We start from the raw sequence: 115,343 nt of genomic DNA on the forward strand, positions 1-115,343 counted from the left end.
TGTGGTGCGGCGGCGAGGTGCTCACCCCCGAGCTGTACGAGCGGTTCCGCACCCGGCTCGGCATCCCCATGTACCACGGCTACGGTCCCGCCGAGACGACCATCGGCGTCTCCCACGTCATCTACCGGGGCCGGGCGGAACGCCTGTCGACCTCGATCGGCCGGGCCAACCCCAACACCCAGCTGTACGTCCTGGACGACGAGCTGCGCCCGGTCCCGACCGGAGTCGGCGGCGAACTCTACGTGGGCGGCTTCCTGTTGGGGCGCGGCTACGTGGGCGCCCCGGGACTGACCGCGTCACGGTTCGTCGCCAACCCCTTCGCGAACGACGGATCGCGGCTCTACCGCACCGGCGACCTGGCCCGGTACGCGCCGGACGGCTCGCTCGACTTCCTGGGCCGGGCCGACAACCAGGTCAAGATCCGCGGCATGCGGCTCGAACTGGAGGACGTCGAGGCCGGTCTCGCCGAGCACCCCGGAGTACGGCACACCTGCGTCGTAGCCCGGAAGAACAGCGCCGGCGGCACCTACCTCGTCGGATACGTGATCCCGGCCGCCGGGCACGAGAACCTGCGCGCGGAAGAGGTCAAGGCCTGGGCCGCCGGCCACCTGGTGGAGTACATGGTGCCCGCCCACGTCGTCGTGATGCGGGAGTTCCCACTCACCGCGAACGGCAAGCTGGACCGGCGCGCGCTGCCCGAGCCCGAGATCGTGACGGGCTCCTTCGTGCGGCCCTCCACCGACGACGAGCGGGCCGTGTGCGAGGCCGTCGCCGCCGTGCTGCGCCTCGACGAAGTCGGTGTCGACCAGGACTTCTTCCAGCTCGGCGGGGACAGCATCCTCGCCATCTCGCTGCTGAGCGCGCTGCGCGAGGCGGGCCTCTACGTCAGCGCGGGCCAGATCTTCGCCAACAGCGTGCTCGGTGCGCTGGCGGCGGTCGCGAGCCGCGAGGACGTGAGCGGGGTGGACCACGCCGACGTCGCCACCGGCCCCGTCACCGGCTCGCCCATCGTCCAGTGGCTCGGCGAGAACACCGACGCGGTCGACGGCTTCGTCCAGTCCGTCGTCCTGAACACTCCGGCCGACCTCACCGCCGACACCCTCGACGCCGTGCTCACCGCCGTCGTGACCCGCCACGACATGCTGCGCGCCCGGCTGGTGCGCGGGGACCGCTGGAGCTTCGACATCCCCGAGGCCGACACGGCCACGGCCGGCTGGCAGGAGAGCGACCGTCCGCTCGACGCTTGCGTGGCCCTCGCGACCGACGCGCTCGCCCCGGACGACGGCGTGATGCTGCGGGCCGTCTGGCGCCGCGCGGCACGCCAACTCGTCGTCGTCGTCCACCACGTGGTGATCGACGGGGTGTCCTGGCGCGTCCTGATGGACGACCTCGCCACGGCCTGGCGCCAGGCGGCCGCGGGCGAAGCGATCGAACTGCCCCCGGTGGGCACGTCGTTCCGGCGCTGGACCCAGCTCCTGGAGAGCGCGGACTTCGCCGCGGACCGCGCCCACTTCGAGCGCCCGCTGCCCGGGCCGGACGCACCGCTGGGCAGGCGGGCGCTGTCCGGGGCCGACACGGTCGAGCGGGAGCGACAGCGGACCTTCACGGTCGGCCCCGACCTCACCGCCGCGCTGCTCGGCGAGGTCCCGGCACGGTTCCATGCGGGAGTCAACGACGTCCTGCTGACCGCACTCGCCGTCACCCTCGCCCGCTGGCGCCGCGACCGCGGCCAGGACCAGACGTTCGCGCACATCGAGCTGGAGGGCCACGGACGCGAAGGCCGCCACGTGGCGGGAACCGCCCGCGTGGAGCCGGACCTTTCGCGCACCGTCGGCTGGTTCACCACGCTGTTCCCGGTGACCGTGGACCCCGGCACGGCTCACGACTTCACCGCCCCCGGCTACCTGGCCGGCGCCCTCAAGGCGGTCAAGGAGGACCTCGCCCGCGTGCCGAGCAACGGCGTCTCCTACGGCGCCCTGCGCCACCTCGCCGACGCCTCCTTCGCCGCCCCCGCACCCCAGGTCCTCTTCAACTACCTGGGCCGCTTCGACGCGGGCGCCGCCGGGGACTGGCAACTGGCTGGCACCACCGGCCAGTTGGGCGAGAAGCGCGACCCGAGGATGCGCCTGCCGCGGCTCCTGGAGTTCAACGCGATCGCGGAACCCGCCGCCAGTGGCGCGTACGAACTCGTCACCACCGTCTCCTGGCCCGAGGGAATGTTCACCGACGAGGACGTGGAGACGCTCGGCGGGTACTTCCGCGACGCCCTCGCCGGACTCGCCGCGCTCGACCAGGGCGGCCACTCGCCCAGCGACTTCCCGCTGGTGCGGCTGACCCAGGCCGACGTCGACGCCCTGGACGGCCCCGAACTGCGCGACGTCCTGCCGCTGACCCCGCTCCAGGAAGGCCTGTACTTCCACTCGGTCTTCGACGACGACTCCGCGGGCAGCTACGTCGAGCAGCAACTCCTCACGCTGGAGGGCGAGCTCGACGCCGGCCGGCTCCAGGCCGCGGCGGCCCGCCTGTTCGCCCTGTACCCGAACCTCGCCGCGCGGTTCGTCGCGCTCGCCGACGGCCGGGTCGTCTCCGTCCTGGACGGCGGCGCGAAGACACCCTTCACCCTCCACGAGCGCCCCGGCATCACCGACGCGGAGATCCGCGACCACGCCGAGCGCGACCGCCGGGCCGGCTTCGACCTGGCCACCGGCCCGCTGATGCGGTTCACGCTGTTCACCGACCCGGAGGCGGGCCGCGCCGTCCTGGTGCAGACCGTGCACCACCTCATCGCCGACGGCTGGTCGGTGCCGCCGATGCTGCGCGCGCTGCTCGCCGAGTACCACGCGCCGGGGACCGTGTACCCGGTGGGCGGTTTCGCCGACTACGTCGGCTGGCTCGCGGGCCGCGACGCCGACGAGAGCGACCGGGTGTGGGCCGCCGAGCTGGCGGAGCTGCCGGGACCCTCCCTCGTCGCCAAGGAGCACACCCCCTCCGACCGGTTCGCCGACACCTGGGTGGAACCGGCGGACGACATCGACGCGGCCGTCCGCTCGGCCGGTGTGACGCTGAGCGTCGCCGTGCACAGCGCCTGGGCGCTGACCCTGGGCGGCATCCTCAAGTCCGACGACGTGGTGTTCGGCTCCACCGTCTCCGGCCGTGACGCGGACGTGCCCGGCATCGGCGACATGGTCGGTCTGTTCATCAACACCGTTCCGCTGCGCGCCCGTTGGGGCTCCGCCACCACGGCGCGCGAGCTGCTCGCCTCGGTGCGCGAACACCAGGGCGCGGTCCTGCTGCACCAGCACGTCTCGCTCGCCCGGATCGGCCGCCGGGCCGGTGTCGGCTCCCTCTTCGACACCCTCGTGGTGTTCGACGTGGCGACCGACGTCACCGCCCTGCGCAGCCCCGGCGACACCCTGGCCGTCACCGCACTCGTCAACGAAGGAGCCCCGCACTACCCGCTCACGCTGGTCGTGGAGCGCACCCTCGACGGACGGCCCCGGTTCAACCTGATCTACGACGGCGAACTGCTGCGGGAGAGCGGCGCGCAGGACATCCTGCGCCGGTTCTCGGACACCCTCACCGGCCTCCTCGGCCGGCCCGACGCCCCGGCCGCCGACCTGGTGCCCCAGGGCGCCAAGGCCCCGGCGCCGATCACCCCGGTCACCCTCGGCGGCCTGTTCGACGCCGCGGCACGCCGGAACCCGGCCGCCACCGCCGTCACCCAGTGCGCCCTCGACGGCACCACCCGGTCGCTGACCTACGCCGAACTGGCCGCCGCCAAGGACGAGTTGGCCGCCGCCCTGCGCACGGCCGGAGTCCGCCCGGGCCGCCGGGTCGCCGTCGCGGTCCCGCGCACCATCGAGCAGGTCGTCGCCCTGGTCGCGATCGTCAGCGCGGGCGGCGCGTACGTACCGCTCGACACGGCGTACCCGGACGAGCGCCTTGAGTACGTCCTCGCGGACGCCGCGCCGCAGGTCGTCCTCGTCGACCCGGAGCAGCGCGAACGCTTCACGGGGCTCCTGGCGAAGGCCGGCGTCCCGGCCCGGGTCCTCGTGCAGGGCGACGAACTGCCGCAGGACACCGAGGAGGCCCCGACGCCCCCGGCCACCTGGCACGACCCGGCGTACGTGATCTACACCTCCGGTTCGACCGGCCGGCCCAAGGGCGTCGTCGTCCCGCACTCCGGCGTGGTGACCCTGCTCGCCAACACGGCGCCGGACATGGACTTCGGGCCGGCCGACGTGTGGGTGCAGTTCCACTCGTACTCCTTCGACTTCGCGGTCTGGGAGCTGTGGGGCGCCCTGGTCCACGGCGGCGAACTGCTCGTGCCCGACTACGGGTTGACGCGTTCCCCGGTGGACTTCCGCCGTCTCGTGCACGAGCGCGGCGTGACCGTCCTCAACCAGACCCCCTCCGCCTTCTACCAGTTCGTCGAGGCCGACCGGCTCGCCGCCGAACCCCTCACCCGGCTGCGCCGCGTCGTCTTCGGCGGCGAGGCCCTCGACCTCGGGCGCCTGCGCGGCTGGGTCGAGCGGTACGGCACCGGCTCGCCCGAGCTGGTCAACATGTACGGGATCACCGAGACCACCGTGCACGTGACCCACCGGGTCCTGACCGACGACGACTTCGGTCCCGGCGACGAGGTCAGCCCCATCGGAGGCGCCCTGCCCGGCCTCGTCACCCATCTGCTCGACGACCGGCTGGTGCCGGTGCCGCCGGGCCAGGAGGGCGCCATCTACGTGGCCGGCGACCAGGTGTCGCTCGGCTACCTGGGCCGCCCCGGCCTGACCGCCGGCCGGTTCGTGGCGAACCCGTTCACGAACGACGGAAGCCGGATGTACCACACGGGCGACCTCGCCCGCCGCACCCTCGACGGGGAGCTGGAGTTCACCGGCCGCGCCGACGACCAGGTACAGCTCAAGGGCTTCCGCATCGAGCTCGGCGAGGTCGAGTCCGCGATCCGGGACCTGGCGGGCGTCGTCGACGTGGCCGTCACCGTCGCGGACAGCGGCGACCACCTGGTCGCGCACCTCGTGGGCGAGGTGCCCGGCGAGCTCTCCGTGCTCCTTGCCGAGAAGCTGCCCGTGCACATGGTGCCGGGCCGGGTCCTGCCGGTGGACGCGCTGCCGCTGACCGTCAACGGCAAGCTGGACCGCAAGGCCCTGGTCGCGCGGGCCGCGCGGGAGGAGACCCCGGTGGCCGTCACCGACTCCGTCCTGTCCTCGCTGGTCGGCATTTTCGCCGAGACGCTGAGCCACGGGGGCGCGGACGCCGACACCGACTTCTTCGGCGCCGGCGGCGACAGCATCGTCGCCATCACCGTGGTCAACCGGGCCCGGGCGCTCGGCCTGCCGATCGCGCCCCGCGACGTGTTCCTGCACAAGACCCCGCGGGCGCTCGCCGCGCTCCTCGGCACCCGCGCCCCGCAGCCGCCCTCGACCCCGTCCGCACCCGAGCGCGCGCGCCGGGAGGACGGCCCGTTCCCGGCGACGCCGATCATCCTGCGCCAGCGCGAACTGGGCGGCTCCCTCGACCGGTTCGCCCAGGCGCGGACGCTGGAGCCGGCCGAGGGCACCACACCCGCCGCCGTCGAGCGGGCGGCCGCGGCGCTGCTCGCCGCTCACCCCGCCCTGCGGATGCGGCTGACCACGGAGCACGGCGTGTGGTCCCTGCGCACCGAGCGGGACCGTGCGGCCGTCCTGCTGCGACCGGACACGGCCGACGCCGGGGCCGCGGCGAACGAGGCCGCGGGATCGCTCGACCCCGAGTCGGGGAACGTCATCGCGTTCTCCTGGCTCGCGGCGACCGGCACCCTGGTGATCACCGTGCACCACCTCGCGGTCGACGCGGTGTCGTGGCTGATCCTGCTCGACGACATGGCGGCCGCACTGCGCGGCGAGCCCCTGGCCCCGGCGACCACGTCCTACGCCGAGTACGCCGAGGCGCTGACCCTGCGCTCCGCCGACGCCGACGGCCTCGGCCACTGGATCGCCACCCTCCAGGCACCCCCGCTGCTCCCCGCGGTGAGCGGCACGCTGCGCGAGCGGACGGTGGTGCTCGGGTCCGAGGCCGGCGACCGCGTGACGCGGACCGCGCCCACCGCCCTCGGCATCGCGCCGACCGAGCTGCTGTGCGGCGCGCTGCGCGCCGCCCTGACCGAGGTCCAGGAAACCCCCACCGATCTGGCGATCGAGCTGGAACGCCACGGCCGGTTCCCGGTGCTCGGACACCACGACTACACCCGCACGGTCGGCTGGTTCACCGCCATCGCGCCCGTCCGGCTCAGCGCGCACACGGACCCCGTGGCCGCCGCCCGCGAGCTCGCCGAGCGGCAGCCCGACGAGGCCGGACACCTGGCCTACGGCCGGCTGCGCCACCTCAACGCGCAGACGGCGCCGCTCCTTTCGGCCCGCCCGCAGGTGCTGTTCAACTATCTCGGCCGCGGCGGCGAATCGGATGTGCCGCACATCACCGGCGGCGACCAGGGCAGCCCGTACGCCGTCGAGGTCAACGCCTGGACGGACGCGGCCACCGGCAGCCTGCACGCCACCTTCACCCTCGCCGAGGAGATTCCCGACGCGATCACCGCGCACTGGCTGCGCGCCCTGGAGACCATCGCGGACTCGGCCGTGACGGCCGAGCGCACCGCGCCGGTCACCCCACTGCAGCGGGGCCTGTACTTCCAGGCCCAGATGGCGGGCTCGGCCGGCCACTACGTCGCGCAGAGCTACTTCGCCTTCGACCGGCGCCTGGACACCGACGCGCTGGCCGAGGCCATGGCCGCCGTGATCGCCCGGCATCCGGTGGTCGGCGCGGGCTTCCTCACCGACGACGACGGCAACCCGGTCCAGGTCCTCAAGGCCGGCCGGCGGATCGACGTCCACACGGTGGAGCTGTCCACCGAAGCGGACGTGGAGGCGCTGCGCGTCCGCGACCGCAACAGCGGCTTCGACCCGGCCGAACCGCCGCTGATCCGGCTCACCGTGATCAGGCTGCCGGACGGCCGCGACGGCCTGCTGCTCAGCTACCACCTGCTGCTGTGGGACGGCTGGTCCCGCGAGATCGTGCTGCGCGACCTCTTCACCGCGTACGAGGCCGTCCTCGCCGGCGAACAGCCGGACACGCATCCGGCCACGCCCGGGTTCGAGGACCACGCCCGGGCGGTCGCCGCCAGGGACCAGGCGGCCTCGGAGCGGTTCTGGGCCGAGCACCTGGCCGGACTCCCGGGCCCGACCCTGCTCGCCGGACCGTCGCCCGCCCTCTCCGACGACTTGCCGCCCGCGCTCGTGCACACCCTCTCCGCCGAGCAGTCACAGCTGCTGCGGGAGGCGGCCAAGGCGCACGGCGTCACCCTGAACTCCGTCCTGACCGGCGCCTTCGGGCTGCTGCTCGGCGCTCACACGGGCCGCAGCGACGCGGTGTTCGGCGTGACGGTCTCCGGCCGCGAGGGCGAGGGCCTGTCCGACATCGTCGGCGTGCTGCTCAACACCGTGCCGATGTGGACACGGGCGCGGCCCGACGACACCGTCCGGGACTACCTCGCGGCCGTACAGACGGCCCGCGTCGAGGCGATGGAGCACGAGCACCTCGGGCTCGGCGAGATCCAGCGCGCCGGCGGCCACGACGTCCTGTTCGACAACCTCTTCGTGCTCCAGAACTTCCTGGACATGGACGCGTTCGCCGAGATGAACGCCCGTCACGGCATCACCGCGGTGAAGTCCGACGACTCCACGCACTACCCGTTCACCTGGGTCGTCACCCCAGGCGAACGCCTCACCGTCAAGCTGGAGCACCGCCACGGCGACGGCGTCGGTGCCCGCCGGCTCCTCGACGACTACGTCCGCGTCCTCGGTGACCTCGCCGGTTCGTCCGGGCCGGTCGGCGCGCTGCGGGGCCTGGGGCCGGTGCCCGAGCCCGCTGAGCGCACGGACATCGGCACGGACACCGTGGTCGACCGATTCGACCTGGCGGCCGACCGGGCGCCCGCACGCACCGCGCTCGTCTCGCACGGCCGGAGCATGACCTTCGCCGAACTCCAGCGTCGCAGCCGCCAGTTGGCGGGTGTGCTCGCCGCTCGCGGCATCGGCCCCGAGCGGACCGTGGGGCTCGCGATCCCGCGTTCGCTGGACTCGATCGTGGCGCTGTTCGCGGTGCTGCGCACCGGAGCCGCCTACGTACCGCTGGAGCTCGACCACCCCGACGAGCGGATCGCCGCGATCGTCGACGACGCCCGCCCGGATGTGGTCCTCACGGTCAGTGCCGTGTCGCCGCGTCTGACCGGCGAGCTGATCGAACTGGACCGCCCGCTGCCGCAGGCCGAGCCGCTCACGACGTTCGCGCCGGACGACCCGCGGCGCCTTCGCCACCCGGCGTACACGATCTACACCTCCGGTTCGACCGGGAAGCCCAAGGGCGTCGTGACCGAGTACGCCGGCCTCACCAACATGCTGATCAACCACCAGCGCCGCATCTTCGAGCCGGTGCTGGCCGAGCACGGCCACCGGATCTTCAAGATCGCCCACACCGTCTCCTTCGCCTTCGACATGTCGTGGGAGGAACTCCTGTGGCTCGCCGACGGCCACGAGGTGCACATCTGCGACGAGGAACTGCGCCGGGACGCGCCCGCCCTGGTCCAGTACTGCGGTGAGCACGGCATCGACGTCGTCAACGTGACTCCGACGTACGCCCAGCAACTGGTGGCGGAGGGCCTGCTCGACGACCCGGCCCGACGTCCCGCGCTGGTTCTGCTCGGCGGCGAGGCGGTCACCCCGGCCCTGTGGCGCCGGCTCGCCGACACCGAGGGCACGGTGGGCTACAACCTGTACGGCCCGACCGAGTACACCATCAACACGCTGGGCGTCGGCACGTTCGAGTGCCAGGACCCGGTGGTGGGCGTGGCCATCGACAACACCGACGTGTACGTCCTCGACCCGTGGCTGCGGCCCCTGCCCGACGGCGTCCCCGGCGAGCTCTACGTCGCGGGCGTCGGCATCGCCCGCGGCTACCTCGGCCAGCCGGCCCAGAGCGCCCACCGGTTCGTCGCGTCCCCCTTCGGCGAACCCGGCGAGCGGATGTACCGCACCGGGGACCTGGTGGTCCGCCGCCCCGACGGGAACCTGCTGTACCTGGGCCGTACCGACCAGCAGGTCAAGATCCGCGGACACCGGGTCGAACTCGGCGAGGTCGAGGCCGCGTTCGCCGCGCACCCGGCGGTGCGGTTCACCGCCGCCGTCGCGCAGCCCGACCCGCAGGTCGACGGCGCCCACCGGCTGGCCGCCTACCTCGTGCTCGACGACGGCGCCGACCTGGCGGAGATCGCCGCCGAGGTGGGCAAGCGGCTGCCGGACTTCCTGCGGCCCACGCACTACGCCCAGGTGGACAGCATCCCGCTCACCGTGAACGGGAAGGCCGACACCAAGGCCCTGCCCGAGCCGAAGCCGCTGGGCGCGCTGACCACGTCGGGTGAGCGCGGCCCGGAAACCGAGACCGAGGTCCTGGTCTGCGAGTACTTCGCGGAGACCCTGGACCTGGACGACGACGAGGTGAGTGCCGTGGGCGACTTCACGGCCCTCGGCGGACACTCCATGCTGGCCGTACGTCTGGTGGGGCTCCTGCGCCGGGAGTTCGGCCCGGTGATCACGATCCGTGATCTCTTCACCCTGCGAACCCCGGAAGCGATGGCCCGTCACATCGATGAGCACTCCTGACGTCCAGCGATCCCGCCCGGGATCCGACATCCTTCGGACGGCGATACGCCGCAACGTCGGCGCGATGGTCTGGGGCACCGTCCTCATGGGCCTCTACCAGGCCGGTGAGACCGCCTTCCCCATCGCGCTCGGCCAGATCGTCCAGCACACGCTGCGGGAGCGCAGCGCCGGATCGCTCGCCCTGGCCGTCGCGGCGCTCGCCGTGATCATCACGACCGTGTCCCTGTCGTGGCGGTTCGGCATGCGCATCCTGCAGAAGGCCAACACGACCGAGGCCCACCGCTGGCGGGTGCGGGTCGCGGCCTGCGGCCTCCAGCCGGTGGCCCGCAGAACGGGCCTGAAGTCCGGCGAGGTGCTGACCATCGCCACCGAGGACGCCGACCAGACGGCCGACATCGTCGAGGTGGTGCCGATCCTGATCAGCTCGATGATCTCGCTGCTGATCGCGGCGGTCGCCCTCGGCATGGCGAGCCTTCGGCTCGGGCTGCTCGTGATGGTGGGCACCGTGGCGATCCTCTCGGTCCTCAGCGTGATGTCCCGGCGCATCGGCAGCAGCACCAAGGAGCAGCAGGCCCGGGTGGCGCGGGCCGGTGCGAAGGTCGCCGACCTGATCACCGGCCTGCGCCCGCTGCACGGATTCGGTGGCAACCACGCGGCGTTCCGGTCCTACCGGAAGGTCAGCACGGAGGCCAAGGAGCAGTCGGTCACCGTCGCCCGGGTCAACGGCGTCTACGCGGGCACCGCGTTGGGGCTCAACGCGGTCCTCGCGGTCTCGGTGACCCTGACGGCCGGCTGGCTGGCCTTCGACGGGCAGATCGACATCGGGCAGCTGGTCATGGCCGTGGGCCTCGCGCAGTTCATCATGGAGCCGCTGAAGCAGTTCTCGGACATGCCCAAGTACGTGATGATGGCGCGCGCCTCGGCCGAGCGGATGGCCCTGGTCCTGTCCGCCCCGCCGGTGGCGGCTCCGGGCTCGGAGGACGCGGCCCCGGGCGGCGACCTGGAGATCGACTGCGTACGGTACGGGTCCCTGCAGGGGCTGAAGTTCCGTGTGCCGGTGGGCGAGTTCACGGCGATCGCGGCCTACCAGCCGCGTGCGGCGGCCGAACTCGCCTCCATCCTCGCGGTGCAGGTCCCGCCGGACGACTACGAGGGAGTGGTGCGGGTCGGCGGGCGACAGCTCTCGGGGCTCACGGTCGACTCGGTCCGCGAGCACATCCTGGTGAACCCGTACGACGGGGAGATCTTCGCCGGGACGCTCCGCTCGAACATCGACCCGTCGGGGACGAGCCGGACGCTGTCCGAGGCGGTCGAGGCGTCGATGCTGACCGACGTCGTCGCCCTGCACCGCGAAGGGCTCGACTACGAGGTGCGCGACCGCGGCTCGAACCTCTCCGGTGGCCAGCGCCAACGGCTGTCCCTGGCAAGGGCGTTGGCCGCCGACACGGACGTACTCGTGCTGCGCGATCCGACGACGGCGGTGGACGCCGTCACCGAGCAGCTCATCGCTCGCAACATCGCCGAGCTGCGCCGGGGCCGCACCACGGTGGTGATCACCAGCAGTCCGGCGCTGCTCGACGCGGCCGACCGCGTCCTCGTGGTGGACGACGGAGTCGTCACGGCGGAGGGCACCCACCGCAAGCTGCTGGCCACCGAACCGGCGTACAGCCTGGCCGTGACCAGGTGACCGGGTGAACCGGTGGCAACGGCCTGGGGGCCCGGCGATCGCCGGGCCCCCAGGCCGTTGCCCGTCGGGCGGTTCGCGTCCGTCAGGCCAGTGCCCAGGCGACGTCCCGGAGCAGGGCCTGCCGCCAGCCCGCCCGGTCGTGGCCGGCCGCGGACCGGGAAATCCGTACGGTCGCCCCGGACTTCTCGGTGAGGGCCTCGACGGCCTCGCAGTGCGGACGCATGCGCGTCTCGTGCTCGCCCAGGTCGAAGGCGATCCTCAGCCCGGCCGGTGCGGGGCGCTCGCGCAGCCGTGCGGCGATGGCACCGCCGGCCGGACCGCTCAGGGGATCGGGGAGGTCCTCGGCCCCCGGCGTCCACCAGAACGACCCCGACTGGCAGGCGACGCGGGACACCAGCTCCGGGAACTTGAGCGCCGCGTACAGCGCGCTCAGACCGCCCAGGCTCTGCCCGGCGACCACCAACGTGCCGGTGTCCGCGGGCACTTCACCGTCCGCCACCAGCGGCAGCAGCTCGTCCCGGATCGCCTCCCACCACTGCGGCCGGCACCCGAACTCGCCGAGCCGGTCCTTGGCGGGCACGAAGACCAGCGTGGCCGGGGGCATCTCGCCGGCCGCGAACGCGGCGTCGAACGCGGTCGTCGCCGGATGCAGATGGAGCCAGTCGTCCCCGTCGAGCAGCAGCACCACCGGTCCGCCGCCGCCGACCGGGTGCACCCGCACGGTCCGCCGCCCGCCGAGGCGTTCACTGGCCCAGCGGATGCGGGCCCGCGGCAGGGGCAGCACATCGGCCGGGCCGACGGCCGGCCAGTGCGGCTGGGGCGGGGCGTCCGGGGTGGCGGCGACGGACCGCTCGCCGCCGGCCCCGACCGGGTTGTACGGATCGGCGAACAGCCCCTCGTCCGTACGGAACTGATAGGTGACCCGCAGCCGGGCGGGCATGCGCACCTCCGCGTGCCAGCAGTCCGTGTCGCGCCACCGCACCAGCGGCACCGGAGCCGACCAGCTCTCGAACTCGATGACCGCGGGCGTGCCCCGCCACCGGAACAGAGCGATCCAGCCGCCGTCGCCGGACGGCACGCAGACGGGACCCGCCGACGCCCGGAACGCGTCGGCGGCGGGAAGGCCGAACCTGCCGAACGGGCCGTCCGGGCCGGCCGGGGAACCGGAAGGGCTCTCGGTCGTGTCCGGGCTCCCCGGGTGTGGTCCGGATGCGCGCATCGGTGTCTCCTTGTGAGGACGAAGGGGAAACGTTAAGCTCCTCAATTAGGTGAGCCTAACCTAAGCGTGGCCCGCCGCACGGCCGACCAGACCAACCATCCCCACGGGCACGGCTCTTGCCGCCCGGGTGCCCCTGCGCCCGGACGCACGGGCGAGCCCGCCGGGCTCCAGGAGGAACCCCCGCATGAGCACCAACCCGTTCGACGACGCCGACGGCCGTTTCCTGGTCCTCGTCAACGAGGAGGGCCAGCACTCGCTCTGGCCGTCCTTCGTGGAGGTGCCCGGCGGGTGGACGGTCGCACTGGGGGAGTCGACCCGCGACGCGTGCCTGGAGTACATCGAGTCGAACTGGACCGACCTGCGCCCCCGGTCCCTCGTGACCGCCACGGACGCCTGACCGGCAACGCCCGGCGCCGCGACGGCCGGTACGCCTGACACCTGTGGCCCCGGCGCCGTCCGGGGCCGCCCGCGACGGACGGACTTCGCATGCTGTGCACGAGGCTGACGAACGCGAACATCCTCACCATGGACCCCGGCCATCCGGTCGCCCGCGACCTGGGGATCTGGCGGGGCCGCATCGTGGGCCTGGACGAGGCCGTGACCTCGCTGCCCGCCCGCGAGGTCGTCGACCTGCGCGGCGCCACCGTGCTGCCCGGGTTCATCGACAGCCATGTCCACCTGGCGTGGGCCGGGTTGAAGCACAACGCCCCGAGCGTGGCCGCGTGCGAACGGGCCGACGAGGTGCTCGCCGTCATCGCGGAGGCGGCCTCGCGCACCGGGGCGCCCGGCGACTGGGTGGACGTGATGGGCTACGACCAGCGGGTCCTGGGCCGCCATGTGACGGCCGCCGAACTCGACGCGGCCAGTCACGGCCGCAAGGTGTTCCTGATGCACGACTCGGGCCACGGCTGCGTCGTCAACAGCGCGGTCCTGCGCCTGCTCCCCGCCGGCGTACCGCACCAGGACGGCTTCCTGGCGGAGGGCGCCATGGTCGCCGCCAGACGGCTCCGACTGCCCTACTCCCAGGCCGACATCGCCGACGCCGTCGAACGGGCGGCCCGGACCTGCCTCGCCGAAGGGGTGACCGCCGTCGCCGAGGCGGGCATCGGGGGCGGCCTGCTCGGCCACAGCCCGGTGGAGCTCGGCGCCTATCAACTACTGCGCGAACAGGGAAGGTTGCCCCTGCGCGTCCAGCTCATGGCGGCCGCGGACACGCTGCGCCCGCGCGACGCGCACGTGCGGGACGGACTTCCGCGCGCCCTGGACCTGGGGATGCGCACCGGGTTCGGGGACGAGTGGCTGTCGCTCGGAGCGCTCAAGATCTACACCGACGGCGGCATGATGGCCCGCACGGCCGCGCTCACCGCCCCGTACACGGGCATGGACCACACCGGCCAGTTGCAGGACGACCCCGAACGCCTGGGCCGGCTCATCGTGGACGGCCATCTGGCCGGCTGGCAGCTCGCCGTCCACGCCATCGGCGACCGCGCGGCCGACCTCGCGCTCGACGCGGTGGAGCGGGCGCAGCGGCTGCGGCCCCGGCCGGACGCGCGGCACCGGATCGAGCACGCCGGGCTGATCCGCCCCGATCAGCTGCCGCGCTTCGCGCGCCTCGGCCTCAGCGCGGTCGTCCAGCCGACGTTCCTGTACTCCTTCGGGGACGACTACGCGCGCGTGATGGGACCGGAACGGACGCCCTGGATGTACCGGGGCCGGAGCTTCCTGGACCACGGGGTGGGGCTCGTCGGCAGTTCGGACCGGCCCGTCACGGACGGCGCGCCGCTGCGGGCCGTCCAGTTCATGGTCGAGCGCGCCTCCGCCTCGGGCCTGTCGGTCGGCCCCGCGGAGGCGGTCACCGTCGAAGAGGCGCTCCACGCCTACACGGTCGCCGGCGCCCATGCCTGCCGGTGGGACGGCAGCGCCGGAAGCCTCGCCCCGGGGAAGCGGGCCGACCTGGTCGTCCTGGGGGACGACCCGCGGCGCGTCGACGTGTCCCGGATCGGCGGCATCGAGATCGTGGCCACCTTCGTCGACGGACGGGAAGCGACGGAGGCGGGGCAACTGTGAGCAGCCGGACGGACATCCTGGAACGTCTCGCCCCGCTGTGGGCGGAGCCCGCCGTCCCGGCGCGCTGGGTGATCTGGCACCGGCCCGGGGGTGAATCCCTCGTCTTCGACCGGGAGTTCAACATGCCGCTCGACGTGGACTTCGACCTGGACGACGTGGTCCTGGGCGAGGTGCTGGGCCGGATGCGCGCGGCCGGAATCCCGGAGACCGACGTCTACCCCGGCCGTCCGTGCGGGTAGTCGGGGATGCGGCCTTCCGTGAGGGGGTCGCATGCTGACGCACCGTCACTTCTGCGCGTGCCGGATCGCACGGTCGAGTTGATCCATAAAGTCAGGTAAGGCTACCCTTACTTATACCGTTCCGCAGGGGCCGGCGGTACGCCGCCACCCGGACTCCGTCCGGCACTTCCCCGCGCCCGCGAACGGCGACCCGAGGAAGGAACGCCTTGACCACGGCCGCGCTGCCCCCTGCCGCCCTCGCCGCGCTGCCGCCCCGAGCCCCCGCCGTCCGTTGGCGCGGAGCCCCCGATTTCCTGGTGCGCCCGGCGCACGAGGACGACGGGCCCGCGCTCGCCGCCCTCTCCCGGCCGTTCGCCCGCGCGGGCGCGTTGCGCGAGCGCCCCCTCGCCGCGTACCTCTCCCGGGCGTCCGACTTCCTGGTCGCCCAGGCCCCCGACGGAACCCTCGAAGGGAGCCTCGGGCTGAGCGAACACGCCGCGGACGGCGTGCTCTACAACTTCTGCGTCGCCGCCCACCGGCAGGGCTCGGGCATGGGCGGCCGCCTCCTGCAGGCGGCGTTCGCCCGGGCGCGCGGCCGCGCTCTGACGATGCTGTTCACCGCGACGACCGGAAGCGGCCGGCTCTTCCTCGGCCACGGCTTCGTCCCCACCCGCCCGGACCTGGCCCCGGCCGCCTGGGCGCGCACCCTGGACCCCGACCGCAACGCACGCGTACTGGCGCGCACCCTGTAGCACGCCGAAGGGGCGGGCCCCGTGAGGGACCCGCCCCTGAACAGGCTCCGCGTCAGGGCGAGTTCAGGCCGCGTCTGCCGTCCCGTACGCGGCGTCGAGGATCGCGGGCAGCGCCGCCACCAGGGCGTCGGCGCGCTCCTCGGGCACATTGAGGGCGGGCGCCAGCCGGACGACTCCGGGCCCGGCCGCGTTCACAAGGAACCCGGCGTCCTGCGCGGCCCGTTGGACCCGAGCGGCGACCGGCTCGCCGAGCGCGATGCCCAGGAGCAGTCCCGCGCCGCGCACTTCGCGGACCAGCGGGTGCCCCAGATTCTCGATGCCGTCCCGGAGCCGCCCGCCCACCCGCGTGACATGGGGGAGCAGCCCCTCCTTCTCGATGGCTTCCAGAACGGCGAGCGCGGCCGCGCACGCGAGGGGGTTGCCGCCGAACGTGGAGCCGTGCTGACCGGGGGTCAGCAGCTCGGCGGCCGCGCCGAAGGCGACCGTGGCGCCGATCGGCAGGCCACCGCCGAGCCCCTTGGCGAGGGTGATCACATCGGGCTCCACGTCCGGCTCCGCCCGGTGCGCGAACCAGTGTCCCGTGCGGCCGATGCCGGTCTGCACCTCGTCGATCACGAGCAGGGTGCCGGTGGCCCGGGTGATCTCGCGAGCGGCCCGCAGATAGCCCGCGGGGGCCGGGACGACGCCCGCCTCGCCCTGGAGGGGTTCGAGGACGACCGCCGCGGTGCGTTCCGTCACGGCCGCGCGCAGCGCCTCCGGGTCACCGTAGGGAACGTGGGTGACCTCCGGGGGAAGGGGTGCGAACGGGGCCTGTTTGGCCGGCTGGCCGGTGAGGGCGAGCGCCCCCATCGTGCGGCCGTGGAAGCCGCCTTCGGCCGCGACGAGGTGGGACCGCCCGGTCCGCCGGGCGATCTTGAAGGCGGCCTCGACGGCCTCGGCGCCCGAGTTCGAGAAGAACACCCGGCCGGGCCTGCCGAGGAGGGCCACAAGGCGTTCCGCCAGTGCGACGGGCGGCTCCGAGACGAACAGGTTCGACACGTGCCCGAGCCGGGCGGCCTGGTCCGCGACGGCCGCGAGCAGGTCCGGGTGGGCGTGGCCGAGGGCGTTGACGGCGATCCCGCCGGTGAAGTCCGTGTAGGCGCGGCCCGCTTCGTCCCACACCGTGCTGCCCTCGCCCCTGACCAGGGCCAGTGGGGGCGTGCCGTAGTTGTCCATCATCACCGTGCGCCAGCGGTCGGTGAGCCCGGTCGTGCTGTCGGCGGTCACGCGCCGTCCTCCTTGTCGCCGGGCCCCTCGGACCCGGGTTCCTCGTCCGGCACCACCGTGGTGCCGGGTGCGTCCTCGGCGAACAGGCCGCGCAGCAGCGCGTGCGGCACTCGGCCGTCGAGGACCTGTGCCCGCCCGACCCCGGCCCGGACCGCGCGCAGGCAGCCCTCCATCTTGGGCAGCATCCCGCTCGCCAACTCCGGTAGAAGCGCGCCCAGTTCACTTACGTTGAGCCGGCCGATGACGTCGGTGCTGCGCGGCCAGTCGGCGTACAGGCCCTCGACGTCGGTCATGACCATCAGACGGTCCGCTCCGAGGGCCACGGCGAGGGCCGAGGCCGCCAGGTCGGCGTTGACGTTGTAGACCTGTCCGTCCTCGCCGCGGGCGACGGGGGAGACCACGGGGATGCGGCCCTGCTCCAGGAGCGTGCTGATCGTGGCGGCATCCACAGCCACGATGTCGCCGACCAGGCCGATGTCCACCGGCCGGCCGTCCACCACGGCGGCCCGGCGCACGGCTGTCATGGTGTGTGCGTCCTCGCCCGACAGGCCCACGGCGAACGGCCCGTGGGCGTTGATGGCCCCGACCAGCTCCCGCTGGACGCGGCCGGTGAGCACCATGCGGACGACGTCCATCGTCTCCGGCGTGGTCACCCGCAGCCCGGCCTCGAAGCGCACCTCCAGGCCGAGCCGGTCGAGCAGGGCGCTGATCTGGGGCCCGCCGCCGTGCACGACGACGGGGCGAAGGCCCGCGTGCCACAGCTCCACCACGTCCTGGGCGAACGTCCGGTGCAGCGCCGGGTCCACCATGGCGTTGCCGCCGAACTTGACGACGACCGTGCGGCCCTGGAGCTCCTCCGGCCACGCCACGTCCGACGCGTCCGGCACCGGCGCCGCGGCCGGTGTCCTCGGCTCCGCCGTCCCCGCCCCGCTCACGAGCTGTACGCGCTGTTCTCGTGGACGTACTCGGCCGTCAGGTCGTTGGTCCAGACGGTGGCCGATGAGCCGCCCGAGCGCAGGTCCACGGTGACCTGGATGTGACGGCCCGTCAGGTCGACCTTGTCGCGGGACTCGCCCTCGGCGCCGTCCCGGCACACCCACACGCCGTTGATCGCCACATCGAGGCGGTCCGGGTCGAAGACGGCCGTCGTGGTGCCGATGGCGGACAACACCCGTCCCCAGTTGGGGTCTTCGCCGTGCAGCGCGCACTTGAGGAGGTTGTTGCGGGCCACCGAGCGGCCCACCTCGACGGCGTCCGCCTCCGAGGCCGCTCCGAGGACCGTCACCTCGATCTCCTTGGACGCGCCCTCCGCGTCCGCCACCAACTGGCGGGCCAGGTCCTGGCACACGGCGTGCACGGCCGCGGTGAGCACCGCGGGCTCGGGCGCCACGCCCGACGAACCCGAGGCGAGCAGCAGCACGGTGTCGTTCGTGGACATGCAGCCGTCCGAGTCCACCCGGTCGAAGGTGGTGCGCACCGCCTCGCGCAGCGCCGTGTCCAGGACTTCGGCGCTCGTCTCGGCGTCCGTGGTCAGCACGACCAGCATGGTGGCCAGGCCCGGGGCGAGCATGCCCGCGCCCTTCGCCATGCCGCCCACCGTCCAGCCGTCGCCATCGGCCACCGCGGTCTTGTGGACGGAGTCCGTCGTCTTGATGGCGACGGCCGCGGCCTCGCCGCCGTCGGCCGAGAGCCGGTCCGCGACGGCGTCGATGCCGGCCGTCAGCCGGTCCATCGGCAGCCGCACCCCGATCAGGCCCGTGGAGCACACCGCGACCTCGTCGGGGCCGACGCCCACGGCCCGGGCCGTCCGTTCGGCCGTCAGCCGGGTGTCGTCGGCGCCGCCCGGTCCCGTACAGGCGTTGGCGCCACCGGAGTTGAGGACGACGGCGGATATCCGCCCGTCGGCGAGCACGCGGCGGGACCAGCGCACGGGCGCGGCCTGTACGCGGTTGGAGGTGAAGACACCGGCGGCGGCGCGGGACGGCCCCCGGTTCACGACCAGGGCGAGGTCGAGGTCGCCGGACTCCTTGAGGCCGGCGCTCACTCCGCCGGCGAGGAATCCCTGGGCGGCGGTCACACTCACGGGGCCACTCCATTCGTGGGCAGGCCGAGCCGTTCCGGCAGGCCGAGGGCGATGTTCATGCTCTGCACCGCGCCACCCGCGGTGCCCTTCGTCAGGTTGTCGATGGCGCTCACGCAGATCAGCCTGCGGGCGTCGGGGTCCACGGCGATCTGCACCTGGGCGCTGTTCGAGCCGAGGACGGCGGCGGTGGACGGCCATTGGCCCGGCGGCAGCAGCCGTACGAACGGCTCGTCGGCGTACGCGGCCTCGAACACCTCGCGCACCTCGTCCTCCCGGCAGGCGACTCCCGGGCGCAGCCGGGCCGAGCAGGTGGCGAGGATGCCCCGGGGCATGGGCGCCAGGGTCGGGGTGAAGGACACCGTCACGTGTTCGCCCGCCGCGAGCGACAGGTTCTGGACCAGCTCCGGGGTGTGCCGGTGGCCGCCGCCGACACCGTACGGGCTCATGGACCCCATCACCTCGGAGCCGAGGAGGTGCGGTGCGGGCGAGCGCCCGGCGCCCGAGGTCCCGCTGGCGGCGACGATGACGGCCTCCGGTTCGACCAGGGCGGCCGCGTGGGCGGGGAACAGCGCGAGGGTGGCCGCGGTGGGGTAACAGCCCGGCACCGCGATGCGGGAGGTTCCCTTCAACTCGGCCCGTGCCCCCGGCAGTTCGGGAAGACCGTACGGCCACGTCCCGGCGTGTGGCGAGCCGTAGAACCGTTCCCACGCGGCCGGGTCGCGCAGCCGGAAATCGGCGCCGCAGTCCACCACGAGCGTGCCGGGGTCCAACTCCGCCGCCAGGGCGCCGGATTGACCGTGGGGGAGAGCCAGGAACACCACGTCGTGGCCGCGCAGGGAGTCCGCGGAGGTGTCCAGCAGGAGCCGCTCGGCGAATTCCGCCAACTGCGGCTGTACGGAGCCGAGTCGGCGGCCCGCGCTGGAGTGGGCGGTCACCGCGCCGACCTCCGCCCCGGGGTGCGAAGCCAGCAGGCGGAGCAGTTCCCCGCCCGCGTAGCCGCTGGCACCGGCCACCGCGACCCGTACGGTCATGTTCTTCCATTCTCTGTGTTCGCGGACGCAGGAGCGCGGCAGCGGCAGCCCACCCGCATAACTTAGCCAAGCCTAACCTAATACGGCATGCCTGTACGGCCCATCGGAGGGGGCAACGGTTCATCCGGCCCACCGCGCGTCGGGCCCCCGTGCGACGGCCTTGGCGGTGTCGAGGGGCCGGACACCGCGAGCCCGGTCGCTCGCGGGCGCCGGCGCCGGGTCAGGTGGCCCGGCTCCGCGCCGAGGACGGGCGGGGCCGGGCGCACGGGGGAGCCGTGAGGAGCCGTCGGACCTGCTCGCCGGCCTCCGCCGGGTCGTGGGCCGGGGCCGGGAAGGGGAAGCGCAGGTCGCAGTGGCCCCGGCGGTATTCGCAGCGCACGGTGATGCCGTGGCGGTCCAGGGCGAAGGGGGCCGCGCGCAGGACGCCGGACGGCAGGTGTGCCCCGGCGCGGACCACCAGCTCGGACACCAAGTCCTCGTGGGCGTCGGCGAGATGCGTCAGCATGTCGGCCTCCTCGACGGCGAGCGGATCGGGTTGGGCGAGGGCGACCTCGTCGAGCCCGACCTCGACCGGTCCCGCCGGAGTGCGCAGCGTCACGCGCGCGGCGTCGAGGCGAAGCCGCCCGTCGATGCGGCCCGGCCGCTGAGGGGTCAGCCAGCCGGAGACCGTCACCCGCGCCCGCACCCGGTCACGGATCGCGGTCGCCGCGACATCGGTGAAGTCGAGCAGCGCCGCGAGGCTGCCGCGCGGCGCGGTGGCGACGTGGGCGGTCAACGGGCTGTCCGCCGGGGGGTGAAGGGAGATCCGGCCCCTCGCATCGACCGCGTGCATGCCGATCAGGTCGTAGCACTGCGCCTGGGTGACGAGGGACAGGGAAGCGGCCTGGGCCAGCACGGAGCGGACGCGCTCGGCGGCGGTCGGCTCGGTCGGCCCGGCATCTGCGGCAGCACTCACGGCAACTCCTCACGGCATGGGCCGAGGCCCCGTAACTCGTAACTCAGGTAAGGCTAACCTAACTTTCATGGGGTGGTGCGTCCAGGGGGGACGGTGCTTGGGGGAGGGGCGCGGAGGGATGCGGGGCGCTCGCGCGGGGGAGGACGTCGGCCATGGTCCCCACGTAGGTCGTCCCGTGGCCGCAGCTCGTGACCGCAACCGCTCACGGACCTGATCGCCCCTCCCGTTTGGCAGGGAAGAAGCCGTCACGGTCACCTTCTTGTAGACCGAACCGGTGGGTGCGGGCTTGGGCGATGACGTCTTGGGGCGGTCGGGGTTCTCGAAGATGATCACCTGTCCCGGGAAGGTGGGCATCTTCCGGATTCGCTATTCCGGCGCGGTGAGTTCGTCGTCCACTCCTAGGCCGGCCTGGTGGACCGCCGCTTCGCAGAACTCCCGAGGGGGGCAGTACTGGTGCTCCATGATGTAGTGGAGCACCAGAGTGGGGGCCGCGTAGACAATCCCGTCCGTGCCCTCGACGTGCACCTCGGCGGAGCCGAGGAACAGCTCCTTCGGACCTCTGTCCCCTCCGGGAACAGAGGGTCCGAGCGCCTGGCAGAAATCGCACCGGTGGTAGCCACGCATCTGATTCTCGGGATGAGCGCAGAGGACTTTCAGCGCGTCCACCACGACGTCCGCCACGAGCCCTTTCTGGTACTCGTGCCGACTGGAGAGCCACCCAACGTTCACCGTCCCACGCTCGGACGGCTCGTAGGTGTAGGGGGAGAGGTCTGGGAAGTAGGTCATGATGCTTTCCTGGCGCAGAGGATCACAGCGGTCACGGCAGATTGCGATGTGGACCGGCCCCATGGTGGGCTGGAGGTACGTCACTGAGGAGAGTGTCCTTGCTCGCGGTGATCGAGCCGGACATCATTGCCAGGTCGGCGCCGGGCTTCACGGTGCACATGGAGCAGTTCGCGCCGGTGCCGGTCACGCTGCCCTGGAACGCATCGACTCCGGCCGAGATGCCGGTGAAGGCCAAGCACCGACGGCCGAGGACCTACAGCCTCTTGGCGACGGGACGCGAGCGGAAGGCCATCAACCGAAACTACTTCAACTCCTACGTGCGGAAGCCCGCTCTGGCGGCGGCAGGTGTGATCGCCGCGCTGGACGAGGGCAGCGCTGAGAGTGCTCGCGTGGGGGAGCCGTCCCGGAAGCGGGGATGCCGCCGCACCCCTCCCTGGCCCGCCGAAGAGCGGTGCAGGCGGGGTGCGGCGGCATCGTGGTGTCAGATGTCGCGGAAGATCTCGATCTGCGCGCCCACCGAGTTGAGGCGCTCGGCCAGGTCCTCGTAGCCGCGGTTGATGACGTACACGTTGCGGAGCACGGACGTGCCTTCGGCGGCCATCATGGCGAGGAGGACCACCACCGCCGGGCGCAGGGCCGGGGGGCACATCATTTCGGCGGCGCGCCAGCGGGTCGGGCCCTCCACCAGGACCCGGTGCGGGTCGAGGAGTTGGAGGCGGCCGCCGAGGCGGTTGAGGTCCGTGAGGTAGATCGCGCGGTTGTCGTACACCCAGTCGTGGATGAGCGTCTTGCCCTGGGCCGCCGCCGCGATCGCCGCGAAGAACGGCACGTTGTCGATGTTGAGGCCGGGGAACGGCATCGGGTGGATCTTGTCGATGGGCGCCTCCAGCTTGGAGGGGCGCACGGTGAGGTCGATCAGCCGGGTGCGCCCGTTGTCGGCGGCGTACTCGGCGGTGCGGTCGTGGTCGAGGCCCATCTCCTCCAGGACCGCGAGCTCGATCTCCAGGAACTCCACCGGCACCCGGCGGATCGTCAGCTCGGACTCGGTGACGACGGCCGCCGCGAGCAGGCTCATCGCCTCGACCGGGTCCTCGGAGGGCGAGTAGTCGACGTCGACGTCGATGTCGGCCATGCCGTGCACGGTCAGGGTGGTGGTGCCGATGCCCTCGACCTTGACGCCGAGCGCCTCCAGGAAGAAGCACAGGTCCTGGACCATGTAGTTGGAGGAGGCGTTGCGGATGACGGTGACGCCGTCGTTGCGGGCGGCGGCGAGCAGCGCGTTCTCGGTGACGGTGTCGCCGCGTTCGGTCAGCACGATCGGGCGGTCGGGCGCGGTGCGCGACACCTCGGCGTGGTAGATGCCCTCGGTGGCCGTGATGTCCAGGCCGAACCGGCGCAGCGCGATCATGTGCGGCTCGATGGTGCGCGTGCCGAGGTCGCAGCCGCCGGCGTAGGGCAGCCGGAAGCGGTCCATGCGGTGCAGCAGCGGGCCGAGGAACATGATGATGGAGCGGGTGCGGCGGGCGGCCGCCGCGTCCATCGCGTCGAGGTCGAGCTCGGCCGGCGGCACGATCTCCAGGTCGGTGCCCTCGTTGATCCAACGGGTGCGCACACCAATGGAGTTGAGGACTTCGAGGAGACGGTAGACCTCTTCGATGCGGGCCACCCGGCGCAGCACGGTACGGCCCTTGTTGAGCAGCGAGCCGCAGAGCAGCGCGACACAGGCGTTCTTGCTCGTCTTGACGTCGATCGAGCCCGAGAGGCGGCGGCCGCCCACGACCCGCAGGTGCATGGGGCCGGAGTACCCGAGCGAGACGATTTCGCTGTCGAGCGCTTCCCCGATGCGCGCGATCATCTCAAGGCTGATGTTCTGGTTCCCCCGCTCGATGCGGTTCACGGCGCTCTGGCTGGTGCCCAGAGCCTCGGCCAACTGCGTCTGTGTCCAGCCCCGGTGCTGCCGGGCGTCACGGATGAGCTTGCCGATGCGTACGAGGTAGTCGTCTGCCATAGGGGCAGGTTATCTCAGATATGAGATGACGCTCGCGCCCGGGGGAGCCAACAGGGTGAGGAACCGTCAGTTCCGATCCTGTGACTTCCGTACCGGAGCGGCAACCGGAGGGGGTCCATCCGGGAATGAGGATATTTCGGGCGCCGGGCGTGTCGCGGGTTGAGCGGCGAGGTGCGGGAGCGGCCGACCTCCGCCCGCGTGAACCCCCGTGCCGCGCCCCGGAGGCGGCCGTTTCCCGCCCGCGCGAACCACCGTGCCACGGCCCGGAGGCGGCCGTTGCCCGCCTGCGTGAACCTTCGTGCCGCGCCCCGGAGGCTCGCCCGCCTGCGTGAACCCCCGCGCCACGGCCCGGAGGCGGCTGTGCCCCGCTCGGGTGAACCCCGTGCCCCGCAGGCGGCCTCGCGTGCCCGGGTCGGGCCGCCCCCTTCTCCGGGCTTTCTCAGCCCAGTGCTTCCAGGAGTTCGCGTTCGCGCTCGTCGCTCAGGCCGGCCCCGCGCGGGCGATCCAGGCCCTGTTCCCGCTCCCAGCGCAGGGTGTCCTCCAGGAACTGCCTCCGCGGCCGGTGTCGCAGACCGGCCGCGCCGGCCGCGGCGCCGCTGCGGGCGCCGAAGCCGGCCCAGTCCGGGTCGGCCACCCACAGCGCGAGCGACTCGGGGCCCATGGCCTGGGTCACCTTCTGCCCGATCAGCCACTCGTCGTCGGCCTCCACCACCGGCCCGGAGTGCCCGCCGATCTCCCGCGACAGCGCGATCCACTCCCCGAGCGGCACGACCGGGCCGACCGCGTCGAACGTGCCGGTCGTTCGCCTTTCGGCGCAGTCGAGCAGCCACGCCGCGAGGTCCCGTACGTCGACGAACTGGGTCCCGACGCCCGCAGAGGCCGGCACGAGCAGCGGAGCCCCGGGCGCGCGGGCCGCGCGGGCGGCCCAGCACCCCGAGCGGCCGGTGTGGTCGCCGGGGCCGCCGATCAGCCCCGGCCGGGCGATGAGGAGCCGGTCGCCCAGTACGGCCGCGGAGGCCTGTTCGCACGCCACCTTGGCCGCCCCGAACAGCGCGGGCTCGACCTCGTCCAGCTCGGTCGCCGGGAGCAGTTCGGCCGCTTCGTCCGCGCCGAGCGGCCCGTGCGAGGCGTACGCGCTGACCGATGAGACGTACGTCCAGTGCGCCGCCCGCCCGCCGAGCGCCGCCAGCGCGGAGCGGACGAAGCCGGGCTGCCACGACAGCTCGACCACGGCGTCCCAGTCCCGGCCCGCCACGCCGTCGTACGCCGCCGGGTCGCGCCGGTCCGCGACGACCAGCGTCGCGCCCTCGGCCACCTCGCCGCTCTCGCCGCGCGCCAGACAGGTCACCCGGTGCCCGCGCGCCCGTGCCTGCCGCGAGAACTCGCGGCCCACCCATGCCGTTCCGCCCAGTGTCAAGATCTCCATCGGCCCACCCAAACACGGGCCGCGGGGCCCGCCCATGGGGCTTCGCCCAGGGCGTAGGGGCGTGCGCGCACGGGCGGACCCCGTGCGTGGGGGTGCCCCCGCCCGGGGAGCGGCGTGCGTGACCCCGGTCACCGGGGCCCGTGGCGGAGGGGGCGCACCGGCGCCCGCGCATGACCCATCGGCGGCCATGTACTAGAGTTATCTCGACATCGAGATATCTACCGGGGCGCACCGCAGCCGACGCTCGGTAAGGGTTACCTAACTTAGCCTTACCTCAGCGAATCGACAACATGTCGTGGCGGCAGGATTGTGGTGGAACGCGCACACTTATGAAGGAGACTGTCGTGTCGGCGAACAGCTTCGACGCCCGCACCACGCTGAGCGTGGGCGACGAGTCGTACGAGATCTTCAAGCTGGACAAGGTCGAGGGCTCCGCGCGCCTCCCTTACAGCCTGAAGGTTCTCCTGGAGAACCTGCTCCGCACCGAGGACGGCGCGAACATCACCGCCGACCACATCCGGTCGCTCGGCAACTGGGACTCCCAGGCCCAGCCCAGCGAGGAGATCCAGTTCACGCCGGCCCGCGTGATCATGCAGGACTTCACCGGCGTGCCCTGCGTCGTGGACCTCGCCACCATGCGTGAGGCCGTCAAGGAGCTCGGCGGCGACCCGGCGAAGGTCAACCCGCTCTCCCCGGCCGAGCTGGTCATCGACCACTCCGTCATCGCCGACAAGTTCGGCACCAAGGACGCGTTCGCGCAGAACGTGGAGCTGGAGTACGGCCGCAACAAGGAGCGCTACCAGTTCCTGCGCTGGGGCCAGACCGCCTTCGACGACTTCAAGGTCGTCCCCCCGGGCACCGGCATCGTCCACCAGGTCAACATCGAGCACCTGGCCCGTACGGTCATGGTCCGCAACGGCCAGGCCTACCCGGACACCCTGGTCGGCACCGACTCGCACACCACCATGGTCAACGGCCTCGGCGTGCTCGGCTGGGGCGTCGGCGGCATCGAGGCCGAGGCCGCGATGCTGGGCCAGCCGGTCTCGATGCTCATCCCGCGCGTCGTCGGCTTCAAGCTGACCGGTGAGCTGAACCCGGGCACCACCGCCACCGACCTCGTCCTCACGATCACCGAGATGCTGCGCAAGCACGGCGTGGTCGGCAAGTTCGTCGAGTTCTACGGCGAGGGTGTGGCGGCCACGAGCCTCGCCAACCGCGCCACCATCGGCAACATGTCCCCGGAGTTCGGCTCCACCGCCGCGATCTTCCCGATCGACGACGAGACGCTGAAGTACCTGCGCCTGACCGGTCGCGACGCCCAGCAGGTCGCCCTCGTCGAGGCGTACGCCAAGGAGCAGGGCCTCTGGCTTGACCCGGCCGCCGAGCCCGACTTCTCCGAGAAGCTGGAGCTCGACCTCTCCACGGTCGTCCCCTCCATCGCCGGCCCGAAGCGCCCCCAGGACCGCATCGTGCTCGCCAACGCCGCCCAGCAGTTCGCGCTCGACGTGCGCAACTACGTCGAGGACGACGACGAGGCGGGCAAGGAGTCCTTCCCGGCCTCCGACGCCCCGGCCACCACCAACGGCGTGCCGACCCGCCCGACCCCGGTCACCCTCGCCGACGGCACCACCTTCGAGATCGACCACGGCGCCGTCACCGTCGCCGCGATCACCTCGTGCACCAACACCTCGAACCCGTACGTGATGGTCGCCGCGGCGCTCGTCGCGAAGAAGGCCGTGGACAAGGGCCTGACCCGCAAGCCGTGGGTCAAGACGACCCTCGCCCCGGGCTCGAAGGTCGTCACCGACTACTTCGACAAGGCCGGCCTCACCCCGTACCTCGACAAGATGGGCTTCAACCTCGTCGGGTACGGCTGCACCACCTGCATCGGCAACTCCGGTCCGCTGGACGAGGAGATCTCGAAGGCGATCAACGAGCACGACCTCGCGGTCACCTCGGTGCTCTCCGGCAACCGCAACTTCGAGGGCCGGATCAACCCCGACGTCAAGATGAACTACCTGGCGTCCCCGCCGCTGGTCGTCGCGTACGCCATCGCCGGTTCGATGAAGGTCGACATCACCACCGAGGCGATCGGCACCGACACCGAGGGCAACCCGGTCTTCCTCAAGGACATCTGGCCCACCGAGGCCGAGGTCAACGACGTCGTGGCCAACGCCATCGGCGAGGACATGTTCAACAAGTCCTACCAGGACGTCTTCGCGGGTGACGCGCAGTGGCAGTCGCTGCCGATCCCGACCGGCAACACCTTCGAGTGGGACGCCGAGTCCACCTACGTCCGCAAGCCCCCCTACTTCGAGGGCATGACGATGGAGACCACCCCGGTCTCCGACATCGAGGGCGCCCGCGTCCTGGCGAAGCTGGGCGACTCGGTCACCACCGACCACATCTCCCCGGCCGGTGCGATCAAGGCCGACACCCCGGCCGGCAAGTACCTCACGGAGCACGGCGTCGAGCGTCGTGACTTCAACTCCTACGGCTCGCGCCGTGGCAACCACGAGGTCATGATCCGCGGCACCTTCGCCAACATCCGTCTGCGCAACCAGATCGCGGAGGGCACCGAGGGCGGCTTCACGCGTGACTTCACGCAGGCCGACGCGCCGGTGTCGTTCATCTACGACGCCTCGCAGAACTACCAGGCCGCCGGCATCCCGCTGGTCATCCTGGCGGGCAAGGAGTACGGCTCCGGCTCGTCCCGCGACTGGGCCGCCAAGGGCACCGCGCTGCTCGGCGTCAAGGCCGTCATCGCCGAGTCCTACGAGCGCATCCACCGCTCGAACCTGATCGGCATGGGCGTCCTGCCGCTGCAGTTCCCGGAGGGCGCCACCGCCGCCTCGCTCGGCCTCACCGGCGAGGAGACCTTCTCCTTCACCGGCGTGACCGTCCTGAACGACGGCAGCACCCCGCGCACCGTCAAGGTCACCACCGACACGGGCGTCGAGTTCGACGCGGTCGTCCGTATCGACACCCCCGGCGAGGCGGACTACTACCGCAACGGCGGCATCATGCAGTACGTGCTGCGCAGCCTGATCCGCAACTAGGCAGCACCGGCACCAGGAACGACGGCAGGGCCGCACCTCCCTCACGGAGGTGCGGCCCTGCCGCTTGTGTGCTTGCGTGCCCGAGTGTCAGGACGTCATCAGGCGGTAGATGTCGTAGCCGTAGCCGATCTGCACCCGCGCCTGGTACGGCGCCGCCGCGTTGCCGGTGCCCCGGTACAGCCACAGGTTGCCGCTCGGCTCACGGGCGACGAGGTCGGTCTTCCCGTCCAGGTCGACGTCGCCGCTGGAGACCAGCGTGTCGAACATGTTCCAGCCGGAACCGATCCTGGTGCGCGGCGCGAAGGGGGCGTTGTAGTTGCCGGTGCCCTTGTAGAACCACAGCACGCCGGACGTGTCGCGGGTCACGATGTCGGCCCTGCCGTCACCGTCCAGGTCGCCCTTGCCGGCGAGTTGCGTGTACGCGTCCCAGCCGGCGCCCACCTTGATGCGGCTGGTCACGGTGCCGTCGCCGTAGCCGAGGTACAGCCACAGCACGCCCGTCGCGTCGCGCGCGACGATGTCGTAGCCCTGGGCGCCGCCGAGGTTGCCGGGGGAGAGCACCTTGTCGTAGATGTTCCAGCCGCCGCCGATCGGCTTGTCGGTGTTGGCGTCGGGCCAGAAGTGCAGGTCTCCGGTGGGGCTCCACTGCCATTCCCCGTCGATGTACCCGTCGGCGTCGTTGTCGACGTACGCGTCGTTGGCCAGGTTCGCGAGGCTGCCCTCGACCGCCTCGCGCGGGGTCAGGCCGCCGGTGCCGTTCGGGCCGTACAGCCAGCCCTGGTTGGCGTTGTCCACCCCGAGCAGGGGGAAGACCGGGTTCGCGGCGTTGGTGGGAGTGGCGGCGACCTTCGCGGCCCCGTTCCGGGCCGTGGGCGCGTGCTTCGTGGCCGCCGGCAGGTGCCCCCAGGTCCCGGTCCCGGTCCCGCTCCCGGTGTCGGCCGATGCCGCCCCGGCGCTCACGCCGACGAGTGCGGAGACGACCGCCGCCACGGCGAATCGGGACAACGACGTGCCGCTCTTACGGCTGTTGATTCTGGCCACGTATCGCTCCTGGTGTCGGTGACAGTGGCGCGGGCGGGATGTCGGAAGACTGACGAAACGTCCAGCATCCCGCCGCGATAGTTCCACCGCATCTTTACATGTCAACTCGTTTGGTATGGGCGGAAGATGGGATTTTCCTCCGCTCCAACGAGTGAACTTCCCAGGGGGCACAATCCGGCCTCGGCGGCCCGGGCTGCTGCCGCGACGGCGGCGGGGCCGCACCCCCCGCGAAGGAGGTGCGGCCCCGCTGCTCTTGCGTGCCGTGCGTCAGGAGGTCATCAGCCGGTAGATGTTGTAGCCGTAACCGATCTGGACGCGCGCCTGGTACGGGGCGGCGGCGTTGCCGGTGCCCTTGTACAGCCACAGGCCGCCGTTGGTGTCCCGCGCGATGAGGTCGGTCCTGCCGTCCAGGTCGACGTCACCCGTGGAGACCAGCGTGTTGTACGCGTTCCAGCCGCCACCGATTTTGGTGCGCGGCGCGAACGGCGCGCTGTAGTTGCCGGTGCCCTTGTAGAGCCACAGCACGCCGGCCTTGTCGCGCGCCACGATGTCGGCCTTGCCGTCACCGTTCAGGTCGCCCTTGCCGGCGATCTGGGTGTACGCGTCCCAGCCGGCGCCCACCTTGATGCGGCTGGTCATGGTGCCGTTGCCGTAGCCGAGGTACAGCCACAGCACGCCCGCCTTGTCGCGCGCGATCAGGTCGTAGGCCTGACCGCCGGCGAGGTTGCCGGGGGAGAGCACCTTGTCGTACATGTTCCAGCCGCCGCCGATCGGCGTGCCGGAGCCGGTGTCGGTGTCCTTGAAGTAGCGCAGGTTCCCGTTGCCGTCCCACTGCCATTCGCCGTCGATGTCGCCGTCGGCGTTGTTGTCGACGAACGTGTCGTTGGCGAGGTACGGGAAGTAGCCGGCTATCGTGCGCGCCCCCAGACCGCCGGTGCCGTTCGGGCCGTAGACCCAGCCGCTGTTCGAGTTGTCGACGGCGAGCAGCGCGAAGATCGGGTTCGCGGCGTTGCCGGGCGTCGCGGCGGGGGCCGCCGCGGCGAAGTTCCTGGCCTTCGGCGCCTGCTTCGGCGCGTGCTTCGGTGCCGCGGGCAGGTGGCCCGGGTAGACACCGTCGGCCGAGGCCGCGCCGGCGCCGACGCCGACGAGTGCGGCGGCGATCGCCGCCACGGCGAGACGGGAGAACGCCTTGCCGGTCTTACGGCCATTGAATTTGGCCACGTAGTGCTCCTGTGATGACGATGAGGTCACGGCCGGGATGCCGGACGACTCACGAGCCGTCCGGCATCCCACCGCGACAGATCCACCGCATCTTTACATGTCAACTGGCATGACCCGACGCGAAGATGGACCTCGTCAAGCCGATATCGGGCCAAACCCGGTCAAGAGAGCAGCTCGACCTCCGCGAGCGTCGCCGACCCGCTGCCGCTCACCAGCCGGTAGTGCGGATACGAGCCGGGGGCCCGCACTGAGAACACCCGGGTCTGGTGGTCCCAGGAGAACCGCTCGCCCGTGCGCCGGTCGACGTCCTTCCACGTGGTGCCGTCCGTCGAGGCCTGGAGCGTCCAGGACGTCGGCGCCTTGGCGCGGTCCGCCGAGGTGAGCGTGTACTGCAGCGTCCGCGTCGGCCCCGCGACCGGCAGCTCCACCGAGGTCAACTCGCCGGACGTCGCGGAGGAGTTGTCGAACAGCGGACCGGAACCGGTGATCGCGTCGGCCGGGGGAGCGGGCACCTTGTCGTCCTTGGTGAGGGAGACCGGCGCCGCGTTCTGGCCGGTGCCCCACGACGAGGGCTCGGGGCCCATGGTGAAGTCGAGCGTGCCGCCCCGCGCCAGCAGGTCGTGCGGCAGGGCCGTGGAGTTCCACGCCTTCCCGTCGACCTTCAGGGACTGCACGTACACGTTGGCCGCACTGTTCTTCGGCGCCTTCACGACCAGGTCGCGGCCGTTCTCCAGATGGACGGTCGCCTTGGTGAACAGGGGCGAGCCGATCGCGTACTCGCCGCTGCCCATCACCAGCGGGTAGAAGCCGAGCGCCGAGAACACGTACCAGGCCGACTGCTCGCCGTTGTCCTCGTCGCCGTGGTAGCCCTGCCCGATCTCGCTGCCGTTGTAGAGGCGCCGCAGCACCTCGCGGACCTTCTCCTGCGCCTTGTAGGGCTGCCCGGCCGCGTCGTACATGTACGTGACGTGGTGCGCGACCTGGTTGGAGTGGCCGTACTGGCCCATCCGCACGTCCCGCGCCTCGGTCATCTCGTGGATGACGCTGCCGTACGAGCCGGCGAAGTCGGGCGAGGCCGTCTCGGGGGTCGCGAAGTAGGTGTCCAGCTTCCGGGCGAGGCCGGACCGGCCGCCGTACAGGTTGGCGAGGCCCCGCGAGTCCTGCGGGGCGGTGAAGGCGTAGCCCCAGCCGTTGGTCTCGGTGTAGTCGTAGCCCCAGACGCGCGGATCGAACTTGGCGCTGTCCACGCGCCATTGACCGCTCGCGTCCTTGCCCTGGAAGAAGCCCGCCTTGGAGTCGAAGAGCTTCACGTAGTTCTGGGCGCGGCCCAGGAAGTACGCCGACTCCTCCTTGTACCGGGGCTTCTTCGTCTTCTCGTACAGCGCCTGGCCCATCTTCGCCAGGCCGTAGTCGTTGACGTAGCCCTCCATCGACCAGGACAGGCCCTCGGGGGTGGAGGTGGGGGCGTAGCCGAGGAAGGGGGAGGTGGTCATGCCCTTGCGGCCCACTCCGGAGGAGGGCGGGACGACCGTGGCGTTCTTCAGGGCGGCCTCGTAGGCGGCCTCGGCGTCGAACTTCACGCCCTTCACATAGGCGTCCGCGAAGGCGACGTCCGAGCTGGTGCCGGTCATCAGGTCCGCGTAGCCGGGCGAGGACCAGCGCGAGATCCAGCCGCCGTCCTTGTACTGCTGCACGAAGCCGTCGACCATCTCGCCGGCCTTCTTCGGGGTGAACAGCGAGTAGGCCGGCCAGGTCGTGCGATAGGTGTCCCAGAACCCGTTGTTGACGTAGACCGTGCCGTCGACGACCTTCGACCCGGTGTGCGTGGGGGTGTCCTCGCCGGCCTTCGGCGCAAACGGGCTGGCGTACCGGTTCTTCGAACCGACCTTCTCGAAGCCCGAGTTGGGGTACAGGTAGAGCCGGTAGAGCGAGGAGTAGAGGGTGGTCAGCTGGTCCTGGGACGCACCCTCGACCTCGATGCGGCCCATGATCCTGTCCCACGCCTGGCGGGCCCGGTCCTTGACCGTGTCGAAGCCGGTCCGCGCGGGGATCTCGGCCGCCAGGTTGGCCTTCGCCTGGTCCACGCTGATGAGGGAGGTCGCGAGCCGCAGGGTGACGGTGCGGTCCTTGCCCGCCTCGAAGCGCGCGTAGCCGGTGACGTCGGCGCCTCCGCCGCCGGGCAGCTTGCCGCTCGCGGTCACCGCCGTGTCGAAGACCCCGTATACGAAGAGCCGTCCGGCGCCGGTGGACAGGCCGCTCCTGACGTCCGAGAACCCGGTGAAGGAACGCGTCTTGGGGTCCAGGGTGAGGCCGCCCTGGTTGGTCACGTTGTCGAGGATCAGGCTCGCGTCGTCACCGGGATAGGTGAACCGCATCATCGCCGCGTGGTCGGTCGGCGTGATCTCCGTCCTCAGACCGTTCTCGAAGGTGACGCCGTAGTAGTACGGCTTCGCGGTCTCGTTCTCGTGCCGGAAGGGCAGCGCCCGGGCGGTCCGGGAGGCGTCCGGGGTGCCGGCCGCCGCCGACGGCATGACCTGGAAGGTCTGCCGGTCGCCCATCCACGGGCTCGGTTCGTGGCTGGCACTGAAGGCCTGGAGGGTGGGCAGGTTGTCGGCGTTGTTGCGCCGCGCGTAGTCGTACAGCCAGTCCTGCGAACCGGCGTTGGTGACCGGCGTCCAGAAGTTGAACCCGTTGGGCACCGCGGTCGCGGGGAAGTTGTTGCCGCGCGAGAAGGAGCCGCTCGAATGGGTGCCGCGTGTGGTCAGCGCGTAGTCCGACAGGTGCGCCAGGGGCTCGGCGGGCTTCTTCGGCGCGAGGGTGAGGTCGTCGATCCAGCCCTGGAACTTGGCCGGGCCCCTGGGGGAGTCGTAGGCGACCAGGATCCGGTCGACCCGCTTGCCGGCGGCGACCGTGCCGATCACCGAGGAGACCTGGTTCCACTGGTTGACGTAGAGCGTCTTGGCGGCGCCCTGGCCCTGCGGGCTGAGCACCCCGCCGTGCGAATCGAGGGCCTTCAGATCACTCAGATGGGTGCCGTCGCTGAAGGCGAGGTCGACGGACACGTTGGTGGCCGGGTAGGTGAGGTCGGTCTCCGTCATCGACGGGAAGACCTTGTAGTCGAGCTCGGTGTCCCGGGTGACCGGCAGGTCGACGTCGAACACCTTGTTGTACGAGTAGGCCCGCCCGTCGGCCTTGTGCGTACCGGCGTAGCGCAGCGCCCGCTTCCCGGTGAAGCCCGCGTTCGCCTTGGCGGTGGGGGAGCCGCCCGGGCCGCGGTCCGGCGTGGTCAGCATGTCGGGCGGGGCCGGGGTGCTGGTGTCGCCGTCGGAGAACTGGATGTCGCCGAGCTGGGTGATGGGCGCGCCGCCGTTGGCGGTGATCTCCAGGCGGTAGTGCGCGTAGGCGGTGGTGTTGGCGAAGTCGTACGTCCTGGTCTGGAAGCGGTCCTTGAAGCTCTCGCCGGAGCGGCTGTCCAGGGTCTTCCAGTCCTTGCCGTCCGTGGAGCCCTTCAGGGTCCAGTCCCTGGGGTCGCGTTCGGGAGCGTCGTTGGCCGACGTCAACGCGTAGGTGAGGGTCTTCACCGGTTCGGACAGATCGAATTCGAGCCAAGCCGTCGGCTGGAAGGCGAGCCATTTCGTGCTGGGCTGGCCGTCGACGAGGTTCTCCTTCACCTCGCCGCCGTCGGTGTTCTCGGCGCTGGCCCGGACGTCGGTGACCTTGTCGGTCACATTGCCCGGTATCCCACTGGTGAACGCGCCGTCGACCCCGGAGGCCCGCTTGGTTCCCGCACGGTCCGTATCTACGGTATTGGTCCAGTCCGGCTGGGGCTGACCGGTTTCGAACGAGGTGCTGAACCGGCCGCCGGACAGCGGGGGTTGAGCCGGCGCGGACGGTGCTCCGACGGCCGAGGGGGCCGTCACTACGAGCAGGAACGAGGCGGCGGCCAGGGCGGCCGCCGGCGCTCGTCGGTACCGGGATCTGGGCAGCATGCGGGCCCTTTCCTTCGGCGCGTACCGGGTTCAACCGGCAGCTGCGAGGTGGACAACGTTGTCAGAGCGGAAACGCAGGATCCAGTAGCGTGGCAAGTGCCGGTTGGTGTCAAGGGTGTTGGGAAGGAATGGATGGCCGGAATCGGCGGGGGCAATGCGGACGTCAAGGTGTGTAATGCGCGTCAAAAGCAACAGCCTCCTCCACATTGGTACGGACCAAGAGATATATCCGCGAGGTCTCAACTCGGGAAAGACTGTCGGCCAACCGTGCTTTCGATCTTGCTCAGTTGACGGGAAGTGGACTATACCTGTCGGCGTCCGGGCAACCCGCTGAACGCGGGCGGGGGGAACGCGTGCGGGCCGGTCGGCCCGGGACCGGGCAGCCTCCGCGATGGATGTACGAGATCACTCACGCTTCAACTGTTCGCGGGCGTCGGCGGATTCCGCTGCACCGCATGAGTCCTGGAGAAGGCGAGGACTTGAGCATGGGATCCGAGATCAACCGCCGTGACGCACTCAAGCGGGCCATGGCGATCGGCCTGTTTGCGGTGCCGGCGACGTCACTGCTGAGCGCATGTGCCAGTTCCGACAGCGGTGACACCACCAAGAAGCCGAGCTCGCAGGGCACCAAGTCGGCGGACAACCCGCTGGGTGTCAACAAGGGCACGGCTCTTGAGGCCTTCGTCTTCAAGGGCGGCTTCGGCGACGACTACATCAAGTCCGCCGAGGCCGACTACAACGCCAAGTACGGCATCACGATCAAGCACACCGGCACACAGGCCATCGGCCCGAAGCTCCAGCCGCGGTTCGCCGGCAGCACCCCGCCGGACTTCATGGACAACTCGGGCGCCGACAACCTCGACACCGCGGCCCTCGCCAAGACCGGCAAGCTCCAGGACCTCACCCCGCTCCTGGACGCGCCGACGATCGACGACCCCTCGAAGAAGGTCCGCGACGTCCTGATCGCCGGCACCGTCGAGCAGGGCCAGTTCGGCTCCAAGGAGGTGTACGCGTTCAACTACGCGTTCACCGTCTACGGCACCTTCTATTCCAGCAAGCTGTTCAAGGACAAGGGCTGGACCTACCCCCAGACCTTCTCGGACATGCTGGCGCTCTGCAAGAAGATCAAGGCCGCGGGCATCGCCCCCTTCACGTACCCGGGCAAGTACCCGTACTACGTGCACTTCGACCTCCTGCACCAGATCGGCAAGGTCGGCGGCAAGGAGGCGCTCAACGCGATCGACAACCTCGACGACGGCGCCTTCAAGACCGACGCGGTCAAGGAAGTCATCTCGTACTACGAGGAGCTGGCGGGCCAGGGCTACTTCCTGCAGGGCTCCGAGGGCATGACCCACATCCAGATGCAGACCGCCTGGACGCAGGGCCGCGCCGCGATGGTGGCCGACGGCTCCTGGGTGGAGAACGAGGCCGCGCCCACCATGCCGAAGGACTTCGGCCTCGCGGTCGGCTCCCTCATCGGCTCCGGCCCGAGCGACAAGCTGCCCTTCGGCGCCCTGTACGCGGCGGCCGGCGAGCCGTTCATCGTGGCCAAGGACGGCAAGAACCCCACCGGCGGCATGGAACTGCTGCGCATCATGCTCAGCAAGAAGCAGACCACCAACTTCACCAACGCCATCAAGTCGCTGACCTGTGTCCAGGGCGCCGCCGACGGCCTCTCCCTGACGCCGGGCCTGACCTCGGCGAACGCCGCGCTGAAGGCGGCCGGCCCGAACGTCCTCAACTCCCGCCTCCAGGACTGGTACAAGAAGCTGAACAACGAGACCATCGGCAACCTGACCCTGGACCTGCTCAGCGGCAAGATTAAGGCCACCGAGTGGATCGACAAGGCCCAGAAGGCCTCGGACGACACCAAGAAGGACTCCTCCGTCCCGAAGTTCAAGCACCTCTGACGGGGTCGCTTACCACTACTGGCTGAGACGAGAGCGACCGGCGACATGCGACACGGCAAGTACCGGTTCATCATCGGATTCCTGGCAATTCCCCTGGCGCTGTACGGGGTCCTCGTGATCTCGCCCTTCCTCCAGGACTTCCAGATTTCGCTGACGAGCTGGAGCGGACTGACTCCCGAGAAGAACTTCATCGGGCTCGACAACTATCAGAAGCTGATCCACAACGACCTTTTCTGGAAGGCGTTGTGGCACAACGTACTTCTGCTGCTCTGCGTGCCGGTCGTCACGCTGGCTTTCGGTCTCTTCTTCGCCTTCATGCTGAATGTCGGCGGCCGTCGCAGGGGTTCTGCGGGGGTCGCCGGCGTGCGGGGCTCCGGCCTCTACAAGGTGATCTTCTTCTTCCCGCAGGTCCTCTCGATCACGATCATCGCGATCCTGTGGCAGCAGATCTACAACCCCGACCCCGAGAACGGGATGCTCAACTCCCTGCTCTCCGGCGTCGGTCTGGGCTCGCTCCAGCAGTCCTGGCTCGGCGACTCCAGCATCGCGCTGATCTGCATCATGGTCGTGATGGTGTGGGCGAACGTCGGCTTCTACGTCGTTCTGTTCTCCGCCGGAATGGCCTCCATCCCGGGCGAGATCTACGAGGCGGCCCTCCTGGACGGCGCCTCACGGGTCAAGACGTTCTTCCGGATCACCCTGCCGCTGCTGCGGGACACCGTCGCCACCGCCTGGGTCTACATGGGCATCATCGCGATGGACGCGTTCATCTACGTACAGCTGATGTCGGTGAACGTCGGCGGCCCCGACGAATCCACCGACGTGGTCCCGCTGCTCCTCTACAAGACGGCGTTCCGGGACAACAGCCAGTACGGAATGGCCGCCGCCATGGGTGTCGCGATGCTGATCGTGACCCTGGTGTTCGCCATTCTCAGCATGCGGCTCTCGCGCCGCGAGCGCATCGAATTCTAGGGGTGGCGCGATGACGACCGAAACCATGCAGGTGGACGGCGAGCAGTCCGCCGTACCGCCCACCGCCAGCGCCGCCCGCTGGAAGTGGCGCAGCAGTGAGGGAGGCGTGCTGAACGCCTTCTCCCACGTCTTCCTCCTGGTCTGGGCGCTCATGGTGGGCGTGCCCCTCCTCTGGGCCCTGTGGAGCTCGTTCAAGACGTCCGGGGACATCCTCACCCACCCCTGGTCGCTGCCCACCGAGTTGCACTTCGACAACTGGTCGCGGGCCTGGAGCAAGGCCAACATCGGGCAGTACTTCCTCAACACGGCCTTCGTGGTGGGTCTTTCGACCTTCGGCACGATGCTGCTCGGCTCGATGGCGGCCTATGTGCTGGCCCGCTTCGAGTTCCCCGGCAACAGGTTCATCTACTTCCTGTTCGTCGGCGGCATGGCGTTCCCCGTGGTGATGGTGCTCGTCCCGCTGTTCTTCGTCAGCAAGAACCTGGGCATCCTGAACACGCTGCCCGGGCTCGTGCTCATCTACATCGCGTACTCGCTGCCGTTCACGGTCTTCTTCATGACGGCGTTCTTCCGTACGCTGCCGACCACCGTCGCCGAGGCCGCGCTGATCGACGGGGCCTCGCACACCCGGACGTTCTTCCAGATCATGCTGCCGATGGCGAAGCCCGGCATCATCAGCATCGGCATCTTCAACGTGCTCGGTCAGTGGAACCAGTACCTGCTGCCCCTGGTGCTCAACCAGGGCGACACCAACCACTGGGTGCTCACCCAGGGCCTCGCGGACCTCGCCGTGCAGCAGGGCTACCAGGGCGACTGGGGCGCGCTCTTCGCGGGCCTGTCGATCGCGATGCTGCCCGTGCTCGCCGTCTACATCGTCTTCCAGAAGCAGGTCCAGGCGGGCCTGACCGCGGGGGCGCTCAAGTAGCCGCCCCGAACACCCGCCCTCTTCCCCCGACCGCCCGTGGGCCCCGTGCCCGCGGGCGGTCGCGTGTTCCCCGATCCGTACCGCGTCCGCTCAGGTCTTGACGGGAGACCACCCCGAAGGCTGAGCTTAGGGTTCACATGTTGGAGAAAAGACGGGGCCTCATTGCTGCGGCTCCGTGCGGGGGCGGCCGTCGTGCCGCCCGCCTACGGTGGGAGTGGATGAGTCGATGGAGACTCCGGGGTCGCAGACGTCGTTGCACCGGGCCAACCTCGAACGGGTCGTACGGGCCGTGCGCATGGCGGGCTCGCTGACCCAGGCCGAGATCGCCAGAGCGACTGGCCTGTCCGCGGCCACCGTCTCCAACATCGTCCGCGAGCTGAAGGACGGCGGGACCGTCGAGGTCACCCCCACGTCGGCCGGCGGCCGCCGGGCCCGCAGCGTCTCGCTCAGTGGGTCGGCCGGCATCGTCATCGGCGTCGATTTCGGCCATACGCACCTGAGGGTCGCGGTCGGCAACCTGGCCCATCAGGTACTCGCCGAGGAGTCCGAGCCGCTCGATGTCGACGCCTCCTCCGCGCAGGGCTTCGGCCGGGCGGAAGAGCTGGTCAAGCGGCTGATCGCGGCCACCGGCATCGGCCAGGACAAGGTCATCGGGGTGGGTCTCGGGGTGCCCGGGCCCATCGACGTGGAGTCCGGCACGCTCGGCTCCACCTCGATCCTGCCGGGCTGGACCGGCATCAACCCCAGCGAGGAGCTCGCCGGGCGTCTGGGCGTGCCGGTGTACGTCGACAACGACGCCAACCTGGGCGCGCTCGGCGAGCTGGTCTGGGGCGCCGGGCGCGGGGTGCGCGACCTCGCGTACATCAAGGTCGCCAGCGGTGTGGGCGCCGGCCTGGTGATCGACGGGCAGATCTACCGGGGGCCGGGCGGCACCGCGGGGGAGATCGGGCACATCACCCTGGACGAGTCGGGACCGGTGTGCCGCTGCGGCAACCGCGGCTGCCTGGAGACCTTCACCGCGGCCCGCTACGTGCTCCCCTTGCTGCAATCCAGCCACGGGGCAGACTTGACGATGGAGCGGGTGGTCCGGATGGCCCGCGAGGGCGACCCGGGCTGCCGCCGGGTGATCGCCGACGTCGGACGCCACATCGGCAGCGGCGTCGCCAACCTGTGCAACCTCCTCAACCCCAGCCGGGTGGTCCTCGGGGGCGATCTGGCGGAGGCCGGGGAGCTGGTTCTGGGCCCCATCAGGGACTCCGTGTCGCGGTATGCGATCCCCAGCGCCGCGCGGCAGTTGTCGGTCCTTCCGGGGGCCCTCGGAGGACGTGCCGAAGTGCTCGGCGCGCTGGCCCTCGTCCTGAGCGAAATGGGGGATTCGACCCTGTTGGACAGTGCACTCCCCGCCTCGGCGCCTGCCTTCACTTAGATAACGGATGGCACCGTTGTCATCTCGTTAAGGATTTACTCCTTGACGGTGGGCTTAACGCCGAGTTGACTTCCAGCCACCTCGGCCGCAACGTCGCGGCCTCGTCAGGGAGGTTTCTGAAGTGAACACGAACATGCGTCGTGCCGCTGTAGCCGTTGCCGCCACCGCGATGGCCGTCACACTCGCCGCCTGTGGCAGCGCCAAGGAGTCGGGCGGCGGCACCAAGTCGTCCGACAGCGCCAAGAAGGGCGACGACCTCAAGATCGGTCTGCTGCTCCCGGAGAACCAGACCGCACGCTACGAGAAGTTCGACAAGCCGCTGATCGAGGCCAAGGTCAAGGAACTGACCAACGGCAAGGGCCAGATCGTCTACGCGAACGCCAAGCAGGACGCGACGACGCAGAACCAGCAGGCCGACACGATGATCACCAACAAGGTGGACGCGCTCATCGTGGACTCGGTCGACTCCAAGGCCATCGCGGCCTCGGTCAAGAAGGCCAAGCAGGCCGGTATCCCGGTCGTCGCCTTCGACCGCCTCGCCGAGGGCCCCATCGACTCCTACGTGTCCTTCGACAACGAGGAAGTCGGCCACGTGCAGGGCAAGGCCCTCCTCCAGGCCCTGGGCGACAAGGCCAAGTCCGGCGACATCGTCATGATGAACGGCGCCGTCACCGACCCGAACGCCGCGCTCTTCAAGAAGGGCGCCCACGCCGAGCTCGACGGCAAGGTGAACATCGGGAAGGAGTACGACACCAAGGAGTGGAAGCCCGAGAACGCCAACGCCAACATGGAGGGCGCGCTCTCCGCCCTGGGCAAGGACAAGGTCATCGGCGTCTACTCCGCCAACGACGGCATGGCGGGCGGCATCATCACCGCCCTCAAGGCGGCCGGTCTCTCCAAGCTCCCGCCGGTCACCGGCCAGGACGCCGAACTCGCGGGCGTGCAGCGCATCCTCGCGGGCGAGCAGTACATGAGCGTCTACAAGTCCTACCCGCAGGAGGACGCGATCGCCGCCGAGATGGCGGTCAAGCTCGCCAAGGGCCAGGACCTCGGCTCGATCGCCCCGAAGAAGATCGACTCGCCGACCACCAAGGCCGTCCCGTCGAACATCGTCCCGGTCGTCTCGCTGACCAAGGACAACATCAACGACACCGTGATCAAGGACAAGATCTACACGGTCGCCGAGATCTGCACCGCCAACTACAAGGCCGCCTGCGACGCGGCGGGCCTCAAGTAGTTCCCCTCGCCAAGTCCCTTGCCACCCAAGGGACTTGAGCGCTCCGAAAAGCCCTCCGGCGCCCCGCGCCCGCTCAGCCCCCGCTGCGGCGGGGGCGCCGGACGGAACGTTTCGGCTCTTGCTGTTCTCTTCTGCTCGACCTCCGCGCCCCCACCCCTTCGGGCGCGGCATCCCCGCCGGTCAGGCGGCGAAGGAGATGGTTCACGTGTCCGCTACGCCCGTGTTGGCGTTGCGCGGGGTCTCCAAGCGGTTCGGTGCCGTTCAGGCGCTCACCGACGTAGAGCTTGAGGTCCACGCCGGTGAAGTGGTCGCCCTGGTGGGCGACAACGGCGCCGGAAAGTCCACGCTGGTCAAGACGATCGCCGGCGTGCACCCCATCGATGACGGCGTCATCGAGTGGGAGGGCAAGGCCGTCCAGATCGGCAAGCCGAACGACGCCCAGACCCTGGGCATCGCGACGGTCTACCAGGACCTCGCGCTGTGCGACAACATCGACGTCGTCGGCAACCTCTACCTCGGACGCGAGCTGAAGAAGCGCGGCGTCCTCGACGAGGTCGAGATGGAGCGCCGCTCGCGCGAGCTGCTCACCACGCTGTCGATCCGCATCCCGAGCGTGCGCATCCCGATCGCCTCGCTCTCCGGCGGCCAGCGCCAGACCGTGGCCATCGCCCGCTCCATGCTCGGCGAGCCCAAGCTCGTCATCCTCGACGAGCCGACCGCGGCGCTCGGCGTCGAGCAGACCGCCCAGGTGCTCGACCTGGTGGAGCGGCTGCGCCAGCGCGGCCACGCGGTCGTCCTCATCAGCCACAACATGGCCGATGTGAAGGCCGTCGCCGACAAGGTCGCGGTGCTCCGGCTCGGCCGGAACAACGGTGTCTTCGACGTGAAGACCACCTCGCAGGAAGAGATCATCTCCGCCATCACCGGGGCCACGGACAACGCCGTGACCCGCCGTGCGGCGCGCAACGCGGAGGTTCAGAAGTGAGCACCGACAAGACCTCCTCGACCGACCTCGGCAAGCCGGCCACGGCCCCTGTCGACGCGCCGCCCGCCGCGGACGCCGCCTCCGCCGCGGTCGACCCGCGCCTGCTCGTGCGCGAGCAGGGCTTCGGCGGCTACCTCGGCGAGCTGAAGCGCAAGGTGCGGGCCGGTGAGCTGGGCGCGCTGCCCGTCATCGTCGGCCTGATCATCATCTGCATCGTCTTCCAGAGCCTGAACTCGAACTTCCTCACCGCAGGCAACCTGTCGGACATCTCGGTCGCCATGGTCGGCACCGGCATGATCGCGGTCGGCATCGTCTTCGTGCTGCTGCTCGGCGAGATCGACCTGTCGGTCGGCTCGGTCAGCGGTGTGGCGGGTGCCTCCTTCGCGGTGCTCAGCGTTCTGCACGGCACGCCCGAGTGGCTGGCCCTGATCCTGGCCATCCTCACGGGTGCGGTCGCCGGGACCATCCACGGTTTCATCTTCGCGCGCATCGGCGTCCCCGCCTTCGCCGTCACGCTGGCCGGTCTGCTGTTCTGGAACGGCTTCATGCTGAAGATCCTGGGCGACAACGGCACGATCAACACCAATGGCTCCGGCGTCTTCTACAACCTGTCGAACTACTTCTTCAGCGACATCGCGGTGGCCTACGGCGCGGCCCTGGTGGCCGTCGCCGTGTACTTCCTGTCCGCGTTCTTCGACAGCCGTCGCCGTGAGGCCGCGGGCGTCCCGTCCCGGCCGCTCAGCGAGATCGTGCTGCGCACGGTCCTGCTCGCCGTGGTGGCCTTCGCGGTGGCCTTCATGTTCAACCAGAACAAGGGCCTGCCGCTCGCCGTGGTGATCTTCCTCGCGGTGCTGATCCTCACCGACTTCGTGCTCCGCCGCACCTCGTACGGCCGCATGATCTTCGCGCTCGGCGGCAGCGTCGAGGCCTCGCGCCGGGCCGGCATCAACATCGTGATGGTCCGCACCTCGGTCTACGCGATCTCCGGCACCTTCGCGGCCGTGGGCGGCCTCTTCCTCGCGTCCAAGATCAGCGCGGCCAACCAGGGCGCGGGCAGCGGCGACCTCCTGATGAACGCCATCGCGGCGGCCGTCATCGGCGGCACCAGCCTCTTCGGCGGCCGCGGCCGCACCTGGAACGCCCTCCTGGGTGTCCTGGTGATCACCTCGATCCAGTACGGCCTCGCCCTCGAAGGCGTCGCCGCCGCGATCCAGCAGATGATCACCGGCGGCGTGCTGTTGATCACCGTGATCATCGACGCCATCACCCGGAAGACCCAGAAGTCCGCGGGCCGCGCCTGACCTGCCCCGTTCCCGACGTGCCCGGTGCCTGGGAGGCGCCGGGCACGTCCGTGTGTGCGAGTGCCCGTCAGCCACCCGGGTGACACACAACGCACCGCCCCGGGCCCGCGGCCACGGGCGGAACATTAGACTCAACGGATCGGCATGCTCGACCAGCACGGATGCAAGGAGGCACGGGTGCCGCTGCTTACCCGTATCAGGGGACCGCGCGATCTTGACCGGCTCAGCCCGGAGCAACTCGACCAGCTGGCGGCAGAGATCCGGACCTTCCTGGTGGACGCGGTCTCCAAGACCGGCGGACACCTCGGTCCGAACCTCGGTGTGGTGGAACTGACCATCGCGCTGCACCGCGTATTCGAATCGCCCCGGGACCGGGTCCTGTGGGACACCGGACACCAGAGCTACGTCCACAAGCTGCTCACCGGGCGGCAGGACTTCTCCAAGCTGAAGATGAAGGGCGGCCTGTCCGGCTACCCGGCACGCGCCGAGTCGGACCACGACGTCATCGAGAACAGCCACGCCTCGACGGTCCTCGGCTGGGCCGACGGCCTCGCCAAGGCGAACGAGGTGCTGAAGAAGGACGACCACGTCGTGGCCGTCATCGGCGACGGCGCCCTCACCGGCGGCATGGCCTGGGAGGCGCTGAACAACATCGCCGCCGCCAAGGACCGCCCCCTGGTGATCGTGGTCAACGACAACGAGCGCTCCTACGCGCCGACCATCGGCGGCCTCGCCAACCACCTGGCCACCCTGCGCACCACCGACGGCTACGAGCGTTTCCTGGCCAAGGGCAAGGACCTCCTGGAGCGCACCCCGGTCGTCGGCAAGCCGCTGTACGAGACCCTGCACGGCGCCAAGAAGGGCCTGAAGGACTTCATCGCCCCGCAGGGCATGTTCGAGGACCTGGGCCTGAAGTACGTCGGCCCCATCGACGGCCACGACATCGACGCGCTTGAGTCGGCCCTGCAGCGCGCCAAGCGCTTCGGCGGCCCGGTCATCGTGCACTGCCTCACCGAGAAGGGCCGCGGCTACCAGCCCGCCCTCGCGGACGAGGCCGACCGCTTCCACGCGGTCGGCAAGATCCACCCGGACACCGGCCTGCCGGTGTCGACCTCCGGCCTCGACTGGACCTCGGTGTTCGGCGAGGAGATGGTCAAGCTCGGCAAGGAGCGCGAGGACATCGTCGCGATCACCGCGGCCATGCTCCAGCCGGTCGGCCTCGACAAGTTCGCCAAGGCCTTCCCCGAGCGGGTCTACGACGTGGGCATCGCCGAGCAGCACGCCGCGGTCTCCGCCGCGGGCCTGGCCACCGGCGGTCTGCACCCCGTCTTCGCGGTGTACGCCACCTTCCTCAACCGCGCCTTCGACCAGGTCCTGATGGACGTGGCCCTGCACAAGTGCGGGGTGACCTTCGTGCTCGACCGGGCCGGCGTCACCGGCACCGACGGCGCTTCCCACAACGGCATGTGGGACATGTCGATCCTCCAGGTCGTGCCGGGCCTCAGGATCGCCGCCCCGCGCGACGCCGACCAGGTCCGGGCCCAGCTGCGCGAGGCCGTCGAGGTCGAGGACGCGCCGACCGTGGTGCGCTTCTCCAAGGGCGCGGTCGGCCCGGCCGTCCAGGCGGTCGGCCGCATCGGCGGCATGGACGTACTGCGGGAGCCTTCCGCGGGTGCCGTCCGCCCGGACGTGCTCCTGGTCTCCGTCGGCGCGCTCGCGCCGATGTGCCTGGAGATCGCCGATCTGCTCGACGCCCAGGGCATCTCGACCACCGTGGTCGACCCGCGCTGGGTCAAGCCGGTCGACGAGGCGCTCGCGCCGCTCGCCGAGAAGCACCGCGTCGTGGTCACCGTCGAGGACAACAGCCGGGTGGGCGGCGTCGGTTCGGCCGTCAGCCAGGCGCTGCGCGACGCGGGCGTGGACGTCCCGCTGCGCGACTTCGGCATCCCGCCGCGCTTCCTCGACCACGCCTCGCGCGGCGAGGTCATGACGGAGATCGGTCTGACCGCGCCGGACATCGCACGTCAGGTCACCGGTCTGGTCTCCAAGCTGGACGGCCGCTACGAAGAGAGCCGCGCCGCGGTGGAGCCCGCCCGCGACTGATCATGTGACGACGGGTCAAAGGGCCGGACCGATCTGCCTGTACGGGTGATTGGTCCGGCCCGTTCGCGTGAAAAACACGCTCAGCCCGGTACCCGTGTCTCCTCTCCTCCCGATCATGGCGAGGACGATGAGCTAGCGGAGGTGCACGGGTGGCCAGTAGAGGTCTGTTCCGGACCAAATCGATCGAACAGTCAATCCAGGACACAGAGGAGCCAGAACACGCGCTCAAGAAGTCCCTGTCCGCGCTCGACCTCACCGTTTTCGGGGTCGGAGTCGTCATCGGTACCGGCATCTTCGTCCTCACCGGCAAGGTCGCCAAGGAGAACGCCGGGCCCTCGGTCTCGATCGCGTTCGTGGTCGCGGGCGTGGTGTGCGCGCTCGCCGCGCTCTGCTACGCCGAGTTCGCCTCGACGCTGCCGGTGGCCGGGTCGGCCTACACCTTCTCCTACGCCTCGCTCGGCGAGCTGCCCGCGTGGACCATCGGCTGGGACCTGGTGCTCGAATTCGCGCTGGGCACGGCGGTGGTGGCGGTCGGCTGGTCCGGGTACGTGCGCTCGCTCCTGGACAACGCGGGCTGGCACCTGCCCGAGGAGCTCAGCGGGCGCGACGGCGCTCACGGCTTCGGCTTCGACATCCTGGCCGCCGCCCTCGTCCTGGTGCTCACCGTCATCCTCGTGCTCGGCATGAAGCTGTCGGCCCGCGTCACCTCCGTCGTCGTCGCCGTCAAGGTCGTCGTCGTCCTGATCGTGATCATCGCGGGCGCGTTCTTCATCACGTCCTCCAACTACTCGCCGTTCATCCCCACGGCGCAGCCGCAGAGCGCGGGCAGCGACCTCAAGGCGCCGCTCATCCAGCTGATGTCCGGGTACGCCCCCACCAACTTCGGCGTGATGGGCATCTTCACCGCCGCCTCCGTCGTCTTCTTCGCCTTCATCGGCTTCGACGTGGTGGCGACCGCCGCCGAGGAGACCAGGAACCCGCAGCGGGACATGCCGCGCGGCATCCTCGGCTCCCTCCTGATCTGCACGATCCTCTACGTGGCCGTGTCCGTCGTCGTCACCGGCATGCAGCACTACACCGAGCTCTCGGTGGACGCGCCGCTCGCCGACGCCTTCAAGGCCGTCGGGCACCCCGTGTTCGCGGGCGTCATCAGCTTCGGCGCCGCCGTCGGCCTCACCACGGTGTGCATGATCCTGCTGCTCGGCCAGACCCGGGTGTTCTTCGCGATGAGCCGGGACGGACTGCTGCCCCGGTTCTTCTCGCACGTCCACCCGCGCTTTCGCACCCCGCACCGGCCGACCATCCTGCTCGGCGTGATCATCGCGATCGTGGCCGGCTTCACCAGCCTCAGCGAGCTCGCCGAACTGGTCAACATCGGCACCCTGTTCGCCTTCGTCATCGTCTCGATCGGTGTCGTCATCCTGCGCCGCACCCGCCCCGACCTGCCCCGCGCCTTCCGCACCCCGCTGGTGCCCTGGGTGCCGGGACTCGCGGCGGCCGCCTCGCTGTGGCTGATGATCAACCTGCCCGCGGAGACCTGGATCCGGTTCGGCGTGTGGATGGCGATCGGCATCGTCATCTACTTCGCCTACGGCCGCCGGCACAGCATCGTGGAGAAGCGCGCCGCCGGCAACTCCCAGTAACCGGCGCCCGATTCCATGCGGCCCCGTATGTCCCCGCGATCGGGGCGTACGGGGCCGCATAGGGTGGCCCGCATGCTCGCCGAGTCGCCGCCCTCGCCACGATCCGTGACCACGGGCATGCTGCCGGGCCAGCGCCGCCGCCCCACCGACCCGCCCGATCCCGCCCCGCCCCCCTACTGGCGCCGGCTGTTCCCGGTCCTCGCCGCACTCGCCCTGCTCACCCGTATCCCGTCGTTCCGGCATCCGCTGTGGAACCCCGACGAGGGCTATCTCGCCGTCCAGGCACGCCTGTTGGCGAACGGCGGCACCCTGTACACCACGGTCGTCGACCGCAAACCGCCCCTGCTGCCCTGGCTGTACGAGGCCGCGTTCGCGCTGTGCGGCGACGACTCGCTCGGCCCGCTGCGCCTGGCCGCCGTCGCCGCCCAGCTCCTCACCGCCCTCGCCCTCGCCTCCACCGCCCGCCGCCGCTGGGGCGACCGCGCGGGCCGCGCCGCGGGCGTGCTGTACCTGCTCGTCTCGGTGGGGCTCAACCCCGAGGACGCCCAGGCCGCGACCTTCGAGGTGTTCATGCTGCCGTTCACGGCGGCCGCGGTGCGCTGCGCGGACCGCGGCCAGTGGACCCGGGCCGGCCTCGCGGTCGCCGGGGCCTGCCTCACCAAACAGACCGGCGGCGCGGCCCTCGCCCCCGTCCTGTGGCTCCTCTACCAACACCCCTATGGGCGGCCAACAGCCCTGCTGCGTACGGTAGTTGGCGTCGCCCTCCCGGTCGTGGCGGCGGCCCTGCTCACCGGCCCCTCCCGCTTCCTGTTCTGGACGGTCACCGGCTCGTCGTCGTACGCCACCTTCGCCGGGTCCGAACTCCACGTCCTGGCACGGGGGTTGACCAACGCCCTCATCCTGGCCGCGGGCTGCGCCGGGCTCCTGCCGCCGGTCGTACGGGTGCTGCGCATCGCCCGGACCGGCGCCGCCGACCTGTGGCTCTGGCTGATCGCATCGACGGGGGCGGTCCTGCTCGGCTTCCACTTCTTCGGGCACTACTACCTCCAGCTCATCCCGCCCCTGGTGCTGCTCGCCACCGGCGCCCTCCAGATCCTGCCGCCGTACCGCCTCACCAGCGCGCTGCTCACCTCCGCCGCGGCGTGTGCGCTCTTCCTGCTGTGGGGCCTGCTCGCGCCCCGCCCCGACCTCGCCCACACCGAGCGCCTCGCCGCGGCCGTGCAGGCCCGCACCGGTACCGCCGACCGGGTCCTGGTGTGGGGGATACACCCCGAGACGTACTGGCTGGCGGGCCGCGTCCCCGCGAGCCGTTACCTGACCGCGGGGCTGCTCACCAACTACAGCGGCGGCCGGGACGGCCCCCAGGTGGGGGAGAAGTACGGGGTCGCCGGGGCCTGGCCGGTGTTCCGCGGCGAACTCGCGGGCCGCCCCCCGGCGCTCGTCGTCGACGACTCACGGGGCCTGCCCTTCGCCCCCGACCGCCTTCCGAGCCTGCGGCGCTTCCTCGACTCCCGCTACCAGCGCGCCGCCGTCGTGGACGGAGCCGTCTTCTACGTCCGTACGCGCTGACCGCCTCACCCGGCCGGGCGAACGCGAACGGGTGGAAGCGTGGTCCGGGCGCCGGTGACCGGTGGCGAAAAGCCGCACGTCGGGACGGAAATCCCGGGGAAATCGGGGGCGGCGACCAGTGTTATGGTCGCTGAAAGTCGCTGGTTTGCTGGACCCGGACGCGTCGCGCGGATCCGGTGGGGAAAGGTGGTCGCGGACCATGGCACAGAGGTCTCGACAGGCATCGGGCGCACAGCCCGCGAGGGCGGGCGGCATCGTCACCGCACCGGTCGCCGCCACCCCCGTCGTGGCGGCCGATGACGGCCGCCCCACGGTCACCGACTGGCTCCGGCTCGGCAAGGACGGCCGGCTCACCGCATACGCGCCCGCCGCCGGCGGCGTGGCCCGCTGGACCGAGTCCCGCCCGGGCGGCGCGTGGACCGGCCCTGAACTCGTCGCGCCGGGCAAGGGCCTCCAGGGGCACCTCTCGATCGCCCAGGGTGCCGACGGCTACGTCCATCTGACGGCGCTGCGCCACACCCCGATCGAGGACGGCGCCACCTGGACCGAGCTCGTCCACGCCATCCAGTACCAGTCGGGCCGCCCGGTGAAGAACTGGGCCGTGGTGGGCTCCCCCTACCCGCGGCGCGACTGGAAGCTCGGCCTCAAGATGGGCCACCCCTCGGTGGGCGTGGACTCGGCCGGCAACGCACAGATCGTGGTGCGCAACGCCTTCGGCGGCGTCTCCGCGCGTGGCCAGGAGCCGTCCGGCAAGTGGGCGGGCTGGGCCGACCTCAACGGCAACGGCGCCGATCGCTCGATATCCGTGGTCGCGTCCGCGGGCGGCCGGATGGTCATCCACGCCCCGTCCGACAACGGCATCATGCGCTTCGAACGGGCCGCGGCGGACGCCAAGTTCGAGCGGATCGAGAAGCTGCCGGGCACTCCGGAGACGGCCACCGTCAACGGCCTGGAGACCGGCGAGGACGGCCGGGTCACCTTCTTCCTGCGCGACGCCAAGTCCGGCGAACTGCGCGCCTGGCGCGGCGACGGTCCCCTGGAGTCGCTCGGCGGCCGGGGCACGGGTCCGGTCGCGGTGCTGCGCAAGGAGATCGACGGCGTCGACTGCACGGTGCTCGCCCAGCGCGACCGCGACGGGCGGCCCGCGATAGCCGCCTACCCCACCGAGCAGGAGGGCGCCGGGGTCAGCTGGACGCCGACCGGCGAAGTCTGCGCGGGCGCACCGGCGTTGACCCTGGACGCGGACGGCCGCGTCGTCCTCGGCGTGTTCACCCCGGACGGCGGCCTGCGGATCACCCGCCAGCGCACCGACGAGCGCGGCCTGGCCCTGGAGGCCTGGCAGCAGGTCTGACGCAGGACGAGCAGGCGCGAAGGCCCGGGACCGGACCATGGTCCCGGGCCTTCGCACATCCATGACGGTCCGTCACCCGGCCTGCGGCAGAAGCCCCTTGATGACGAGAACGGCCCCGCACCGAGGTGCGGGGCCGTTCTCGTGCCGTGTCGGCGGGCGGGTTACGCGGGGACGCTCGCGACGCCCTGCGCCAGGAACTTCTTCCCGTTCACGCGCTCCGAGACGCCTTCGCGGTCCAGGTACGGCGTGATGCCGCCCAGGTGGAAGGGCCAGCCGGCACCCGTGATCAGGCAGAGGTCGATGTCCTGGGCCTCGGCGACGACGCCCTCGTCCAGCATCAGACCGATCTCCTGCGCCACCGCGTCCAGGACGCGGTCGCGGGTCTGCTCCTCGGTCAGGGCCACATCGCCCTGCTTGAGGAGGGCGGCGACCTCCGGGTCCAGCTCCGGCTTGAAGCCGTTCTCCGCGGAGTAGACGTAGAAGCCGCGCTTGCCGGCCTTCACGACCGCGGCCAGGTTCTCGGAGACCGTGAACCGGTCCGGGAAGGCGCGGTTGAGGGTCTCGGACACGTGCAGGCCGATCGCCGGGCCGACCAGCTCCAGGAGGACCAGCGGCGACATCGGCAGACCGAGCGGCTCGACGGCCTTCTCGGCGACGGCGACCGGGGTGCCCTCGTCGATGACGTTCTGGATCTCGCCCATGAAGCGGGTCAGGATGCGGTTCACGACGAACGCCGGGGCGTCCTTGACCAGAACCGCGGTCTTCTTCAGCTTGCGCGCCACACCGAAGGCCGTGGCCAGCGAGACGTCGTCGGTCTGCTCGCCGCGGACGATCTCCAGGAGCGGCAGGATCGCGACCGGGTTGAAGAAGTGGAAGCCGACGACCCGCTCGGGGTGCTTCAGCTTCGACGCCATCTCGGTGACCGACAGCGAGGAGGTGTTGGTGGCGAGGATCGCGTGCGCCGGGGCGACGGCCTCGACCTCCGCGAACACCTGCTGCTTGACGCCGATCTCCTCGAAGACCGCCTCGATGATGAAGTCGGCGTCCGAGAAGCCCTCGGCCTTGTCGAGGACGCCGGACACCAGGCCCTTGAGGCGGTTGGCCTTGTCCTGGTTGATCCGCGACTTGGCGAGCAGCTTGTCGATCTCGGCGTGGACGTAGCCCACGCCCTTGTCGACGCGCTCCTGGTCGATGTCGGTCAGGACGACCGGCACTTCGAGGCGGCGCAGGAACAGGAGCGCCAGCTGCGAGGCCATGAGACCGGCGCCGACGACACCCACCTTCGTCACCGGGCGGGCCAGGTTCTTGTCCGGGGCGCCGGCCGGGCGCTTGGCGCGCTTCTGGACCAGGTTGAACGCGTAGATGCCGGACCGCAGTTCGCCACCCATGATCAGGTCGGCGAGCGCGCTGTCCTCGGCGTCGAAGCCGGCCTGCAGGTCGCCGTCCTTGGACGCCGCGATGATGTCGAGGGCGCGGTAGGCGGCCGGGGCCGCACCGTGCACCTTCGAGTCGGCGATGAAGCGGCCCTTGGCGACGGCCTGGTCCCAGCCCTCGCCGCGGTCGACCTCGGGGCGCTCGACGGCGACGTCGCCCTTGAGGACGTTCGCGGTCCAGACGAGGGACTGCTCCAGGAAGTCGGCACCCTCGAAGAGGGCGTCCGCGATGCCGAGTTCGAAGACCTGCTTGCCCTTGAGCTGGCGGTTCTGGTTCAGCGAGTTCTCGATGATGACCGAGACGGCCTTCTCGGCGCCGATCAGGTTGGGGAGCAGCGTGCAGCCGCCCCAGCCCGGGACGAGGCCCAGGAAGACCTCGGGCAGCGAGAACGCGGGCAGCGCCTTGGAGACGGTGCGGTAGGTGCAGTGCAGACCGACCTCGACACCGCCGCCCATGGCGGCGCCGTTGTAGTACGCGAACGTCGGCACGGCCAGCGCGGACAGGCGCTTGAAGACCTCGTGGCCGCTCTTGCCGATGGCGAGCGCGTCCTCGTGGCGCTTGAGGATCTCGACGCCCTTGAGGTCGGCGCCGACCGCGAAGATGAACGGCTTGCCCGTGACACCGGCGCCGACGATGGAACCCTCGGCCGCCTCCTTCTCCACCTGGTCGATGGCGGTGTTCAGGTTCGCGAGCGAGCCCGGGCCGAAGGTGGTCGGCTTGGTGTGGTCGAAGCCGTTGTCGAGCGTGATGAGCGCGAAGCGCCCGGCGCCGTAGGGCAGTTCGAGGTGGCGTACGTGCGCGGACGTCACGACCTCGTCCGGGAACAGCTCGGCCGCGCCCTTGAGAAGCTCAGCGGTGGTGGTGCTCACTTGCTGCCTCCGGCGTCCTTGTGGTGCGGGTTCTCCCAGATGACCGTGGCGCCCATGCCGAAGCCGACGCACATGGTGGTGAGGCCGTAGCGGACCTCCGGCTGCTCCTCGAACTGCCGGGCCAGCTGCGTCATCAGGCGTACGCCGGACGAGGCGAGCGGGTGGCCGTAGGCGATGGCGCCGCCGTACTGGTTGACGCGCGCGTCGTCATCGGCGATCCCGTAGTGGTCCAGGAACGCGAGGACCTGGACGGCGAACGCCTCGTTGATCTCGAAGAGGTCGATGTCACCGATGGACAGGCCCGCCTTGGCGAGGGCCTTCTCGGTGGCCGGGATCGGGCCGTAGCCCATGACCTCGGGCTCCACGCCGGCGAAGGCGTAGGAGACGAGGCGCATCTTCACGGGGAGGTTGTTCTCCCGCGCGAACTCCTCGGACGCGATGATCGACGCGGTGGCGCCGTCGTTGAGGCCGGCCGCGTTGCCCGCGGTGACGTTGCCGTGCACGCGGAACGGCGTCTTGAGGCCCGCGAGGCTCTCCAGGGTGGTGCCCGGACGCATCGGCTCGTCGGCGGTGACGAGGCCCCAACCGGTCTCGCCCACCTCGGAGTTGGTGTTGCGCACCGAGATCGGGACCAGGTCCTGCTGGATCTTGCCGTCGGCGTACGCCTTGGCGGCCTTCTCCTGCGAGCGCACGGCGTACTCGTCGGCGCGGAGCTTGGTGATGTGGGGGTAGCGGTCGTGCAGGTTCTCGGCGGTCATGCCCATGAAGAGGGCGGACTCGTCGACCAGCTTCTCGCTGACGAACCGCGGGTTGGGGTCGACGCCCTCACCCATCGGGTGGCGGCCCATGTGCTCGACGCCACCGGCGATCACGGCGTCGTACGCGCCGAACGCGATCGAGCCGGCGACCGAGGTCACGGCGGTCAGGGCGCCCGCGCACATGCGGTCGATGGAGTAGCCGGGCACGGACTGCGGGAGGCCCGCGAGGATGCCTGCCGTACGGCCCAGGGTCAGGCCCTGGTCGCCGATCTGGGTGGTCGCCGCGATGGCGACCTCGTCGATCTTCGCGGGGTCGAGGGCCGGGTTGCGGCGCAGCAGCTCGCGGATCGCCTTGACGACCAGATCGTCGGCCCGGGTCTCGTGGTAGATGCCCTTCGGGCCCGCCTTGCCGAACGGGGTGCGGACGCCGTCGACGAAGACGACGTCCCTGACGGTACGAGGCACGATGGCTCTCCTCCAGGGTGCGGGGTGGCACTGCACTGCTGCGCACGCGGCTGAGCGCGCGCTCACTCCGCCCATGCTACTTACGAGTAACCAAACTGCCCACCCCCGGGGCGCGGAGCGGCGAAGGTCACACCCCGGGCGGCCCCCTGGGGCTCCGCCCCAGACCCCGTTCGCGCCTTGAGGGCGCTCGTCCTCAATCGCCGGACGGGCTGTAGGTGCCCCAGCACCGGGCTTCCAGGGGCGCGGGGAACTGCGCCAGCAACCACGCGCGGTCCGCAGCCGAACCCAGCACCTCCGAACCACGCGCACCCTCCCCACAGCCCCGGAGGGTTGCGGGAAGGGGTGGGGAGGGGCCAGAACGCGGGTTCCGGGGCGGAGCCCCGGGAGCACCCGGGCGGCGGCACCCGCAATTAGGCCAGAATTCGCCGCCCGGTCAGGGCTTCGCGGGGGTCGCCGTGAGGGCCGCGGTCAGGAGGGGGGTGACCTGGGCGATCTGCCAGGGCCGGGCGCCGTGGGCGGCCAGGGCGGCGGCCACCGCGGCCGATGACCGGTCCCCCGGCGGCTCCCAGCACACCCGCCGCACGGTGTCCGGCGTGATCAGGTTCTCCTGCGGCATGTTCAGCCGCTCGGCAAGCTCGGAGACCGACGCCCGCGCCGCCGAGAGCCGGGCCGCGGCGGCCGGGTCCTTGTCCGCCCAGGCGCGCGGCGGCGGAGGTCCCTGCAGCGCCTGGCCGGGCTGCGGCAGCTCCGCCTCCGACAGGGCCTTCGCGCGGTCGACGGCCGCCTGCCACTGCTCCAGCTGGCGCCGCCCCATCCGGTGCCCGAACCCGGTCAGCGCGGTCAGCGCGTTCACATGGGCGGGCAGCGCCAGCGAGGCCTCGATGATCGCGGAGTCGCTGAGCACCTTGCCCGGCGAGACGTCACGCCGCTGCGCCACCTTGTCCCGCGCGGTCCACAGCTCGCGTACGGCGGCCATCTGACGGCGCCTGCGCACCTTGTGCATGCCGGAGGTGCGGCGCCAGGGGTCCTTGCGGGGCGGCGCGGGCGGGGCGGAGGCGATCGCGTCGAACTCCTCGTGCGCCCACTCCAGCTTGCCCTGCCGGTCGAGCTCCTTCTCCAGCGCGTCGCGCAGGTCGACCAGGAGCTCCACGTCCAGGGCCGCGTACCGCAGCCAGGGCTCGGGCAGCGGCCGGGTCGACCAGTCGACGGCGGAGTGACCCTTCTCCAGGGCGTATCCGAGCACGCTCTCGACCATCGCGCCCAGACCCACCCGCGGGAAGCCCGCGAGCCGGCCGGCCAGCTCGGTGTCGAAGATCCGGGAGGGAACCATGCCTATTTCGCGCAGGCAGGGCAGATCCTGCGTGGCGGCGTGCAGGATCCACTCGGTGTCCGAAAGTGCCTCCCCGAGCGCGGAGAGATCCGGACAGCCGACCGGGTCGATGAGCGTGGTGCCCGCGCCCTGCCGACGCATCTGCACGAGATAGGCGCGCTGCCCGTAGCGGTAGCCGGACGCGCGCTCGGCGTCGACGGCGACGGGGCCGGTGCCGGCCGCGAAGGCGGCGACCACTTCGGCCAGGGCTTCCTCGGTGGCAACGACAGGCGGAATGCCCTCTCGGGGCTCCAGCAAGGGAATCGGCGCCTTGTCGACGTCGTCCGGGGGAGCGCCCCCGGTGGTTCGCAGTGCTGTCTCGGCTGCGGTCTTATGGGCGTCGGTCACCTGTCAAGGGTATCTGTGTATGCACGGCGCCCGTCGACGGAACGTTCCGTCGACGGGCGCGTGAGGGTCGTAAACCGGTCAGTGGATGATTCCGGTCCGCAGCGCGACGGCCACCATCCCGGCGCGGTCACCCGTGCCGAGCTTGCGTGCGATCCGGGCGAGGTGGGACTTGACGGTCAGGGCGGACAGGCCCATCGAGACGCCGATGGCCTTGTTGGACTGGCCCTCCGCCACGAGCCGGAGCACCTCGACCTCACGGCCGGAGAGCTCGCGGTAGCCGCCCGGGTGGCTCGGGGCACCCGGGGGGCGGCGGTGCATACGGGCGGCGGCGGAGCCGATGGTGGCGGCGCCGGGACGGCCGGGGTGACCGATGTTGGTACGGGTGCCGGTGACGACGTAGCCCTTCACGCCGCCCGCGAGGGCGTTGCGCACGGCGCCGATGTCGTCGGCCGCGGACAGTGCCAGGCCGTTGGGCCAGCCGGCGGCTCGGGTTTCGGACAGCAGGGTCAGCCCGGAACCGTCGGGCAGGTGGACGTCGGCAACGCAGATGTCGCGCGGGTTGCCGACGCGGGGACGGGCCTCCGCGATGGACGACGCCTCGATGACGTCACGTACTCCGAGCGCCCACAGGTGCCGGGTGACGGTGGAGCGGACTCGGGGGTCGGCAACGACGACCATGGCCGTCGGCTTGTTCGGGCGGTAGGCGACCAGGCTTGCGGGCTGCTCAAGAAGAACGGACACCAGGCCTCCTGGAAAGGTGCGGGACGAAGCCGGCTCGGGGATGAAGCCGGGGCGAACCGTGCAGTTAGGGTCACAAACCTCTTCGGCACCAAACCCCTCGGCCTTTAGAGAATGATCACGATTTGGTGAGAAACATTTAGGCCAATTCGGACAGGCGCTCGATCGTCGAGTAACCGGCGGGGCGCTGGGCCCCCTCCGGAGCGCACCGAAAACGCCCCGCGCCCCGCCGGAAGCGGGGCGCGGGGCGACGGGAAGGCCGACGTCAGCGGGGATCTCGGCGCTGCGGCAGGGTGACCACCCCGCTGCCCGCCTCGGTACTGCCCGAGGCCGGCGGGAGGCCGGCGACCTGGCACAGCAGATCGCACCAGGCGGCGAGATGACCCGCCGTGTCCGGCACCCCGCCACGGCCCTCACGCGGTGTCCAGGAGGCCCGGATCTCGATCTGGGTGGCCGGAAGCCGCTCCGAGAGCCCGCCGAAGTAGTGCGAGCCGGCCCGGGTGACCGTGCCGCCGGCCTCTCCGTACGACAGCCCGCGCGCCTCCAGGGCGCCGGTCAGCCACGACCAGCACACCTCGGGCAGCAGGGGATCGGCCGCCATCTCCGGTTCCAGTTCGGCCCGTACGAGGGTGACCAGGCGGAAGGTGCCCTGCCAGGCGTCGTGTCCGGCCGGGTCGTGCAGCAGGACGAGCCGGCCGTCGGCGAGATCGTCCTCGCCCTCGACGACCGCCGCCTCCAGGGCGTAGGCGTGCGGCGCCAGACGCTGGGGCGGACGCGTCTCGTCCACCTCGATCTCGGGGCGCAGTCGCGCCGTGCGCAGTGCGTCGACGGCCTGACGGAAGGGGATCGGGACGGTGGTCCCGTCCGCGGCTTCCCTGCCGTCAGCGCCATCCGAAGTTCGTCCCTGAGCGGCAGCCATGCGGGGAAGACTAGGCGGAACGGGCGTCCGGCGCCGGTAGGGACACCCGGCCCGGGCCGGCGGCTTGCCGCCACATGCGAAGATTCTGGGCGTGAGCGCCAACGACCGCCCTGTGGGCCAGCCGAACAGCAAGACGCACGACTCCGCGTTCCTCAAGGCGTGCAGGCGGGAAGCCGTCCCGCACACGCCGGTCTGGTTCATGCGCCAGGCGGGGCGCTCGCTGCCGGAGTACCTGAAGGTGCGCGAGGGCATCCCCATGCTGGAGTCCTGCATGCGGCCCGAGCTGGTCACCGAGATCACGCTCCAGCCGGTGCGCCGGCACAAGGTCGACGCGGCCATCTACTTCAGCGACATCGTGGTCCCGCTCAAGGCCATCGGCATCGACCTGGACATCAAGCCGGGCGTCGGCCCCGTCGTCGCCGAGCCGATCCGCACCCGGGCCGACCTGGCCCGGCTGCGCGACCTGACCCCCGAGGACGTCCACTACGTCACCGAGGCGATCGGCATGCTGACCGGCGAGCTCGGCTCCACGCCGCTCATCGGCTTCGCCGGCGCACCCTTCACGCTGGCCAGCTACCTCGTGGAGGGCGGCCCGTCCCGCAACCACGAGAACACCAAGGCCATGATGTACGGCGACCCGGAGCTGTGGGCCGACCTGCTCGACCGGCTCGCCGAGATCACCGCCGCCTTCCTCAAGGTGCAGATCGAGGCGGGCGCCTCCGCGGTGCAGCTCTTCGACTCCTGGGTGGGTGCGCTCGCCCCCGCCGACTACCGCCGCTCGATCCTGCCCGCCTCGGCGAAGGTCTTCGACGCGGTCGCCCCCTACGACGTGCCCCGCATCCACTTCGGCGTCGGCACCGGCGAACTGCTCGGCCTCATGGGCGAGGCCGGCGCGGACGTCGTCGGCGTCGACTGGCGCGTCCCGCTGGACGAGGCGGCCCGCCGGGTCGGCCCCGGCAAGGCGCTCCAGGGCAACCTCGACCCGGCGGTCCTGTTCGCGCCGACCGCGGCCGTCGAGGAGAAGACCCGCGAGGTGCTCGACGCGGCCGCGGGCCTGGAGGGCCACATCTTCAACCTGGGCCACGGCGTGCTGCCCTCGATGGACCCGGACTCGCTGACCCGCCTCGTCGCGTACGTCCACGAGCAGACCGCCAAGTAGCCGCTACCCGGCGGCGCGCACCTTCGACACCGCCTTGCGCGCCGCCACCAGGACCGGGTCCCACACCGGGGAGAACGGCGGTGCGTAGGCCAGGTCGAGCGCGGTCATCTGCTCCACCGTCATCCGCGCGGTCAGGGCGACCGCCGCGACGTCGATCCGCTTGGCCGCGCCCGCGCCGCCCACGATCTGCACCCCGAGCAGTCGGCCCGTGCGCCGCTCGGCCAGCATCTTCACCGTCATCAGGGCCGCACCCGGGTAGTACCCGGCGGTGTTGGTCGACTCGACGGTCGCCGTGACGTACTGCAGACCCTCCTCGTTGGCCTGCCGTTCGGTGAGACCGGTGCGGGCCACCTCGGTCTCGCAGACCTTGGTCACGGCCGTGCCGACGACACCCGGGAACGTGCCGTAGCCGCCCGCCACGTTGGAGCCGATGATCTGGCCGTGCTTGTTGGCGTGCGTGCCGAGCGCGATGAAGCGGTGCCGGCCCGAGACCAGGTCGAGCACCTCCACGCAGTCGCCGCCCGCCCAGATGTCCGCGTGCCCGCGCACCCGCATCGAGGTGTCCGTGAGCAGTCCGCCGGACGCCCCGAGCGGCAGACCGGCCGCCCGGGCCAGGTCCGTACCCGGTGTGACGCCCAGGCCGAGCACCACCACGTCCGCCGCGTACTCCGTGGACCCCGCCGCGACCGCCCGCACCCGGCCCGAGTCCCCGGTCAGCACCTCGGTGACCTCGGCGCCCGTGACCACGCGGATTCCCGAGCGCTCCATCGCCCCGGTGAGGCGGTCCCCCATGTCCGGGTCGAGCGAGTGCATGGGCTGGGCGCCGCGGGTCAGGAGCGTCACCTCGAAGCCGCGGCCGAGCAGCGCCTCGGCCATCTCGATGCCGATGTATCCGCCGCCCACCACCACCGCGCGCCGCCGGCCGGCCGCCGCCAGGCTGTCCAGGAGGGCCCGCCCGTCGTCGATGGTGTGCACCCCGTGCACTCCGGGCGATTCGATCCCGGGCAGGGCGGGCCGCACCGGCCGGGCACCGGTCGCGATGACGAGCTTGTCGTAGGAGGTCCACTCCTCGGCGCCCGAGGCGAGATCGCGCGAGCGCACCCGGCGGCCCGCCACGTCGAGCTCCGTCACCTCGGTGCGCATCCGCAGGTCGATGCCGCGTTCTTGGTGCTCCTCGGGGGTGCGGGCGATCAGGTCGTCGCGCTCCGGTACGTCACCGCCCACCCAGTACGGGATGCCGCACGCGGAGTAGGAGGTGAAGCCCGACCGTTCGAAGGCGACGATCTCCAGCTCCTCGGGGCCCTTGAGCCTGCGGGCCTGGGACGCCGCGGACATGCCCGCCGCGTCACCGCCGATGACCACCAGTCGCTCCGCCGCCATGGGTGTTGCCTCCGCTCGTGAGGGGTCGCCTGCTCCTGGTCACGATACGTACGGGAGGCGCGCGGAATTCCCGCCCGCGGGGGAGCGGCCCGGGGGTTGGCCGGAGCCGGACCTCAACTCGCCCTCCGCGCGGGCGGGTTGATCTCGCTCGGCGGATGCCGCGGGGCTCGTTCCGGGTGGTCGGCGGGGGTCTGAGACAGTGGGGGCATGGACAACGCCCCCGCCCGTGCCCCGCACATCGTCGTCGTCGGAGGCGGTATCTCCGGCCTTGCCGCCGCCCACCGGCTGCTCGCGTCCGGCGCCCGGGTGACCGTGCTCGAAGGAAGCGCGGTGCTCGGCGGCAAGCTGCTCGCCGGGGAGATCGAGGGTGCGCCCGTCGACCTCGGCGCCGAGTCGATGCTGGCCCGCCGTCCCGAGGCCGTGGACCTGGCCCGGGCGGTCGGCCTCGGCGACCGGATCCAGGCGCCCGCCGCGGGGGGCGCCGCCATCTGGACCCGGGGCGCGCTGCGGCCGATGCCCACCGGCCATGTGATGGGCGTGCCCGCCGAGCCCGGCACCCTCCACGACATCCTGTCCGCCGAGGGCCTGGCCCGCGTCGCCCAGGACCGGGAGCTCCCCCCGAGCGAGGTCGGCGAGGACATCGGCGTCGGCGAGTTCGTCGCCAGGCGCGTCGGCCGCGAGGTCGTCGACCGTCTGGTGGAGCCGCTCCTCGGCGGTGTGTACGCGGGCGACGCGTACAAGATCTCGATGCGGGCCGCCGTGCCCCAGCTCTACGAGGCGGCCCGCACCCACGGCTCGCTCCTCGACGGCGTCCGGGACATCCAGGCCAAGGCCGCCGCGAGAGCGCAGAGCGGGCCGGTGTTCGCGGGCCTGGACGGCGGCATCGGCACGCTGCCTGCCGCGGTCGCCGACGCCGTACGCGCCCAGGGCGGCGAGATCCGCACCGAGACCCCGGTCCTGGGACTGGCCCGCACCGCCGACGGCTGGCAGATCCGCACCGACAGCGAGCTGATCGCGGCCGACGGCGTGATCCTCTCCACCCCCGCCTGGTCCGCGTCCGAGCTGCTCGGCGCCGAGGCGCCGGTCGCCGCCGCCGAGCTCGCCGACGTCGAGTACGCCTCGATGGTCCTGGTCACCCTCGCCTTCCGGCGGGCCGACCTGGCCGGTCTGGAGGAGCGCTCCGGGTTCCTGGTGCCGCCGGTGGACGGCCGCACCATCAAGGCCTCGACCTTCTCGTCGCACAAGTGGAGTTGGGTCAAGGAGCGCGGCTCGGACCTGTTCGTGCTGCGCACCTCGATCGGGCGCTACGGCGAGGAGCGCCATCTGGACTGGGACGACGCCGATCTCGTGGACGTCTCGCTCGGCGATCTCGGCGACGCCGTCGGCCTGTCGGCCCGGCCCGTCGCGACCCGGGTCAACCGCTGGATCGGCGGCCTTCCGCAGTATCCGGTGGGCCATCTCGCCAAGGTCGCCCGCATCCGCGGGGAGGTCGCGAAGCTGCCCGGGCTGCGGGTCTGCGGCGCCGTTTACGACGGTGTCGGCATCCCCGCGTGCATCGCGAGCGCCCGGCGCGCCGCGGACGAGATCATTGCCACGTCGACCCTGGCGCAGAACACCCAGAGTGACGCGGGACAATAGCCACATGAGTGCTGCTCCGGAAAAGATTCCCAACGCGGGGAAGAAGGCGAAGGACCTCAACGAGGTCATCCGCTACACCCTGTGGTCTGTCTTCAAGCTGCGCGACGTACTGCCCTCCGACGAGGCGGTCCGGTCGGGTTACGCCGACGAGGTCCAGGAGCTGTTCGACCAGCTCGCCGCCAAGGACGTCACCGTCCGCGGCACCTACGACCTGTCGGGTCTGCGCGCGGACGCCGACATCATGATCTGGTGGCACGCGGAGACCTCCGACGAGCTCCAGGACGCCTACAACCTGTTCCGCCGCACCAAGCTGGGCCGCGCGCTCGAACCGGTGTGGTCGAACATGGCGCTGCACCGGCCCGCCGAGTTCAACAAGGCGCACATCCCGGCGTTCCTGGCCGACGAGAACCCGCGCGACTACGTGTCGGTGTACCCGTTCGTGCGCAGCTACGACTGGTACCTGCTGCCCGACGAGGACCGTCGCCGGATGCTCGCCGACCACGGCAAGATGGCCCGCGGCTACCCCGACGTGCGGGCCAACACGGTCGCCTCGTTCTCGCTCGGCGACTACGAGTGGCTGCTCGCCTTCGAGGCCGACGAACTGCACCGCATCGTCGACCTCATGCGCCACCTGCGCGCCTCCGAGGCCCGGATGCACGTCCGCGAAGAGGTCCCGTTCTACACGGGGCGTCGCAAGAGCGTGGCCGACCTCGTGGCGGGCCTGGCCTAGCAAGACCAGGTGACCGGGGCCCGCGCCACGCGAGCGGGCCCCGGTCATCCCTGACCCGGAAGATCAGAGAGCGGGCAGCACATGCCCCGGCCTGCCGGCTGCCCGCTCGTCCAGCGACACCGGGTTCGGCTCCCGGTGCGGCGCGCACGCAGCGCGCCGCACCGGCGTCCGGCCGTTCAGCAAGTAGTCCTCCACATAGCCGTTCACACAGGCGTTGGAGCCACCCGCGATGCCGTGCGTACCGGCGTCCTTCTCCGTGATCAGGACGGAGCCCGGCAGCCGCCGCTGGAGTTCCAGGGCCCCCGGGTACGGCGTCGCCGCGTCCCGCTCGGCCGCCAGGATCAGCGTCGGCGGCAGCGCACCCGGCTTCGCGCCGACGTCCACCGGCTTCTGCTGCGGGGCCGGCCAGTAGGCGCACGGCAGGTTCATCCACGCGTTGTCCCACGTCTCGAACGGCGCGGTCACCGCGAGCCCGGTGTTGTCGCGGTCCCAGGTGGTGAAGTCCCTCGGCCAGGGTGCGTCGTTGCACTCGACGGCCGTGTACACCGCGTTCCCGTTCTCGTCGTCGGCCGCCGACTCCGGCTTGGGCGAGGCCTGTTGGACCAGCGGGCGCTCGTTGCCCTTGAGGTATTCCGAGAGCGCGGTGGCCCGGCTCGACCAGTAGTCGTCGTAGTAACCGGCCTTGAGGAACGCGGCCTGCAACTGGGCGGGGCCCACCGTGCCGCCGGCCGGTTCGCGGGTCAGCCTGGCCCGCACCCGCTCGTAGCTCCCCAGCACCTCCTCGGCCGTACTGCCCAGGTGGTAGACCGCGTCGTGCTTGGCGACCCAGGCACGGAAGTCGGCCCAGCGGTTCTCGAACGCCCGTGACTGGTCCAGGTTGTTGCGGTACCAGATCTGCTGCGGGTCCGGGTCGACCGCCGAGTCGAAGACCATCCGGCGGATGTGCGAGGGGAACAGCGTCGCGTACACCGCCCCGAAGTAGGTGCCGTAGGAGGCGCCCATGAAGGTCAGCTTCTTCTCGCCGAGCGCGGCCCGCAGCACGTCCAGGTCACGGGCGTTGTTGATGCTGGTGTAGAACCGCAGCGCGTCCCCGGCGTTGCGCGCACAGCCCTCGGCGTACGCCTGGGCCTGGGCGATCCGCTCCAGCTTGTACGACTGCGAGGGGTACGTCGGCGACTCGGTGGGCGCCTTGGCGAAGTCGGACGGGTCCTGGCAGGACAGCGGCGCCGAGCGGGCCACCCCGCGCGGGGAGTAGCCGACCAGGTCGTACGCCCCGGCGATCCGCTGCCAGTCCGAGAGCCCGGCGACCATCGGGAAGTACATGCTGGAGGCGCCGGGCCCGCCCGGGTTGAAGACGAGCGCGCCCTGCCGCTCGGCGGGCTTGCCCCCGGCCTTGGTGCGGCTGACGGTGAGCCGGATCTGACGGCCCGTCGGATGTGCGTAGTCCAGCGGGACTTGGACCGTGCCGCACTGCACGGAGGGAGGCAGCGACTCCACCTCGGGGCAGCGGCCGAAGGCGATCGGCTTGGCGGCGGCGCGCTGGGCGGCGGCCGTCACCCCGCGGGCCTCGGCGGTCAGCGGGTCGGCGCTGCCCGCGGGGGCGGCGACGAGGGCGGAAAGGACGAGGGAACCCAGGGTTCCGTACAGCGCTACAGCTCTCATCGCCGGTACATCCCTTTCGTGCTGCGGTACTACGGAAGTACATACAGATCAGAAGGGGATACTTCGGACGAGTGAAAGTAAAGCAGCGGGGCCGCGCCGGGCGCGGTCATTGACTCCGATGCGCGAAGCGGCCGCTCGTGAGGGCGCTGCGCAGCTGGGGGTCCTCCACGGCCCGCAGTCCACGCACGGCGACCGCGGTGAGCGGGTCGTCCGCCGGGTCGAGTCCGCCGAGCAGCGCCTGCCCGTCGGGTGAGGCCCAGCGGGTGTAGGGGTGGATCTCCACCCGGGCGATGGCCAGACAGCCCAGTGTGAGGACGAGCGGGAGCGCGAACCAGGCCGCGATCTCGGCCCGCCCGGTGTCCGTTTCGCCCGGCATGAACAGGGCGGCGCAGGCGAGCGCGGTGATGAGCAGGGCCGCGCCGCGGACCGTCTTGACCGAGGCGGTGACCCCGGACCGCACGGCGTCGGGCACCGCGAGGCCCGCGCCGGCGAGCCGGTCGGCCAGGGCGCGCACCGCGTCGGCCGCGGCGGTCCCGGACCGTATCGCCGCTATCCGCTCCTGGCCGCCGGGGCCGATGGCCGTCAGGACCGAGCGTTCGAGCTCGTCCCGGCCCTCGGGGTCGACGACGGTGGCCCAGCCCGTGTGGGCGAGCAGCAGCCGGCGGGCCCGGTGCATGGAGACCAGGGTGAGGTCGGCGACCCGGTACGGGCCGCCCGCCAGGAACGCGGCCTCGTAGCAGGACAGGCCGCGCTCCTCGTCCGTACGCGGCCGGGGGCGCGCGGCGGCGACGGCCGCCAGGCAGAGCCGGCCGCAGGAGAGACCGGCCGCGACCATCGCCGGCAGAAGGAACAGGACCCAGAACATGGCCGAGTTGTATGCGAAGTTGACGCTTCGCCGCCACAGTCTGTCCACAATTTGGACGTCGGGTTATCGCTTCGTTACGGAGCGTGGGGCGTCCCGGGCGCGGGCGACGCCTCGTCCTTCGGGCGGGAGGCGGCCGGGGGCAGCGGGAACGACGGCTCGGCCCCGGCGGGTGGCTCGGCGCTGTCGGCGGGCTCCGGCGTGAGCGGCACCGCGCTCGGCGGTGTCGCCCCCGGTGTGGGCGGCGGGGGACCGGTGGGGCCGGCCGTCGCCGCGGCCGCGGCGTCCCGTGCGAGCGCGTCGAAGTCGACGAACCCGGTCGCCTCCAGCATCCTGATGTGGTCCAGGACGGTGGTGTTCGCGTCGTCGGCGAGCCCACGCACCAGCGAGTTGCGGGTGTTGGCCCGGACCTGCGCGACCAGGGCGAACACCTTGCCGTGGGCGGCGCGCAGCAGGTTCGCGAAGTCCCATTCGTAGGCGGTTCCGGAGTCCTCGGTCAACTGCCGCAGCCAGCCCTGCTGTTGGCCATTGGGCCGATTCGGCAGTTCCATGCCGAGCTGGGCCGCGACCTCGCGGACCCGGGCGTCGAGGAAGGCGTGCCCGTCGACGAGGTGCTGCCCGGCCGCCCTCACCGCGTCGCTGGGGTCCCGCTGGACGGCCTGCCGCCCGGCCGGCCCCTCCCACAGCCCGGCGAGCCGCACCCGGACCACGAAGTCCCGGTCGGCGGCCGTCAGTGGCCCCCAACGGGTGCGCACGGTGGTGGCGTTGAGGTCGGCGAGCGGGGTGCCCGAGCGGTCGGCGTACGACCACACGGGGAAGAGCAGCGCGAGCAGAGTCGCGCCCAGCGCGATGACGACGAGTCCGGTGCCGGACAGCGAGCGACGCATGGATGCCTCCTGGTGCGGTGCGCACGGTAGTGCGGATGCCGCTGGTTTCGGAGGCGGTTCGGTGAAGTGGGTGGCCGGGTGGTGTGGGGGTCGTCACGTGATGCGTGAGTTGCCCCCAACTCCCTTGTTCCTGCGGTACGTTGACCCGCCGCGCGCCGGGGCCGACCGCCGCGGGGCATCCGTCCCGGGGCGCTTGGCTGAGGCCGCCGGGGTCAGGCGGCCCGGGTCAGGGTGCGCAGCAGCCGGGCGGCCCGGCCCGGCGGCCGCGGGCCCGCCCGCTCCTTCCACCAGCGGGCCAGTTCCCGGCGCACCTCGGGGTCGGCGGGCCGTCCCGCGTCGAGCAGGGACCGCGCGAAGTCGAGCGCGTCATGGCGGTAACCGCCTTGCATCGGACGGGACTTGGCGTACGAGAAAAACGCCTCCCGGTAGGCTTCGCCGAGCAGCCGCGGCAGTTCGGGCGCCACCTTGGCCACCACTTCGGCCCGCTTGGCCGCGAGCGCGCGGGACTGTACGCGAAGCCGCCGCCCGTCGAACCCGGAGGGCGCGGGTGTGCCCGCCGTCAGCGAGGAGAGCAGCGCGGCCTGGGCGAGCGCGAGCCGGTCCCGGGCTTCCGGGGCGGCCGCTCCTTCGGCGGGGGCCGACCGGGGAGCAGCCGCCCCGGGGGCAGTCGCCCCCGGGGCCGGAGGCTCGGCCGCGGCCAACGTGGTCCGGATGGCGCCGAGTTCGGCGGCGAGCTCCGCGGCGGGCGGGAACGCGTCGTCGCGCTCCAGGAGCACCCCCGGAGGCGAGGTGCGGGAGGCAAGGTCGGCCAGGACGTCGAGCACGGCCTTCGGCACGGGGTGCGCGTGGGTGTCGTGCCAGACGCCGTCCCGTTCGACGCCGCCCGCCACGTGCACGTACGCGATCGCCTCCAGGGGCAGCGCGGCGAGCACCCTGGCGGGGTCCTCGCCGCGGTTCACCCGGTTCGTGTGGAGGTTGGCCACGTCGATGAGCAGCCCGACTCCGGTGCGCTCGACCAGCTCCGACAGGAACTGACCTTCCGTCAACTCCTCGTCGGGCCAGTCGATCAGCGCCGCGATGTTCTCCAGGGCGAGCGGCACCGGCAGCGCGTCCTGTGCGATGCGGACGTTCTCGCACAGCACCCGCAGGGCGTCGCGGGTGCGCGGCACCGGCAGCAGATGGCCCGCCTCCAGGCGCGGCGAGGCGGTCAGCTCCCCGCCCGCGCGCACGAACGCGATGTGCTCGGTGACCAGGGGCGAGCCGAGCGCCTCGGCGCGGGCCGCGAGGTCGGCGAGGCGCCGCGGGTCCGGCCGGTCCGCCCCGCCGAGGCCGAGCGAGACCCCGTGCGGCACCACGGTGACTCCTCGCTCGCGCAGCCGGACCAGGGAGTCGGGGAGGTGTCCGGGGCAGAGGTTCTCCGCGACCGCCTCGACCCAGTCGATGCCGTCGAGCCGCTCCACCACCCCGGCGATCTCCGGCCGCCAGCCGATGCCGATGCCCAAATGCTTCATGGACAGGTCATGGCCCCCGGCTCGCGCGACGAATCCTGCCGGAGCACCTTCAGAGCTTGATTTGAGGTTCCGCCGGCCCCGCCCGGTGCGGGGCGTCGCGTCAGCTGGGGGTGGCCAGAGCGTCGAAGTCCACCAGGCCGGTGGCCTCCAGCATCGTCATGTGGTCGAGGACGGTCCTGTTGGCATCGTTCGCCAGGTCCCGCACCAGCGAGTTCCGGGTGGTCGCGCGGACCTGGGCGACCAGGGCGAACACCTTGCCGTGGGCGGCGCGCAGCAGGTTGGCGAAGTCCCGTTCGTAGGCGGTGCCGGTGTCCGCGGTCAGCTGGCGCAGCCAGCCCTGCTGCTGGGCGTTGGGCTGGTTCGGCAGCTCGATGCCGAGCTTCGCGGCGACGTCCCGGTCGTGCTGGTCGAGCGCGGCGTGCCCCATGACGAGGTGGTCCCCGGCCGCCTTGATCGCGGCACTGGGCGCCCGCTGCTGGGCCTGCTGCCCGGCCGGGCCCTCCCAGAGCCCGGCGAGCCGCACCTTCGTGACGAACTCCCGGTCCGTCGCGGACAGCGGGCCCCAAGGGGTGGGCGTGGAGGAGGAGTTGAGGTTCGCCTGCGGGGTGCTGGAGCGGTCGGCGTACGACCAGACGGGAAAGGCGAGCGCGCCGATGGTGGCCACCAGCACCGCGATGAGCAGACCCGTCCCGTTCACGTGGCGCAGGGCGAAACGGCTGGAGCGGACTATTCCACGCGACAAGATGCCTCCCGGGACGGCGAGTTGAGAGCGCGAGCACTGCTCGGCGTACCGGGAGGTACGGATGGGGCGGGTGGTGTGTTCAGCGGGGCGAAGGCATGGCCGGATACGGCACCCTCAGCCGCCCGCGACCCGTGCCCGCAGGGCCGGGTGGTCGGCGACCACCGTGCAGGAGCCCGGGGCGATTTCGGTGAAGCCCGCGTCGCGGACCACCGGCAGCCCGCTGCGGGTCAGCCCGTGCCAGGCGGCCGGGTCCGCGATGCGTACCGCCAGGGCGAAGCCGGACTCGCGCCAGGCCGCGCGCTCGGGCTCCGTGAGCTCCCACCAGGCGAGCTGGGCGCCGTGCCCGGCCTGGGCCATGGCCTTGCCCGCGGACATGCCGAGGTCCGGGTTGAGCCAGAGCACCGGCGCGATCGTCTCGGGGGCGCCCGGCTCGGCCGGGTCGTCCAGGTCCGTGCCGGACACCTGGAGCTTGGCCAGTTCCTTGGGCCAGCCGTCCAGCGGCACCGGCGGGAAGACGCGTACCTCCGCCGCCTTCCCGGTCACCGTGATGCCGGGCAGCGCCGAGGCCTTGCGCCACTCGGCGCCGCGGGCCCGCCGCACGACCTTGCGGATCCGCGCGTCCTGCCAGTCCCGCATCACCCGGGCCCACTCGCCCTCGTCGTCCCCCTCGCCGAGCGACCGCTCGTCGGAGAGCATCACGAGCACCGCGCGGGCCGCCGTCTCCAGGGCGTCGGTGCGCGCCGGCGGCTCGGCCTTCTCGATGTGCACGACGAGCGGCAGCACGTACTGCCGTGCCTCGTCGCGCGGGGAGGCGTCGTGAAAGGGGCTGTCGGAAGGGGGGTTCTGGGTGTTCTCGGTGCTCACCCCACCAGTCTGCCAGCCGCCGAACCGGTGATTCTTGGCGGAACGAATGGTTCCGGGACAGGATGCGCGCATGAAGAGCGACCTTTTTGCCATCGAGAACATGGCCCAGCCCGCGGCCGCCGCCGGAATGACGCTGGAGAACGCCAAGTCCATCAAGTACGCGGTCAACGGCGAGATGCTCGCGCGGCAGGGCGCGATGATCGCCTACCGCGGCAGCCTCCAGTTCGAGCGGCGCGGCCAGGGCATCGGCGGCATGCTCAAGCGCGCGGTGACCGGCGAGGGCCTGCCGCTGATGGCGGTCAGCGGCCAGGGCGAGGCCTGGTTCGCGCACGAGGCGCAGAACTGCTTCATCGTCGACATCGAGCAGGGCGACGCGCTCACCATCAACGGTCGCAACGTGCTGTGCTTCGACGCCTCGCTCAGCTACGAGATCAAGACGGTCAAGGGCTCCGGCATCGCCGGCGGCGGCCTGTTCAACAGCGTCTTCACCGGGCAGGGCCGCCTGGGGCTGATGTGCGAGGGCAACCCGCTGGTCATCCCGGTCTCCCCGCAGCTTCCGGTGTACGTCGACACCGACGCGGTGGTCGGCTGGACCGCCAACCTCCAGACCTCCCTGCACCGCTCGCAGTCCATCGGCTCGATGCTGCGCGGCGGCTCCGGCGAGGCCGTTCAGCTGATGCTCCAGGGCGAGGGCTACGTCATAGTGCGCCCCAGCGAGGCGACGCCGCAGAAGGCCCAGCAGCACTGAGCACCGTCCGGAACCTGCGCGGGGTGGGCCGCCGGTACTCCAGCGGCGGCCCCTGGGCGCCCTCATCCCGGACCCGGCCGGGGGCGCACCGGTCCGGATTGAGGGCGCCAACGGCACTGGAAGGTCAACCCTGTTGAGGGACCGGAGCGGTTCGGCGCGGCCCGCGCACCCCGGCACCCCGCTCGCCGAGCTCTCCCGGGGCGCCGACCCGGTCCCGTACGCCGATTAGGCTCGGGCGCATGGACGAGACGCAGCCGCGGGACGACACGACCTACTGCGAGGCGGCCCCCTTGGGCGGCGCCCCCGCGGCCGGAGTGTACGAGGGGCCCTTCGCCGAGTGCGTGCTGTGCCGGGCACCGACCGAGTACCCGGAGTCGACCAGGGGCAGCACGCTCTGCCCGGTGTGCGAGTGGCAGGAGGCGCAGCGCGCGGCCTGCTCCGGCTGAGCCGGTCGGTGCGGGGGGTGGCGCGCCGTGCCGGTCAGTGCGGGGGGTGGCGCGCTGAGCCGGTCAGTGCTGGGGGTGCTGGACGGTGCTGCGGATCAGGTCGGAGACCTTCACGAAGCGGTAGCCGCGCTTGCGCAGCTCCGGCACGATGCGCTGGAGCGCCGTGTCGGTGACCGGTGCCGCGCTGCGCGTGCAGTGCATGACCACGAGGGACCCGGGCTTGACCCCGGCCAGGACCTGCTCGGCGACCGCGTTCGCGTCCTTGGCGAAGGCGTCCCCGCTCACCACGTCCCACTGGACGGCGGTCATCTTCAGCGGGGCGAGCGCGCGCAGCGTCTCGTCGTCGTAGCAGCCGCCGGGGAAGCGGAAGTACGGCACGGTGTTGGTCACCCCGGCCGCCTTGAACTGGGCCGTCGCCTTCTCCACGTCGGCCCGCATCGCGTCCTTCTCGACGACGGGCAGCCCGTAGCAGTCCGTCTTGAACGCGTAGTGGCTGTAGGAGTGGTTGCCGACCTCGAAGGCGGGGTCGGTCCCGATGGCACGGGCCTCGGCCGGATACTCCTGCGCCCATCGACCGGTCATGAACACGGTGGCCGGCACCTTCAGGCGCTTCAGGTCGGCGATGAGCGCCGGGTTGTCGAAGCGCTCGCCGCCCGCCGCGCGCGGACCCTGGTCGGCCGTCATGTCGGCGTCGAAACTCAGCGCGACGACCTTCTCGCCCTGGGGGTTCGGGGCCGCCCGCTCGAAGACCGGGGTGAGTCCGCCGGGGCCGGGTGCCAGCGTCGCGGCGATCGCCGTCTTCGGAGCACCGGCCCCCGGGGGTGCCGAGGGCGCGGCCTTGCCCGCCGTCTGGTGCGGGGCCGTGGCGGGGTCGGAGCCGCAGGCCGTGAGTGCGGCACCGAGCAGGGCAACCGTGAGCAGTTTTCGTGCAGTAGTGGTCACGAACGGAAAGTATCCGATCGTATCGACATATTTGTTCAGGGCGCTCCCGGCCGCTCCCGAGATTCCGGCCAATGCCGCACAGCCCGGCGCCTGGGCCCGGCACGGGCCCGCCGCCCCAGCCGCACGACGCGCCCCGTGGGCCGCCGCGGACTACGCTCGATGCAGACGGATCAGCCCGACCCACCCGGATCACCCGCCCGAAAAGGCCCCTTCGCGGGCAGGGCGCGGTTCGAGGCCCCAGGGAGGCGACGTGTCCCGATCCCGTGCCGGAGCATGCTCGGCGGCACTCTTCTCGACCGCCCTCGCGCTGTGTTTCGCGTGCGCGGCGACCGCCCGCGCGGACGACACCGGCTCGCTCGGCGCGGACCGGATCGCCCAGCGCTCCCACGACGCGCTGCTCGGGGCCCGGTCCCTGCACGTGACGGCACAGGGCGTCCCGGGCTCCGGCGCGGGGACCTCCTTCGATCTGACCCTCGACCGGTCGGGCAACTGCCGCGGCTCGGTGAGCCTCGGCCCTCAGGGCTCGGTGGAGATCATCCGGCGCGGCACCGACGTGTGGATCAGGCCGAACGCCGCGTTCTGGAAGAACGAGGTGCCCGGCGGCGGCAGCGCCCTGGCCTCGCTCGTCGGCGACCGCTACCTGAAGGGCACCACCGACGACCCGGTGCTGCGGAACACGACCGACGTGTGCGACCTCGACACCTTCCAGAAGTATCTGGACACCTCCGCCAAGCTGCCCGCCGCCACCCTCACCAAGGGCAGGCCGGCCACGGTCGACGGCGTCGCGGTCATTCCGGTCACGGCCACCCGGCAGGGCCGGACCTACACGCTCGACGTGGCCGCCACCGGGACGCCCTACCCGGTACGGTTCACCGTCGCCAAGGGCGGTGCCGCCCCCGAGGCGACCGTACGCTTCGACGGGTTCGACCAGCCGGTGCCGGCTGCCACCCCGGCCGCCGCCGACGCCGTGGACATCTCCGGCCTGATGGGCAGGCAGTCCTGATGGAAGGACCCCAACTCGCCCTGGATCAGGGGCCCTTGAGCAGCCGGCGCCTGCACTCCTCGACATCGAAGTCGCCCGGCGGGTACTGCGGATCCAGCGCCTCCAGATGCTCCAGGAGCAGCTTGCTTACCGCCCAGTTGCGGTACCACTTGCGGTCGGCAGGCACGAGGTGCCAGGGGGCGGCGGCCGTCGAGCAGCGCTCCAGGGCGAGCTCGTACGCCTCCTGGTAGGCGGGCCACAGCGCGCGCTCGTCGATGTCCCCGGCGTTGAACTTCCAGTGCTTGTCCGGGTTGTCGAGGCGGGCGAGAAGGCGGCGGCGCTGCTCCTCGTGGCCGATGTGCAGGAACACCTTGACGACGGTCACGCCGTCGTCCACCAGGGACTGCTCGAAGCGGTTGATGTGACCGTAGCGAAGCGTGACCTGAGGCCGCGGGACCAGCTCGCGCACCCGGGCGATCAGGACGTCCTCGTAGTGCGAGCGGTCGAAGATGCCGATCTCGCCCGACTGCGGCAGCGCCTTGGAGATGCGCCACAGGAACGGGTGCGCGAGCTCCTCGCGGGTCGGTGCCTTGAAGGCCTTGATGCGGCAGCCCGAGGGGTTGAACAGGCCGATGACGTGCTTGACCGTGCCGCCCTTGCCGCTGGTGTCCATGCCCTGGAGCACCAGCAGGATCCGCCGCCGGTCGCCCGCGGTGCTCGCCGCGTACAGGCGCTCCTGGAGATCGGCGAGACGTTCACCCATCCGGGCGATGGCGGCCAGGCCCGCCGCCTTGTCCTTGGGGCCGCCGGGCGTGGCGTCGGTGGCGTGGGAGGCGAGGGCGACACGCTCGCCCTCGGGGATGCGCAGCAGCTCGCGCAGGTTCTGCCCGGGCCTGTCGCCGCCCTTGCGGGCCTTGCCCTTACCGGCCACTGCGCACCCCTTCCGGCCGCCTCACGTTCCCTCGATCGTGCGATGGAACGGCGGTCGGCGCTACCGCTGGCGGCAGTGTCAGGCGAGCTCGGCGCTGAGCGTGATGGTGGTCCCCGAAAGGGCCTGGCTCACCGGGCAGTTCTTCTTGGCGTCCTCGGCGGCGGCCTGGAAGCCGTCCGCGTCGAGGCCGGGCACCTCGCCGACCACGGTGAGGTGGATGCCGGTGATGCCCTCGCCGGGCTGGAAGGTGACGTCGGCCTTGGTCTCCAGGCGGGTGGGCGGGGTGCCCGCGCCGGTCAGACCGTGCGAAAGGGCCATGGAGAAGCAGCTGGAGTGAGCGGCCGCGATGAGCTCCTCCGGGCTGGTCTTGCCGTTGGCCTGCTCGGCGCGGGACGGCCAGGAGACCGGCTGGGACCCGATGCCCGAGGAGTCGAAGCTGACGGTGCCGGAGCCCTTGAGGAGCTCGCCTTCCCAGACCGTGTGCGCCGTGCGCGTGGTGGCCATGATGTTTCCCTTCTGTGGCCGAGGGGGCGGTGGACGGATGCAGCATGAGCCCCCTCGGCCCCAAACCTACTGCGCCACAAGGCCCTTCGCGTCGCGGGCGAGCGCGGTCAGGCGGGAGATCGCCCGGAAGTACTTCTTGCGGTAGCCGCCGTTCAGCATCTCGTCACTGAACAGCCGGTCGAAGGGGACACCGGAGGCGAGTACCGGTACCTCACGGTCGTAGAGGCGGTCGGCGAGCACCACCAGCCGCAGCGCGGTCGACTGGTCGGGCACCGGGCGCACATCGGTCAGGCACACCGCGCGCACCCCGTCCGTGAGCGCGCCGTAGCGGCTGGGGTGGACGCGTGAGAGGTGGTCGAGCAGCTGCGGGAAGTCGTCGAGGGCGGCGCCCTCGGTGGCGTAGGCGGCCTTGGTGACCTGCTCCTCGGAGTGCGGCGCCGGGGCCTCGGGCAGACCGCGGTGACGGTAGTCCTCGCCGTCGATCCTGAGCGGCCGGAAGTGTGCCGAAAGGCCCTGGATCTCGCGCAGGAAGTCGGCGGCCGCGAACCGGCCCTCGCCGAGCTTGCCCGGCAGCGTGTTGGAGGTCGCGGCGAGCGCCACGCCCTGCTCGACGAGCCGGCGGAGCAGCGAGGACACGAGGACGGTGTCGCCCGGGTCGTCGAGCTCGAACTCGTCGATGCACAGCAGCCGGTGACCGCTCAGGGTCGCCACGGTCTGCTGGAAACCGAGCGCGCCGACCAGGTTGGTCAGCTCGACGAACGTGCCGAAGGCCTTCAGGGCGGGCTCGGCCGGGGTGGCGTGCCACAGGGACGCGAGCAGGTGCGTCTTGCCGACGCCGTAACCGCCGTCGAGGTACACCCCGCGCGGCCCGGGCGCGGCGGCCGGCTTCTTCGCGAACCAGCGCCGCTTGGTGCCCACGGCGTGCGCGCCTCCCAGCCCCGCCGCGAAGGAGGACAGCACGGCGACCGCCTCGGTCTGGCTGGGCTGGTTCGGGTCCGGCACGTACGTCTCGAAGCGCACCGAGTCGAACCGCGGCGGCGGCACCATCTCGGCGACCAGACGGTCGGCGGGGACATGCGGCGCACGGGCGCAGAGCGACATGGGGGCCGCTTCGGTTATGGGGCTGGTCGACACAGTTCCCCACTGTAAGCGCCGTGCCAGACTGCACGGTATGCGACAACTGTTCCCTGTGACCGACCAGACACCGGCGGCCGAAAGCAGCCGGGCCGCGGGACCGGCCGCGGGCGACGACCCCGCAGAACACGCCGCGGGCACCGAGTGGTCGCTCGACCGACTGGCCGACGCCTACGCCTACCCCCCCGGCGGCGGCCCCTGGCTGCGCGCCAACATGGTGTCCTCGCTCGACGGCGCCGGCCATCACGAGGGGCGCTCCCAGCCGCTGTCCTCCGACACCGACATGCGGATCTTCGGCACCCTGCGTGCCCTGGCGGACGTCGTGGTGGTGGGTGCGGAAACGGTACGCCTGGAGGGGTACCGGCCGGCCAGGGCGCGAGCCGGGTTCGCCGAGCGGCGCAAGGCCGCCGGGCAGGGCCCCGCGCCCGTCATCGCCGTCGTCACCGCGAGCCTGGACCTCGACTTCGCGCTGCCGCTGTTCACCTCGCCGCTCGTGCCCACCCTGATCCTGACCGGCGCGGCCGCCGACCCCGACCGGGTCCGCGAGGCCGAGCGGGCGGGCTGCGAGGTGGTGGTCGCGGGCGACGGAGTCGGTGTCGAGCCCCGCCGGGCGGTCGCGGCGCTGGCCGGGCGCGGCCTGCCGCGGATGCTCACCGAGGGCGGGCCGCGGCTGCTCGGCCAGTTCGTGGCCGCCGGGGTGCTCGACGAACTGTGCCTGACCGTGTCCCCGACGCTGACCGCGGGCGACGCCCAGCGGATCGCGTCGGGGCCCGCGGTGAAGGTCCCGCAGCGGTTCGCCCCGACGTCCGTACTGGAGGACGCCGGGTTCCTCTACACGCGTTACCGTCGGATCTGACGATCAGCGGAATTTCCCGTTCCGGTTAGCTCACGCTGGGCACACTTATTCACGCAGACCCCGTGCGGATACGGGGAAGGATGGTTTCCGCAGGGGCCGGACCCGCCATGCACGGCGGGGGCGGCCATGGAGAGAACAGAAGGGCGCCTGTCGTGTTCACGAGCGTATTGATGATCGAGAAGCCCCTGACCTCCGTCGACGTGGAATTCGTCACCACTCTGCACGGGGACGAGCCGATTTCCTTCGTCGTGCTCATGCAGCCCAGGGGCGACCAGGACCGGCTCCTTCGCGCGATCGACGACGTGGCCCTCGGCGAGCTCGACGACGCCGTCCACGAGGGCGAGGAGCCGGAGGGCCCGGCCGCCGAGGGCCCCGCTGAACTGGCCCTCCAGCACTCCCTCCAGTCGCTGCGGAACGCGGGCAGCACGGCGGTCGGGCAAGTGGTCGACGACCACCCCCTGGACAAGCTGAAGGGCGTCGTCGACGAGGTGGGTGCCGACGAGGTCATCGTTCTGACGGCCCCGCACTACGTGGAGGAGTTCTTCCACCGCGACTGGGCCTCGCGCGCCCGGCACAAGGTGGGCGTGCCCGTCCTCAAGCTGTTCGCCCACAGCGAGTAGCCCCCGCGGCGCCCACCGGGAGCCGTGTCGCGGCCGGAGCCCCCACAGGAATTAGGGTGGGGGCTCCTTCTGTACGTCGCACCCCGGGAGAGAACCGCATGGCCTCCGCCATTCCCACCGCCATGGAACGGCCGCACTTCATCGGCATCGGCGGTGCCGGCATGTCGGGCATCGCGAAGATCCTGGCCCAGCGCGGGGCCGAGGTCGCGGGCAGCGACGCGAAGGAGTCCGCCACCGCCGAGGCGCTGCGGGCCCTCGGTGCCACCGTGCACATCGGGCACGCGGCCGGCCACCTCGCCGACGACGCCACCTGCGTGGTCGTCTCCAGCGCGATCCGCGCCGACAACCCCGAACTGACCCGCGCCGCCGAGCTGTCCGTGCCCGTCGTGCACCGCTCGGACGCGCTCGCCTCGCTCATGGGCGGCCTGCGCGCCATCGCGGTGGCGGGCACGCACGGGAAGACGACCACCACCTCGATGCTGGCCGTCGCCCTGACCGAGCTGGGCCTCGACCCCTCGTACGCGATCGGCGGCGACCTCGAAGGGCCCGGCACCAACGCCCGGCACGGCGAGGGCGACATCTTCGTGGCCGAGGCCGACGAGAGCGACCGCAGCTTCCAGAAGTACGACCCCGAGGTCGCCATCGTCCTCAACGTCGAGCTCGACCACCACGCCAACTACGCCTCGATGGACGAGATCTACGACTCCTTCGAGACCTTCGTCGGCAAGGTCCGGCCCGGCGGCACCCTGGTGATCGCGGCCGACCAGCCCGGCGCGGTCGAGCTCACCCGGCGCGTGCGCGACCTCTCGTCGCTGAACGTCGTCACCTACGGCGAGTCCGGGACCGCGGACGTACGCGTCCACAAGGTCACCCCGCGCGGCCTCACCTCCGAGGTGACGGTCCTGCTCAACGGCAAGTTCCTGACCTTCACGGTGTCGGTCCCCGGCCGTCACTACGCCCACAACGCGGTGGCCGCGCTCGCCGCCGGCGTGGCGCTCGGCATCCCCGCGCACAACCTGGCCTCCGCGCTCGGCAAGTACACCGGCGTCAAGCGCCGCCTCCAGCTCAAGGGCGAGGCCAAGGGCGTCCAGGTCATCGACTCCTACGCGCACCACCCCACCGAGATGACCGCCGACCTGGAGGCGATGCGGGGCGCCGCGGCCGACGCCCGCCTCCTCGTGGTGTTCCAGCCGCACCTCTTCTCCCGCACCCAGGAGCTCGGCAAGGAGATGGGCCAGGCCCTCGCCCTCGCCGACCTCTCCGTCGTCCTCGACATCTACCCGGCCCGTGAGGACCCGGTCCCCGGTGTCACCAGCGAGCTGATCATCGACGCGGCCAGGGCGGCGGGCGCCACGGTCACCGCCGTCCACGACAAGGAGACCGTCCCGGACGTCGTCGCGGGAATGGCGGCCCCCGGTGATCTCGTTCTCACCATGGGCGCGGGCGACGTGACGGACCTCGGCCCGGCCATCCTGGCCCGCCTGTCGAACTGATCCGTCCCGACCCGATCCGACACCGAGGAGCACCCATGGCGTACGACGTCGAGAAGCCGGACGAGCAGTGGCGCGCGGAGCTGAACCCCGCCGAGTACCAGGTCCTGCGCCAGGCCGGCACCGAGCCCGCGTTCGTCGGTGAGTACACCGACACCACCACCGAGGGCGTGTACGCGTGCCGCGCCTGCGGAGCCGAGCTCTTCACCTCCGGCGAGAAGTTCGAGTCGCACTGCGGCTGGCCGAGCTTCTTCGACCCGAAGGACTCCGACGCGGTCGAACTCATCGAGGACCGCACCCACGGCATGGTCCGCACCGAGGTCCGCTGCGCCCGCTGCGGTTCCCACCTCGGCCATGTCTTCGAGGGCGAGGGCTACCCGACGCCCACGGACCAGCGGTACTGCATCAACAGCATTTCGCTGCGCCTCGCCCACAAGGAGTGAGGCACGTGCCGGTGGAATGAGCCCTCTGCCGGGTGCCCGGCGTCCGGCAGAGGCGATTACCGGTCTGATTCCGCCGTGCATCCGGCCAGTACCGGCGCAGCGGACGGCGACCGGTCGGCCGGTGTGCCGATCGTGCGCCGTCGCCGCCCCAGGACCACCCGCCCCGGCGCGTCCGCCGCGCATCCGGCCGGTTCGCGCCGGGTACGGCCTGATCGTTTCGAACGGGAGAGCGGGCGCGCGGACCGGAAGCCGGCGCGGAACTCCTTTTCCGACAAGGCTTTCGAGGGGTGTGGGGAATCCTCCGACGGCTGCCCGGCGTCTCTTATGCGAAGCTCCAGGATGGCCGATATGCATGCTTGATCTTCGCGGAGCCGCCCGGCCGGGCTCCGCGGGATGGTCAAATGACCTTGGGGGACGCCGGGACTGGGGGAATCAGACTTGTGCGCAGGATTGTGTTCAGACTGCTCGGCACGTTGGACGTACAGGTGGACGGGGAGCGGATCGCCCTCGGCAGCGCACGGCAGCGGATCGTCCTGACGACGCTGCTGCTGGCGCCGAACCGGGTGGTCTCCGTGGACGGCCTGATCGAGGCGGTCTGGCAGGGCAGGGAGCCGACCACCGCGCGCAACCAGATCGCCATCTGCGTCGGGGCGCTCCGCAAGATCTTCAAGGATGCCGCGGGGGCGGACGAGCTCATCGTCACCTCCTACCCGGGATACATCCTGTCCACCGGTGAACACCGCGTGGACGTCAGGGAGTTCGAGGATCTGGCCAGCCGCGCCCGGGACGCCGCCCGGCGCGGGCAGGCGGCCGAGGCCGGCACCCTGGTGGAGGAGGCGCTGAGCCTCTGGCGCGGCCGTGCCCTGGAAGGCATCGAGGGCGAGCCCGCCGATTCGGCCGCGGCCCGCCTGGAGGAACTCCGGCTCGACCTGCGCGAGGAGCGGGCCGGCCTCCAGCTCCAGCTCGGCCGGCACCGGGCGCTGATCGGTGAACTGTCCGCGCTGGTACGGGAGAACCCGCTCCGCGAGCAGGCACGCGGCTTCCTCATGCTGGCCGAGTACCGTTCGGGACACCGCGCCAAGGCCCTGGAGATCTTCCGGGACGGGCGCGACATCCTGGTCGACCAGCTCGGCATCGAGCCCGGCCCCGCGCTCCAGGCACTGCACGACCTCGTCCTGCAGGACTCTCCGGACCTGGCGCAGCCCGCGGCCGACGCCGCGCCCGCGCTGATCACCACCGTGCCCTCCCAACTCCCCGCCAACATCGCGGCGTTCACCGGGCGCATGGACGAACTCGCCGGTCTCGACCGGATGCTGGACGACAACTACGGCTCGCGCCCGCTGGCCGTCGGTGTCGTCGCCGGGGTCGCCGGGGTCGGCAAGACCGCCCTCGCGGTGCACTGGGCCAACCAGGTCGCCGCCCGCTTTCCCGACGGCCGGCTCTTCATAGACCTGCGCGGGTACGACGAGAAGGACGACCCCGTCTCGCCCGGCGCCGCCCTCGACCGGCTGCTGCGCTCGCTGGGCGTGCCCGGCCCGCAGATCCCGGCCGACGCCACCGACCGGGCCGCCCTCTACCGCAGCGTGCTCGACAACAAGCGGATGCTGATCCTGCTCGACAACGCCCGCTCCTTCGAGCAGGTGCGCTCCCTGCTGCCCGGCGCCGGCCGCTGCTGCGTGCTCATCACCAGCCGGGACGCCATCGACGACCTGACCGGCGACTACGACGTGCTGCGCCTCACCCTGCCCACGCTCGCCCAGGGGGAGGCCACCGCGCTGCTCGCCCAGGTGGCGGGCCCCGACCGGTTCAACGCCGATCCGGCCGCCGCGGCCCGGCTCAGCGAGCTCTGCGACCGGCTGCCGCTCGCCCTGCGCATCGCGGGGGCCCGGCTCGCCGCCCGCCCCCACTGGTCGCTGCGCTCCCTGGTCGGGCGCCTCGCCGACGAGCGGCGCCGGCTCGACGAACTCAGCCCCGGACAGGGCGGAGTGCGCGCCGGGCTGTGGCTCAGCTACCGCGACCTCGACCCGGCCGCGGCCCGCATGTACCGAAGACTCGGCCTGCTCAACGCCCCCGACTTCGCGGCCTGGGTCGGGGCGTCCGTCCTCGACACCGATCTGTGGGAGGCGGAGGACCTCATCGAGCAGCTCGTGGACGCCCAGCTCCTCGAAGCGGTCTCGGGGCCGCCGGGAAAGCCGGCCCGCTACCGCTTCCAGGACCTGCTGCGCCTGTACGCGTGGGAACTCGCGCTCGCCGAGGACGGCGAGGAGGAGCGGACCGAGGCCCTGGACCGGGCGTTCGGCGACTGGCTCTCGCTCGCCGAGGAGGCGCACCGCCGGGTCGAGGGCCACGGCGGACTCGGCCGCCGGACCGATCGCCCCGCGCTGCCGGAGTCACTGGTGGAGGAACTCCTCGACGATCCCATGCAGTGGTTCGAGGCGGAGCGCTCGGCCATGGTCGGGGTCATCGGCCAGGCCGCCCAGTCGCCGAAACCTGCCGTCAGCTGGCTGCTCACCGCCGCGGCCACCGCCCTGTTCGAGACCCGGCACTGCCTGGAGGACTGGCAGTCCTGCGCCGAACAGTCACTGGCCGCCGCGCGGCGCGGCGACGACCGGGCGGGCGAGGCGATGATGCTGCGTTCGCTCGGCTCGCTCCTCATCAACCAACGGCGCTACGAGGCGGCGGAGGAACGCCTGGTCCCCGCACTGCGGCTGTGCAGGGAGACCGGGGACGAGTCGGGTGGCGCACGGGTGCGCCGGCTGCTCGGGATCTGCGCCCACTTCGAGGGCGAGCTGGACAGCGCCGCCGAGCACTACGAGGCGGCGATGGAGGTGCTGCTGCGGATCGGGGAGGTCCGCAGCGCGGTGCACTCGATGGGCCTGCTCGCCCAGATCGAGACACAGCGCGGCAATCTCCCGCGCGCCGTCGAACTGACCGAGCAGGCGGTGGCCAGAAGCCGTGAGGGCGGCTTCTGGCGGGCCGAGGCGCAGAGCCTGTACTGGCTCGCGGGCACCCTGCTGCGCGACGGCAGGATCAAGGACGCGTGCCGGGCGAGCGGGCAGGTGATCGAGCTGACCCGGGCGGGTGGGGACCGGGTCGGGCAGATGTACGCCCTGCGTCTGATGGGCGAAACCATGTGGCGGCAGGGCGAGTTGGCCGAGGCTCAGGACGTTCTGGAGCAGGCCATCGGCATCGCGGACGAGCTGTCCGACGATCTGCTGCGGGGACGGATCGAGATCGATCTCGGCTGTACGGACGCGGTGGCGGGCCGGGCCGGGGCGGCGGACCGGTTCGAGCGGGCCCGCGAGGCGTTCACGACGGTCGCTGCCAAGACCTGGCAGGAGCGCGCCGACCGGCTGATCGCGCTGGTCGAGTCGGCCGCACCGGGCGTCCCGGTGCCGGCCGGACAACTGGCCGGGCTGCTCGACGACTGAGCAACTGGGCCGGTGGTGCCGGGAGTTGGGGAGTAAGGGGTCAGTTCCAGGGGTTCTCGCCGGGGGAGACCGTCGTGGTCGGCGACGGCGAGGGGGCCGGAGCGGTGACGCCGGTGGGGGTGGTGGGCGCGTCGTCCGCATGGGCGATCCCGGTGGCGCCGGCGGTGAGGAGACCCGCCGCGAATATGCCGGCCACGATGACGCCCGTCGTGCTGCGGATGAAGCTCATCTGAATGCTCCTCGTTTCGTTCGCCGCCGTCTTGGCTGCGATCCGAGAAGGACGCTAGGGAGCCGTTCTGTTGGCGCCTTATCATTTCGATTTCGTCGTCGGATGAACAGCTCTCCGGGCGATGAAATCGATTCAAAATCGGTGGGACACAGCGGTTGGACAAGGTGGGCACACAGCCGCCACCACGCCCATCGTTGAACGGGGAACCATGGACTTCCACCTGCTCGGCCCGGTCGAGGCCAGACGCGAGGATCTGCGGATCGCTCTCTCGGGCACGAAGATGCACACGCTCCTCGCGGCCCTGCTGCTCGCGCGGGGCCGTGTGGTGCCCGACTCCCGGCTGAGCCGGCTGCTCTGGGGCGCCAGTCCGCCCGCGACGATGAGCGCGCAGATCTACACCTACGTCTCGCGGCTGCGCAAGCTCCTGGAGCCCGAGGCGACACTGGAGCGCCGCTCGCCCGGCTATGCGATCAAGACCGGCGACAGCCTGGTGGACATCGTGGAATACGAGCGTTTCGACCGCCTCGGCCGCCAGGCGCTCCAGGAGCACCGATATGAGGACGCGGGAAGTCTCCTGCGCAATGCGCTGGAACTCTGGCAGGGCCCGATGTTGGTGAATGTCACGGAATTTCTCGCGGAGGAAGAAATTCCGCAATGGGAGGAGGGGCGCGCGGCCACACTGGAAAATCGGATGGAAGCCGATCTGGCGCTCGGCAGGCACGGTCAGATCGTCGCCGAACTGACCCGTCTGGTGGCGGACTTCCCGCTGCGCGAGCGGATGCGTGCCCAGCTGATGACGGCCCTGTACCGCTGCGGCCGCCAGGCCGACGCCCTGCACGTCTTCCACGAGGGCCGTACCGTGCTCGCCGAGGAACTGGGCGTCGACCCCGGCACAGGTCTGACGGACACTCACCAGGCCGTGCTGTGTGGGACGTTGGACCTGGAACCGGTGTCCGGCGAGCGGAGGACCGCGACCCTGGTCGCCGTCCGTGCGGCCGACCCCGAGCCGCCGGCGCCGCGGCCCCACGCCCCCGCGGCCCCGCTCCGCGCGCCCGCCATGCTGCCGCCCGACACCGCCGGATTCATCGGGCGCACCCGTGAACTCGCCGCCCTGCGCCGCCTGCTCACCCCCGGCGGCCGCTCCGCGACGCCGCGCCGCTGCCTGATCACCGGCATGGCCGGCATCGGCAAGACCGCGCTGGCGGTGCACGCCGCCCACGAGAACCGCGAGCACTTCCCCGACGGCCAGCTGTACGCGGACCTGGCCGGGCCGGACGGCGCCGCCAAGGACCCCCGTGACGTACTGGTCCACCTGCTGCGCGCGCTCGGTGAGCAGCCGCCCGGCGCGGCCCCGTACGACCTCGACGAGCTCGTACGGGTCTATCGCACCAGCACCGCGGGGCGCCGGATCCTGGTCCTGCTCGACAACGCGGTGGACAGCCGCCGGCTCGCCCCGCTGCTGCCGGCCGGCGCGGAGGCGGCCGCGCTGGTCACCGGCCACGCCCATCTCGCCGTGACCGCGGGACCCGTCACCCTGGCCGTCGGGCCCCTGAGCCCCGAGGAGTCCCTCGAACTGCTCACCGTCACGGCGGGCAAGGTGCGCACCGTCGCCGAGCCCGGCGCCGCCCGGCTGATCGCCGATCACTGCGCGGGCCTGCCGCTCGCGCTGCGCATCGCGGGGGCCAAGCTTGCCGCCCGGCCGCACTGGTCGGTCGCCCGGCTGGCCGGCCGGCTTGCCGAGCCCGACCTCCGCCTGGGCGAACTCACCTTCGGTGAACTGGAGTTGGCGGACTCGTTGGCGAGCTGGCTGGAGCGCACCGACGAGGGGAGCCGCGAACTGCTCGCCCGTCTCTCGGTGCTCGGCGAGCGGCCGTTCTCGTCGGCCTCGGCCGCCACCGTGCTCGGCCTTCCCGACCGGCGGGCCGAGGACCTGGTGGAACGGCTCGCCGAGAGCGCGCTCCTGGAGACCGTCCGCCCGCTCGGCGAGGCCGGCGCCCCCGCCGCCTTCCACTACCGCTTCCACCGGCTCGTGCTGCTGTACGTCCAGTCCCTGCCCGTGCAGCGTCCCGTACGGGTCGCCCTGGCCCAGGCCGGCTGAGCGCCACCAGCTCCGAACCCCGGTCCCGGCGGCCGGGGTTCAGCCCTGTCCGGGGCCAACCCGTAGGGGTCGGGGGAGGGTTGTTGCCGGGGTCCTTCCCGATGGCCGGGCGGGCCCCGCACGGCACGATCGGGGCATGACCTTCCCCCGGTACGGCACCGCAGCCACCGCACTCCTCGCCGCCTACGGCGTCGTCCGGCTGTCCGGCGACGCGCAGGGCCCCGGCGCCACATGGACGTCGGGGCATCTGCTGCTGCTCGGCTCGCTCGCGCTGTTCCTGCCCGTCGTAGCGGGACTGCGACGGCGGCACCCGCACCCGGCCGCCACCGCGGCGGCGGCCGTCGCCCACGCGGGCCTTGCCGCCGGGATCGTCCAGGCCGTCATCGACCTCGTGATCGGGTTCCGGGCGGCCGACCGGGCCGGGATGGACGCGCTGTTCCTCGCCGTCAAGGCGCATCCCGGAGTCACCCCCGCCGTGTACACGGTGGGGCCGCTGCTGTTCTACGTGGGCCTGCTGGCGCTGCTCATGACGGCGGCCATCCGCCGGCCCGTCAAAAGGGCCGGCGGATGGCTCGCTCCGCTCCTGGTGCTCCTGGGCGCCGCGGCGATGGCGGTGAGTCTGGACCTCCTCGTGGTCAGCGCGGGCTGCTACTGGCTGGCTTTGACGTCGAGCCCCGGCAAATCTCCAGAACCGTCATGGCGATGGCGGCTCCCGGCCGGCCGAACCGGTCGGCGTACCGCTTGATGATGACGTTCTCGCGGTTGAACTCGGTGCGGCGCCCGCCCGTGGACATCCGGGCCCGCTGGACGCCCTCGGACAGTTCTCGGCGGCGATCGAGCAGCGTGAGGATCTCGGCGTCCAGGACGTCGATGGAACTCCTGAGGGTGGTGATCGTCGCCTCGGCGACGGCCGGGTCGGCGGCTGACAGGGTCTGCGGGGACATGGCGCTCTCCTTGTGCGGCTGGGGGGATGTGCGGGACGGTGGGCCGGGAACGGAGCTGGGCGGGGCGGAGAAGGGCCGGCCGCTCAGCCGTTGACGGCGTCCGGAACCGGGGCTCCGGACAGGGCGAGCAGGACGGAGGCGGCGACCGAGGTGCCCGCCTTCTCCTGGGCCTCGGCGGTGCCCGCGCCCAGGTGCGGGGTGGCCACCACGTTCTCCAGGGCGAACAGCGGCGATGCGGTGCAGGGCTCGGTGGCGAAGACGTCGAGGCCCGCCCCCGCGACCCGGCCCTCCAGGAGCGCGGCGTACAGCGCGTCCTCGTCGACGATGCCGCCGCGCGCGGCGTTCACGATCCGCACCCCCGGCTTCATGCCGGCGAACGCACCCGCACCGATCAGGCCGAGCGTCTCGGGGGTCTTGGGCAGGTGCACGGTGATGAAGTCGGAGTGGGCGAGCAGTTCGTCCAGGGGGACGAGGCGGGCCCCGGCCCGCTCGGCGGACTCGGCGTCCGCGTAGGGGTCGTAGGCGATGACCCGCATGTCGAAGGCGGCCATCCGGCGCGCGACGAGCGAGCCGATCCGGCCGAGTCCGACGATGCCGAGCACCTTGCCGGACAGCTCGACGCCGGTGAACCGGGCCCGCTGCCAGTGGCCGGCCCGCAGCGCGGCGTCGGCCGGGGCGACGTTCCTGGCGACGGCCAGGATGAGTGCGATGGCGTGTTCGGCGGCGCTGACGATGTTGGACGTGGGTGCGTTCACGACCAGCACACCGGCCGCGGTGGCCTCGGCCACCGCCACGTTGTCGAGGCCGATGCCCGCCCGGGCGATGACCTTCAGGCGGGGCGCCGCGGCGATGGCCTCGGCGTCCATGCTGGTCGCCGAGCGGATCAGTACCGCGTCCGCGTCGGCGAGTGCGGCGAGCAGCTCGGCGCGGTCACTGCCGTCGCAGCGGCGCACCTCCACGTCCGTGCCGAGGGCGTCGACGGTGGCGGGGGACAGTTCCTCGGCCAGTACGACGACCGGTCTGTCGACGGCCGGCCTGACGGGGGGAGTCGAGGGTGCGGCCCCGGCGAGCGGGGCGAGCGTGGCGAAGCTCATGGTCGGCCTTCTCTCTGCGGAAGCTGCGGACGTGGCTCTGCGGGGTCCCCGCCGGCGCGGATCACTGGCGGGAGCCGGCGAGGTCGAGCGCGCGGGTGCGCAGCGCGAGCCGGGCCGGTACGAGACTGGAGACGAGGGCGAGGGCGAGCCCGGCCGCCGCGGCCGCCCCGATCGCCGGCCAGGGCAGGCCGAGCGTGAGCGGTGAACCGGCGTCCAGGATGCGGCGGTTGATGAGCATGAGGGTGGCGGCCTGGGTGCCGGTGGTGACGAGCAGCGCGAGCACGGTGGCGGTCGCCGCGGTGAGCACCGCCTCCACGCCCACCATGGACAGGACCTGGCGGTCGTTGCCGCCGGTCAGGCGCAGGGTGGCGAAGTCGCGCAGCCGGTCGCCGGTGGACATCATCATCGTGTTGACGATCGCGATCAGCGCGTAGAGCAGCGCGGGTCCCAGGATCGCGATCATCGCGATCCAGTCGGACCGGACCCGCGGGTCGTTGTCGCCGCTGCCCCACTGGGCGGCCGGGGTGACCTTGGCGCCCGCGGCCTCGGGGGCCGTGCCCTGCCGGGTGGAGACGTAGGCGGCGGTGGGCTGCGGGTCACCGGTCAGATGGCCGGCCACCACGGCGTACGGAAGCAGCACCTCGGAGAGGCTGAGCGGCGTCTTGACCAGGGCGACAAGCGTCAGGGTGGCCGGTGCGCCGTCGGCGAGCGAGGCCGTGAGGCGGTCGCCCACCTGCCAGCCGTTGGACCGGGCGAGCCCCTCGGACACGGCCACCGTGGACCCGGTGAGGCGGTCGAGTGAGCCGGCGCCGGTGGGGAGCTTCCACGTGGTTGCCGCGTCCCCGTCGATCGCGGTGGCCGACACGGTGCCCGAAGTGGCGCCTGATGAGCTGGAGTTGCCGCCGTCGAGGCCGGTGAGGAGGGTGGTGCGGACCGTGGTGGTCCGGGCGCCGGGCAGCGCGCGCAGCGCGCCCACCGCGGCCGCCGGCAGGGTGGGACCGCTCGCGGGCTCGACGACGTACTGAGCGATGAGCGCCGCGCGGGACTGGAGGCTCCGGGCATCACCGAAGGTCAGGGTGGAGCCGACCACCGTGCCGGTGAGGCCGATCACCAGGAACATCGGGGTCGCCGTGGAGACGGTGCGGCGCACCGCCTTGAGCGCGTTCTGCCGGGCCAGCAGGCCCACCGCGCCGGAGGCCAGCGGCACCGGCAGGGTGAGCAGCCGCACCAGCGGCGGCACGAGCAGCGGGGCGAACAGGGCGATCGCCATGATCGCCATGACGTCGATGAGCAGCGACCACACCGGCATGTTCTGCGGATCGCGCAGCTGCGGATCGTGCTGCATCGCGGCCGGCATGGTCGTGAACAGGAGCAGTACGGTGGCGAAGACCGCGAGGTAGCCGATCGCCCACAGCCAGCGGCCGAGCGTCATCACCCTGCCGTCGACCGCCGCGTCGCCGAGCGCCTCCACGGGCCGCACCCGGCCGGCCCGGCGCGCTGCCGCGTAGGCGCCGAGCACCGCGACGACGATCTCGACGGCGGCGGCGACGAGCAGCGGACCGGCCCCCGCGTCCACGGTGAAGCCCTCGGGAGCGGCGCCCCGCGACACCAGCCAGCGCGCGAACAGCGGTGCCACGCCGAGGCCGAGCAGTGCGCCGCAGACCGAGGCGACCAGCGAGACGACGACCGCCTCGCCGAGCACCAGCAACCGGATCTGACGGGGTGTCGCGCCGACCGCCCGCAGCAGTGCGGTCTCGCGGCGCCGCCCGGCGACCGCGAACGCGAACGTCGACGCCACGACGAAGACGGACACGAAGCCGGACATCCCCGCCATGAAGGTGAGGAGCTTCTTCAGGGACGGCGCCGACGGGTCGTTGTTCTCAAGCCCCGCCGAGGTGCTGACGAGCAGCCCGGCCGCGGCGATCAGCGCCACGCCCAGGGTGAGCGCGACGAACGAGCCGATGAAGCCGAGCCACCGTTTGCGCAGGGTGGCGACCGCCACCGGGATCAGTAGGCCGAACGTGCCCATCACCGGCCCCCGTCCGTGCCGACCGGCTGGGCGCCGGATTCCAGCTGCGCCATGTGCTCGGCGACCCGCTGGGCCGTCGGCCGGTGCATCTCGTCGGTCAGCCGGCCGTCGACGAGGAAGATCACCCGGTCCGCGTAGGAGGCGGCGACCGGGTCGTGCGTCACCATGATCGTGGTCTGGCCCTGCTCGTCCACGAGGGTGCGCAGCAGTTCCAGGACCGTACGGCTGGAGCTGCTGTCCAGGGCGCCGGTCGGCTCGTCGGCGAACAGCACCTTCGGCCGGGTGATCAGCGCGCGGGCGATCGCCACGCGCTGCTGCTGGCCGCCCGACATCTGCGAGGGCAGGTGCCCGCCGCGCTCGCCCAGGCCGACCTGGGTGAGCGCGGCCCGCACCTCGGCCGCCTGGGGGCGGCGTCCCGCGAGCCGCAGGGGCAGCCCCACGTTCTGCTCGGCGCTCAGCGCGCCCAGCAGGTTGAACGCCTGGAAGATGAAGCCGATCCGGTCCCGGCGCAGCTCGGTCAGCGCCTTCTCGCCGAGCGGGCCCAGATCGACGCCGTCCACGACGACCCGGCCCGCGTCGGGCCGGTCGAGACCGGCCGCGCACTGCAGCAGCGTGCTCTTGCCCGAGCCCGAGGGGCCCATGATCGCGGTGAAGGTCGTGCGGTCGAAACCGACGGTGATCCCGTCGAGGGCGCGCACCGCCGCCGACGAGCCGGACGCGTAGCACCTGCTGACTTGTTCGAGCCTGACTGCCTGGTCGTTTTCCATGCCTCAACGCCTATCAAGTGATGTCGTGCTGGTCGGATGAACTCGCGGGGTGAAACAGGACAGTTCAGTACCCGCCCCACTGGGCCAGGAGGTCTTCCTGGGGTTGCGGTGTCCGGTCCCGCAACGGTCCGACCGGGGTGTCGACGCCGTCCGCGACGGCTTCGAGCAGCCGCACCATCGCATCGAGCAGTCCCTGTGCTTCCTCCGGCCGGTACAGATCCGGGAGATATCCGAGGTGGAGGCCGAGCGTGGTGGTGTCGAGCCCCGGAACCGCCTGCATGCGCAGGGGGTAGTGCGTGGCGTCCTCGCTGTCCCCGCCGGTCAGGTGGAGACCGTCGATGCCGTCGGCCCGGCCGAGCAGTGAACTCGCCTCCAGTGGCGTGTTCTTGACCACCGTGGTGGTGTCGAAGAGGGGCCCCGCCCCGACGAGCCGCTGGACGTCGCCGAGCCCGAGATGGTGGTGGGCAAGGAGCGCGGACTGCTCCTCCTGGACCCGGCCGAGCAGGGCACCGATCGATTCGTCCGCGACGATACGGACGCGGACCGGCAGGGTGTTGATGAAGTTGCCGACCATCCGCTCGACGCCGGGGACCTCGGCCGGCCGGCCGGAGACGGTCGAGCCGAACACCACGTCGCTGCGGCCGGTGAGTTCGGCGAGCACCACGCCCCAGGCCCCCTGGATCGCGGTGTTGAGCGTGAGCCCGCGGGTGCGCAGCCTCGCGTGCAGCCGTGCCGTGAGCCCGGCGGAGAGCTCGGTGCGTACCGACTCCTGCGCCCGCTCCTGCGTCTGCCCGGAGCCCGGCGCGACCAGTGTGGCCGTGGACCCCGAAAGGGCGGCGGACCAGGCCGCCTCCGCGCCGGGACGCTCCTGGGCGGCTAGCCACGCGAAGTAGGCCCGCAGCGGGGGCGGTTCGGGCAGGGACGAGTGGGCGCCCCGCTCGGCGTACAGCGTGAACAGCTCCTCGACGAGTACCGGTACCGACCAGCCGTCCCACAGGATGTGATGGGCCGTCAGGATCAGGTGGTGGCGTTCGCCGGGCAGCTCGACCAGGAGCATCCGCAGCAGCGGCGGGGCCGCCAGGTCGAAGGTGAACTCCCCTTCCCGTGCGGCGAGTTCACGAGCCGCCTCGTCGGTGGAGGCCCTCTCGTACCGCCACGGCAGCGGCACCTTGCCGTGCACCACCTGGACCGCTCGCCCGGTGTCCTCGTGCCGGAATCCGGCGCGCAGCGCGGGCTGGCGGGCCAGCAGCCGCTCGGCGGCGGCCCGCAGGGCGTCCGCGTCCAGCGGGCCCGCCAGCTCCAGGGTGAGCCGGGTGGTGTACACGTCGGGGCCGTCCCCGTCGTCACCGCTCAGCAACGCGTGGAAGAGGAAGCCCTCCTGGAGCGGGGTGAGCGGCAGCACGTCGAGGATGTCGGGGTCGGAGCGCCTCAGCAGCTCCGTTTCCTCCTCCAGGCCGGGGAACGGCCCGTCGAGGCCGGGCGTGTCCGCCCACGGGACCTCGGCGGCCACGTCCTCGGCCACGGAGGCCAGGGCCGCGGCCGTGCGGTGGGCGAACACCTCCCGCACGGAGAGGGCGAGCCCGGCCTCGCGGGCCCGGGACACCAGCTGGATGGCCATGATGCTGTCGCCGCCCAGGTCGAAGAACGAGTCGTCGGCCCCGGCCGACGCGACCCCCAGCACCTCGGCGAACAGGGCGCACAGCACGGCCTCGCGCCCGGTGGCCGGTGCCCGCCCGCCGTCGCCGGTGCCGAGCTCGGGCACGGGCAGCGCCTTGCGGTCGACCTTGCCGTTGGCGGTCAGCGGCAGCGCGTCGAGCGGCACGAACGCCGACGGCACCATGTAGTCGGGCAGGGTGGCCCCGAGGAAGGTGCGCAGTGCCAGGCTGCCGGTGCCCTCGCCGACCACGTACGCCACCAGGCGCCTGGCCCCCGGCTGGTCCTCGCGGACCAGGACGACGGCCTGTTCGACGCCCGGATGGGCGGTGAGCGCCGACTCGATCTCGCCGGGCTCGATGCGGAAGCCGCGGATCTTCACCTGGTGGTCCGCGCGCCCGAGGTAGTCGAGGTTGCCGTCGGGCCGCCACTGTGCGAGGTCGCCCGTGCGGTACATGCGCGAGCCCGGCTCCCCGAAGGGGTTCGCCACGAACCGGTCGGCCGTCAGGTCGGGCCGGCCGAGGTAGCCGCGGGCCAGGCCCGCACCGGCGATGTACAGCTCGCCGGGAGTGCCGGCCGGTACCGGCTTGAGGTGGCGATCCAGCACGTACAGGCGGGTGTTGGCGATCGGGCGGCCGATCGGAGCGAGCACCGGCCCCGCCAGTGGGGCGCTCATGCTCGCGCACACCGTCGATTCGGTCGGTCCGTACGCGTTGACCATGCGCCGCCCCCGGGACCAGCGGTCCACCAGATCGGGCGCGGTGGCCTCGCCCGCCACCACCAGGGTCGCGCCGGGCGGCAGCGCGTCCTCGGGCAGGACGGGCAGCGCGGACGGCGGCAGGGTCGCGTGGGTGACGCCGTGCTCGGCGATCAGCGCGGCGAGCGTCGGCCCCGGAAGCAGTTCGTCGGCGTCGCCGAGCACCGCACGCGCGCCGGTGAGCAGCGCCATGCACAGCTCCCACACCGCCGCGTCGAAGCTCGGCGAGGCGAAGAGCAGCACCCGGCTCGCCGGCGTGACGGCCAGCCCCGCCGCCTGTCCCGCGATCATGGAGGCGATGCCCGCGTGGGTGACGACGACGCCCTTGGGGCGGCCGGTGGAGCCCGAGGTGTAGATGACGTAGGCCGCATGGCGGGCGTCGCGGCGCACGGTCAGGCCCCTGCCCGAGCAACTCCCGTAATCCGTACGGTCGATGAGCAGCCGGGGCGCTCCGGTGTCCGCGAGGCCGGCCGCCGCCACCGCGCTGCTGGTGACGACCAGGGCCGGGTCGGCGTCCCGCAGCATGTAGGCGACCCGGTCCGCCGGGTAGCCGGGATCGACCGGCAGGAACGCGGCCCCCGTCTTCAGTACGGCCAGCTGGGCCACCACCAGCTCCACCGACCGGTGCAGCGCGATGGCCACGAACCGTTCGGGGGCGGCGCCGCGCCGGGCGAGCAGCCGGGCGAGCCGGTTGGCCCGGGTGTTGAGCTCGCGGTAGGTGAGCTCGGTGCTCCCGTGCACCAGTGCGACGGCGTCCGGGGTGCGGGCCACCTGGGCCTCGAAGAGCCCCGGGATGGTGAAGTGCCGTCCCGCGGACGGGACATCGCTGTCGTTCCAGCCGTGGACGAGCTGGGCGCGCTCGGCTGCCGGGAGCACGTCGAGCCGGCCCACCGTCGTACCGGGCGCCTCGGCGAGGGTGGCCAGGACGCGCAGCAGCCGCTCGGCGACCGCTTGGGCCTGTGCCCCGGTCAGCAGGTCGCTCTGGTGGTCGAGACGGAAGCGCAGGGAGCCGTCGTCGTCCGGCTGTGCGACCAGGCCCAGCGTGTAGTGCACCGCGTCATGGCCGCCGACCGAGGCCAGCGAGAGGCCCGATCCGGCGGTGGCGGCGGCCAGCGCCGACACGTCGAGCGGATAGTTCTCGAAGACCATCGCCGTGTCGAACAGGGCTCCCAGACCGCCGAGTTGCTGGATCTCGGCGAGGCCGAGGTGCTGGTGGCCGAGGAGTGCGGACTGCTCCCGCTGCATGCGGGCCAGGAGCGCGGTGAGGGACTCGGCGGGGTCCAGACGCAGCCGCACCGGCAGGGTGTTGATGAACAGGCCCACCATCGACTCGACGTCGGGCAGCTCCGGCGGCCGGCCGGACACCGTCGCGCCGAACACCACGTCGTCGCGGCCGGTGAGCCGGGCCAGTACCAGCGCCCAGGCGCCCTGCAGCACGGTGTTCAGAGTGAGTCCGGCATCCCTGGCCCGCTCGGTGAGCGTGGCCGCCACCGGCGCCGGCAGCGCGAACTCCAGCCGCTCGGGCACCCTTGGAGTGCGGTCGTGGTCCGACTGCCGCACCAGGGTGGGCTCTTCGAGGCCGGCGAGCGCCTCGCGCCAGGCGGCCCGCGCGGCCTGCCGGTCGGCGGCGGCCAGATGGGTCAGGAAGTCCCGGTAGGGGCGCGGTCGGGGGAGCCCGGAGGGGTCGGCGCCGGCCGCGTACAGGGTGAGCAGCTCACGGATCAGGACCGGCATCGACCAGCCGTCGAGCAGCAGGTGGTGGTTGGTCAGGAGCAGCCGGTGGCTGTCCTCGCCGAGCGTGACGAGGGTGAAGCGGAACAGCGGGGCCCGGTCGGGCTCGAAGCCCAGGGCGCGCTCGGCGGCGGCGAGCGCGTCGGCCCCCTCCGCGCGTTCGCTCTCCGGCAGATCAGTCAAGTCGACCTGGTACCAGGGCAGTTCAAGCTCCCCGGGGACCAGCTGGACGGGCCGGGCCAGGCCCTCGTGGTGGAACTCGGCGCCCAGGTGCGGATGCCGGTCAAGGAGGGTGCGGGCGGCCGACCGCAGCAGGGCGGCATCGAGCGGGCCGGTCAGGTCGAGCCGGAGCTGCGCGGTGTACACGTCCCCGTCGCCGGCCTGGAGGCTGTGGAAGAGCAGCCCCTCCTGGAGTGGTGCGAGCGGCAGCAGGTCGCCGACCGGAGGCCGGCGCCGCTCCAGGAGTTCGATCTCCCGCTGGGACAGGACGGCCGGGGCGACGTCCGACGGGGTGCGCCCCCCGGCCCCCGGCCGCGAACCGCGGCGGGCCAGGTCCCGCAGGGCGTCGAACCAGGCCGCGGCGAGCGCGGCCACCTCCGACGCGTCCAGCACTCCATCCGCCCAGGTCCAACTGGCCACCAGCTCGGGCCCGTCGGGGCCGTCCTGGGTGAGGGCATCGAGGGCGAGGGAGTGCCCGAGCGGCATGTCGTCCGGGCCGCCGGGAATGCCGTCCTCGATCCTCGGCACCACCGCCCAGTCGGTGAGCGTGCCGGGAGCGGCGAACCGGCCCAGGTAGTTGAACGCGATCCGCGCCCGGCCGAGCCCGGCGAGCCGTTGTGCCGTCGCCGGGTTGAGGTGCCGCAGCAGCCCGTAGCCGATGCCCCGGTCGGGCACCGCGCGCAGCTGCTCCTTGACCGCCTTGAGCGCCGCGCACGGATCGTCCACGGTGCCGGCGTCCAGGCGTACCGGATGCAGCGTGGTGAACCAGCCGACCGTACGGGAGAGGTCGCTGCCCGCCAGCGCGGACTCCTCGCGGCCGTGGCCCTCCAGATCGACCAGGACCGGCCCGTCGCCGCCGCCCCGCCAGGCGCGGTGGGCCAGCGCGAACGCGGCGAGCAGGACGTCGTTGACCTCCGCGTGGAAGGCGGCGGGCACGGTGGTGAGCAGGGCGCGGGTCACTTCGGCGGGCAGTCGCAGCGTGAGGCGGCCGGCCGTGCCGAGCACATCGGTCGCGGGGTCCGGCGGCCGGCTGCCGAGCGGCGCCGACGGGCCGGTCAACACCTCGGTCCAGTAGGGGAGTTCGGCCTCCCGCTCGGGCGAGGCGGCGGCTTCGGTCAGCCGCCGGGACCAGGTCCGCAGGGAGCTGCCCACCGGCTGGAGCCGGGGGATGCGGCCCTGCGCCACGGCGGCCCAGGCCTGGGCGAGGTCCGGGGCGAGCACCCGCCAGGACACTCCGTCGACCACCAGGTGGTGAAGGACCAGGACGAGCAGCCCGGACCCGGCCTCGGCCCGGTCGCACCACACGGCGCGCACCATGCCGCCGGCCGTGTCCGGCGCGAGCGAGGCGAGCGCGGACCGGCCCTCGGCGGCCGCGAGCGCGTCCAGTGCGGCCTCGTCGAGGCCGGTCGCGTCCACCCGGCGCAGACATCCGGCGGCGGCGACCGAACCGGCGGGCCCGACGAAGAGCGTGTCCGCGGTGCGCCGGGCGCGCAGCGCGTCGTGATGGTCGAGCAACGCCTGCAGGGCCGCGGTGAGCTGGGGGAGGGTGAGGCCGGCCGGTACCCGCAGCACCATCGACTGGTTGTAGCCGGCCGGCAGACCGCCGCGTCCGTCCGCCCAGCGCATCACCGGAGTGAACGGGATCGCGCCGAGGCCCGCGTCCGGCGCCTCGGCCGGCCGCTCGTCCAGGGGCGTCGCGGCCTCGGCGAGTGCGGCCGGGGTCCTGAGCCGGAACACCTCGCGCGAGCTGAGTCCGAGCCCGGCCCTGCGGGCCCCCGACACCAGCTGGATCGACATGATGCTGTCGCCGCCGAGGTCGAAGAAGGAGTCGTCCACACCGACCCGCTCCACCCCGAGCACGTCGGCGAACAGCGCGCACAGCACCTCCTCGGGTCCGGTGCGCGGCGCACGGCCGGCGGCCGAACCGAGGTGGACGGGCGCGGGCAGCGCCTTGGTGTCGAGCTTGCCGTTCGCCGTCAGCGGCAGCGCGTCGAGCGTCATGAACGCCGAGGGCACCATGTGGGCGGGCAGCGCCTCGCCGAGGGCGGCCCGCAGCGCGGGTTCGCCGAGTCCGGCGCCGGCCACCGGGACGACGTACGCCACCAAGCGCTTGTCTCCGGGACGGTCCTCGCGGACCACCACGGCCCCGCTCGCCACCCCGGCCAGCGCCAGGAGCACGCTCTCGATCTCACCGAGTTCGATGCGGAAGCCGCGGATCTTCACCTGGTGGTCGGAGCGGCCCAGGTATTCGAGACCGCCGTCGCCCTGCCACCGGGCGAGATCGCCGGTGCGGTACATGCGGGTGCCCGGCGCGCCGAACGGGTCGGCGACGAACCGGTCGGCGGACAGGTCGGGACGGCCGAGGTAGCCACGGGCCAGACCCGCGCCCGCCACGTACATCTCGCCGCGCTCGCCGACCGGGACCGGCCGCAGCGCCGAGTCCAGGACGTAGATCCTCAGGTCGGGGATGGCCCGGCCGATGAGGCTGCGGGTCTGGCCCGCGGTGTCGTCCGCGCCGAGCACCAGATGGCTCACGTGCACGGTGGTCTCGGTGATGCCGTACATGTTGACCAGGACGGCGTCCGGGTGCGCCCGCTGCCAGGGCGCGAGCCGGCCGAGGTCCAGCGCCTCACCGCCGAACACCACGCGGCGCAGGGCGAGTTCACCGACCGGGTTCTCCGCATCGGCCTGCATGAGCTGGTAGAACGCGGACGGCGTCTGGTTGAGGACGGTGACCCGCTCGGTGGCGAGCAGCGTCAGGAACTCCTCGGGGGCGCGGCTCACGGCGTGCGGGACCACGACGAGCCGGCCGCCGTGGAGCAGCGGACCCCACAGTTCCCACACGGAGAAGTCGAAGGCGTACGAATGGAACAGCGTCCACACGTCGTCGGGCCCGAAGCCGAACCAGTGCGAGGTGGCGGTGAACAGGCGCACCACGTTGCGGTGCGGGATCACCACGCCCTTGGGGCGGCCGGTGGAGCCCGAGGTGTAGATGACGTACGCCGGACGGTCCCCGGACAGTGGCGTGGTGCGGTCGGCGTCGGTGAGCGGCGCCGGGTCCGCCGCGGCGAGCTGTGCGATGGTCGCCCGCGCGTCCAGGACGAGCAGGGGGACCTCGGTGTCGGGCAGGCCGGGGCGGGCCGCCTCGGTGGTGATCACCAGGGTGGGGGTGGCGTCCTGCAGCATGTAGGCGAGCCGGTCGGCCGGATAGTGCGGGTCCAACGGCACGTACGCCGCACCGGACTTGACCACCGCGAGCAGGGCGGTCACGAGCTCGGCGGAACGGTCGAGTGCGACCGCGACATAGCCTTCGGGGCCGGCGCCGCGGGCCGTGAGCAGCCGGGCGAGACGGTTGGCCCGCTCGTCGAGCTGTGCGTACGTCAGGTGGGCGGCGCCGTCGGTGACGGCCACCCGGTCGGGGTGCAGCGCGGCCTGCTCCTCGAAGAGCGCGGCGAGATGGCGTTCCTCGGCCGGCACCTCGGCGTCCGGCGCGGTCCACTCCACGAGCAGCCGGTGGCGTTCCTCGGCACTCACCAACTCCACCTGTCCGAGCGGGAGTTCGGGGTGGTCGAGGGCGGCGTGCAGGAAGGTGAGGAAACGGTCCTGGTGGACGGCGGCGGCCTCGACGTCGCAGGCGCCGGGCGCCGCGTCGAAGTCGATGCGCAGGCCCTGCTCCTGGCCCAGGTCGTAGATGCCGATGGCGAGGTCGTCCACCGGGCCGTTGCTCAGGTTGTGCTGGACGGTGGGGTGCCCGCCGAAGCCGAGGCCGGGTGCGAACGCCATGATGTTGACCATCGGTCCCGCGATGCGGTGCTCCGAGTCGCCGCCCGACACCGCGCGGCACAGGTCCTCGTACCGCGGCAGCTGGTGCTTCAGGCTCGCCCGCACCTGGTCGCGCACCGCGCCCACCAGGCCGGTCAGGGGCACGTCCGGCCGCACGCCGACGCGCAGCGGCACGACGTTGGACGACATGCCGGGAGTGCGGCGGGTCAGCTCGGTGGTGCGGCCGGTCACCGGCAGCCCGAGCACCAGCTCGTCCTTGCCGGACACCCGGTGCACATAGGCCGAGACCAGCGCGATCATCAGCATCGTCCAGGGCGTCCGGGCGGACCGGGCCACCGTGCGCACCCGCTCGGCGGTCTCGGCCGACAGCCGCACGCTGCGGCGCACGAACGGGATGCCGGCGAGCTCCGGGTCCGCGCTGCGGCCCTCGGCGAGCCGCGGGGTCTCGGGCAGCCCGGCCAGCCGGTCCGCCCAGTACGCGCCGTCGTCGGCCGCCTCCTGCGAGGCCCGGTACGCGGCGTCCTCGTGGAGCAGCTCGGGCAGCGTGCCGAACGGGCCCGGCCCCCACTCCTCGCCGGCCAGCGCCCGCTCGTACAGCTCGGCGAGCCGGGCGTCGAGCAGGGCCGCGCCCATGCCGTCCATCATGATGTGGTGGTAGCGCTGGTAGAAGCGGAAGCGGTCCTCGGCGACCTTGAACAGCGCCACCGTGTAGAGACCGCCCGCCGACAGGTCCACGGGCCGTGCCAGGTCGTCGTCCATCCAGCGCCGGGCGCTGCCGTCCGGGTCGGCCGTGCCGCTCACGTCGAAGAACCGCAGGGCGCGTGCGCCCGGCTCCGCGTCGAGGAGCTGCCACGTCCCCGACTCGTCGTGCTCGATCCGGGACACCCTCAACGCGTCGGCCTCGCAGGCCAGTTGGTACCAGGCGGCGGCGAGCAGCGCCGTGTCGAGGGGGCCGTGGACCTCCTTGTACTCGGCGACGTTGTAGCGGCGGCCCGTCGGGTCGAGGTCATGGGCGAACCAGATGCCGCGCTGTGCGGCGGACAGCGGGAGCCGGGCCGGTCCCGGAGTGCGGTCAGACATGGGAGGGCCCCGCCGTCGACGCGCGCAGGCTCAGCGGACGCAGGTCCGTCCAGCGCTCGTTGATGTAGGCCACGCAGTCGGCGCGCCCCGCGCTGTCGAGCGCGACCGTCCAGCCCTCAGGAACCTCGGCGAACGCCGGCCAGAGGGAGTGCTGCTCCTCGCCGTTGACCAGGACGTGGAAGGTGCCGTCCTGGTCGTCGAAGGGATTGTTCGCCATGGGGAAGCTCCTTGGGGTGTGGTGGTCGTCAGCGGGCGGCCGGTACGGGGGCGAGTCGGTCGGTGAGCCGGGCCATCAGCTCCCGGGTCGCGGTCTCCAGGTAGAAGTGACCGCCGGGTATCTCCTGCAGGTCGTACGGCGCGGTGGTGTACCGCTCCCAGCCCTCGGCGTCGGCGCGCGTGCAGTGCGCGTCGTGCGAACCCGCGATCGCGGTGATGGGGCAGGTCAGCGGGGCCCCGGGGCGGTGCCGGTAGGTGTCGATGAGGTGGAAGTCGCCGCGCAGTACGAACAGGGCCAGCTCGCGCAGCTCCTCGTGGGCGAGCAGTGAGGCCCCGGTGCCGCCGAGCCCGGCGACGTACCGCAGGAGCCCCTCGTCGCCGCGGTACTCGGGACCGAGCGGCTCGCAGGCGTGCGGCGCCTTGCGGGCCGAGGCGATGAGCCGGGTGAGGGCCGGACGCAGCCCGCCGGGCAGTGCGCGGGCCACCTCGTAGGCGACGGTGGCGCCCATGCTGTGGCCGAAGAACGCCACCGGACGGTCGAGCAGCGGGGCGATCTCGCCGGCGATGTCGTGGACGAGGGTGTCCATGTCGGGTGCCGGATCGGACATGATGCGGTCCTGGCGGCCGGGGTACTGGACCGCGGTCACCTCGACGGACGGCGGCAGCAGTTCGGCCCAGCCGCGGAACGCGCTCGCGGCGCCGCCCGCGTGCGGGAAGCAGATCAGCCGCAGGGCGGCCGAGGGGCGCGGCGCGAAGGTGCGGAACCAGGCGCTCATGCCGCCACCGTCCGCCCGGTGAACGGCTCGGCGGGCGTGTACGGCTCGGCCATCGCGACGGCGATCCGGCGCGGGCCGGTGAAGGGCTCCCTGCCGTGCGCGGCCAGCATGTTGTCGACGATCAGCACGTCGTCGGTGCGCCAGTCGAAGCGGGTGGACGCGGCCCGGTAGCAGGCGCGCAGGTGCTCGGTCACCTCCGCGGGGATGACACCGCCGTCGCCGTAGTAGGTGTTGCTGGGCAGGTCCTCCTCCCCGAACAGTTCGAGCAGGCCCTCGCGCACGTCGGCGGCGAGCGTGGTGTGGTGGAAGAACGCGATGTGGTTGAACCAGACCCGCTCGCCGGTCACGGGGTGGACGTGCACGGCCCGGCGCACGCCCCGGGTGCGCAGCCCGCCGTCCGCGTTCCACTCGAACCCGAGCTGCTTGGCACGGCAGTTGGCCTCGACCTCGGCGCGGTCCTCGGTGTTGAAGACCTGCCGCCAGTCGACGCCGAAGCCGTCGTGGAAGTTGCGCACGACCATCCAGCCGCGCCGCTCGAACTCCTCGCGGACCGCCGGGTCGATCAGCCGGTATATCGCGCGGGTGTCGGCGAGCGGGGTCGCGCCGAGGGTCTCCGGTTCGGCGACGCAGTGGAAGTAGAGGAGCTTGGGCCAGGACGCCTGGTAGGAGTTCTCGGTGTGCAGGAAGATCTCCTCGGCCGGCGGGTAGTCCGTCGAGGTGTAGACGTTGCCCTTGATGGTGGAGCGGGGCGAGGAGCGCTCGGAGTACTTCAGAGGCTCTCCGGACAGCGCCCGCACCACGTCGGCGAAGCCGTCGACACCTCCGATGCCGAAGCCGCGCAGCAGCACCGCACCGTGCGTGCCCAGCTTCTCGCGCAGCAGCGCGGACTCCTTGCCGATCAGTTCGGTGACTCCGGGGCTGCCGGGCTCGCGCTCCAGGACGAACGCGAGTGTGTCTGCGGTCATCGGTTTCTCCCTGCTTTCGGGGGTGGGGCCGTTTCCGCGGGCACATGAAGAACCCCCGGCCGGATCACTCTCCGGCCGGGGGCTATACATCTTCGATACGCGCTCTTGCGGGGGCTACGTCCGGTCGGCGCCCACCGCCTTCAGGACGCCGTCGTTGAACTCGCCGTTGGTGAGCACCACGAGCCCGCTGCCGCGGTGCAGCCGGCACATCGAGACCGCCTGGTAGCCGCCGGGCGAGCCGCCGTGCCCGTATTCGACGTCGTCGCCACCCGCGTCCACGATGGTGCCCAGGCCGTAGAAGCTGTCACTGTGCGGCGTGAGCAGCTCCTTGGCGGCTCCGGGCGAGAGCAGGGCCAGCGGACGTCCCAAGTAGGAGCGGCGCAGCTCCAGTTCGAGCCTGGCCATGTCGGCGGCCGTGGTCCACAGGCCCGCCGCCGCGCGCTCCGGCTGGATCAGCCAGCCGCCCTCCAGGGGCACCCCCCGCTCGTCGTGGCCGAGCGCCACCGGGCGCCGGGAGCGCTCGGGGAACGCCTGGTCGAAGCTGGAGCCGCTCATCGCGAGCGGGTCGAAAACCAGGCGCCGCATCAGCGCCTCGAACGGCTCGCCGGTGACGTCCACCAGCAGCTGCTCCAGGACCGAGTAGTGCGCGTTGGACTTGCGGAACCCGGCCCCCGGCGCCAGCTCCGGCACCGCGGTCCGGCGCAGCAGCCCGAGCAGCTCCGGTACCGGTTCGCCCTTGCGCACCCCTTGCCGCGGGGTCTCGGCGAGCCCGGCCAGATGGCTGAGCAACTGCCGTACGGTGACGGGTTGTTCGGCCTCGGGGAGGCGCCAGGTCCGCAGGTACGCGTTGGCCTGCGCGTCCAGGTCGAGCACGCCTTCGTCGACCAGACGCAGGACGGCGACGGCCGTGACGTGCTTTCCCCAGGAGCCGGCCTGGAACAGGGTGTCCGGCGTGACGGGCTCGGCGGAGCCCGTGGCGAGCGTTCCGATGCCGTCGAGGGCGACCAGTTCGCCGCCCTCGATCACGGCGAGGCTCGCACCGGGCACCCCGCTCGCCGCGAGCGCGGCGAGCACGGCCTCGGGATCGACCGTACGCTCCGGACCGGGGGCGACCGGGACCCGCGCGGCGTCGACGGCCGCGGCGAGCGCGGCCAGCGTGTCGTGCTGGTACAGCAGGAACAGCGAGAGCGCGAGCCCGGCCCGGCGGGCGGCCGAGATCACCTGGATCACCAGGATCGAGTCGCCGCCGAGCTTGAAGAACCCGTCCTCGCGGCCGACCTGCTCGATGCCGAGGACCGCCGACCAGATGGCCGCGATGCGGCGCTCGGTGCCGGTGCGCGGCGCGCTGTGGGGCCGGTCCCCGCCCGTCCACACGGCCGGCTCCGGCAGAGCCTTGCGGTCCACCTTGCCGTTCGGCGTCAACGGCAGCGCGGGCAGCGTCACGTAGCCCGCCGGGATCATCGCCTCGGGCAGCACCCGGGCGAGCCGCTCGCGCAGCGCGGCCGGGTCGGGGGCCGTGCCGTCCGCGGACACGAGGTATCCGATGAGCTGCTCGTGGCCCAGCGGCCCGCGCCGGACCGCGACCGCCGCGTCGGCGACGGTGTCCAGGGCCGCCAACGCGGCCTCGATCTCGCCGAGTTCGATGCGCACGCCCCGGACCTTGACCTGGTGGTCGACGCGGCCGAGGAACTCGATGGAGCCGTCCGCGTTCCAGGCGGCCACGTCACCGGTCCGGTAGAGCCGGCCGCCGGCGGGCCCGAACGGGTCGGGCAGGAAGCGCTCGGCGGTGAGCGAGGCGCGCCCGCCGTAGCCGCGCGCGACGCCGAGGCCGCCCGCGTACAGCTCCCCGGGCACGCCCACCGGCACCGGGGCCATGTCGGCGTCCAGGATGTGGAGGCGGGTGTTGCGCACCGGCCGGCCGATGGCGACCCTGGCCTCACCGACCGGGTCGCCGCAGCGCAGGACGGCGTGCGTGATGTCGTCCGAGCACTCGGTGGGCCCGTACGCGTTGACCATCGCGACGGCGGGGAAGCGGGCGAACCAGCGGCGGCACAGATCCGGCGGCAGCGCCTCACGCGTCACCAACAGCCACCGCAGATGCGGGAGTTCGAGGCCGATGAGTCCCGCGTCCCACGCGTCGAGCGCGGCCCGCAACAGCGAGGGAACGACCTCGAGCACGGTGATCCGCTCCTCGGCGGTCCGCCGGAACAGGGCCTCCGGGTCCACCGCCGCGCTCGCGCCGACGACCCGGGTGCGGCCGCCGACCACGAACGCCGACAGCATCTGCCACACCGAGATGTCGAACGCCATCGAGGCGTTCTGGACGACGGAGTCGGCCTCCGTGAGCGCCAGGTCCTCCACCTTGGCGAGCAGGTGGTTGGCCATGCCGCGCCGGGTCACCTGCACGCCCTTGGGAAGCCCGGTGGACCCCGAGGTGTAGATCACGTACGCGAGGTGGTCGGGCTCGGCGAGCGGCAGGGGAGTGGTCGCGGGCCGGTCCGCCCAGGTCTGCGTCGCGTCCAGGCGCAGGGTCGTCAACTCCACGCCGTCAAGGCCGTGTTCGGTCAGCAGCACTCGCGCGCCGGAGTCCTTCGCCATGTAGGCGAGGCGTTCGGCGGGCAGCTCGGGGTCGAGCGGCAGGTAGGCGCCGCCCGCCTTGAGGACCGCGAGGACGGCGAGCACGGTGGCGGGGGAGCGCCGGGCGTGGATCGCCACGACCGTGTCCGGGCCGACGCCGAGTGCCCGCAGCTGGTGGGCCAGCCGGTTCGCGGCGGCGGCGGTCTCCGCGTAGCTCAGGGCGGCCCCGTCGGCGGTGAGCGCCACCCGCTGGGGATGCGCGGCGGCGAAGCGGTCGAGCTGCTCCTCGACGGCGACCCACTCGGGTGCCCGTCCGGTCTCCGTCCAGCTGCCGAGCAACTCCCGCTCGCGCTCGTCCAGATAGGTCGCCCGCGGGTCGCCGAGCGGGGAGGCCGCCATCGAGGCGAGGACCGCCCGGTACATCGCGGCGATCCGCTCACCGTGCGCACGGCTCAACACCCGTGAGTCGGCGGTCAGGTTGAGCCCCTCGCCGCCGGTCGCCACGCTCAGCGCGAACTCGGTGGTGGTCTCACCGACGCTGGAGGCGGCGTCGATCCGCTCGCTGTTGAAGATCCGCAGATCGTGGTAGTTGAACAGCACGTCGATCTGCCGCTCGGCGCCCGGCGCCTCCCGCTGGATCGCGGCCATCGGATAGCGGCGGTGGCTCCACAGGTCCACCTCGCGGGCGAAGACCCGCTGGACCAGCTCGTCCCAGGTGCGGGCCGTGCGGTCGTGGGCGAACGGCAGCGTGTTGAGGTACATCCCCAACACCCGGTCCGCGCCCAGGACTTCGGGCCGCACGTCGACGACCAGGCCGGTGTGGAAGGACGGCTCCTCGGTGAGCTGGCTCATCACCTTCAGATGCGCCGCGAGCAGCACGCTCTTGAGGGAGACCCGGCTGCGCGAGGCGAAGGCCCGCAGCGGCTGCTCCAGGTCGGCGAGCCGGACCGGCACCACATGGGTGCGCCGCTCGCCCTCCTCGCCCCAGCCGGCCGGCAGGCGCAGCGGGGCGTAGCCGGCGGTCACGGCCTTCCAGTACGCGCTGTCCGCACCGGAGTTCAGCGACTCCAGCTCGCCCGCGACGAAGTCGGCGTACCGCACCGCGGGAGCGTGGTGGGGCGCGGTGTCGCTCGCGGCGTCCCGGATCTCGCGGTAGCAGTCGACCAGCTCGGTGAGCAGGGCGAACTGGCCCCAGCCCTGGGTGATCGCGTGCGGCTGGCTGAAGGTGACCCGCCACGCGGTGTCGCTCTCCAGATGGGCCGCGATCCGCAGCAGCGGCGCCCGGGTCACGTCGAAGCGGTCCCCGCGCTCGGCCGCGAGGAAGGCCGCGAGGGCCGAATCCTGGGCGGCGGCGTCGTGGTCACGCAGATCGACGACGCGCACCGGCACCTCGACCCGCTCGTGCACGAGCTGCATCGGCACCGAGAAACCGACCAGGTCGAACAAGGTCCGCAGCACGTCGTGGCGGGCGGTGACCCGCTCGACGGCCGAGCGCAGCGCCGCTTCGTCGAAGGGCCGGTCGTCGGTGACCCGGATGGAGACGCACTGGTGGTAGGTGGCGCCGCCGGTGTCGGCGAGCATCTCCACCAGCATGCCGAGCTGGAGCTGGGAGGCCGGATAGGCGTCGGTGAGGCGGTCCGGGAGGAGGTCCCGGTCCTCGGCGCCGATCAGGGCGAACGGCGCGACCGCCGTGATGCCGTCGGTGAGGACCGGCCGTTCGGCGACGGCCGCGGTGAGGCCGGCGACGCTGCGGTGCTCGAACACGTCGCGGACCGCGATGTCGTAGCCGGCCGCCCGCAGCGTGCCGACCAGGTTGATGGCGCGCAGTGAGTCGCCGCCGAGGTCGAAGAAGGAGTCCTCGACGCCCACCCGGTCGAGCCCGAGCACCTCGGCCCACAGCGCGGCGAGGTGTTCCTCGGCCGGGGTGCGCGGTGCCACGTAGTCGCCGGTGGCCAGCGCGTCCTGCTCGGGCGCGGGCAGCGCCCGCCGGTCGATCTTGCCCGCCGCGTTCAGCGGCAGCGCGTCCAGGACGACGAACGCCGAGGGCAGCAGCGCCTCCGGCAGCACATCGGCCAACCGCCGCCGCAGTTCGGCGGGTTGGGGCGCATCCGCGCCCGCCGGTACGACATAGGCGATCAGGCGCTTGTCGCCGGGGGTGTCCTCGCGGACGGCCACCGCGCTGTGGGCGACCCCGTCGAGGCCGGCCAGGGCCGCCTCGATCTCGCCCGGCTCGATGCGCACGCCGCGGATCTTGACCTGGTTGTCGGCGCGGCCGACGTAGAGCAGGGTGCCGTCGGTCCGCATCCGCACGACGTCGCCGGTGCGGTAGAGCCGTGCGCCCGGTGCGGCCCCGAACGGGTCGGGGACGAAGGACGCGGCCGTGCGCCCGGGCAGACCGCGGTAGCCGCGGGCCAGGCCCGAACCGCCGATGTACAGCTCACCTGGCACCCCGACCGGAACCGGCCGCATGAGCGCGTCGAGCACGTACACCGTGTTGTTGGCGATCGGCCGGCCGATGGAGATGCGGCCGGCCTCGTCCGGAACCTCCCAGCCGGTGGACCAGATGGTCGTCTCGGTGGGCCCGTACACGTTCACCAGGCGGCTCACCCGCGCCCGCAGTTCCGCCGCGAGCTCCGCGGGCAGTGCCTCGCCTCCGGTCAGCGCCGTGACGGGCGCCCAGGCGAAACCGGAGCGCAGCAGCAGGTTCCAGCCGGACGGGGTGGCCTGGACGTGGGTGATGCCGTGCCCCTGGACCAGGCGGGCCAGCGCCGCGCCGTCCTTGGTCTCCAGGCCGTCGGCCAGGACGAGGCGGCCGCCGGTGACGAGCGGCAGGAACAGTTCGAGCCCCGAGATGTCGAAGGAGACCGAGGTGAGCGAGAGCCAGACGTCGGTCGCGGTGGAGCCGAGCTCCTCGGCCATCGCGAGCAGCAGGTTGGCGAGCGCCGCGTGCGCGATGCCCACGCCCTTGGGGCGGCCGGTCGAGCCCGAGGTGTAGATCGTGTACGCCAGGTTGTCCGCCGCGCCCGGCTCCGGCACGGGCGCCTTCGAGGGCTCGGGCCACGGCAGGTCGTGGACGAGCCGCGGTCCGTCGTGCAGGCCCTCCAGGACGGGGGCGTGGGCGGCGGCCGTCACGACCGGCCCCGCCCCCGCGTCGGCGAGCACATAGCCGATCCGGTCGGCGGGGAACGCCGGGTCGAGCGGCACGTACGAGGCGCCCGTCTTCCAGGCACCGAGCATCGCGGCGACCAGTTCGGGGGTGCGGTCGAGCAGCATCCCGACGACGGACTCGGGGCCCGCGCCCAGCGCGGCGAGCCTGCGGGCATAGGCGTCGGAACGTTCCTGCAGCCAGCCGTACGTGAAGTCGCGCCCGGCGTACGACAGGGCGACCGCATCCGGTGCGGCGGCGGCCCGGGCCGCGAACAGGGCGTGGGCGGGGGAGGCGTCGCGGGCGACGGACGTGGCGTTCCAGTCCCGCAGCAGCCGGGTCCGCTCCTCCTCGGCGAGCAGATCGACCGTCGCGTCGCCGTCCGGGTCGGCGGCCATCGCCTCCAGGACTCGGCGGTACATCGCCACCAGGCGCCCGGCGTTCTCCTGGTTCACCAGGTGCGAGTCGGCGGTCACGATGATGTGGCCGACCCTGGAGGACACGGTGAGCGGGAACTCGGACGGGCTGTCGTCGATGCCGCCCTCGTGGTCCACCAGACCGGCGTCGACCTGACGGAAGTCCTGGTAGTTGAAGTACACGTCGAGCAGCCGGCGCGAACCGCCCCACGCCCGCTGGATCGCGGCCATCGGATAGCGGCGGTGCCCCCACAGGCCGACCTCGCGGGCGAAGACCTGCTGGACGAGCTCGGTCCAGGTGCGGGCCGACCGGTCGTGGGCGAACGGCAACGTGTTGAGGTACATGCCCAACACCCGGTCCGCGCCCAGGAGTTCGGGCCGCGCGTCGCACACCAGACCGGTGTGGAAGGCCTCCTCGTCGGTGAGCCGGCTCATGACAGCCAGATGGGTGGCGACCATGACGCTCTTGAGCGAGGTCCGCGCCCGGGCGGCGAGCCTGCGCAGCCCGTCCTCGAGATCGGTCCAGGTGATCGCCGCCTGGACGGTCTCGCGGGGCAGCCCGGGGTCGTCGCCCCAGCCCTCCGGCAGCCGCAGCGGTGCGTGCTCCTCGACCACTGCCTGCCAGTAGGCCCGGTCCTCGGCGCTCTCCAGCGCCGTCAGCTCCCCGGCGACGAAGTCGGCGAAGCGCACGGCGGGCGCGTCGAACGGCGCGGGCTCGCGTCCGTCCCGCAGTTCCCGGTAGCACTCGACGAGCTCCATCAGGAGCGAGTGGTGGCCCCAGCCCTCCAGGATCGGATGGCACTCGGTGACCGAGATCCACCAGCCGCCCGGGTCGTCCGTCAGATGCGCGTGGAACCGCATCAGGGACGGCACCGCGAGGTCGAAGACATCGGCCCGCTCGCGGACCGTGAACGCGCGCAGCGCCCGGTCCACCTCGGCCGCGTCGAGGCCGGTCAGGTCCGAGTGCCCCAGGGGCATCTCGGCCTCGGCGTGCACGAGTTGGAGGGGCTGCGAGTAGCCGGTCAGATCGATGGAGGTGCGCAGCACCTCGTGGCGTGCGGTGACGATCCGGCCCGCCGCGTGGAACGCCTCGGCGTCGAACGGCGCCTCGTCGCGGATCTTGAAGGTGGAGACGTTGTGGTACAGGTTGCGGCTGGTGTCGGCCAGCATCTCGACCACCATGCCGAGCTGCATCTGCGACAGCGGATAGGCGTCGGTGACCCCGGCCGGAAGCAGCGCCCGGTCCGACGCACCGATCAGCGCGAACGGCTCGACGGTCCCGGTCCCCGGGGCGAGCGCGGGGCGTCCGGTGACGGACTCGCAGAGCTGCGCCACCGTACGGAAGTCGAACACGTCGCGGACCGCCACGTCGTACCCGGCCTCGCGCAGCGCGCCGACCAGGGCGATCGCCCGGATCGAGTCGCCACCGAGGTCGAAGAAGGAGTCCTCGACGCCGACCCGGTCCACGCCGAGCACCTCGGTCCACACGGCCGCCACCCGCTCCTCGTCGGGCGTGCGGGGCGCGGTGTACGCGGACCCGCCGCGCAACGCCCGGGTGTCGGGGGCGGGCAGCGCGCGGTGGTCGAGCTTCCCGTTGACCGTAAGCGGAATCGCGTCGAGGGTGACGAAGGCGGCGGGCAGCATGTACTCGGGCAGGGTCCGGCGCAGCAGCGTGCGCAGCTCGCCGGGCTCCGGCAGACTGCCCGGAGCGCTCTCGACGAGGTAGCCCACGAGCTGCTTCTCGCCGGAGTCGGCCCGCACCTGGACCACGGCCTCGCCGACCCCGGGGTGGTCGAGCAGGGCGTGGGCGATCTCGCCGAGCTCGACGCGGTATCCGCGGATCTTGACCTGGCTGTCGATGCGGCCGATGAACTCCAGGCTGCCGTCGGGCAGTCGGCGCGCGGCGTCGCCGCTGCGGTACAGCCGGGCACCGGGCGGCCCGAACGGGTCCGGTACGAACCGCTCGGCCGTCAGCTCCGGCCGGCCCAGGTAGCCGCGGGCGACTCCCGGACCACCGACGTGGATCTCGCCCGGAACCCCGAGGGGCGCGGGGTTTCCGGCGGCGTCCAGGAGATACACCGAAAGGTCGCTGAGCGGATGCCCCACCCGATTGCCCGCAAGCGGTTCAAAGTCGCCCTCCCCGATCCGGTAGTACGTCGTGTGCACCGTGGTCTCGGTGATGCCGTACATGTTGACGAGGGCGGGGCCGTCCGGGCCGACCCGGTCGAGCCAGGGCCTCAGCTCCGGCACCTCCAGTTTTTCGCCGGCGAACACCACGGCCCGCAGGGCGAGTTCGTCGATGCGCGGGTCGCCGGCACCGGCCGCGGTGACCAGCGAACGGAACGCCGTCGGGGTCTGCGAGAGGACCGTGACCCGCTCGGACACGAGCAGGTCGAGGAAGTCGGACGGCGAGCGCGTGACGTCCTGGCCGACCACGACGAGCCGGCCGCCGTGCAGCAGCGCGCCCCACATCTCGAACACGGAGACGTCGAAGGCGTACGAGTGGAACATGGTCCACACGTCGTCCGGGGTGAAGGCGTAGTGCTCGTGGGCGGTGGTCAGCAGACGAGTGACGTTGCCGTGCTCCAGGACGACGCCCTTGGGGCGGCCGGTGGAGCCGGAGGTGTAGATGACGTAGATGGTGGAGCCGGGGCCGGCGAGCGGCTCGGGATCGCTCGCCGGGCGGGCCTCGATCAGCGCCGAGTCCCGGTCGAGCAGCACCAGTTCGGCGTTCTCGGCATCCCGCAGCGCGGGGGCGGTCGCCCGCGACGCGACGACGAGGTGGGCGCCCGCGTCCGACAGGACGTAGGCGAGCCGGTCGGCCGGGTTGGCCGGGTCGAGCGGCAGATAGCCGGCGCCCGACTTGAGGATGCCGAGCAGTGCGGGCAGCAGCTCGATGCCGCGCTCCAGGCACAGCCCGACGAGCTGCTCGGGCCCGGCGCCGAGGGCGCGCAGATGGTGGGCGATGCGGTTGGCCCGCTCGTTCAGCTCCCGGTACGTGAGCGAGGTGCCGCCCGCGGTCACGGCGAGCGCGTCGGGGGTGGCCGCGGCCCGCTCCTCGAAGACCTCGTGCACGCAGCGGTCGACGGGGGTGCCGGGGCGGTGTCCGCTCAACGCGCCTGTGGCGACGGCGAGTTCGCTTTCGCCCAGGATGCGGAGCCGGGACACGGGCAGCGCCGGGTCGGCGGTCGCCTCCTCCAGGAGGCGCAGGAAGTGCCCGGTCATCCGCTCCACGGTGGTGTGGTCGAACAGCGCCGTCGCGTAGTTGAGGGCGCCGCCGAGCGAGCCGTCGGCCCCCTCCTCGATCTGGAGGGTCAGCTCGTACTTGGCGACCCGGTCCGCCCGCTCGTACTGCTGCACCGAAAGACCGGGCAGGGCGAACGCGTCGAGGCGCTGCTCGTGCAGGGTGAACGCGACCTGGTGCAGCGGAGTGCGCGACATGTCGCGCTCCGGCTGGAGCTCGTCCACCAGGCGTGCGAACGGCACGTCCTGGTGGTCGAAGGCGTCGAGCACCGCGCTCCTGGTGCGGCCGAGCAGCTCGCCGAATCCGGGATCGTCCGCCCAACTGCCGCGCATCACCAGGGTGTTGATGCCATAGCCGATGAGCGGTTGCAGCTCGGGTCGGGAGCGGCCCGACACGACGGTGCCGACCGGGACGTCGCTCTGCCCGGTGTAGCGCGCCACCAGGACCTGGAAGGCGGTGAGCAGTACGGCGAACGGCGTGGTGCCGTGGGCGCCGGCCAGCTCGCGGACCCGCCCGGCCAGCCGCTCGGGGAAGGCGAAGCGCACATCGGCGCCCGCCGTGTCGCGGACCGCCGGACGCGGCCGGTCGGTGGGCAGCTCGGCGGGAAGCGCTCCCGCGAGGCGCGCCCGCCAGTGCGCCAGCTCCTGTTCGAGCCGGGGTCCGGAGAGCTGCTCGCGCTGCCAGGCCGCGTAGTCGGCGTACTGGACGTCGAGCGGCACCAGGGCCGGCTCCGCGCCCCGGGCCAAGGAGGCGTACAGGGTGGAGAGTTCACCGGCGAAGATGCGTGTCGACCAGGCGTCGCAGGCGATGTGGTGGAAGACCACGGCCAGGACGTGCTCGTCCTCGGCCAGCCTGATCAGCCGGGCCCGCACGGGCCATTCGGCCGCCAGGTCGAAGGGCGTGGTGACCGCGCGCTCCACGGCGTCCGCGGCCAGTGCCTCGCGGTCGGCCGCGCCCTCGCCGCTCAGATCGGTCAGCGGCAGTGCCACCGGCGTCGGCGCGTCGATCAGCTGCACCGGCTCCAGGCCCGACAGGACGTAGCGCGTGCGCAGGATCTCGTGGCGGTCGCTCACCGCCCGCAGGGCCGCGCCGAGCGCCCCGGTGTCGAGGGTGCCGCGCAGCCGCAGCACCATCGGCACCAGATATTCGGCGCTCGTGGGGTCGAGGCGGTTCAGGAACCACATCTGCTGCTGTCCGGCCGACAGCGGAAGCGGGCCTCCGCGGTCGGCGCGCGGTATTCGCGGTGCCGCGGCGGTCGCCGCCGCGCCGCCGCGCCGGCCCGCGAGCCGGGCGCGCAGGAGGTCCGCGCGGATCTCTGCGGCCGACCGGCCGCCCTGCTGCGCGGCCTGCTGTACGGGAGTTGACTCCTGGATGCTCATGCTCTCTGCTCCTCCAACAGCTCGGCGTCGGACAGCTGCTCGATCTCGGCGCGGATACGGGACTCGACGGCGTCGGCCAGACCGGCGACGGTCGGATACTCGAAGATCTCCCGCACCGGCAGGGCGATCTCGAACTCGGACTGGATCGCCGCGATCAGCCGGATCGCGAGGATCGAATTGCCGCCCGAGCGGAAGAAGTTGTCGTGCGCCCCGATCCGCGCGCCGAGCAGCTCCGCCCAGATCTCGGCGATGCGCTCCTGGAGCGGACCGGTTGCCTCGTCCCGCGGCTCCGCCTCGGCGGGGGCCGGGTCCGGCAGTGCCGCCCGGTCGAGCTTTCCGTTGGCGTTCAGCGGGATCGCCTCCAGCGCCGTGAACGAGGACGGCACCAGGTAGTCCGGCAGCAACTCGGCGCAGTACGCGGCGAGTTCGGACGCGCCGATCGGATTGCAGGCGGGCACGAAGTACCCGGCGAGCCGCACCGGGGCGACGCCGTCGGTCCGGGCGATCACCACCGCCTCGCGCACCCCGGGGTGGTCGGCGAGAACGGCCTGCGCCTCGCCGGGTTCGACCCGGTAGCCCCGGATCTTGACCTGGTGGTCGGTGCGGCCGAGGAACTCCACGTGCCCGCCGGGCAGCCAGCGCACCAGGTCACCGGTGCGGTAGAGGCGCCTGCCGCCGCCCGCGAAGGGGTCCGGCACGAACTTCTCGGCGGTCAGCTCCGGCCGGTCGGCATAGCCGCGGGCCACCCCCGTACCGCCGACGTACAGCTCGCCGACCGATCCGGTGGGCACCGGCCGCAGCGCCTCGTCCAGGACGTACATCGCCATCCCGGGCAGGGGGCTGCCGATCGGCACGACCGGCGCCTGCTCGCCGTCCGGCACCGGATGGACGCAGGTCCCGACGGAGGCCTCGGTCGGCCCGTACTCGTTGATGAGCCGGCCCGTGCCGAGCCGTTCGACCCACGCGCGGGCGAGCGGACCGGGCAGCGCCTCACCGGCCACCACGACCACTCCCGCAAGCCTGGCGGACCGCTCGGCGCTCAACTGCTGGGCCAGGATGTCGAGATGACCGGGCGTCAGCTTGAGGAAGCTGTACGGTCCCGAGGCGGCGAGGCGGTCGCCCAGCTCGCTCAGATCCATGTCCTGGGGCAGCATCACCACTCGTTGGCCCGCGAGCAGCGGCGCCCACACGTTGGGCACGGCCAGGTCGAAGGCGGTGGACGAGAACACCGCGCTGCCGCCGCTGCCCCGGGACACCAGTTCCGCGACGGCCCACCGCAGATGGTTGGCGAGGCCGCGGTGCTCCACCGCGACGCCCTTGGGCCGGCCGGTGGAGCCCGAGGTGTAGATGACGTAGGCGAGGCGGTCGAGGTCGGCGGGCAGCTCGGGTGCGGTGACGGGGAGCGCGGCGAGGGCCGTGGCGTCCGCGTCGGCGTCGGTGAGCACCAGCTCGCCCGTGAACCCCGCGAACCGCTCCCCGTACCGGGCCGCGGTCAGCACCACCGGGGCGCCCGCGTCGGCCGCCATCGCCGAGACGCGTTCGGCCGGCCACGCCGGGTCCATCGGAACGTAGGCGCCGCCCGCCTTCCACACGGCGAGCAGCGTCGCGATCAGCTCGGCACCCCGGTCGAGCAGCACCCCCACGGGCGTCTCGGGACCGACCCCCAACGACCGCAGATGATGGGCGAGTTGACTGGAGCGGGCGTCCAGCTCGGCATAGCTGACCGAGCCCGCGTCCTCCTGCACCGCGACCGCGTCGGGGGTCGCCGCGGCCTGCCGCGCGAACACCTCGTGCACGGTTTCCGTGACGGGCTCGGCCGGAGAAGTCGCCCAAGTGGACGTGAGCCGCTCCAGCTCGGCCTCGGGCAGCAGCGACACCTCGTCCAGGCGCATCCCGGGATCGGCGGCGACCGCCGCGAGCAGGCGCTGGAAGCGCTCCGCGAGCCGCTCGACGGTGGCCGTGTCGTACAGGGCGGCCGCGAACTCCAGGCTCGCGAACATCGAACCGTCGGCGTGGCGGCGCATGTACAGGGTCAGGTCGGTGTGCGCGACACCCCACATCTCCTTGAGGGTCGCGATGTCCTCGGCCCCTTCGACCGCGCCGTTGAACGACTCGTCGTGCAGGTCGAAGGCCACCTGGTACAGCGGGGTGCGCGACAGGTCGCGCTCCGGGGCGAGCTCCTCCACCAGGCGCTCGAACGGCAGCTCCTGATGGGCGAAGGCCTCCCGGGTCGTCTCCTTGACCCGCTCCAGGGCCTCGCGGAAGGTGAGCCGGCCCGCCAGCGTGCAGCGCAGCACCAGGCTGTTGAGGAAGAACCCGACCACGCCCTCCGTCTCGGCGCGCTCCCGGCCGGCCACCGGCGTGCCGACCGGCACGTCCCACTGGCCGCCGTGCGCGGCGAGCAGCGTCGCGTACGCGGTCAGCAGCGTACTGAACGGGGTGGCCCCGTGCTGTCTGCCGAGTGCGGTGAGCGCCGTGACGACCGGCTCGGGCACCGAGAAGTGGACGACGGAGCCGCGTCCGTCCCGGACCGCCGCACGCGGCCGGTCGGTGGGCAGCTCCAGCGGGGTGGAGCCCGCCAGGACCGCGCGCCAGTGGCGCAGCCCCTCGGCGATGACCTCGTCGGTGAGGCGGGAGCGCTGCCAGGCCGCGTAGTCGGCGTAGTCGATGGGGCGGGCCGGCAGGCCGGCGTCGACCCGGTCCTCGCGGTAGGCGGCGAGGAGCTGGTGGAACTCCCGCTCCAGGACGGTGGAGGACCAGCCGTCGGTGGTGATGTGGTGCATCGCCACCGTCACGATGTGGTCGCCGCCGCGCAGCCGCACGAGCAGGGCGCGCAGCAGCGGCCCGTTCTCCAGGTCGAAGCCCCGCCCGAACTCCTCCTTGAGGAGTGCGGTGAACTCGGCGCGGTCCGCGTGCAGATGGCGCAGGTCGACCCGGTGCGGCTCCGCGATGAACTGCACGGACTCGCCGTCCACCACCGCATACCGGGTGCGCAGCGCCTCGTGCCGCTCCACCAGGGCGTTCAGGGCCCGCTGGACATGGGCGACATGGGTACCGACGGGCACCTTGAGGAACATCCCGGCCACCCACTCGTGGCTGCCCGGGTTCATCCGGTCCAGGAACCACAGCCGGCGCTGCCCGAAGGAGAGCGGCAGCGGGCCGCCGTCGCGCGGCACCGCGGCGATGGGCGCCTCGACGGGCTCCGGGGCCTCGACGGGAGCGAGCAGGCGGGCCTGGGCCTCGACGGTGGTCGCGGCGAACAGCCCGCGCAGCTGAATCCGCTGCCCGGAGGCCGCCCTCAACTGGCTTGCCAGACGGGCGAGTTGGAGGGACGTGCCGCCGAGTGCGAAGAAGTCGTCGTCGAGGCCGACGGCCTCGGTCTTCAGGAGCTCCTGCCAGGTCCGCGCGACCAGCTTCTCCGCCTCGGTGCCCGGCTCGCGGCGCGCCGGACGGCCCGGCGCGGCGCCCAGTTCGGGGCTGGGCAGCGCGGCCCGGTCGACCTTGCCGTTGACGGTCAGCGGGAAGGCGTCCAGACGCAGGAAGACCGCGGGGACGTGGGTGTCGGGCAGCCGCTCCTGGAGGAAGGCGCGGAGCCCGGTGACGATCTCGTCCGAGTCGGACAGGACGTAGGCGGCCAGCCGCTTGGCGCCGTCGGGACCGGTGAAGGCGAGGACCACCGCGCCGCCGACCCGGGGGTGCGCGCTGAGCGCGCTCTCCACCTCGCCCGGTTCGATCCGTACGCCGTTGATCTTCACCTGGTGGTCGATGCGGCCCAGGTATTCGAGCACTCCGTCCGCCCGCCAGCGCACCTGGTCGCCCGTGCGGTAGAGCCGCGAGCCGTCCTTGGCGAACGGGTCCGGCACGAACCGGTCCGCGGTCTGCTCGGGGCTGCCGAGATATCCGCGGGCCACGCCGACGCCGCCCGCGTACAGCTCGCCGGGCTCGCCGACCGCGACCGGCCTGCCCTGCGCGTCCGCGACCAGCACCCGCATCCCGCCGATGGGCCGGCCGATCGGCACGGCGCCCGCGGTCTGCGCGGGCTCGAAGCGGTGCGCCGTCACATCGATGGCGCACTCGGTGGGCCCGTAGGTGTTCCAGATCTCCAGGTCACCGGCCCGCCGCAGCACGCGCTGGGCCAGCTCCGCCTGGAGCGGTTCGCCCGCCGAGAACAGCAGCCGCAGCGCGTCGCACCGCTCCCAGCCGTCCTCGTCGGCGAGCAGCCGCAGCACCGACGGCACCACCTGGAGCACGGTGACCCGCTGCTCGGCGACCGTGCGCAGCAGTTCGGCCGCGTCCCGCTCGGCGCCCGCCGGGGCCAGCACCAGGGTGCCGCCGCTCACCAGCGGCGCGAACACCTCCCACACATGGGCGTCGAAGGTGATCGCGGTCTTGTGCAGCACCCGGTCGGCCGGCGACAGCCCGTGCGTGCCGGTGGCCCAGGCGATGCGGTTGGCTATGCCCTCGTGGCTGATGACGACGCCCTTGGGGACGCCGGTCGAGCCCGAGGTGTAGATGACGTACGCGATGTCGAGGGGGCCGGCCCGGCGCACCGGGGGATCCAACTCGTCCTCTTCCAGGTCAAGTTCGGACAGGACGAGCGCCTCGGCGCCGGAGCCCTGGGCCACCGCGGCCCACGCGGAGCCGGTCACGACGTACTCGGCCCCGGCCGCCGCGAGCATCCACGAGGAGCGCGGGGCGGGCTGGGCCGGGTCGAGCGGCAGATAGCCGGCGCCCGCCCGCCAGACGGCGAGCAGCGTGGCGACCAGGTCGGTGCAGCGGGGCAGGCACACCCCGACCACCGAACCCGGCCCCACACCCAGGCCGCGCAGCCGGCGGGCCAGGAGGTCGGCGCGGGTGTCGAGCTCGGCGTAGCTGATCTCCAGTGCGCCATCGACCACGGCGACCGCATCCGGAGTCGCCGCCGCGCGGCTCGCTACGAGTTCATGAGCCAGGAGGGGCTCGCTGGGGGAGGCGCCCGTACGCGACTCGGGATTCATGTCTCTGAAGCTCCTCGTTGATGATCGGCGTGATCGGTGTGATGGCCGCGGAGTCAGGCCGCGGTCGCGTCCATGCGGCGGCGCAGGCTCAGCGGACGCATGTCCGTCCACACCTCGCCGATGTGGGCGAGGCACTCCTCGCGGCTGCCCTCGGTGCCCTCGGCGCGCCAGCCCGCGGGCAGCGCCCGGTCGGCCCACCAGATCGAGTACTGCTCCTCGGTGTTCAGCACCACGCGGTGGGTGGGTGCCGGGGTCTTCTCGGTGTTGGTCTCGGCGGACACGGTGGTCTCCTGTTCATTGGGTCAAGGGGTGAAAGGGCGGAATATCAGGGGCAGTTGGCGCGCCGGCCGGACATCGGACGCGGTCGGCGCACCGGCCGCACGTCGGGGGCGGCCGACGGACCCGCCGTACGCGAAGGCGGTCCGGGTCAGTCGGACATGGCCAC

The 115,343-nt window shown here is 72.2% G+C and carries 72 protein-coding genes and 1 pseudogene (2 of these 73 running past the window's edge); 31 read left to right on the top strand and 42 right to left on the bottom strand.

The window, feature by feature from the left end:
* Both IE267_RS22345 and IE267_RS22350 read left to right on the top strand, forming a co-directional pair.
* Positions 1-9,707, top strand: the 3' portion of a protein-coding gene (locus IE267_RS22345) for a non-ribosomal peptide synthetase (RefSeq protein WP_189764429.1). 1,210 nt of this gene lie to the left of the window's left edge; only the last 9,707 of its 10,917 coding nucleotides appear in the window; the start codon falls outside the window, past its left edge; the stop codon is at positions 9,705-9,707.
* Positions 9,694-11,394: an ABC transporter ATP-binding protein gene (locus IE267_RS22350; protein WP_189764430.1), complete on the top strand. Its 1,701-nt coding sequence runs from the start codon at positions 9,694-9,696 to the stop codon at positions 11,392-11,394. Before IE267_RS22345 ends, IE267_RS22350 begins: the two co-directional genes overlap by 14 nt.
* Before the next feature lie 82 nt (positions 11,395-11,476).
* Here IE267_RS22350 and IE267_RS22355 read toward each other — a convergent pair whose 3' ends face one another.
* On the bottom strand, positions 11,477-12,613 hold the full coding sequence (locus IE267_RS22355) for an alpha/beta fold hydrolase (protein WP_189764431.1): 1,137 nt from the start codon (positions 12,611-12,613) through the stop codon (positions 11,477-11,479).
* Between the two features lie 184 nt (positions 12,614-12,797).
* Between IE267_RS22355 and IE267_RS22360 the strand changes: the two genes are divergently transcribed.
* The 4 genes from IE267_RS22360 to IE267_RS22375 all read left to right on the top strand — a co-directional run bounded on the left by IE267_RS22360 (position 12,798) and on the right by IE267_RS22375 (position 15,650).
* A complete protein-coding gene (locus IE267_RS22360; protein WP_189764432.1) occupies positions 12,798-13,010 on the top strand; it encodes an MbtH family protein in 213 nt (70 codons plus the stop codon).
* A gap of 89 nt (positions 13,011-13,099) precedes the next feature.
* A complete protein-coding gene (locus tag IE267_RS22365; RefSeq protein ID WP_189764433.1) occupies positions 13,100-14,680 on the top strand; it encodes an amidohydrolase in 1,581 nt (526 codons plus the stop codon).
* Positions 14,677-14,919 carry a hypothetical protein gene (locus IE267_RS22370; RefSeq protein WP_189764434.1) on the top strand — a complete coding sequence of 81 codons (243 nt, stop codon included), beginning with the start codon at positions 14,677-14,679 and terminating at the stop codon, positions 14,917-14,919. Before IE267_RS22365 ends, IE267_RS22370 begins: the two co-directional genes overlap by 4 nt.
* 206 nt (positions 14,920-15,125) lie before the next feature.
* Entirely contained in the window at positions 15,126-15,650 is a 525-nt protein-coding gene (locus IE267_RS22375; protein WP_373304580.1) for a GNAT family N-acetyltransferase, read from the top strand.
* A 63-nt stretch (positions 15,651-15,713) separates the two neighbouring features.
* Here the strand turns inward: IE267_RS22375 and IE267_RS22380 are convergent, their stop codons facing one another.
* The 9 genes from IE267_RS22380 to IE267_RS22420 all read right to left on the bottom strand — a co-directional run bounded on the left by IE267_RS22380 (position 15,714) and on the right by IE267_RS22420 (position 25,205).
* Positions 15,714-16,868 carry an acetylornithine transaminase gene (locus IE267_RS22380; protein WP_189764483.1) on the bottom strand — a complete coding sequence of 385 codons (1,155 nt, stop codon included), beginning with the start codon at positions 16,866-16,868 and terminating at the stop codon, positions 15,714-15,716.
* A 44-nt stretch (positions 16,869-16,912) separates the two neighbouring features.
* Positions 16,913-17,803 (bottom strand): acetylglutamate kinase, encoded by an 891-nt coding sequence (gene argB, locus IE267_RS22385; protein WP_373304582.1) that lies wholly within the window; start codon positions 17,801-17,803, stop codon positions 16,913-16,915.
* 44 nt (positions 17,804-17,847) lie between these two features.
* Positions 17,848-18,999 (bottom strand): bifunctional glutamate N-acetyltransferase/amino-acid acetyltransferase ArgJ, encoded by a 1,152-nt coding sequence (argJ, locus tag IE267_RS22390; protein ID WP_189764436.1) that lies wholly within the window; start codon positions 18,997-18,999, stop codon positions 17,848-17,850.
* Positions 18,996-20,030: an N-acetyl-gamma-glutamyl-phosphate reductase gene (argC, locus tag IE267_RS22395; RefSeq protein WP_167152742.1), complete on the bottom strand. Its 1,035-nt coding sequence runs from the start codon at positions 20,028-20,030 to the stop codon at positions 18,996-18,998. Before argC ends, argJ begins: the two co-directional genes overlap by 4 nt.
* Positions 20,031-20,250: 220 nt before the next feature.
* Positions 20,251-20,985: a DUF2470 domain-containing protein gene (locus IE267_RS22400; RefSeq protein WP_167152741.1), complete on the bottom strand. Its 735-nt coding sequence runs from the start codon at positions 20,983-20,985 to the stop codon at positions 20,251-20,253.
* A 366-nt stretch (positions 20,986-21,351) separates the two neighbouring features.
* The gene (locus IE267_RS22405; protein WP_189764437.1) at positions 21,352-21,771 is read right to left on the bottom strand and encodes a DUF7919 family protein; all 420 of its coding nucleotides are present in this window, start codon (positions 21,769-21,771) and stop codon (positions 21,352-21,354) included.
* A gap of 31 nt (positions 21,772-21,802) precedes the next feature.
* Complete coding sequence (locus tag IE267_RS22410) at positions 21,803-22,006, bottom strand: hypothetical protein (RefSeq protein WP_189764438.1); 204 nt, start codon at positions 22,004-22,006, stop codon at positions 21,803-21,805.
* Between the two features lie 246 nt (positions 22,007-22,252).
* Positions 22,253-23,779: a helix-turn-helix domain-containing protein gene (locus IE267_RS22415; protein WP_161257295.1), complete on the bottom strand. Its 1,527-nt coding sequence runs from the start codon at positions 23,777-23,779 to the stop codon at positions 22,253-22,255.
* A gap of 439 nt (positions 23,780-24,218) precedes the next feature.
* On the bottom strand, positions 24,219-25,205 hold the full coding sequence (locus IE267_RS22420; protein ID WP_167152740.1) for an NAD-dependent epimerase/dehydratase family protein: 987 nt from the start codon (positions 25,203-25,205) through the stop codon (positions 24,219-24,221).
* Between the two features lie 329 nt (positions 25,206-25,534).
* Here IE267_RS22420 and acnA point away from each other — a divergent pair, with 329 nt between their 5' ends.
* Positions 25,535-28,264 (top strand): aconitate hydratase AcnA, encoded by a 2,730-nt coding sequence (acnA, locus tag IE267_RS22425; protein ID WP_161257301.1) that lies wholly within the window; start codon positions 25,535-25,537, stop codon positions 28,262-28,264.
* 87 nt (positions 28,265-28,351) lie between these two features.
* Here acnA and IE267_RS22430 read toward each other — a convergent pair whose 3' ends face one another.
* The 3 genes from IE267_RS22430 to IE267_RS22440 form a co-directional block, all read right to left on the bottom strand.
* Positions 28,352-29,305: an FG-GAP repeat domain-containing protein gene (locus IE267_RS22430; protein ID WP_189764439.1), complete on the bottom strand. Its 954-nt coding sequence runs from the start codon at positions 29,303-29,305 to the stop codon at positions 28,352-28,354.
* 267 nt (positions 29,306-29,572) lie between these two features.
* Positions 29,573-30,526 (bottom strand): FG-GAP repeat domain-containing protein, encoded by a 954-nt coding sequence (locus IE267_RS22435; RefSeq protein WP_167152738.1) that lies wholly within the window; start codon positions 30,524-30,526, stop codon positions 29,573-29,575.
* A gap of 161 nt (positions 30,527-30,687) precedes the next feature.
* Complete coding sequence (locus tag IE267_RS22440) at positions 30,688-34,515, bottom strand: GH92 family glycosyl hydrolase (RefSeq protein WP_189764440.1); 3,828 nt, start codon at positions 34,513-34,515, stop codon at positions 30,688-30,690.
* Between the two features lie 485 nt (positions 34,516-35,000).
* On the opposite strand from IE267_RS22440, the gene ngcE reads away from it, so the two are divergent.
* From ngcE to IE267_RS22495, 11 genes are all read left to right on the top strand, one after another.
* Positions 35,001-36,425, top strand: a complete 1,425-nt coding sequence (gene ngcE, locus IE267_RS22445) for an N-acetylglucosamine/diacetylchitobiose ABC transporter substrate-binding protein (protein WP_167152736.1) — start codon at positions 35,001-35,003, stop codon at positions 36,423-36,425.
* Between the two features lie 45 nt (positions 36,426-36,470).
* Positions 36,471-37,397, top strand: coding sequence for a carbohydrate ABC transporter permease (locus tag IE267_RS22450; protein ID WP_167152735.1), 927 nt, complete (start codon positions 36,471-36,473; stop codon positions 37,395-37,397).
* 10 nt (positions 37,398-37,407) lie between these two features.
* On the top strand, positions 37,408-38,322 hold the full coding sequence (locus tag IE267_RS22455; RefSeq protein WP_167152734.1) for a carbohydrate ABC transporter permease: 915 nt from the start codon (positions 37,408-37,410) through the stop codon (positions 38,320-38,322).
* A 226-nt stretch (positions 38,323-38,548) separates the two neighbouring features.
* The gene (locus IE267_RS22460; protein ID WP_161257329.1) at positions 38,549-39,748 is read left to right on the top strand and encodes an ROK family transcriptional regulator; all 1,200 of its coding nucleotides are present in this window, start codon (positions 38,549-38,551) and stop codon (positions 39,746-39,748) included.
* 133 nt (positions 39,749-39,881) lie between these two features.
* A complete protein-coding gene (locus IE267_RS22465; protein WP_189764484.1) occupies positions 39,882-40,985 on the top strand; it encodes an ABC transporter substrate-binding protein in 1,104 nt (367 codons plus the stop codon).
* A gap of 196 nt (positions 40,986-41,181) precedes the next feature.
* Positions 41,182-41,970, top strand: a complete 789-nt coding sequence (locus IE267_RS22470) for an ATP-binding cassette domain-containing protein (RefSeq protein WP_100576034.1) — start codon at positions 41,182-41,184, stop codon at positions 41,968-41,970.
* Positions 41,967-43,271, top strand: a complete 1,305-nt coding sequence (locus tag IE267_RS22475; protein WP_167152733.1) for a sugar ABC transporter permease — start codon at positions 41,967-41,969, stop codon at positions 43,269-43,271. Before IE267_RS22470 ends, IE267_RS22475 begins: the two co-directional genes overlap by 4 nt.
* Positions 43,272-43,448: 177 nt before the next feature.
* The gene (gene dxs, locus IE267_RS22480; RefSeq protein WP_161257338.1) at positions 43,449-45,374 is read left to right on the top strand and encodes a 1-deoxy-D-xylulose-5-phosphate synthase; all 1,926 of its coding nucleotides are present in this window, start codon (positions 43,449-43,451) and stop codon (positions 45,372-45,374) included.
* A gap of 149 nt (positions 45,375-45,523) precedes the next feature.
* Positions 45,524-47,017, top strand: a complete 1,494-nt coding sequence (locus IE267_RS22485; RefSeq protein ID WP_189764441.1) for an amino acid permease — start codon at positions 45,524-45,526, stop codon at positions 47,015-47,017.
* 72 nt (positions 47,018-47,089) lie between these two features.
* Positions 47,090-48,586: an ArnT family glycosyltransferase gene (locus IE267_RS22490; RefSeq protein ID WP_189764442.1), complete on the top strand. Its 1,497-nt coding sequence runs from the start codon at positions 47,090-47,092 to the stop codon at positions 48,584-48,586.
* Between the two features lie 199 nt (positions 48,587-48,785).
* Positions 48,786-49,937, top strand: coding sequence for a PLL family lectin (locus tag IE267_RS22495; protein WP_229861364.1), 1,152 nt, complete (start codon positions 48,786-48,788; stop codon positions 49,935-49,937).
* Between the two features lie 161 nt (positions 49,938-50,098).
* Here the strand turns inward: IE267_RS22495 and IE267_RS22500 are convergent, their stop codons facing one another.
* From IE267_RS22500 to IE267_RS22520, 5 genes are all read right to left on the bottom strand, one after another.
* A complete protein-coding gene (locus IE267_RS22500; protein WP_189764443.1) occupies positions 50,099-52,240 on the bottom strand; it encodes a 3-hydroxyacyl-CoA dehydrogenase NAD-binding domain-containing protein in 2,142 nt (713 codons plus the stop codon).
* The gene (locus tag IE267_RS22505) at positions 52,237-53,463 is read right to left on the bottom strand and encodes a thiolase family protein (RefSeq protein ID WP_189764444.1); all 1,227 of its coding nucleotides are present in this window, start codon (positions 53,461-53,463) and stop codon (positions 52,237-52,239) included. The genes IE267_RS22500 and IE267_RS22505 overlap by 4 nt, the downstream gene beginning before the upstream one ends.
* 433 nt (positions 53,464-53,896) lie before the next feature.
* Positions 53,897-55,180 (bottom strand): HRDC domain-containing protein, encoded by a 1,284-nt coding sequence (locus tag IE267_RS22510; protein WP_189764445.1) that lies wholly within the window; start codon positions 55,178-55,180, stop codon positions 53,897-53,899.
* A 78-nt stretch (positions 55,181-55,258) separates the two neighbouring features.
* Complete coding sequence (locus IE267_RS22515) at positions 55,259-55,921, bottom strand: response regulator transcription factor (protein ID WP_189764446.1); 663 nt, start codon at positions 55,919-55,921, stop codon at positions 55,259-55,261.
* Positions 55,922-56,183: 262 nt separating this feature from the next.
* Positions 56,184-56,837, bottom strand: coding sequence for a DUF3000 domain-containing protein (locus IE267_RS22520; protein ID WP_167152728.1), 654 nt, complete (start codon positions 56,835-56,837; stop codon positions 56,184-56,186).
* Positions 56,838-56,928: 91 nt separating this feature from the next.
* Here IE267_RS22520 and hemE point away from each other — a divergent pair, with 91 nt between their 5' ends.
* The gene (hemE, locus tag IE267_RS22525; protein WP_161253086.1) at positions 56,929-57,996 is read left to right on the top strand and encodes a uroporphyrinogen decarboxylase; all 1,068 of its coding nucleotides are present in this window, start codon (positions 56,929-56,931) and stop codon (positions 57,994-57,996) included.
* 3 nt (positions 57,997-57,999) lie between these two features.
* On the opposite strand, the gene IE267_RS22530 is transcribed toward hemE, so the two are convergent.
* Entirely contained in the window at positions 58,000-59,376 is a 1,377-nt protein-coding gene (locus IE267_RS22530; protein ID WP_189764447.1) for an FAD-dependent oxidoreductase, read from the bottom strand.
* 207 nt (positions 59,377-59,583) lie between these two features.
* Here IE267_RS22530 and hemG point away from each other — a divergent pair, with 207 nt between their 5' ends.
* On the top strand, positions 59,584-61,014 hold the full coding sequence (gene hemG, locus IE267_RS22535) for a protoporphyrinogen oxidase (RefSeq protein WP_167152726.1): 1,431 nt from the start codon (positions 59,584-59,586) through the stop codon (positions 61,012-61,014).
* A gap of 4 nt (positions 61,015-61,018) precedes the next feature.
* Positions 61,019-61,744 carry a hydrogen peroxide-dependent heme synthase gene (gene hemQ / locus IE267_RS22540; protein WP_161253095.1) on the top strand — a complete coding sequence of 242 codons (726 nt, stop codon included), beginning with the start codon at positions 61,019-61,021 and terminating at the stop codon, positions 61,742-61,744.
* A 63-nt stretch (positions 61,745-61,807) separates the two neighbouring features.
* Here hemQ and IE267_RS22545 read toward each other — a convergent pair whose 3' ends face one another.
* From IE267_RS22545 to IE267_RS22570, 6 genes are all read right to left on the bottom strand, one after another.
* Complete coding sequence (locus tag IE267_RS22545) at positions 61,808-63,406, bottom strand: alpha/beta hydrolase (protein WP_189764448.1); 1,599 nt, start codon at positions 63,404-63,406, stop codon at positions 61,808-61,810.
* Between the two features lie 106 nt (positions 63,407-63,512).
* The gene (locus IE267_RS22550) at positions 63,513-64,271 is read right to left on the bottom strand and encodes a TIGR04222 domain-containing membrane protein (RefSeq protein ID WP_189764449.1); all 759 of its coding nucleotides are present in this window, start codon (positions 64,269-64,271) and stop codon (positions 63,513-63,515) included.
* Between the two features lie 74 nt (positions 64,272-64,345).
* Positions 64,346-65,155: a DUF4142 domain-containing protein gene (locus IE267_RS22555; protein ID WP_189764450.1), complete on the bottom strand. Its 810-nt coding sequence runs from the start codon at positions 65,153-65,155 to the stop codon at positions 64,346-64,348.
* A gap of 212 nt (positions 65,156-65,367) precedes the next feature.
* On the bottom strand, positions 65,368-66,666 hold the full coding sequence (locus IE267_RS22560; protein ID WP_189764451.1) for an MbnB/TglH/ChrH family RiPP precursor modification enzyme: 1,299 nt from the start codon (positions 66,664-66,666) through the stop codon (positions 65,368-65,370).
* 100 nt (positions 66,667-66,766) lie between these two features.
* A complete protein-coding gene (locus IE267_RS22565) occupies positions 66,767-67,372 on the bottom strand; it encodes a DUF4142 domain-containing protein (protein WP_167156079.1) in 606 nt (201 codons plus the stop codon).
* A 150-nt stretch (positions 67,373-67,522) separates the two neighbouring features.
* The gene (locus IE267_RS22570) at positions 67,523-68,272 is read right to left on the bottom strand and encodes an aminoacyl-tRNA hydrolase (RefSeq protein WP_373304581.1); all 750 of its coding nucleotides are present in this window, start codon (positions 68,270-68,272) and stop codon (positions 67,523-67,525) included.
* Between the two features lie 70 nt (positions 68,273-68,342).
* Between IE267_RS22570 and IE267_RS22575 the strand changes: the two genes are divergently transcribed.
* Complete coding sequence (locus IE267_RS22575) at positions 68,343-69,020, top strand: AIM24 family protein (protein ID WP_167152720.1); 678 nt, start codon at positions 68,343-68,345, stop codon at positions 69,018-69,020.
* Between the two features lie 239 nt (positions 69,021-69,259).
* Positions 69,260-69,466 carry a hypothetical protein gene (locus tag IE267_RS22580; protein WP_189764490.1) on the top strand — a complete coding sequence of 69 codons (207 nt, stop codon included), beginning with the start codon at positions 69,260-69,262 and terminating at the stop codon, positions 69,464-69,466.
* A gap of 63 nt (positions 69,467-69,529) precedes the next feature.
* On the opposite strand, the gene IE267_RS22585 is transcribed toward IE267_RS22580, so the two are convergent.
* A complete protein-coding gene (locus tag IE267_RS22585; protein WP_229861365.1) occupies positions 69,530-70,408 on the bottom strand; it encodes a polysaccharide deacetylase family protein in 879 nt (292 codons plus the stop codon).
* A gap of 250 nt (positions 70,409-70,658) precedes the next feature.
* Here IE267_RS22585 and IE267_RS22590 point away from each other — a divergent pair, with 250 nt between their 5' ends.
* Positions 70,659-71,411: a hypothetical protein gene (locus IE267_RS22590; protein ID WP_229861366.1), complete on the top strand. Its 753-nt coding sequence runs from the start codon at positions 70,659-70,661 to the stop codon at positions 71,409-71,411.
* 25 nt (positions 71,412-71,436) lie between these two features.
* Here the strand turns inward: IE267_RS22590 and IE267_RS22595 are convergent, their stop codons facing one another.
* From IE267_RS22595 to zapE, 3 genes are all read right to left on the bottom strand, one after another.
* A complete protein-coding gene (locus IE267_RS22595; RefSeq protein WP_189764453.1) occupies positions 71,437-72,321 on the bottom strand; it encodes a PPK2 family polyphosphate kinase in 885 nt (294 codons plus the stop codon).
* Between the two features lie 78 nt (positions 72,322-72,399).
* Positions 72,400-72,825, bottom strand: coding sequence for an OsmC family protein (locus IE267_RS22600; RefSeq protein ID WP_167152717.1), 426 nt, complete (start codon positions 72,823-72,825; stop codon positions 72,400-72,402).
* A gap of 66 nt (positions 72,826-72,891) precedes the next feature.
* Positions 72,892-73,926 (bottom strand): cell division protein ZapE, encoded by a 1,035-nt coding sequence (gene zapE, locus IE267_RS22605; RefSeq protein WP_189764488.1) that lies wholly within the window; start codon positions 73,924-73,926, stop codon positions 72,892-72,894.
* A 70-nt stretch (positions 73,927-73,996) separates the two neighbouring features.
* Here zapE and IE267_RS22610 point away from each other — a divergent pair, with 70 nt between their 5' ends.
* From IE267_RS22610 to IE267_RS22630, 5 genes are all read left to right on the top strand, one after another.
* Positions 73,997-74,815, top strand: a complete 819-nt coding sequence (locus tag IE267_RS22610; protein WP_167152715.1) for a pyrimidine reductase family protein — start codon at positions 73,997-73,999, stop codon at positions 74,813-74,815.
* Between the two features lie 152 nt (positions 74,816-74,967).
* Complete coding sequence (locus IE267_RS22615; RefSeq protein WP_161251750.1) at positions 74,968-75,435, top strand: indole-3-glycerol phosphate synthase; 468 nt, start codon at positions 74,968-74,970, stop codon at positions 75,433-75,435.
* Between the two features lie 98 nt (positions 75,436-75,533).
* A complete protein-coding gene (gene murC, locus IE267_RS22620; RefSeq protein WP_167152714.1) occupies positions 75,534-76,928 on the top strand; it encodes a UDP-N-acetylmuramate--L-alanine ligase in 1,395 nt (464 codons plus the stop codon).
* Positions 76,929-76,963: 35 nt separating this feature from the next.
* Positions 76,964-77,368, top strand: a complete 405-nt coding sequence (msrB, locus tag IE267_RS22625) for a peptide-methionine (R)-S-oxide reductase MsrB (RefSeq protein WP_189764454.1) — start codon at positions 76,964-76,966, stop codon at positions 77,366-77,368.
* Positions 77,369-77,808: 440 nt separating this feature from the next.
* Positions 77,809-80,799 carry an AfsR/SARP family transcriptional regulator gene (locus tag IE267_RS22630; RefSeq protein WP_189764455.1) on the top strand — a complete coding sequence of 997 codons (2,991 nt, stop codon included), beginning with the start codon at positions 77,809-77,811 and terminating at the stop codon, positions 80,797-80,799.
* A 40-nt stretch (positions 80,800-80,839) separates the two neighbouring features.
* On the opposite strand, the gene IE267_RS22635 is transcribed toward IE267_RS22630, so the two are convergent.
* Entirely contained in the window at positions 80,840-81,028 is a 189-nt protein-coding gene (locus IE267_RS22635) for a hypothetical protein (RefSeq protein ID WP_161251767.1), read from the bottom strand.
* Between the two features lie 208 nt (positions 81,029-81,236).
* On the opposite strand from IE267_RS22635, the gene IE267_RS22640 reads away from it, so the two are divergent.
* Positions 81,237-83,126, top strand: coding sequence for an AfsR/SARP family transcriptional regulator (locus tag IE267_RS22640; protein ID WP_189764456.1), 1,890 nt, complete (start codon positions 81,237-81,239; stop codon positions 83,124-83,126).
* A 136-nt stretch (positions 83,127-83,262) separates the two neighbouring features.
* A complete protein-coding gene (locus IE267_RS22645) occupies positions 83,263-83,871 on the top strand; it encodes a hypothetical protein (protein ID WP_167152711.1) in 609 nt (202 codons plus the stop codon).
* Here the strand turns inward: IE267_RS22645 and IE267_RS22650 are convergent.
* The 12 genes and pseudogenes from IE267_RS22650 to IE267_RS22705 all read right to left on the bottom strand — a co-directional run.
* Positions 83,762-84,070 carry a chorismate mutase gene (locus IE267_RS22650; protein WP_161257160.1) on the bottom strand — a complete coding sequence of 103 codons (309 nt, stop codon included), beginning with the start codon at positions 84,068-84,070 and terminating at the stop codon, positions 83,762-83,764. The genes IE267_RS22645 and IE267_RS22650 overlap by 110 nt on opposite strands.
* An 89-nt stretch (positions 84,071-84,159) precedes the next feature.
* Positions 84,160-85,164 (bottom strand): annotated as a pseudogene (locus IE267_RS22655) (hydroxyacid dehydrogenase); the annotation flags it as partial.
* Positions 85,165-85,225: 61 nt separating this feature from the next.
* Positions 85,226-87,193 carry an ABC transporter permease gene (locus IE267_RS22660; protein WP_189764458.1) on the bottom strand — a complete coding sequence of 656 codons (1,968 nt, stop codon included), beginning with the start codon at positions 87,191-87,193 and terminating at the stop codon, positions 85,226-85,228.
* The gene (locus tag IE267_RS22665; RefSeq protein WP_167152708.1) at positions 87,193-87,960 is read right to left on the bottom strand and encodes an ABC transporter ATP-binding protein; all 768 of its coding nucleotides are present in this window, start codon (positions 87,958-87,960) and stop codon (positions 87,193-87,195) included. Before IE267_RS22665 ends, IE267_RS22660 begins: the two co-directional genes overlap by 1 nt.
* Positions 87,961-88,024: 64 nt before the next feature.
* A complete protein-coding gene (locus tag IE267_RS22670) occupies positions 88,025-97,183 on the bottom strand; it encodes a non-ribosomal peptide synthetase (RefSeq protein ID WP_189764459.1) in 9,159 nt (3,052 codons plus the stop codon).
* Positions 97,176-97,400, bottom strand: coding sequence for an MbtH family protein (locus IE267_RS22675; RefSeq protein ID WP_161251992.1), 225 nt, complete (start codon positions 97,398-97,400; stop codon positions 97,176-97,178). The genes IE267_RS22670 and IE267_RS22675 overlap by 8 nt, the downstream gene beginning before the upstream one ends.
* Before the next feature lie 28 nt (positions 97,401-97,428).
* Positions 97,429-98,175, bottom strand: a complete 747-nt coding sequence (locus tag IE267_RS22680) for a thioesterase II family protein (RefSeq protein ID WP_167152706.1) — start codon at positions 98,173-98,175, stop codon at positions 97,429-97,431.
* The gene (locus tag IE267_RS22685; protein ID WP_167152705.1) at positions 98,172-99,140 is read right to left on the bottom strand and encodes a TauD/TfdA family dioxygenase; all 969 of its coding nucleotides are present in this window, start codon (positions 99,138-99,140) and stop codon (positions 98,172-98,174) included. Before IE267_RS22685 ends, IE267_RS22680 begins: the two co-directional genes overlap by 4 nt.
* Positions 99,141-99,254: 114 nt before the next feature.
* Positions 99,255-109,901, bottom strand: coding sequence for a non-ribosomal peptide synthetase (locus IE267_RS22690; protein ID WP_189764460.1), 10,647 nt, complete (start codon positions 109,899-109,901; stop codon positions 99,255-99,257).
* The gene (locus tag IE267_RS22695) at positions 109,898-114,898 is read right to left on the bottom strand and encodes a non-ribosomal peptide synthetase (RefSeq protein ID WP_189764461.1); all 5,001 of its coding nucleotides are present in this window, start codon (positions 114,896-114,898) and stop codon (positions 109,898-109,900) included. The genes IE267_RS22690 and IE267_RS22695 overlap by 4 nt, the downstream gene beginning before the upstream one ends.
* A 53-nt stretch (positions 114,899-114,951) precedes the next feature.
* Positions 114,952-115,179, bottom strand: a complete 228-nt coding sequence (locus IE267_RS22700) for an MbtH family protein (RefSeq protein ID WP_161246991.1) — start codon at positions 115,177-115,179, stop codon at positions 114,952-114,954.
* 146 nt (positions 115,180-115,325) lie between these two features.
* Positions 115,326-115,343, bottom strand: partial view of a TauD/TfdA family dioxygenase gene (locus tag IE267_RS22705; RefSeq protein WP_189764462.1) — the 3' portion only. Its footprint extends 933 nt past the window's final position; only the last 18 of its 951 coding nucleotides appear in the window; the start codon falls outside the window, past its right edge; its stop codon occupies positions 115,326-115,328.

This window comes from Streptomyces xanthochromogenes (genome assembly GCF_014650455.1).
Lineage (GTDB): Bacteria > Actinomycetota > Actinomycetes > Streptomycetales > Streptomycetaceae > Streptomyces > Streptomyces xanthochromogenes.

Bases quoted from the DNA above. Each gene is read 5' to 3' on its own strand.
- IE267_RS22350 (WP_189764430.1), top strand. From the start codon at position 9,694: ATGAGCACTCCTGACGTCCAGCGATCCCGCCCGGGATCCGACATCCTT.
- IE267_RS22355 (WP_189764431.1), bottom strand. From the start codon at position 12,613: ATGCGCGCATCCGGACCACACCCGGGGAGCCCGGACACGACCGAGAGC.
- IE267_RS22360 (WP_189764432.1), top strand. From the start codon at position 12,798: ATGAGCACCAACCCGTTCGACGACGCCGACGGCCGTTTCCTGGTCCTC.
- IE267_RS22365 (WP_189764433.1), top strand. From the start codon at position 13,100: ATGCTGTGCACGAGGCTGACGAACGCGAACATCCTCACCATGGACCCC.
- IE267_RS22380 (WP_189764483.1), bottom strand. From the start codon at position 16,868: ATGATGGACAACTACGGCACGCCCCCACTGGCCCTGGTCAGGGGCGAG.
- argC (WP_167152742.1), bottom strand. From the start codon at position 20,030: ATGACCGTACGGGTCGCGGTGGCCGGTGCCAGCGGCTACGCGGGCGGG.
- IE267_RS22405 (WP_189764437.1), bottom strand. From the start codon at position 21,771: ATGACCTACTTCCCAGACCTCTCCCCCTACACCTACGAGCCGTCCGAG.
- IE267_RS22415 (WP_161257295.1), bottom strand. From the start codon at position 23,779: ATGGCAGACGACTACCTCGTACGCATCGGCAAGCTCATCCGTGACGCC.
- IE267_RS22420 (WP_167152740.1), bottom strand. From the start codon at position 25,205: ATGGAGATCTTGACACTGGGCGGAACGGCATGGGTGGGCCGCGAGTTC.
- acnA (WP_161257301.1), top strand. From the start codon at position 25,535: ATGAAGGAGACTGTCGTGTCGGCGAACAGCTTCGACGCCCGCACCACG.
- IE267_RS22440 (WP_189764440.1), bottom strand. From the start codon at position 34,515: ATGCTGCCCAGATCCCGGTACCGACGAGCGCCGGCGGCCGCCCTGGCC.
- ngcE (WP_167152736.1), top strand. From the start codon at position 35,001: ATGGGATCCGAGATCAACCGCCGTGACGCACTCAAGCGGGCCATGGCG.
- IE267_RS22450 (WP_167152735.1), top strand. From the start codon at position 36,471: ATGCGACACGGCAAGTACCGGTTCATCATCGGATTCCTGGCAATTCCC.
- IE267_RS22455 (WP_167152734.1), top strand. From the start codon at position 37,408: ATGACGACCGAAACCATGCAGGTGGACGGCGAGCAGTCCGCCGTACCG.
- IE267_RS22460 (WP_161257329.1), top strand. From the start codon at position 38,549: ATGGAGACTCCGGGGTCGCAGACGTCGTTGCACCGGGCCAACCTCGAA.
- IE267_RS22465 (WP_189764484.1), top strand. From the start codon at position 39,882: ATGCGTCGTGCCGCTGTAGCCGTTGCCGCCACCGCGATGGCCGTCACA.
- IE267_RS22470 (WP_100576034.1), top strand. From the start codon at position 41,182: ATGGTTCACGTGTCCGCTACGCCCGTGTTGGCGTTGCGCGGGGTCTCC.
- IE267_RS22490 (WP_189764442.1), top strand. From the start codon at position 47,090: ATGCTCGCCGAGTCGCCGCCCTCGCCACGATCCGTGACCACGGGCATG.
- IE267_RS22495 (WP_229861364.1), top strand. From the start codon at position 48,786: ATGGCACAGAGGTCTCGACAGGCATCGGGCGCACAGCCCGCGAGGGCG.
- IE267_RS22520 (WP_167152728.1), bottom strand. From the start codon at position 56,837: ATGGCTGCCGCTCAGGGACGAACTTCGGATGGCGCTGACGGCAGGGAA.
- IE267_RS22530 (WP_189764447.1), bottom strand. From the start codon at position 59,376: ATGGCGGCGGAGCGACTGGTGGTCATCGGCGGTGACGCGGCGGGCATG.
- hemG (WP_167152726.1), top strand. From the start codon at position 59,584: ATGGACAACGCCCCCGCCCGTGCCCCGCACATCGTCGTCGTCGGAGGC.
- hemQ (WP_161253095.1), top strand. From the start codon at position 61,019: ATGAGTGCTGCTCCGGAAAAGATTCCCAACGCGGGGAAGAAGGCGAAG.
- IE267_RS22545 (WP_189764448.1), bottom strand. From the start codon at position 63,406: ATGAGAGCTGTAGCGCTGTACGGAACCCTGGGTTCCCTCGTCCTTTCC.
- IE267_RS22550 (WP_189764449.1), bottom strand. From the start codon at position 64,271: ATGTTCTGGGTCCTGTTCCTTCTGCCGGCGATGGTCGCGGCCGGTCTC.
- IE267_RS22555 (WP_189764450.1), bottom strand. From the start codon at position 65,155: ATGCGTCGCTCGCTGTCCGGCACCGGACTCGTCGTCATCGCGCTGGGC.
- IE267_RS22560 (WP_189764451.1), bottom strand. From the start codon at position 66,666: ATGAAGCATTTGGGCATCGGCATCGGCTGGCGGCCGGAGATCGCCGGG.
- IE267_RS22575 (WP_167152720.1), top strand. From the start codon at position 68,343: ATGAAGAGCGACCTTTTTGCCATCGAGAACATGGCCCAGCCCGCGGCC.
- IE267_RS22580 (WP_189764490.1), top strand. From the start codon at position 69,260: ATGGACGAGACGCAGCCGCGGGACGACACGACCTACTGCGAGGCGGCC.
- IE267_RS22600 (WP_167152717.1), bottom strand. From the start codon at position 72,825: ATGGCCACCACGCGCACGGCGCACACGGTCTGGGAAGGCGAGCTCCTC.
- zapE (WP_189764488.1), bottom strand. From the start codon at position 73,926: ATGTCGCTCTGCGCCCGTGCGCCGCATGTCCCCGCCGACCGTCTGGTC.
- IE267_RS22610 (WP_167152715.1), top strand. From the start codon at position 73,997: ATGCGACAACTGTTCCCTGTGACCGACCAGACACCGGCGGCCGAAAGC.
- murC (WP_167152714.1), top strand. From the start codon at position 75,534: ATGGCCTCCGCCATTCCCACCGCCATGGAACGGCCGCACTTCATCGGC.
- msrB (WP_189764454.1), top strand. From the start codon at position 76,964: ATGGCGTACGACGTCGAGAAGCCGGACGAGCAGTGGCGCGCGGAGCTG.
- IE267_RS22635 (WP_161251767.1), bottom strand. From the start codon at position 81,028: ATGAGCTTCATCCGCAGCACGACGGGCGTCATCGTGGCCGGCATATTC.
- IE267_RS22640 (WP_189764456.1), top strand. From the start codon at position 81,237: ATGGACTTCCACCTGCTCGGCCCGGTCGAGGCCAGACGCGAGGATCTG.
- IE267_RS22645 (WP_167152711.1), top strand. From the start codon at position 83,263: ATGACCTTCCCCCGGTACGGCACCGCAGCCACCGCACTCCTCGCCGCC.
- IE267_RS22650 (WP_161257160.1), bottom strand. From the start codon at position 84,070: ATGTCCCCGCAGACCCTGTCAGCCGCCGACCCGGCCGTCGCCGAGGCG.
- IE267_RS22660 (WP_189764458.1), bottom strand. From the start codon at position 87,193: ATGGGCACGTTCGGCCTACTGATCCCGGTGGCGGTCGCCACCCTGCGC.
- IE267_RS22665 (WP_167152708.1), bottom strand. From the start codon at position 87,960: ATGGAAAACGACCAGGCAGTCAGGCTCGAACAAGTCAGCAGGTGCTAC.
- IE267_RS22670 (WP_189764459.1), bottom strand. From the start codon at position 97,183: ATGTCTGACCGCACTCCGGGACCGGCCCGGCTCCCGCTGTCCGCCGCA.
- IE267_RS22675 (WP_161251992.1), bottom strand. From the start codon at position 97,400: ATGGCGAACAATCCCTTCGACGACCAGGACGGCACCTTCCACGTCCTG.
- IE267_RS22680 (WP_167152706.1), bottom strand. From the start codon at position 98,175: ATGAGCGCCTGGTTCCGCACCTTCGCGCCGCGCCCCTCGGCCGCCCTG.
- IE267_RS22685 (WP_167152705.1), bottom strand. From the start codon at position 99,140: ATGACCGCAGACACACTCGCGTTCGTCCTGGAGCGCGAGCCCGGCAGC.
- IE267_RS22690 (WP_189764460.1), bottom strand. From the start codon at position 109,901: ATGAGCATCCAGGAGTCAACTCCCGTACAGCAGGCCGCGCAGCAGGGC.
- IE267_RS22695 (WP_189764461.1), bottom strand. From the start codon at position 114,898: ATGAATCCCGAGTCGCGTACGGGCGCCTCCCCCAGCGAGCCCCTCCTG.